This is a genomic window from Mesorhizobium sp. M1252 (assembly GCF_040318265.1).
Lineage (GTDB): Bacteria > Pseudomonadota > Alphaproteobacteria > Rhizobiales > Rhizobiaceae > Mesorhizobium.
Genome location: NZ_JAMYLX010000010.1, coordinates 110,804 through 223,728, shown reverse-complemented (window position 1 = coordinate 223,728; position 112,925 = coordinate 110,804). Strand labels below are relative to the sequence as shown.

General features: G+C 62.9%; 107 protein-coding genes and 2 tRNA genes (2 of these 109 running past the window's edge). 61 read left to right on the top strand and 48 right to left on the bottom strand.

Annotated features, from left to right (window positions below; genetic code table 11):
• The 7 genes from NKH22_RS21250 to tkt all read right to left on the bottom strand — a co-directional run.
• Positions 1-504: the 5' portion of an SGNH/GDSL hydrolase family protein gene (locus tag NKH22_RS21250; RefSeq protein ID WP_352910828.1), read on the bottom strand. Its footprint begins 210 nt before the window's first position; 504 of the gene's 714 nt are visible here — the first part of the coding sequence; the start codon lies at positions 502-504; its stop codon lies off the left edge, out of view.
• A gap of 63 nt (positions 505-567) precedes the next feature.
• Positions 568-1,308: a DUF899 domain-containing protein gene (locus NKH22_RS21245; protein ID WP_023822279.1), complete on the bottom strand. Its 741-nt coding sequence runs from the start codon at positions 1,306-1,308 to the stop codon at positions 568-570.
• A gap of 174 nt (positions 1,309-1,482) precedes the next feature.
• The gene (locus NKH22_RS21240; RefSeq protein ID WP_023822278.1) at positions 1,483-2,508 is read right to left on the bottom strand and encodes a class I fructose-bisphosphate aldolase; all 1,026 of its coding nucleotides are present in this window, start codon (positions 2,506-2,508) and stop codon (positions 1,483-1,485) included.
• A 120-nt stretch (positions 2,509-2,628) separates the two neighbouring features.
• On the bottom strand, positions 2,629-3,831 hold the full coding sequence (locus NKH22_RS21235; RefSeq protein ID WP_023822277.1) for a phosphoglycerate kinase: 1,203 nt from the start codon (positions 3,829-3,831) through the stop codon (positions 2,629-2,631).
• A gap of 145 nt (positions 3,832-3,976) precedes the next feature.
• Positions 3,977-5,863: a potassium/proton antiporter gene (locus NKH22_RS21230; protein ID WP_023690089.1), complete on the bottom strand. Its 1,887-nt coding sequence runs from the start codon at positions 5,861-5,863 to the stop codon at positions 3,977-3,979.
• Positions 5,864-6,068: 205 nt separating this feature from the next.
• Entirely contained in the window at positions 6,069-7,079 is a 1,011-nt protein-coding gene (gap, locus tag NKH22_RS21225; protein ID WP_023683984.1) for a type I glyceraldehyde-3-phosphate dehydrogenase, read from the bottom strand.
• 155 nt (positions 7,080-7,234) lie between these two features.
• The gene (gene tkt, locus NKH22_RS21220) at positions 7,235-9,226 is read right to left on the bottom strand and encodes a transketolase (RefSeq protein WP_023822276.1); all 1,992 of its coding nucleotides are present in this window, start codon (positions 9,224-9,226) and stop codon (positions 7,235-7,237) included.
• Between the two features lie 273 nt (positions 9,227-9,499).
• Between tkt and NKH22_RS21215 the strand changes: the two genes are divergently transcribed.
• From NKH22_RS21215 to NKH22_RS21200, 4 genes are all read left to right on the top strand, one after another.
• Positions 9,500-9,772 (top strand): DUF4164 domain-containing protein, encoded by a 273-nt coding sequence (locus NKH22_RS21215; protein ID WP_023670128.1) that lies wholly within the window; start codon positions 9,500-9,502, stop codon positions 9,770-9,772.
• 12 nt (positions 9,773-9,784) lie between these two features.
• Positions 9,785-10,150: a cell division protein ZapA gene (locus NKH22_RS21210; protein ID WP_023670127.1), complete on the top strand. Its 366-nt coding sequence runs from the start codon at positions 9,785-9,787 to the stop codon at positions 10,148-10,150.
• Positions 10,151-10,340: 190 nt separating this feature from the next.
• Positions 10,341-11,000: a peroxiredoxin gene (locus NKH22_RS21205; RefSeq protein WP_023693669.1), complete on the top strand. Its 660-nt coding sequence runs from the start codon at positions 10,341-10,343 to the stop codon at positions 10,998-11,000.
• A 145-nt stretch (positions 11,001-11,145) separates the two neighbouring features.
• Complete coding sequence (locus NKH22_RS21200; protein ID WP_023693670.1) at positions 11,146-12,018, top strand: MBL fold metallo-hydrolase; 873 nt, start codon at positions 11,146-11,148, stop codon at positions 12,016-12,018.
• Positions 12,019-12,179: 161 nt separating this feature from the next.
• Here NKH22_RS21200 and rpoH read toward each other — a convergent pair whose 3' ends face one another.
• Complete coding sequence (rpoH, locus tag NKH22_RS21195) at positions 12,180-13,091, bottom strand: RNA polymerase sigma factor RpoH (protein ID WP_023670124.1); 912 nt, start codon at positions 13,089-13,091, stop codon at positions 12,180-12,182.
• Between the two features lie 244 nt (positions 13,092-13,335).
• Entirely contained in the window at positions 13,336-14,394 is a 1,059-nt protein-coding gene (locus NKH22_RS21190) for an RluA family pseudouridine synthase (protein ID WP_023693671.1), read from the bottom strand.
• A 25-nt stretch (positions 14,395-14,419) separates the two neighbouring features.
• Here NKH22_RS21190 and NKH22_RS21185 point away from each other — a divergent pair, with 25 nt between their 5' ends.
• The 6 genes from NKH22_RS21185 to tolA all read left to right on the top strand — a co-directional run bounded on the left by NKH22_RS21185 (position 14,420) and on the right by tolA (position 18,055).
• Entirely contained in the window at positions 14,420-14,800 is a 381-nt protein-coding gene (locus NKH22_RS21185) for a hypothetical protein (protein WP_023690093.1), read from the top strand.
• 13 nt (positions 14,801-14,813) lie between these two features.
• Entirely contained in the window at positions 14,814-15,221 is a 408-nt protein-coding gene (locus NKH22_RS21180; protein ID WP_023693672.1) for a VOC family protein, read from the top strand.
• A gap of 92 nt (positions 15,222-15,313) precedes the next feature.
• A tRNA-Glu gene (locus tag NKH22_RS21175) sits at positions 15,314-15,388 on the top strand.
• Between the two features lie 594 nt (positions 15,389-15,982).
• Positions 15,983-16,564 (top strand): VOC family protein, encoded by a 582-nt coding sequence (locus NKH22_RS21170; RefSeq protein WP_023670120.1) that lies wholly within the window; start codon positions 15,983-15,985, stop codon positions 16,562-16,564.
• Between the two features lie 25 nt (positions 16,565-16,589).
• Complete coding sequence (locus tag NKH22_RS21165) at positions 16,590-17,471, top strand: glutathione S-transferase family protein (RefSeq protein ID WP_352910824.1); 882 nt, start codon at positions 16,590-16,592, stop codon at positions 17,469-17,471.
• 215 nt (positions 17,472-17,686) lie between these two features.
• Positions 17,687-18,055, top strand: coding sequence for a cell envelope integrity protein TolA (gene tolA / locus NKH22_RS21160; RefSeq protein WP_352538615.1), 369 nt, complete (start codon positions 17,687-17,689; stop codon positions 18,053-18,055).
• Between the two features lie 134 nt (positions 18,056-18,189).
• Here the strand turns inward: tolA and NKH22_RS21155 are convergent, their stop codons facing one another.
• Positions 18,190-18,405, bottom strand: a complete 216-nt coding sequence (locus NKH22_RS21155) for a hypothetical protein (RefSeq protein ID WP_023670117.1) — start codon at positions 18,403-18,405, stop codon at positions 18,190-18,192.
• 292 nt (positions 18,406-18,697) lie between these two features.
• Between NKH22_RS21155 and NKH22_RS21150 the strand changes: the two genes are divergently transcribed.
• Positions 18,698-19,609, top strand: coding sequence for a DUF2865 domain-containing protein (locus NKH22_RS21150; RefSeq protein WP_023822595.1), 912 nt, complete (start codon positions 18,698-18,700; stop codon positions 19,607-19,609).
• A gap of 110 nt (positions 19,610-19,719) precedes the next feature.
• Here NKH22_RS21150 and NKH22_RS21145 read toward each other — a convergent pair whose 3' ends face one another.
• A complete protein-coding gene (locus NKH22_RS21145; protein WP_023742935.1) occupies positions 19,720-20,076 on the bottom strand; it encodes a hypothetical protein in 357 nt (118 codons plus the stop codon).
• A gap of 242 nt (positions 20,077-20,318) precedes the next feature.
• Here NKH22_RS21145 and NKH22_RS21140 point away from each other — a divergent pair, with 242 nt between their 5' ends.
• The 7 genes from NKH22_RS21140 to phoB all read left to right on the top strand — a co-directional run bounded on the left by NKH22_RS21140 (position 20,319) and on the right by phoB (position 31,515).
• Positions 20,319-24,827, top strand: a complete 4,509-nt coding sequence (locus tag NKH22_RS21140) for a PAS domain-containing hybrid sensor histidine kinase/response regulator (RefSeq protein ID WP_352910820.1) — start codon at positions 20,319-20,321, stop codon at positions 24,825-24,827.
• A gap of 496 nt (positions 24,828-25,323) precedes the next feature.
• A complete protein-coding gene (locus NKH22_RS21135; protein WP_352538618.1) occupies positions 25,324-26,352 on the top strand; it encodes a substrate-binding domain-containing protein in 1,029 nt (342 codons plus the stop codon).
• A 95-nt stretch (positions 26,353-26,447) separates the two neighbouring features.
• A complete protein-coding gene (gene pstC / locus NKH22_RS21130; protein WP_352538619.1) occupies positions 26,448-27,908 on the top strand; it encodes a phosphate ABC transporter permease subunit PstC in 1,461 nt (486 codons plus the stop codon).
• A complete protein-coding gene (gene pstA / locus NKH22_RS21125) occupies positions 27,905-29,221 on the top strand; it encodes a phosphate ABC transporter permease PstA (RefSeq protein WP_023683971.1) in 1,317 nt (438 codons plus the stop codon). Before pstC ends, pstA begins: the two co-directional genes overlap by 4 nt.
• A gap of 17 nt (positions 29,222-29,238) precedes the next feature.
• The gene (pstB, locus tag NKH22_RS21120) at positions 29,239-30,063 is read left to right on the top strand and encodes a phosphate ABC transporter ATP-binding protein PstB (RefSeq protein ID WP_023670110.1); all 825 of its coding nucleotides are present in this window, start codon (positions 29,239-29,241) and stop codon (positions 30,061-30,063) included.
• A gap of 41 nt (positions 30,064-30,104) precedes the next feature.
• On the top strand, positions 30,105-30,809 hold the full coding sequence (gene phoU, locus NKH22_RS21115; protein WP_023670109.1) for a phosphate signaling complex protein PhoU: 705 nt from the start codon (positions 30,105-30,107) through the stop codon (positions 30,807-30,809).
• A 16-nt stretch (positions 30,810-30,825) separates the two neighbouring features.
• Positions 30,826-31,515: a phosphate regulon transcriptional regulator PhoB gene (gene phoB / locus NKH22_RS21110; protein ID WP_023822590.1), complete on the top strand. Its 690-nt coding sequence runs from the start codon at positions 30,826-30,828 to the stop codon at positions 31,513-31,515.
• Between the two features lie 30 nt (positions 31,516-31,545).
• Here phoB and NKH22_RS21105 read toward each other — a convergent pair whose 3' ends face one another.
• A complete protein-coding gene (locus NKH22_RS21105) occupies positions 31,546-32,781 on the bottom strand; it encodes an ROK family protein (protein ID WP_023807897.1) in 1,236 nt (411 codons plus the stop codon).
• 267 nt (positions 32,782-33,048) lie between these two features.
• Between NKH22_RS21105 and xylF the strand changes: the two genes are divergently transcribed.
• The 4 genes from xylF (at position 33,049) to NKH22_RS21085 (ending at position 38,163) form a co-directional block, all read left to right on the top strand.
• Entirely contained in the window at positions 33,049-34,089 is a 1,041-nt protein-coding gene (gene xylF, locus NKH22_RS21100; RefSeq protein WP_023822587.1) for a D-xylose ABC transporter substrate-binding protein, read from the top strand.
• A gap of 144 nt (positions 34,090-34,233) precedes the next feature.
• Positions 34,234-35,550, top strand: coding sequence for a sugar ABC transporter permease (locus tag NKH22_RS21095; RefSeq protein WP_023730793.1), 1,317 nt, complete (start codon positions 34,234-34,236; stop codon positions 35,548-35,550).
• A 12-nt stretch (positions 35,551-35,562) separates the two neighbouring features.
• Entirely contained in the window at positions 35,563-36,360 is a 798-nt protein-coding gene (locus NKH22_RS21090) for an ATP-binding cassette domain-containing protein (RefSeq protein ID WP_023822585.1), read from the top strand.
• Between the two features lie 156 nt (positions 36,361-36,516).
• Entirely contained in the window at positions 36,517-38,163 is a 1,647-nt protein-coding gene (locus NKH22_RS21085; protein ID WP_023670103.1) for a CHASE domain-containing protein, read from the top strand.
• A 39-nt stretch (positions 38,164-38,202) separates the two neighbouring features.
• Here the strand turns inward: NKH22_RS21085 and NKH22_RS21080 are convergent, their stop codons facing one another.
• From NKH22_RS21080 to NKH22_RS21055, 6 genes are all read right to left on the bottom strand, one after another.
• Positions 38,203-38,445 carry a YMGG-like glycine zipper-containing protein gene (locus NKH22_RS21080; protein ID WP_023670102.1) on the bottom strand — a complete coding sequence of 81 codons (243 nt, stop codon included), beginning with the start codon at positions 38,443-38,445 and terminating at the stop codon, positions 38,203-38,205.
• Between the two features lie 83 nt (positions 38,446-38,528).
• Positions 38,529-38,855: a hypothetical protein gene (locus NKH22_RS21075; protein ID WP_023670101.1), complete on the bottom strand. Its 327-nt coding sequence runs from the start codon at positions 38,853-38,855 to the stop codon at positions 38,529-38,531.
• Between the two features lie 142 nt (positions 38,856-38,997).
• Positions 38,998-39,174 (bottom strand): hypothetical protein, encoded by a 177-nt coding sequence (locus NKH22_RS21070; RefSeq protein ID WP_023693685.1) that lies wholly within the window; start codon positions 39,172-39,174, stop codon positions 38,998-39,000.
• 128 nt (positions 39,175-39,302) lie between these two features.
• The gene (locus NKH22_RS21065; RefSeq protein ID WP_023670099.1) at positions 39,303-40,337 is read right to left on the bottom strand and encodes a sensor histidine kinase; all 1,035 of its coding nucleotides are present in this window, start codon (positions 40,335-40,337) and stop codon (positions 39,303-39,305) included.
• A 160-nt stretch (positions 40,338-40,497) separates the two neighbouring features.
• Positions 40,498-40,665, bottom strand: coding sequence for a DUF1328 domain-containing protein (locus NKH22_RS21060; protein WP_023670098.1), 168 nt, complete (start codon positions 40,663-40,665; stop codon positions 40,498-40,500).
• A 220-nt stretch (positions 40,666-40,885) separates the two neighbouring features.
• On the bottom strand, positions 40,886-41,680 hold the full coding sequence (locus NKH22_RS21055) for a response regulator (RefSeq protein WP_023670097.1): 795 nt from the start codon (positions 41,678-41,680) through the stop codon (positions 40,886-40,888).
• Positions 41,681-41,892: 212 nt separating this feature from the next.
• Here NKH22_RS21055 and NKH22_RS21050 point away from each other — a divergent pair, with 212 nt between their 5' ends.
• Positions 41,893-42,096 (top strand): NepR family anti-sigma factor, encoded by a 204-nt coding sequence (locus NKH22_RS21050; RefSeq protein ID WP_023670096.1) that lies wholly within the window; start codon positions 41,893-41,895, stop codon positions 42,094-42,096.
• A gap of 3 nt (positions 42,097-42,099) precedes the next feature.
• Positions 42,100-42,651, top strand: coding sequence for a sigma-70 family RNA polymerase sigma factor (locus NKH22_RS21045; RefSeq protein WP_023670095.1), 552 nt, complete (start codon positions 42,100-42,102; stop codon positions 42,649-42,651).
• A 56-nt stretch (positions 42,652-42,707) separates the two neighbouring features.
• Here the strand turns inward: NKH22_RS21045 and NKH22_RS21040 are convergent, their stop codons facing one another.
• A complete protein-coding gene (locus tag NKH22_RS21040) occupies positions 42,708-43,085 on the bottom strand; it encodes a response regulator (RefSeq protein WP_023693686.1) in 378 nt (125 codons plus the stop codon).
• A gap of 280 nt (positions 43,086-43,365) precedes the next feature.
• Between NKH22_RS21040 and NKH22_RS21035 the strand changes: the two genes are divergently transcribed.
• From NKH22_RS21035 to NKH22_RS21025, 3 genes are all read left to right on the top strand, one after another.
• A complete protein-coding gene (locus tag NKH22_RS21035) occupies positions 43,366-44,127 on the top strand; it encodes a Crp/Fnr family transcriptional regulator (RefSeq protein WP_023670093.1) in 762 nt (253 codons plus the stop codon).
• 124 nt (positions 44,128-44,251) lie between these two features.
• The gene (locus NKH22_RS21030) at positions 44,252-44,578 is read left to right on the top strand and encodes an ElaB/YgaM/YqjD family protein (protein ID WP_023670092.1); all 327 of its coding nucleotides are present in this window, start codon (positions 44,252-44,254) and stop codon (positions 44,576-44,578) included.
• Between the two features lie 11 nt (positions 44,579-44,589).
• A complete protein-coding gene (locus tag NKH22_RS21025; RefSeq protein WP_023754150.1) occupies positions 44,590-45,051 on the top strand; it encodes a hypothetical protein in 462 nt (153 codons plus the stop codon).
• Positions 45,052-45,213: 162 nt separating this feature from the next.
• Here NKH22_RS21025 and NKH22_RS21020 read toward each other — a convergent pair whose 3' ends face one another.
• On the bottom strand, positions 45,214-46,788 hold the full coding sequence (locus NKH22_RS21020; protein ID WP_502908585.1) for a sensor histidine kinase: 1,575 nt from the start codon (positions 46,786-46,788) through the stop codon (positions 45,214-45,216).
• A 115-nt stretch (positions 46,789-46,903) separates the two neighbouring features.
• Between NKH22_RS21020 and NKH22_RS21015 the strand changes: the two genes are divergently transcribed.
• Entirely contained in the window at positions 46,904-47,131 is a 228-nt protein-coding gene (locus NKH22_RS21015) for a hypothetical protein (RefSeq protein ID WP_023683960.1), read from the top strand.
• A 26-nt stretch (positions 47,132-47,157) separates the two neighbouring features.
• Here NKH22_RS21015 and NKH22_RS21010 read toward each other — a convergent pair whose 3' ends face one another.
• On the bottom strand, positions 47,158-48,078 hold the full coding sequence (locus tag NKH22_RS21010) for a diacylglycerol/lipid kinase family protein (RefSeq protein ID WP_023701350.1): 921 nt from the start codon (positions 48,076-48,078) through the stop codon (positions 47,158-47,160).
• A 258-nt stretch (positions 48,079-48,336) separates the two neighbouring features.
• Between NKH22_RS21010 and NKH22_RS21005 the strand changes: the two genes are divergently transcribed.
• Positions 48,337-49,641: a PRC-barrel domain-containing protein gene (locus NKH22_RS21005; protein ID WP_352910812.1), complete on the top strand. Its 1,305-nt coding sequence runs from the start codon at positions 48,337-48,339 to the stop codon at positions 49,639-49,641.
• Positions 49,642-49,766: 125 nt separating this feature from the next.
• On the opposite strand, the gene NKH22_RS21000 is transcribed toward NKH22_RS21005, so the two are convergent.
• Positions 49,767-51,305 carry an alkaline phosphatase family protein gene (locus NKH22_RS21000; RefSeq protein ID WP_352910810.1) on the bottom strand — a complete coding sequence of 513 codons (1,539 nt, stop codon included), beginning with the start codon at positions 51,303-51,305 and terminating at the stop codon, positions 49,767-49,769.
• 217 nt (positions 51,306-51,522) lie between these two features.
• On the opposite strand from NKH22_RS21000, the gene NKH22_RS20995 reads away from it, so the two are divergent.
• The 4 genes from NKH22_RS20995 to NKH22_RS20980 all read left to right on the top strand — a co-directional run bounded on the left by NKH22_RS20995 (position 51,523) and on the right by NKH22_RS20980 (position 54,692).
• Positions 51,523-52,455 (top strand): VOC family protein, encoded by a 933-nt coding sequence (locus tag NKH22_RS20995; RefSeq protein ID WP_023696420.1) that lies wholly within the window; start codon positions 51,523-51,525, stop codon positions 52,453-52,455.
• Between the two features lie 4 nt (positions 52,456-52,459).
• Positions 52,460-53,092 (top strand): alpha/beta hydrolase, encoded by a 633-nt coding sequence (locus NKH22_RS20990; protein ID WP_352910807.1) that lies wholly within the window; start codon positions 52,460-52,462, stop codon positions 53,090-53,092.
• Positions 53,085-53,384 carry a GNAT family N-acetyltransferase gene (locus tag NKH22_RS20985; RefSeq protein WP_023683956.1) on the top strand — a complete coding sequence of 100 codons (300 nt, stop codon included), beginning with the start codon at positions 53,085-53,087 and terminating at the stop codon, positions 53,382-53,384. The genes NKH22_RS20990 and NKH22_RS20985 overlap by 8 nt, the downstream gene beginning before the upstream one ends.
• 249 nt (positions 53,385-53,633) lie before the next feature.
• Positions 53,634-54,692 (top strand): dipeptidase, encoded by a 1,059-nt coding sequence (locus tag NKH22_RS20980; RefSeq protein WP_352910804.1) that lies wholly within the window; start codon positions 53,634-53,636, stop codon positions 54,690-54,692.
• Between the two features lie 3 nt (positions 54,693-54,695).
• On the opposite strand, the gene NKH22_RS20975 is transcribed toward NKH22_RS20980, so the two are convergent.
• The 4 genes from NKH22_RS20975 to NKH22_RS20960 are packed head-to-tail and all read right to left on the bottom strand — an operon-like array spanning position 54,696 to position 59,393.
• On the bottom strand, positions 54,696-54,941 hold the full coding sequence (locus tag NKH22_RS20975) for a hypothetical protein (RefSeq protein WP_023670081.1): 246 nt from the start codon (positions 54,939-54,941) through the stop codon (positions 54,696-54,698).
• A 2-nt stretch (positions 54,942-54,943) separates the two neighbouring features.
• On the bottom strand, positions 54,944-56,170 hold the full coding sequence (locus tag NKH22_RS20970) for an aminomethyl transferase family protein (protein ID WP_352910802.1): 1,227 nt from the start codon (positions 56,168-56,170) through the stop codon (positions 54,944-54,946).
• 51 nt (positions 56,171-56,221) lie between these two features.
• Positions 56,222-57,787 (bottom strand): phytoene desaturase family protein, encoded by a 1,566-nt coding sequence (locus tag NKH22_RS20965; protein ID WP_352910800.1) that lies wholly within the window; start codon positions 57,785-57,787, stop codon positions 56,222-56,224.
• Entirely contained in the window at positions 57,774-59,393 is a 1,620-nt protein-coding gene (locus tag NKH22_RS20960) for a phytoene desaturase family protein (protein ID WP_352910799.1), read from the bottom strand. Before NKH22_RS20960 ends, NKH22_RS20965 begins: the two co-directional genes overlap by 14 nt.
• 201 nt (positions 59,394-59,594) lie before the next feature.
• Between NKH22_RS20960 and NKH22_RS20955 the strand changes: the two genes are divergently transcribed.
• The 5 genes from NKH22_RS20955 to NKH22_RS20935 all read left to right on the top strand — a co-directional run bounded on the left by NKH22_RS20955 (position 59,595) and on the right by NKH22_RS20935 (position 64,735).
• Positions 59,595-60,395 carry a class I SAM-dependent methyltransferase gene (locus NKH22_RS20955; RefSeq protein WP_023690119.1) on the top strand — a complete coding sequence of 267 codons (801 nt, stop codon included), beginning with the start codon at positions 59,595-59,597 and terminating at the stop codon, positions 60,393-60,395.
• Positions 60,396-60,422: 27 nt separating this feature from the next.
• Positions 60,423-61,103: a transcriptional regulator BetI gene (betI, locus tag NKH22_RS20950; RefSeq protein WP_023670076.1), complete on the top strand. Its 681-nt coding sequence runs from the start codon at positions 60,423-60,425 to the stop codon at positions 61,101-61,103.
• Positions 61,104-61,161: 58 nt separating this feature from the next.
• On the top strand, positions 61,162-62,250 hold the full coding sequence (locus tag NKH22_RS20945) for an ABC transporter substrate-binding protein (RefSeq protein WP_352910797.1): 1,089 nt from the start codon (positions 61,162-61,164) through the stop codon (positions 62,248-62,250).
• A 116-nt stretch (positions 62,251-62,366) separates the two neighbouring features.
• Complete coding sequence (locus tag NKH22_RS20940) at positions 62,367-63,443, top strand: extracellular solute-binding protein (protein WP_023734631.1); 1,077 nt, start codon at positions 62,367-62,369, stop codon at positions 63,441-63,443.
• Positions 63,440-64,735 (top strand): flavin monoamine oxidase family protein, encoded by a 1,296-nt coding sequence (locus NKH22_RS20935; protein ID WP_352910795.1) that lies wholly within the window; start codon positions 63,440-63,442, stop codon positions 64,733-64,735. Before NKH22_RS20940 ends, NKH22_RS20935 begins: the two co-directional genes overlap by 4 nt.
• Positions 64,736-64,775: 40 nt before the next feature.
• On the opposite strand, the gene NKH22_RS20930 is transcribed toward NKH22_RS20935, so the two are convergent.
• From NKH22_RS20930 to NKH22_RS20920, 3 genes are all read right to left on the bottom strand, one after another.
• The gene (locus NKH22_RS20930) at positions 64,776-65,849 is read right to left on the bottom strand and encodes an ABC transporter ATP-binding protein (RefSeq protein ID WP_023696411.1); all 1,074 of its coding nucleotides are present in this window, start codon (positions 65,847-65,849) and stop codon (positions 64,776-64,778) included.
• A gap of 91 nt (positions 65,850-65,940) precedes the next feature.
• Positions 65,941-66,765, bottom strand: a complete 825-nt coding sequence (locus NKH22_RS20925) for an ABC transporter permease (protein WP_023670071.1) — start codon at positions 66,763-66,765, stop codon at positions 65,941-65,943.
• Positions 66,762-67,679, bottom strand: a complete 918-nt coding sequence (locus NKH22_RS20920; RefSeq protein ID WP_023822569.1) for an ABC transporter permease — start codon at positions 67,677-67,679, stop codon at positions 66,762-66,764. Before NKH22_RS20920 ends, NKH22_RS20925 begins: the two co-directional genes overlap by 4 nt.
• A gap of 283 nt (positions 67,680-67,962) precedes the next feature.
• Here NKH22_RS20920 and NKH22_RS20915 point away from each other — a divergent pair, with 283 nt between their 5' ends.
• Entirely contained in the window at positions 67,963-69,375 is a 1,413-nt protein-coding gene (locus NKH22_RS20915) for an aminotransferase (RefSeq protein WP_023670068.1), read from the top strand.
• Positions 69,376-69,390: 15 nt separating this feature from the next.
• Here NKH22_RS20915 and NKH22_RS20910 read toward each other — a convergent pair whose 3' ends face one another.
• Positions 69,391-70,593 (bottom strand): aromatic ring-hydroxylating oxygenase subunit alpha, encoded by a 1,203-nt coding sequence (locus tag NKH22_RS20910; protein WP_023822566.1) that lies wholly within the window; start codon positions 70,591-70,593, stop codon positions 69,391-69,393.
• Positions 70,594-71,096: 503 nt separating this feature from the next.
• Here NKH22_RS20910 and NKH22_RS20905 point away from each other — a divergent pair.
• Positions 71,097-71,477 (top strand): hypothetical protein, encoded by a 381-nt coding sequence (locus tag NKH22_RS20905; RefSeq protein WP_023693708.1) that lies wholly within the window; start codon positions 71,097-71,099, stop codon positions 71,475-71,477.
• Positions 71,478-71,712: 235 nt separating this feature from the next.
• On the opposite strand, the gene NKH22_RS20900 is transcribed toward NKH22_RS20905, so the two are convergent.
• Together NKH22_RS20900 and NKH22_RS20895 are read right to left on the bottom strand one after the other, a co-directional pair.
• Positions 71,713-73,803, bottom strand: a complete 2,091-nt coding sequence (locus tag NKH22_RS20900) for a hybrid sensor histidine kinase/response regulator (RefSeq protein ID WP_023670065.1) — start codon at positions 73,801-73,803, stop codon at positions 71,713-71,715.
• A 220-nt stretch (positions 73,804-74,023) separates the two neighbouring features.
• Entirely contained in the window at positions 74,024-74,752 is a 729-nt protein-coding gene (locus NKH22_RS20895; RefSeq protein ID WP_023690130.1) for a response regulator, read from the bottom strand.
• Positions 74,753-74,846: 94 nt separating this feature from the next.
• Here NKH22_RS20895 and NKH22_RS20890 point away from each other — a divergent pair, with 94 nt between their 5' ends.
• On the top strand, positions 74,847-75,551 hold the full coding sequence (locus tag NKH22_RS20890; protein WP_023670063.1) for a response regulator transcription factor: 705 nt from the start codon (positions 74,847-74,849) through the stop codon (positions 75,549-75,551).
• A gap of 71 nt (positions 75,552-75,622) precedes the next feature.
• Here the strand turns inward: NKH22_RS20890 and NKH22_RS20885 are convergent, their stop codons facing one another.
• Together NKH22_RS20885 and NKH22_RS20880 are read right to left on the bottom strand one after the other, a co-directional pair.
• Positions 75,623-75,793 (bottom strand): hypothetical protein, encoded by a 171-nt coding sequence (locus NKH22_RS20885; protein ID WP_023670062.1) that lies wholly within the window; start codon positions 75,791-75,793, stop codon positions 75,623-75,625.
• Between the two features lie 32 nt (positions 75,794-75,825).
• A complete protein-coding gene (locus tag NKH22_RS20880; RefSeq protein ID WP_023670061.1) occupies positions 75,826-76,158 on the bottom strand; it encodes a hypothetical protein in 333 nt (110 codons plus the stop codon).
• A gap of 330 nt (positions 76,159-76,488) precedes the next feature.
• Here NKH22_RS20880 and NKH22_RS20875 point away from each other — a divergent pair, with 330 nt between their 5' ends.
• A complete protein-coding gene (locus NKH22_RS20875; protein WP_023727275.1) occupies positions 76,489-76,950 on the top strand; it encodes a L,D-transpeptidase in 462 nt (153 codons plus the stop codon).
• Between the two features lie 164 nt (positions 76,951-77,114).
• Here NKH22_RS20875 and NKH22_RS20870 read toward each other — a convergent pair whose 3' ends face one another.
• Positions 77,115-80,198: an efflux RND transporter permease subunit gene (locus tag NKH22_RS20870; protein WP_023696405.1), complete on the bottom strand. Its 3,084-nt coding sequence runs from the start codon at positions 80,196-80,198 to the stop codon at positions 77,115-77,117.
• Positions 80,195-81,499, bottom strand: coding sequence for an efflux RND transporter periplasmic adaptor subunit (locus NKH22_RS20865; RefSeq protein WP_352910794.1), 1,305 nt, complete (start codon positions 81,497-81,499; stop codon positions 80,195-80,197). Before NKH22_RS20865 ends, NKH22_RS20870 begins: the two co-directional genes overlap by 4 nt.
• Before the next feature lie 149 nt (positions 81,500-81,648).
• On the opposite strand from NKH22_RS20865, the gene NKH22_RS20860 reads away from it, so the two are divergent.
• From NKH22_RS20860 to NKH22_RS20825, 8 genes are all read left to right on the top strand, one after another.
• The gene (locus NKH22_RS20860; RefSeq protein WP_023683943.1) at positions 81,649-82,185 is read left to right on the top strand and encodes a TetR/AcrR family transcriptional regulator; all 537 of its coding nucleotides are present in this window, start codon (positions 81,649-81,651) and stop codon (positions 82,183-82,185) included.
• Positions 82,186-82,517: 332 nt separating this feature from the next.
• The gene (locus NKH22_RS20855; RefSeq protein ID WP_023683942.1) at positions 82,518-83,306 is read left to right on the top strand and encodes a 3-hydroxybutyrate dehydrogenase; all 789 of its coding nucleotides are present in this window, start codon (positions 82,518-82,520) and stop codon (positions 83,304-83,306) included.
• Between the two features lie 140 nt (positions 83,307-83,446).
• Entirely contained in the window at positions 83,447-84,265 is an 819-nt protein-coding gene (locus NKH22_RS20850) for a chromate resistance protein ChrB domain-containing protein (protein WP_023683941.1), read from the top strand.
• Positions 84,262-85,653 (top strand): chromate efflux transporter, encoded by a 1,392-nt coding sequence (gene chrA / locus NKH22_RS20845; RefSeq protein WP_023683940.1) that lies wholly within the window; start codon positions 84,262-84,264, stop codon positions 85,651-85,653. Before NKH22_RS20850 ends, chrA begins: the two co-directional genes overlap by 4 nt.
• A 237-nt stretch (positions 85,654-85,890) precedes the next feature.
• Positions 85,891-86,877: a methyltransferase gene (locus NKH22_RS20840; protein WP_023696403.1), complete on the top strand. Its 987-nt coding sequence runs from the start codon at positions 85,891-85,893 to the stop codon at positions 86,875-86,877.
• Between the two features lie 379 nt (positions 86,878-87,256).
• On the top strand, positions 87,257-88,462 hold the full coding sequence (locus NKH22_RS20835) for a pilus assembly protein TadG-related protein (RefSeq protein WP_348529196.1): 1,206 nt from the start codon (positions 87,257-87,259) through the stop codon (positions 88,460-88,462).
• Positions 88,463-88,481: 19 nt separating this feature from the next.
• On the top strand, positions 88,482-88,907 hold the full coding sequence (locus tag NKH22_RS20830; RefSeq protein ID WP_245260130.1) for a TadE/TadG family type IV pilus assembly protein: 426 nt from the start codon (positions 88,482-88,484) through the stop codon (positions 88,905-88,907).
• Complete coding sequence (locus NKH22_RS20825) at positions 88,897-89,307, top strand: TadE/TadG family type IV pilus assembly protein (protein WP_023708223.1); 411 nt, start codon at positions 88,897-88,899, stop codon at positions 89,305-89,307. Before NKH22_RS20830 ends, NKH22_RS20825 begins: the two co-directional genes overlap by 11 nt.
• A 278-nt stretch (positions 89,308-89,585) precedes the next feature.
• Here NKH22_RS20825 and NKH22_RS20820 read toward each other — a convergent pair.
• Both NKH22_RS20820 and NKH22_RS20815 read right to left on the bottom strand, forming a co-directional pair.
• Positions 89,586-89,662 (bottom strand) — tRNA-Arg (locus tag NKH22_RS20820).
• 106 nt (positions 89,663-89,768) lie between these two features.
• Positions 89,769-90,932, bottom strand: coding sequence for a M20 aminoacylase family protein (locus NKH22_RS20815; protein WP_352910792.1), 1,164 nt, complete (start codon positions 90,930-90,932; stop codon positions 89,769-89,771).
• A 233-nt stretch (positions 90,933-91,165) separates the two neighbouring features.
• On the opposite strand from NKH22_RS20815, the gene NKH22_RS20810 reads away from it, so the two are divergent.
• On the top strand, positions 91,166-92,344 hold the full coding sequence (locus NKH22_RS20810; protein WP_023694057.1) for a D-alanyl-D-alanine carboxypeptidase family protein: 1,179 nt from the start codon (positions 91,166-91,168) through the stop codon (positions 92,342-92,344).
• A gap of 3 nt (positions 92,345-92,347) precedes the next feature.
• Entirely contained in the window at positions 92,348-93,451 is a 1,104-nt protein-coding gene (locus tag NKH22_RS20805; protein ID WP_023694056.1) for a CobW family GTP-binding protein, read from the top strand.
• Between the two features lie 12 nt (positions 93,452-93,463).
• Here NKH22_RS20805 and NKH22_RS20800 read toward each other — a convergent pair whose 3' ends face one another.
• The 5 genes from NKH22_RS20800 to NKH22_RS20780 all read right to left on the bottom strand — a co-directional run bounded on the left by NKH22_RS20800 (position 93,464) and on the right by NKH22_RS20780 (position 97,430).
• The gene (locus tag NKH22_RS20800; protein ID WP_027050749.1) at positions 93,464-93,712 is read right to left on the bottom strand and encodes a sulfurtransferase TusA family protein; all 249 of its coding nucleotides are present in this window, start codon (positions 93,710-93,712) and stop codon (positions 93,464-93,466) included.
• 60 nt (positions 93,713-93,772) lie between these two features.
• Positions 93,773-95,068 carry a L,D-transpeptidase family protein gene (locus NKH22_RS20795; protein WP_023694055.1) on the bottom strand — a complete coding sequence of 432 codons (1,296 nt, stop codon included), beginning with the start codon at positions 95,066-95,068 and terminating at the stop codon, positions 93,773-93,775.
• 237 nt (positions 95,069-95,305) lie between these two features.
• Entirely contained in the window at positions 95,306-96,256 is a 951-nt protein-coding gene (locus tag NKH22_RS20790) for an acetyl-CoA carboxylase carboxyltransferase subunit alpha (RefSeq protein ID WP_023670665.1), read from the bottom strand.
• Between the two features lie 88 nt (positions 96,257-96,344).
• A complete protein-coding gene (locus NKH22_RS20785; RefSeq protein ID WP_286489141.1) occupies positions 96,345-97,256 on the bottom strand; it encodes a site-specific tyrosine recombinase XerD in 912 nt (303 codons plus the stop codon).
• A gap of 21 nt (positions 97,257-97,277) precedes the next feature.
• On the bottom strand, positions 97,278-97,430 hold the full coding sequence (locus NKH22_RS20780; protein ID WP_023670666.1) for a hypothetical protein: 153 nt from the start codon (positions 97,428-97,430) through the stop codon (positions 97,278-97,280).
• A 172-nt stretch (positions 97,431-97,602) separates the two neighbouring features.
• Here NKH22_RS20780 and NKH22_RS20775 point away from each other — a divergent pair, with 172 nt between their 5' ends.
• Genes NKH22_RS20775 through NKH22_RS20765 form a run of 3 tightly spaced genes read left to right on the top strand, consistent with a single transcriptional unit; the run spans position 97,603 to position 100,237 of the window.
• Positions 97,603-98,214: a shikimate kinase gene (locus NKH22_RS20775; protein ID WP_352807648.1), complete on the top strand. Its 612-nt coding sequence runs from the start codon at positions 97,603-97,605 to the stop codon at positions 98,212-98,214.
• Entirely contained in the window at positions 98,211-99,344 is a 1,134-nt protein-coding gene (gene aroB / locus NKH22_RS20770; RefSeq protein ID WP_352498134.1) for a 3-dehydroquinate synthase, read from the top strand. The genes NKH22_RS20775 and aroB overlap by 4 nt, the downstream gene beginning before the upstream one ends.
• Positions 99,341-100,237 carry an HlyC/CorC family transporter gene (locus NKH22_RS20765; RefSeq protein WP_023670669.1) on the top strand — a complete coding sequence of 299 codons (897 nt, stop codon included), beginning with the start codon at positions 99,341-99,343 and terminating at the stop codon, positions 100,235-100,237. The genes aroB and NKH22_RS20765 overlap by 4 nt, the downstream gene beginning before the upstream one ends.
• Before the next feature lie 41 nt (positions 100,238-100,278).
• Here NKH22_RS20765 and NKH22_RS20760 read toward each other — a convergent pair whose 3' ends face one another.
• Genes NKH22_RS20760 through NKH22_RS20750 form a run of 3 tightly spaced genes read right to left on the bottom strand, consistent with a single transcriptional unit; the run spans position 100,279 to position 105,113 of the window.
• A complete protein-coding gene (locus NKH22_RS20760; RefSeq protein WP_023670670.1) occupies positions 100,279-101,829 on the bottom strand; it encodes a SpoVR family protein in 1,551 nt (516 codons plus the stop codon).
• Positions 101,830-101,838: 9 nt separating this feature from the next.
• A complete protein-coding gene (locus NKH22_RS20755; protein WP_023686733.1) occupies positions 101,839-103,146 on the bottom strand; it encodes a YeaH/YhbH family protein in 1,308 nt (435 codons plus the stop codon).
• 17 nt (positions 103,147-103,163) lie between these two features.
• Complete coding sequence (locus NKH22_RS20750; RefSeq protein WP_023686732.1) at positions 103,164-105,113, bottom strand: PrkA family serine protein kinase; 1,950 nt, start codon at positions 105,111-105,113, stop codon at positions 103,164-103,166.
• Positions 105,114-105,286: 173 nt separating this feature from the next.
• Here NKH22_RS20750 and NKH22_RS20745 point away from each other — a divergent pair, with 173 nt between their 5' ends.
• Together NKH22_RS20745 and NKH22_RS20740 are read left to right on the top strand one after the other, a co-directional pair.
• Positions 105,287-105,538, top strand: a complete 252-nt coding sequence (locus NKH22_RS20745; RefSeq protein ID WP_245260666.1) for a hypothetical protein — start codon at positions 105,287-105,289, stop codon at positions 105,536-105,538.
• A gap of 112 nt (positions 105,539-105,650) precedes the next feature.
• The gene (locus NKH22_RS20740; protein WP_023711703.1) at positions 105,651-107,204 is read left to right on the top strand and encodes an acetolactate synthase large subunit; all 1,554 of its coding nucleotides are present in this window, start codon (positions 105,651-105,653) and stop codon (positions 107,202-107,204) included.
• Between the two features lie 11 nt (positions 107,205-107,215).
• Here NKH22_RS20740 and NKH22_RS20735 read toward each other — a convergent pair whose 3' ends face one another.
• A complete protein-coding gene (locus tag NKH22_RS20735; protein ID WP_023822505.1) occupies positions 107,216-107,518 on the bottom strand; it encodes a BolA family protein in 303 nt (100 codons plus the stop codon).
• A 168-nt stretch (positions 107,519-107,686) separates the two neighbouring features.
• Between NKH22_RS20735 and NKH22_RS20730 the strand changes: the two genes are divergently transcribed.
• The 4 genes from NKH22_RS20730 to NKH22_RS20715 all read left to right on the top strand — a co-directional run bounded on the left by NKH22_RS20730 (position 107,687) and on the right by NKH22_RS20715 (position 112,358).
• A complete protein-coding gene (locus NKH22_RS20730; protein ID WP_032887126.1) occupies positions 107,687-108,316 on the top strand; it encodes a J domain-containing protein in 630 nt (209 codons plus the stop codon).
• A 123-nt stretch (positions 108,317-108,439) separates the two neighbouring features.
• Entirely contained in the window at positions 108,440-109,426 is a 987-nt protein-coding gene (gene cobS / locus NKH22_RS20725) for a cobaltochelatase subunit CobS (protein ID WP_023670677.1), read from the top strand.
• Positions 109,427-109,437: 11 nt separating this feature from the next.
• Positions 109,438-111,336: a cobaltochelatase subunit CobT gene (gene cobT / locus NKH22_RS20720; RefSeq protein ID WP_023685363.1), complete on the top strand. Its 1,899-nt coding sequence runs from the start codon at positions 109,438-109,440 to the stop codon at positions 111,334-111,336.
• Positions 111,333-112,358, top strand: coding sequence for an esterase-like activity of phytase family protein (locus tag NKH22_RS20715; RefSeq protein ID WP_023685362.1), 1,026 nt, complete (start codon positions 111,333-111,335; stop codon positions 112,356-112,358). The genes cobT and NKH22_RS20715 overlap by 4 nt, the downstream gene beginning before the upstream one ends.
• 5 nt (positions 112,359-112,363) lie before the next feature.
• Here the strand turns inward: NKH22_RS20715 and NKH22_RS20710 are convergent, their stop codons facing one another.
• Positions 112,364-112,925: the 3' portion of a polyamine aminopropyltransferase gene (locus NKH22_RS20710; protein WP_023694049.1), read on the bottom strand. It continues 110 nt past the right edge of the window; the window shows 562 of its 672 coding nt (coding positions 111-672); its start codon lies off the right edge, out of view; its stop codon occupies positions 112,364-112,366.

Sequence of the window (112,925 nt, the reverse complement as noted above, 5' to 3'; positions counted from 1 at the left end):
CATGGCCGGCGCGCGGGTGAACTCCAGCACCGGCGACCACACCACGCGCGCCTCCGGCCATTTGGCACGCAGGGCGTAGAGCAGGCCACCGAACTCCTTCTTGAAGCGCGGTACCGAGTGGAAATTCTTGGTGTCGTTGGTGCCGATGGCGAGCACGATGTGCGTCCACGGATCGGACGACAGATTGGGCAGGACGTGGTCGCGGATCTGGCCCGACGTTGCCGAGTTGAAGCCGGCGGCGCGCCAGCGCACGGCAAGGCCGGTTCGTTTTGCGATCAGCATGGCAAGCTGCGCGGCAAGCCCGTCCTCGGAATTGCCGATGCCGACCGAGGCGGCGGAGGAATCCCCCAGCACCAGCAGCGAGATCGCCGGCGGCTTGCCGGATATCTCATGCATCACCGGCCCTTGTGCCGGCAGCATGCGGGTGGTGCGGCGGCGCACGCCGAGCCCTTGCCAGACATAAACGGGGTAGGCAAGCCAGGTGAGAAGGGCCGGGAAGCGCATGGCGATATCGTTTAGAGATCAGGGGCAGCCTTAGCGCAAGTTTCGCCTGGGGTGAACGAGCTTCTAGTCGCAGCAGTTCGGCTTGTCCGCCTGCTTGTCCTGATATTCGTCATGCAGCCGCACCCAGTCCATCAGGCTATGATAAGGGCCATTTTCGCCGCGGCCCTTCGGTGTCATGTCGAGATAGTCGTAAGTGCCGATCTGGGCCTCGCCGCCGCGGGCGCGCGACATAAAGGTAAGGAATATGTCGCCGTTCTCTTCCTTGTAGAAAACACTGGTGCCGGGAAGGTCCTTTGACGTGCGCGGACGCGTCTCGAAATTGTAGGTGGTGTCGCCGGCCGCGATCTGCTTGTCGGTGAAGGAGACCTGCATGTCGAAGTTGAAATCCGAGGCGTAGGACGACACCCAGTCGAATTTCCAGCCCATACGCTGCTTGTAAGGCAGCAGTTCCGCCAGCGGCGCGCGCGCAACGACCACCAGCGACACGTCGTGGTGCCTGAGATGCTGATCAGCGCCGTCTATATGGTCGGCAAGGAAGGAGCACCCTTCGCAGCGATGATCCGACCCTGGCGTCATCATGAAGTGGTACACGATGAGCTGGCTGTTGGCGCCGAACAGTCCGGCCAGGTTCTTCGGATCCTGCTCGGTCTCGAAGACATAGTCCTTGCGGATTTTCATCCAGGGCAGTTCACGCCGCTCGGCGGCGATGCGCTCGCGCAACCGGGTCAATTCCTTCTCGCGCGCCAGATGCGCCTTGTGCGCCTCAAACCAGTCTTCACGCGAAACCACCTTGTTGCGAGTCATGAAGTTCTCCCTGTCTGTTCACCCAAGGACGTTCGGGGTGGGCAGGAACCGACATCGCCGTCAGCTTTTGCCGAAAAGGAGATAAGGATGGGCGAACTCCGTCCCAAGCCCGCCTTGTCATAAACAAAACCCGGGCGCATCGGCCCGGGTTGTATGACAACGGGAGGACTGCGCTCAGGCGGCCTGTTCGAGGCTCGCCGTCCATCGTCCCAGCGCCGCCAGATGGTTCATGTGGGCACGATGGGTGAAGGCGGCCTGGCCGGCGGCGACGTTCGATGCCTTGCCGCTCCAGGCCTTTTGCGGGGCGGCCTGCAAGGCGCGGCCATAGGAGAAGGTCAGCTTCCACGGATGCGGCCCGATGGCGTTGATGGCGTTGAGGTTGGCGGTCGCCTCCTCGTCCGACTGCCCGCCCGAAAGGAAGGCGATGCCCGGCACCGCTGCCGGTACGGTTTCGCGGAACAGTTTTATGGTCTTTTCCGCGACCTCTTCGGGGCTGCTCACCTTGCCCGACTTCCTGCCGGCCAGCACCATGTTCGGCTTCAGGATGGTGCCTTCCAGCACAACGCGCGCCGCATGCAGCTCGTCATAGAGCTTGATCAGCGTTGCCTTCGAGATGTCGTAGCAGGTGTCGATGTCGTGCGCGCCGTCCATCAGCACTTCCGGTTCGACGATCGGCACGATGCCGGCCTCCTGGCACAGTGCGGCATAGCGGGCCAGCGCATGGGCGTTGGAGGCAATCGAATTGACCGAGGGCACGCCCTTGCCGGTGTCGATGTCGATCACCGCGCGCCATTTGGCGAAGCGGGCGCCGAGCTTGTAATAATCCGCGAGCCGCTCGCGCAAGCCGTCGAGGCCTTCGGTAACGGTATCGCCGGGAAAGCCGGCCAGCGGCTTGGCGCCGGCATCGACCTTGATGCCGGGAATGGCGCCCGCCGCCTTGATGATGTCGACCAGAGGCGTGCCGTCGGCAGCCTTCTGACGGATGGTCTCGTCGTAGAGAATGACGCCGGAGATGTACTTCGTCATCGCGTCCTTGGCGCGGAACATCATCTCGCGGTAGTCGCGGCGGCTATCGGCGGTCGATTCGACGCCGATGACGTCGAAGCGCTTCTTGATGGTGCCGGAGCTCTCATCGGCGGCCAGCAGGCCCTTGCCGCCGGCCACCATCGCGGCGGCAATGTCTTCGAGACGTTCGCTCATTTTTGCTTCTCCTTGACGGTGTTGTTCCGCGCTTAAGGGAAGTCTACCGCCAAAGGAATGGCATCGGAAAGCTCGAATCGATTGAAAGTTTCCAGCGCCTCGTTTGACGCCCTCGTCCGATCAGGCCTGCTTCTTCAGCACGTCGACGCCGGGCAGCGGCTTGCCTTCCATCCATTCCAGGAAAGCGCCACCGGCGGTCGAGACATAGGTGAAGTCGTCGGCGACGCCGGCATGGTTGAGGGCGGCCACCGTGTCGCCGCCACCGGCGACCGAGACCAGCTTGCCGGCCCTGGTGCGGGCCGCCGCGTGCCTGGCCGCAGCCACCGTGGCGTGGTCGAAAGGCTCGATCTCGAAGGCGCCAAGTGGGCCGTTCCAGACGAGGGTCGCGGCGCGGTCGATCCATTCAACGATCGTCTTCACGGTCTTTTCGCCGACATCGAGGATCATGCCGTCAGCCGGGACATCCGCAATGGCAACGGTCTCGCTGGCCGCGCCCGCCTTGAATTCCTTGGCGACGACACCGTCGACAGGCAGGATGATGGCGCAGCCGGCTTCGGCGGCCTCGATCATGATCTGCTTGGCGGTCGCGGCAAGGTCATGCTCGCACAGCGACTTGCCGACAGCGGTGCCACGCGCGGCGAGAAAAGTGTTGGCCATGCCGCCGCCGATCACCAGCGCGTCGACCTTCTTCACCAGGTTCATCAACAGGTCGATCTTGGTCGACACCTTGGCGCCGCCGACAATGGCGACGACAGGGCGGACCGGATTGCCGAGCCCCTTCTCCAGCGCCTCGAGCTCGGCCTGCATGGTGCGGCCGGCATAGGACGGCAACAGCCGCGCCAGGCCTTCGGTCGAGGAGTGCGCCCGGTGGGCGGCGGAAAAGGCGTCGTTGACGAAGATATCGCCATTGGCGGCGAGCCGCTCTGTGAAGGCCGGGTCGTTCTTCTCCTCGGTCTTGTGGAAGCGGGTGTTTTCCAGCAGCAGCACATCGCCCTTGTTCATGGCGGCGACCGCACTGCCCGCCGTGTCGCCGACGCAGTCGCCGGCAAAGCCGACGGGGCGGCCAAGCACCTCCGCGGCAGCCTTGGCGATCGGCTCCAGCGAGAATTCGGGCGAGGGACCATCCTTCGGGCGGCCGAAATGCGCGAGCAGGATGACCTTGGCGCCCTTGCCGGACAGTTCGGCGATGGTCGGCGCGATGCGTTCGATGCGGGTGGCGTCGGTGACCTTGCCGTCGGCGACGGGCACGTTGAGGTCGACGCGCACCAGCACGCGCTTGCCGCTGATATTGCCGATATCGTCGAGTGTCTTGAAGGCGGCCATGCTGATACCTTTCCGTGAAAAATCGCCGGGACCATACCTCGCATCGATGACGATGCAAGGCTTGAGCCGGGGTGCGAGCTAAATTTTGAGATCAAGGCGAAGGCTGTCGTGATGATGCGGGACGTCAGCGTGAACCGATCGCTTGTCAGCCTTCGGTCGTTATCTTTTCCGCCGTCGGCTCAAGGGCCTTCTCATTGGCTATCGCCTCTGCAGTCTGCGTCTCGGTCGGCTGGTGCCAGTTGCGGATGAAGGCGGAGACCCGATCGCCGATCTCGCCGGCGCTCAGGAACACCGGAACCCGCGCCACCGGCGCGGTCGGCTCGAAGGAGAGGCCGAGACCGGTGATCTTGCCCTTGTCGTCGACGTCGCGGACGATCAATTCGATCGGGCCGATCAGCACCCGGTCGGCATATTCGGCATGGCCGCCGAGCCGCGCCGTCACCAGCGCGCCGACGGTGAGCTTCTGCTCGGCTTCGCTCAATCCCGGAGTGTATGCGGCCTCGAGCTCTGCGGCCGAGCGGGCGGGATCGACGGCAAAGGCGCCGAAGAAGTCGGCATCCTCGGGGTCGACTACGGCGCGGCTGGCAAACAGCTTGTCAAGCAGGCGCGGATAGCGGTCGGGCACGAAGATGTAGACCTGGTCGCCGGCCGCGAGCCGGCCCATGTCCTGGAAACGCATCGAGCGGCCGTCGCGCAGCACCAGCGAGGGCCGTGCCCAGCGCGGGATGCGCTCGCCGCGCGCCACCGGGCTGCCGGGCGCGACGCGGTAGGCGAGCAGTTCGTGGTGGGCGGAGCCCGGCAGTTCGAGTTCGACCTTGTCGAGCGGCCCGAGCCTCGCCGGCACGATCAGGCCGAGCCGGCGCGCCAGCGGACCGACCGACCAGCCCTGCACCACCAGCGATACCAGCACGATGATGAAGGCGACGTTGAAGATGGTGCGGCCGTTCTCCAGTCCGCCGAGCAGTGGGGTGATGGCAAGCAGGATGGACACGGCGCCGCGCAGGCCGACCCAGGAGACGAAGGCGATCTCGGGACGCGGCAGGCGGAACGGGATCAGGCAGAGCCAGACGGCGACAGGGCGCGCGACAAACATCAGGAACAGGCCGAGCAGCACCGCCGGCACCATGATCGCCGGAAACTGCGAGGGTGTCGCGAACAGGCCGAGGATCAGGAACATGATGATCTGTGCCAGCCACGACATGCCGTCCTGGAAGCGCTTCAGGATGGTGACGGCGCGGATGTCGGAGTTGCCGGCAATCAGCCCGGCGAGATAGACCGCCAGGAAGCCCGAGCCGCCAATGGCGCCGGCGGCGGCGAACACCATCAGTGACAGGGTCAGCACGAAGATCGGCAGCAAGCCATGGTCGAGGTTGAGCCGGTCGACGAGGCGCACGATGCCGAGCCCGCCAAGCACGCCGACGACGGCGCCGAGCCCCATATTGAGGAGGAAGCCGAGGATCAGGTCGGTGACCAGCACATGGGTCTCGGGATTGGCGTGGGCGGCGATGATCTCGACCAGCGTGATGGTCAGGAAGATGGCGATCGGGTCGTTGGTGCCGGATTCGACTTCCAGTGTCGCGCGCACGCGCTCGCGCAGATTGATTTCGCCGGCGCGCAGCAGGAAGAACACCGCAGCCGCATCGGTCGAGGCGACGGCAGCTCCAAGCAGGAAGGATTCCAGCCAGCTGAGGTCGAGCAGGTAATAGGCGGCGGCGCCGAACAGGCCAGTGGTCAGGATTACGCCGAAGGTCGCCAGCGACACCGCCGGTCCGGCCGCCTGGCGCAGCGCGTTGAGCGGCGTGCCGAAACCGGAATCGAACAGGATGACCGCCAGCGCCAGCGAGCCGGCAAAATATGCCACGCGCGCATTGTCGAATTCGATGCCGAGACCATCGACGCCGCTGGCGAGGCCGATGCAGAGGAAGAGCAGCAGCAAAGGGGCGCCGAAGCGGAAGGCGATCAGGCTCGAGAACGCTGCGGCGACGACTAGCGCTGTGCCGACCAGCGTGACGAGATAGATCGCATGCTCCATCCGTGATTTGCCCCTCGAATTCCTCTTTCTACCGATTCACGGGAGAGTGGGGCGAAGGCATGGCCGGTGCAAGGCGCAAGGATGGCTTTTTGCCTGATGCCGCTGATTTTCCGGCGTTTGGCGGCTTGGCGCGCGTTGCCCGCCGCCCTGACGAAAAACGCCCGGACAAGCCGGGCGTTCGAAGCTGCGAGACGATGCCTTCAGGTCAGGCGATGGTCTTGCCGAAGGCGACCGAGGTGTCGGCCATGCGGTTGGAGAAGCCCCACTCATTGTCGTACCAGGACAGCACCGAAACGAAGTTGCCGTCCATGACCTTGGTCTGGTCGAGCGCCAGGATCGACGAGCGCGGATCGTGGTTGAAGTCGATCGACACATTCGGATGATGGGTGACGCCGAGAATGCCCTTGAGCTTGCCGTTGGAGGCAGCGATCACCGCTTCGTTGATCTCCTGCACGGTGGTGGCGCGCTTGGCGATGAACTTGAAGTCGACAACCGAGACGTTGGGGGTCGGCACGCGGATCGAGATGCCGTCGAGCTTGCCCTTGAGGTCGGGCAGCACCAGGCCGATCGCCTTGGCCGCACCGGTCGAGGTCGGGATCTGCGACAGGGCAGCCGCGCGGCCGCGGTAGAGATCCTTGTGCATGGTGTCCAGCGTCGGCTGGTCGCCGGTGTAGGAGTGGATCGTCGTCATCATGCCCTTTTCGATGCCGACGGTCTCGTGCAGCACTGCGGCCAGCGGCGCCAGGCAGTTGGTGGTGCAGGACGCATTCGAGATGACGATGTGGTCCTTGGTCAGCTTGTCGTGGTTGATGCCGTAGACGACGGTGAGGTCAGCACCTTCGGCAGGCGCGGAGACCACGACGCGCTTGGCGCCGGCGGTCAAATGCGCGGCAGCCTTGTCGCGGGCGGTGAAGATGCCGGTGCATTCGAGCGCGATGTCGATGCCGAGTTCCTTCCACGGCAGTTGCGCCGGGTCCTTGATCGCGGTGACCTTGAAGGTCTCCTTGCCGACGGTGATCTGGTCGCCCGAGACCGACACTTCGTGCGGGAAGCGGCCGTGCACGCTGTCATAGCGCAGCAGATGCGCGTTGGTCTCAACCGGGCCGAGGTCGTTGACGGCGACCACGTCGATATCCTTGCGGCCGGATTCATGGATGGCGCGCAGGATGTTGCGGCCGATGCGGCCAAATCCGTTGATGGCAACTCTGACGGTCATTTTACTCTCCCTGGGAGCTGGAGGCGGCAGATGGGTCCGCAGCTTCATAGCGGCGGATGGCACAAGAATCCAGCCGCAGAAGGCCGAATTTAAATCGATTAGGTTGGTCCAGCCCCGCGAATCCGCCTTGGAGGTGCGCGGGACTGACCCTGATCTTACTTGCCGTGCAGGCGGGCTTCCGCCGCCTTGGCCGCGGCTTCGGCGGTGATGCCGAAATGCGGGTAGAGCTGCTCGATGGTGCCGGAAGCGCCGAAGCCGGTCATGCCGATGAAGATGCCGTTGGAGCCGATCAGGTGATCCCAGCCCTGGCGGATGCCGGCCTCGATCGCCATCTTGATCGGCGCGTTGCCGATCGTCTCCTTGCGGTAGGCGTCGCTCTGCTGGTCGAACAGTTCGAAGCAAGGCACCGAGACGACGCGGGTCGGGTGCCCATGCTTTTCAAGCAAATCACGGGCGCCGAGCGCGATCTCGACCTCGGAGCCGGTGGCGAAGATCGTCACCGCCGCTTCGCCGCTCGCCGCGGCCAGTTCATAGGCGCCTTGGCTGCTGAGGTTCCTGGCCGAGTGCTCGGTGCGCACCGTCGGCAGGTTCTGACGGGTCAGCGCCAGGGTGGACGGGGTCTTTTCCGATCCAATGGCGATCTGCCAGCATTCGGCGGTTTCCACCGCGTCGGCCGGGCGGAAGACATTGTGGTTGGGGATGGCGCGGAGCGCCGCCAGGTGCTCGACCGGCTGGTGGGTCGGGCCGTCTTCGCCCAAACCGATCGAATCATGGGTCATGACGAAGATCGAGCGGATGCCCATCAGCGACGCCAGCCGCATCGACGGACGGGCATAGTCGGAGAAGCACATGAAGGTGCCACCATAGGCGATGAGGCCGCCATGCAGCGTCAGGCCGTTGAGGGCGGCCGCCATGCCATGCTCGCGGATGCCGTAGTGGACATAGCGCTGGCCGTAATCGTCCGGCGTGATGTTCTTGGTCTGGCTGGTCTTGGTGTTGTTGGAGCCGGTGAGGTCGGCAGAGCCGCCGATGGTTTCCGGCACCGCGCCATTGATGACTTCCAGCGCCATTTCCGACGATTTGCGGGTGGCGACCTTCGGCTTGTCGGCCGACAGCTTCTTCTTGTAGTCGGCAATGACGGCATCGAAATTCGACGGCAGCTTGCCGGCGAGGCGGCGCTCGAACTCGGCCTTCAACTCAGGCTTGGCCTTGGCCAGGCGGCCTTCCCAGTCGGTGCGCGGCTTGACGCCGGCCTTGCCGGCGGTGCGCCAGGCGTCGAGAATGTCGGCCGGAATTTCGAAGGGCGGCGAGTCCCAGTTGAAGAATTTCCGCGCGCCTGCGATCTCGTCGGCGCCGAGCGGCGAACCGTGCGCCTTGTTGGTGCCGGCCTTGGTCGGGGCGCCGAAGCCGATGGTCGTCTTGCAGGCGATCATCGTCGGCTTGTCGGAATGGCGGGCGGCTTCGATGGCGTAGGCGATCGCCTCGGGGTCGGTGCCGTCAATGTGGCTGGCGTTCCAGCCCGAGGCCTGGAAGCGGGCGACCTGGTCGGTGTTGTCGGCAAGCGAAACCGGACCGTCGATCGAGATGTTGTTGTTGTCCCAGAAGACGATCAGCTTGTTGAGCTTGAGGTGGCCGGCCAGCGCGATGGCTTCCTGGGAAACACCTTCCATCAGGCAGCCGTCGCCGGCCAGCACATAGGTGTAGTGGTCGACGAGGTCGTTGCCGAAGGCGGCGTTCATGATGCGCTCGCCGAGCGCGAAGCCGACCGAATTGGCGAGACCCTGGCCGAGCGGGCCGGTCGTCGTCTCGATGCCGGTGGCATGGCCGTATTCGGGATGGCCGGCGGTCTTGGAACCCAGCTGGCGGAAATGCTTGATCTGGTCGAGGGTCATGTCCTCGTAACCGGTCAGATGCAGCAGCGAGTAGAGCAGCATCGAACCATGGCCGGCCGACAGGATGAAGCGGTCGCGGTCCGGCCAATGGGGGTTCTTCGGATCATATTTCAGGAAGCGGGTGAACAGCACTGTGGCGATGTCGGCGCAGCCCATGGGCAGGCCGGGATGGCCGGACTGGGACTTCTCGACGGCGTCCATGGAGAGAAAACGGATCGCATTGGCCATCCGGTCATGTTGTTCACGCGACGTCATGGTACCTCCGGGGTGGGGATTTGTGGGCTTGGCAGAGCCCAGGAAAGAGTGCGCGACACATAGCAGCCACGGGCTTTTAGTCAACAAATCGGCTGCACATTTGCCGGTCTTGTGAAGGCTTTGAGACCTTATGGGGCGACCTACATTAGCGTTAGCGGGGGACAGTCGCGAGAGCTTTGTTGACCTTGCCTTCACCCGGTGCCTAATGTTTCCTTGTTAACGCGTTCTGAACGCGAAGCGATTCGGTGATGGGCAGGGCACAGGACGAAGGCCATGACCGGCGAAACCACACTCAAGGAAGTCATCCACAGGCTGGGCAAGGCCATCGAGGGGCTGGAAAACGCCGTCGCGGCCAAGCTCGAGCACGAGCGCGACTATTCCGAAGCCGAGGCTGAGGTGCAGCGCATGAACGCCGACCGTTCACGGCTGGCGCAGGAACTCGACAATTCCGAAGCCCGCGCCGAACGGCTGGAAGATGCCAACAAGGAAGTGTCGCGCCGCTTGGTGACCGCCATGGAAACCATCCGCGCGGTGCTGGACAGGTAGGAGCTGCAGGCCATGGCACAGGTCACGGTTTCCATCGACGGCAAGCAGTATCGCATGGCTTGCGACGAGGGTCAGGAAGAGCACCTGATCGACCTCGCCGAGCGGTTCGACCGTTATGTCTCGCATCTGAAGGATTCGTTCGGCGAGATCGGCGACCAGCGGCTGACGGTGATGGCCGGCATCATGGTGATGGACGAGCTTTCGGAGCTGCAGAAGCGGGTCAAGGGCATGGAGACCGAAGTGCAGACGCTGCGCAAGACGCGCGACGAAGCGCTGACCAAGGCCGACAAGAACGACACCGTGCTGACCAGCGCGCTCGGCGCGCTCGCCCAGCGCATGGAAGACCTGGCCACGTCGCTGGCGGTCAACAAGGCCTGAGCCTTCCCCGCACAAACGAAAGATTGTCGGCCCAACGTCGGTCCGTAGAACGAAAGTGCTCGTTCCGTCGCCAATAATAGTTTCCTATTGTCCTGCAGCCGCGATTTTTGCGCTAAGATGCGGGAATGCCGGAGCGTTGACGCCGTCCACGGCCGCTCCTGACGAAATCTGTTGCTGGGGAAATAACGCCATGAGCCTTCGTATCAACGACATCGCGCCGGACTTCACCGCCGAGACCACGCAAGGGCCGATCAAGTTTCATGACTGGATCGGCGACGGCTGGGCGATCCTGTTCAGCCATCCGAAGAATTTCACCCCGGTCTGCACCACCGAGCTGGGCACGATGGCGGGGCTCGAAGGCGAGTTCAAGAAGCGCAACGTCAAGGTCATCGGCATTTCCGTCGATCCCGTTGCGAGCCACGACAAGTGGCAGGCCGACATCAAGACGGCGACCGGCCAGACGGTGAACTACCCGCTGATCGGCGACAAGGACCTCAAGGTGGCCAAGCTTTATGACATGCTGCCGGCGGGCGCCGGCGAGACGTCGGACGGCCGCACGCCGGCCGACAACGCCACGGTGCGCTCGGTCTATGTCATCGGGCCGGACAAGAAGATCAAGCTGGTGCTGACTTACCCGATGACGACGGGCCGCAACTTCGACGAGATCCTGCGCGCGGTCGATTCCATGCAGCTGACGGCCAAGCACCAGGTGGCGACGCCGGCCAACTGGAAGCAGGGCGAGGATGTGATCATCACCGCCGCGGTTTCGAACGAAGATGCGGTCAAGCGTTTTGGCGCTTTCGAGACGATCCTGCCCTATCTCAGGAAGACCAAGCAGCCGTCAGCCTAGGTTTTCTCCGTCGGAGCTATTTGGGGCTTCAGTCCTATTTGTGGCAAGGCGTGCTTGACCGGCGCGCTTTGCCAGATGACCATGCTCTTGTTCAACCCGACGGAGAAAACGGTTCCTGTCGGGCAAGGGGCAGGGGGGCCGGACATTGGACATCGCTTCGGCCAAACCTGAGGTCGCCGGCTTCTACGACAAGCAGACCGGCGCCATCCAGTATGTCGTCACCGACCCGGTGACGAGACGCTGCGCCGTCATCGACCCGATCCTCGATTTCGACGAAAAATCCGGCGCGACGGCGACCAAGAATGCCGACGCCTTGCTGGATTTTATCCGCGAAAACGGGCTGGAGCTCGAGTGGATCCTGGACACCCATCCGCATGCCGATCATTTCTCGGCGGCGCACTATCTCCGGGAAAAGACCGGCGCGCCGACGGCGATCGGCGACAGGATCATCGAAGTCCAGGCGCTGTGGAAGGCGATCTACAACTGGCCGGATTTCCCCGCAGACGGCTCGCAGTGGGACCGGCTGTTTGGGGAAGGCGAAACGTTCATGATCGGCAACCTGCCGGTCAAGGTGCTGTTCTCGCCCGGCCACACGCTCGCCTCGATCACCTTTGTCATCGGCGACGCCGCCTTCGTCCACGACACGCTGTTCATGCCCGACAGCGGCTCGGCAAGGACGGACTTTCCCGGCGGCAGTGCCGCGCGGCTGTGGCATTCGATTGAGGGCATTCTGGCGCTGCCGGACGATACGCGCGTGTTCGTCGGCCACGACTATCAGGCCGGCGGCCGCGAGCCGTGCTGGGAGAGCACGGTCGCCGAGCAGAGGGCAAAGAATATCCACCTCGTTGCGGCGCGCAGCGAAGCCGAGTTCGTCGACTTGCGCGAAGCGCGCGACAAGACACTGCCGATGCCGCGGTTGATCCTGCATGCGCTGCAGGTCAACATGAATGGTGGACGGCTGCCGGAACCGGAGGCCAATGGCCGAAGGTATCTCAAGTTTCCGCTGGATGGGCTGTAGATCGGTTCATGCTGTAGGCGCCGTCGCCGAAGCTGCCAATCTCCCCCTCAAGGGGGGAGATCAGCTGTTGCCCGACTTTCGCTAACCGCCGACGGACGACAAAACAAAAAAGGCGGCGCCGGTTTCCCGACGCCGCCTTTGTTCCTTAGCCGAACCCACCCTTACGCCGCGGGCTGCGCCTCGATCGTGCGCAGCGCCTGCATCTGGCGCTTGGCGGCGGCCTTGACCGCGTCCTGCACCTTCTCGAAGGCGCGCACCTCGATCTGGCGCACGCGCTCGCGGCTGATGTCGAACTCGGACGACAGTTCTTCCAGCGTCAGCGGCTCCTCGGCGAGGCGGCGGGCCTCGAAGATGCGCCGCTCACGATCGTTGAGCACGGCCAGAGCGCCCGACAGCATGCCGCGGCGGTTTTCCAGCTCGTCCTGCTCGATCAGCATGTCTTCCTGGCTTTCGTGGTCATCGACCAGCCAGTCCTGCCATTCGCCGGATTCACCTTCGCTGGCGCGGATCGGCGCGTTCAGCGACGCGTCGCCGGACAGGCGGCGGTTCATCGACACGACTTCAGCTTCCGACACGTTCAGCCGGGTGGCGATCTCGGTGATCTGGTCGGGCTTGAGGTCGCCATCGTCCAGCGCCTGGATCTTGCCCTTCACCTTGCGCAGGTTGAAGAACAGGCGCTTCTGATTGGCGGTCGTGCCCATCTTGACCAGGCTCCACGAGCGCAGGATGTACTCCTGGATCGAGGCCTTGATCCACCACATGGCGTAGGTAGCGAGGCGGAAGCCACGCTCGGGTTCGAATTTCTTGACGGCCTGCATCAGGCCGACATTGCCTTCCGAGATCACTTCGCCGATCGGCAGGCCGTAGCCGCGATAGCCCATGGCGATCTTGGCAACGAGCCGAAGGTGGCTGGTGACGAGCTTGTGCGCAGCGCTGGTGTCTTCATGCTCGGCGTAACGCTTGGCGAGCATGTACTCTTCCTGCGGCTGAAGCATGGGAAAGCGGCGGATTTCTTCCAGGTAGCGGCTGAGGCCGCCTTCGCCGGAAACAATACTGGGTAGTGACTGGGCCATGATTGCGCCCCCTCTCTATTGGAGTGATGCCCCCGAAACGCGGCGGGCATGTGACGCGAGCACCAAAAGGCTCGCCCGCGGCAACTGAGTTATATAGGAACAAAACCAGAAAAGACAGGCATTTGTTCAACACGAAACAGTGTGTCACGCTGAAGTGAACAATGCCGCTCAGGTTTTAGCTGGCTTGTTTAGACGCAATTCCGGACGGAAAACCGTTTCACACTTTTCCTGGAATAGCTGGGGTTCAGAGTTTGCGAAAGCCGCCGACGAGTTCCTCCATGTCCCCCGGTATCGGCGCCTCGAACCTCATCGATAAATGGGTAGCCGGGTGCCGAAATGCAAGGAGCCAGGCATGCAAAGCTTGCCTGGAAAACGCCTTGACCTGACCCTTCAGCAGTTCAGGCAGCCGGTTGGCCTTGGTGCGGAAGGCCTGGCCGTAATCCGGGTCACCGATGACGGGATGGCCGATATGGGCCATGTGGACGCGGATCTGGTGGGTGCGGCCGGTTTCCAGCCGGCATTCGACCAGGCTGGCGGTGGCAAACGCCTGCTGGCCCTCGCCGAAACGCTCCTTGACGGTGAAATGGGTCACGGCGTGGCGGGCGTCGTCACGGCCTTCCGGCACGACGGCGCGGCGCACGCGGTCGGCGGCACGGCCAAGCGGCGCGTCGACCGTTCCGGTCGGCCGCGACGGGATTCCCCAGACCAGCGCCAAATAAGCACGTTCGAGGTCGCCGGTGCGGCCGTGGTCGGCAAAGGCCTCCGACAGCGCCTTGTGGGCGCGGTCGGTCTTGGCCACCACCATGACGCCGCTCGTTTCCTTGTCCAGCCTATGGACGATGCCCGGCCGCCTGACGCCGCCAATGCCGGAAAGACTGTTGCCGCAGTGGTGGATCAGGGCGTTGACCAGCGTGCCGGTCCAGTTGCCGGCGCCGGGATGGACGACGAGGCCGGCCGGCTTGTTGATGACGATCAGCTCGTCGTCCTCATAAAGCACGTCGAGCACGATGGCCTCGCCTTGCGGTTCGGCCGGTTCCGGCTCGGGCATGACGACCGATACGCGCTCGCCGGCACTCATCTTGCGCTTGGTCTCGTCGACCGGCTTGCCGTCGATCGAAACGGCACCTTGCCGGATCAGCATCTGCACCCGGCTGCGCGACATGTCGGGACCAAGGGCGCTCGCCAGCCACTGGTCGAGGCGCTGGCCGGCCGCTTCCGCGCCGGCTTCGAGCACGGTTGGCGCCGCCTCTATGAATTGTCCAGCCTCTATCAATTCAGGGGTCTCTTCGCTATGAGCGCTCATCGAAAAAAGTTCCGGAAGTTCTGCCATGGCCCGGCCCGTTGCCGATGAAGAAGAAAAGCCGCTCGATCCCGAGATCGAAAAGGTGCGCGGCAGGCTCATCCGTTTCATGGCCATCAATCTCGGCCTGCTTTTGCTGGCCCTTATGGTGGTGATCGCAGCCATTGTCTACAAATCGCGCAAAGCGCCGCCCGCGAACCCGCCGCTCGCCAACGACATTCCAGTTCCGCCCGGCGAGCCGCTCGCGGCCGACATAGTGCTCCCGGTCGGAGCCAAGGTGATCAGCCAGGCTCTGTCGGGCAATCGCATTTCGATCGACGCCGAGCTCAGCGACGGCAGCCGCACCATCTTCGTCTACGACATCGCCGAGCGCCGTATCATCGGCCGCTTCGCCATCCGCAACAAATGAGCGGGCCGAAACAATGACCGGGTTTGCCGACCATCGCCGCATAGCAACCGTCACGCTCGTCGTCGCCGATTATGACGAGGCGATTGCCTGGTATGTCGGCAAGCTTGGCTTTGCGCTCTGCGACAACATCGATCTCGGTGACGGCAAGCGCTGGGTGACGGTAACGCCGTCGGCCGGGCAAGGCCCCCGGCTGCTTCTGGCGGAAGCGTTGGACGATGTGCAGAAAAGCCGCGTCGGCGACCAGACCGGCGGCCGCGTGGTTTTGTTTCTCGAAACCGACGATTTTGCCAGGGACCATGCGACGATGCTGGAAAACGGCGTCGATTTCCATGAAACGCCACGCCATGAGCCGTACGGCACCGTGGCGGTTTTCGCCGATCTCTACGGCAATCTGTGGGACCTGATCGAGCCGAAACGCTAAGTCCGCAAACCGAGATTGCACAGAAGCGGTCCGGCGGTTCGAAGCCCAGTTGCTTTTTCCAAACCGTCAGCCTATATCGCCGGTTCTTGAACGCGCCCATCGTCTAGCGGTCAGGACACCGCCCTCTCACGGCGGGAACAGGGGTTCGATTCCCCTTGGGCGTACCAAACAACGACTTTCCTTCCGCATCATCGAAAATTTCGGGCAGCAGCCGCGCGGATCGCGTGTGACCGCGAGGGTCGGCGGCATCAGCGAAATTCGGCAAGTCCGCGCACCCGAATACACCCAATTTAAGTCAGGCCGCGACGCTTGAAAGCGTAGCGATCTCTGTTACTTGCGGTGCGGGGATAGCATCTGCGGCAACGCGGATTTGGTTTGGCATAGCAGGCATGAATTCGGCAAAAATGATATGCCCGTGCTGTCACGGCAGCGGGCAGGTTTTCGATTGCTTGAAATGGCGTGAGTCGAAAGGGCATTGCTGCCCGCAAGGTACGCATCGGGCCGGCTGTCCCGGGCAGACCATGGCATGCGCCGAATGCGCGGGCCTGGGCACGCTGGCGGAGGCCGAACTCAGAGCCGTTGCGTAGCCTCAGGTCATGCAACCTTAAGCCTCTTTCACCATCCAGCGCCGGCAGTCTCCGCGAGCTTGTGGCGCGGCGCTGCCAATTGCACTAGCATCATGTACGAAGCCTAGCCAAAGGGCTCTTTGCGGCGCCCAAGACGCCGGGGAACATAGGCGAGGGTCGGGGAGGAGGACACCGATGCAGAAATTGCAGTCGCAGGGCGTCCATCACATCACGCTCGTCGGCGCCGGCCGCCGGACCTCGATCGATTTCTGGGAAGGCGTGCTCGGCATGCCGTTCATTTTCGAGCAGCCCAACCTCGACAAGCCAAGCGAAAGCCATCTTTATTTCGATCCCGGCGACGGCAGGCTGATCACCGTCTTCACCGACGAGAGCCGCACGCCGGTCAAGCGGCGCACGCCCACCGAACCGGGCTGCGTCCATCATATTGCGTTCTCGGTGTCGCGCGTGACCTTCCTGCAGGCGGTCGCCCGGCTCGACGAGCGCGCCATCAAGCACAGCGGCGTCAAGGATCGCGGCTTCATGGATTCGATCTATTTCGAGGATCCGCTCGGCCTCTTGATCGAACTGGCGTCCTATCGCTTTGAGCCGCCGGCCGGCTTCACCCACGCCGATGTGCTGATGCAGGCGCACAAGCTGCGCGTTGCGCGCGGCGACTACAACATCGCCGAAGTGCACCTTGCCGACGCGATCCAGACGCTGGTCGAACGGTCGCGCGCGACCTTGTCGGACGACCGGACGCCGAAGAATCCATACTGACGGCCAGCAAAAGGGGAGGACCATAATGGCAAAGACAGTTAAGAGCGCTGGCAAACCAGCGGCCAAGCCAGCAGCAAAAGCGGCAGCGAAGCCGGCCGCAAAGGCGGCCGTAAAGGCCGCGCCGAAGGCAGCCGCGAAGCCGGCCGCGAAAGCCGCGACAAAGCCGGCTACTAAGATGTCGGGGCCGAAGGTCAAGGCGGCGAAAAAACCGGCGCTGAAGCTCTCGATGCTGAAGCCGAGCGTCAACAACATGACCGTCCGGGTGTTTGCCCGTGCGGCCGGGTTCGACGCCGCCGAGACCGACGCTTGGGGCCACACGCGCTCGCCCGAATATATGGCGCGCAATCCGGCGCATCTGACGCCGATGATCGAGGACAAGGGGCTGCCGCGCGGCGTGCTGTGGGAGAGCTGTGCCATCATGCAGTATCTCGCCAACAAGCACGGGCTGGAGAAATTCTATCCCAAGGCGCCGGCCAAGCGGGCGATGGTCGACAGCGCCATGTTCTACCTGATCGGCACGCTCTACCCGTATGTGGCGCGCGCCACCTATCCGGCGCTGGGTTTTCCGCATTACGCCGGCGAGGTCGGCCATAGCGACGCTCATCCGGAGAAGAAGTCCGAGGCGCAGAAGGCCGCCATGGCCGCCATTGCCGAGCCGCTGGAGGTGTTTCACTCCTTCTTCAGGGACGGCAAGCCGTTCATCGGCGGCAAGCACCCGTCGATCGCCGACATACGCCTGGCATCGACGCTGGAGTTCCTGGCCGTCATCGATTATGCGCTGCCAAAATGGGCCAAGGAGTATGTCGCGGCGATGGAGAAGAAACTCGGCCAGGCCTATGCCGAGCCGGCCGGCGACGTGCGCGGCTACATCGCCTATGTGAAGTCGCAGGCCAGCGCGCAAAGCTAAGGATTCATTAACCAGAACGCTGTCTATTGAAGGCACCGCGCGACCACGGATGTACTGGCGCAAGGGTGAAGGGAAAGGTCGGCGCAATGCCGGCCTTTTGCTTTTCGCCGATGCGCCATCAGGCGCGTCTCATGCTGTAAGACATCAGGCATATTGCCATCGTCTGCTTCGACCCTACCATCATGGTCGGCGGACGACACACGAGGAGCTTTGCGATGAAGGGCGTAGCGAGAGTGTTTGCGATTGCCGGTGTTGTGTCGGTCGGAGGCTACCCGTCCGATGCCGCGCCGCTCGACACGATGGCGGAGGTCGGCGATGCCATCCAGGCGTGCTGGACGCCGCCGGCGGGTGTTGGAAATGCCAGCGTCACCTTGAGCTTCAGCTTCAAGCGCGACGGCACGCTGATTGGCCCGCCGCGGCCGACGGCGATCAAGGTCGATGGCGATGCGGATACCAGGAAATCATTCGTCGACGCCGCAACCACTGCCCTGCAAAAGTGCCTGCCGTTGAGCTTCTCGCCGACGCTGGCGCAAGGCGTCGCGGGCAATGTCTTCACCGTGCAATTCGCTTCGCCCAAGCAGTAGGCGAGCGGGCGAGCGTTTCACCGTTTCACAGAAACGGCGACCCCCTCTCTCGTTGTCTTGACGCAATTCCCAGGGGAAAGCGCTACGCGCTTTTCCCGGAAAAACGACTCACACATTTCCTGAAGTTGCTCTGATCAGTTGTGCGGGCGTCTGATATCGACATGCCGCTGCAGTTCCGGCGCCTCGAAGACGTAGTCGGCCCAGGCGGATTCCGGAATCTGTCCGGCCAGATAGCATTCCAGCAACAGGCTCTGTTCGGGATCGAGCGCTCTCGGCGCCCGCTCATGGTCCAGCCCCAGCGAGTGGAACAGGTTCCTGGTCAGGCCAGAGACAGTGAAGTGAATAGACATCTTCGTCTCCTTTGCCCGACACAACGCGAGACACCGGAGAAAGGTTTCATCCGCAAGGGCCGATAACGCGGGATCGATGATTGCGGCGGCCCGGGCTCGCCCGAGCCTGGCCTCGTCTCAATCTTGAAACAAAAGTGTAATAGCGAATTTACAGGAACCGGCATAATACACTCGGCATAAAATACCTGGCGGTTGCTGGCGTCTCTTGAATTAGACTTACCTCCCGCATTGAGGCTCAATCGGCTGGAGCGGCGATCGGCTCCACAGGGGTACAAGGAACCAGGTGTCGCCGATGATGCGTTTGTGGCTTGTCGTGACCTTTGCACTGGTGTCGGTAGCGGCAAGCGTCCTCGGCATTTCGGCTTCCCTTGCCGATCCATGCGCCGCGCTCAGGAGCCAACTGGCACCGTCCGGCCGCAGCGGCGGGATCAGCTCCGAGCTTGCGCAGCTACGCCGCCAGCTTGCGGCGATCCAGGGGCTGGAGAGGCAACGCCGGTGCACGGCGCAAAGTGCGGTGGGGGGCTTCTTCAATGCTTGCGCCGACCTCGCCAAAAGCCGCACACAGGTGCAACGCCAGATCGTCGGCGCCGCGATTTCGCGCCGGGATGCGTCCGGACTGCAGGCCAGGCTCGTCGCGCTCGGCTGCAGGCCCGCCGCCGGGCAACAAAGACAGCGTCCGGCTGGCGCCATGATCGGCAGCAATTCGATGCTGTTTTGCGTTCGTCTCTCCGACGGCTATTTCTTCCCGGCGCCGAAATCGCAGTTCGTGCAAGGCGGCGATGTCAAGGAGATGGTCGATCAGTGCCGCTACATCTGCGACGATGCCGGCGTCGACCTGTACATGCTCAGGGACCCAAGCCTTGAAACCGAAGAGATGGTCGCGCTCGATACGCGCACATCCTACAAGGACCTGCCGACGGCCTTCAAATATCGCGATGATGCGAACTTCAGGGCCTGCGACCTCAAGCGCTATCACCGGCGCGTTGCCGAGCTGAGAGCGCGCACGGTGACGCCAGCCAATATGGCCAACGCGATCATTCCTTTGCCGTCAGCGAAGCCGGATCTTGGCACCGTGGCGCAACTTCCCCAGCCTGGCGCAGACGCTGCAGAGGCCAGGGGCGCCGCCCAGCGACAATCGGTCGAGCCATTGGCCGGCTCGCGGCCGGTCAGGGTGGTCGGGCCGGCTTTCTTCCCGGCGGAGTAACCTGCGCCTAGAGCGTTTCACCGAAACGGCGAACCGCTCTATGTCTTTGTTTTACGCAATTCCGGACGGAAAACCGTTTCACACTTTTCCTGGAATTGCTCTAGTACCAGCTATTCGCAAACCATCCTGTAGCGTTTGCCGGGTTCGCTGACATTCTTGCAGGTGAGCGGATTGGCCGGTTCGGAAGCCATGCTGGGCGGGCTGGACCTGACGTGCCGGCTTGGCGCAGCTATTTGTGTTGTGTGCCTGCGTGCCGCGAGCCGGTAGGGCTCCTGCGGCGGCGGCGTCGGAAACACACCGGCTGCCGCCTGCATCCGGCTGGCCTCAGTCTGCGACGGATCGCGATCCCAGACCCGCCTGATATCGAGCGGCTTCGGGATCACCACCGTGCCGTCATAGCTGCGTGCGCAGCCGCTGCCCGCAAGCAGCGCCAGGCACAGGAAACAAGGCACGATCCAACCGGTCATCAGCAACACCCCCGCCGACTTATAGCCCGGCCGGGGTTCCGCCGACAACCGGCGGAATACCGCAGGGCAATGTGGCTCTGGCCGCAGTCTGGATTGGTTATGGTTAGCGGATCATTAATGCTTCTCGGGCACATTCCGCCGGCGAACCGCTGAGGGGGTTCGGCCTTGGCTTTCGGGGTGGGAACGGGATGGCTGACGGGACTGTTGGAACACGCGGCGGACGCGGTTCCCGAAAAGGGGTGGTGAACGGCGAGGATACGTCCGTCGGGGGTTCGCCCGAAGCGCTGCGCGAACTGGTCGAGGCCGGCGCCGACTGGGTCTGGGAGACCGACGCCGAGCTGCGCTTTTCCTGGCTTTCGGAGAACTACCAGGCCGCCACCGGCATCGATCCCGCCAGCATACTTGGCCGTTTCCGCTTCGATTTCCTCAAGCAGATGGTGCACGGCAATCGACACGCCGCCGCGCATCTGGAGGATCTGCAGGCGCATCGGCCGTTTCGCGACTTTGTTTATGAGTTGAAGGGCGGCCGTCCCGGCTGCCGCTGGGTTTCGATCACCGGTTCCCCGCGGTTCGACGGCGAAGGCGAATTCATCGGCTATCGCGGCATCGGCCGCAACGTCACGGCACTGGCCGGTGCGCTGGACGAACTGCGGGAGGAGGAGAGCGATCCGCCGGCCGGCGAGGCCACGCAGCACCTCGCCGATCTCGAGCGGACGATGGATGCCATGCATATGGGCGTCGTGGTGCTTGACGCGAAGTTCGATACGCTCATCGTCAACAAGGCCTATCGCGAGCTCTCCAGGATTCCCGACGGCGCCGTCACGGTCGGCGCGCCGTTCAGCCTGTTGATGGAACTCAACCGCCGCAACGGCATCTACGGCGATCTCGATGAACAGCAGTGGCAGCACTACCTCGCCACCCGCATCGAGGAGATCAGCGCCGGCTCGGTTGCGCCACGCGAATTTCTCCATGCCAACGGCAGGACGATGATGTTCTCGGTGACGGCATTGTCCGGCGGCAAGCGGCTGTTGACCTACTACGACGTCTCCGAGCTCAAGCGTCGCGACGCAGAGATCGAGAGTGCCAACGCCAAAATCACGGAGACCTTCGCCAATCTTCGCACGATGGTCGACCAGATGCCGATCGGCGTGCTTGTCCTCGATGCGGACATGCGCGCGGAGGTGATCAACCGCGCCTTCTATGATTTCTGGGAAATCGATCCCCGACGCGCCGGCATCGGCTGCGGCTTCCGCGAACTGATGCAGGCCAGCCGCGATATGGACCCGTACGGTGCTGACGATGCGGAATGGCAGGACCACATCGCCGAGCGCGAAGCAGAAATCTCGGCCGGCCTGGTGGGCTCCAGGCAATTGCCACGCAATGACGGCCGTACGCTGATTGCCTCGCTGGCGCCGCTCGCCGGCGGCAAAAGGCTGATCTCCTATGTCGACGTCACCAACATGAAGGATCGCGAGGCTGAACTCGCCCAAGCACTGGAGAAATCGCGGCTGGCCGAGGCGGTGATCAACGGCGTCAAGGACCCGATCTTCGTCAAGGACGACAATCTGCGTTTCGTCTTCGTCAATGAGGCATTTTCGGCACTGTTCGGACAGAGCCCGCAAGCGATGCTTGGCAGACCCGGCGGCGACTTCCTCAAGCAAAAGGACGCCGCGCAATTCGAAGACAGCGAACGCGCCGTGCTGGCGACCGGCACGCCCTACGAGGTCGAGGAGACTTTCGACGCCGAGGGCGCCAAGCGCTCGCGCATCGTGCGCAAGAACCGCGTCGGCATGCCCAGCGGCCGCAACTATGTCGCCGGTTTCCTGTTCGACATTTCCGACATGAAGCGCCGCGAGACCGAGGCCGAGGACGCCCGCAAGAATCTCGCCACGGTGCTGGAGTCGCTGCCGGCGGCCGTCATCATCTATGACCGCGACGACAAGTTCGTCTTTGCAAACCGCAAGCTGCAAGACACGCTGCCGGCGCTGAAACCGGCATGGCAGCCTCGCCGCAGCTTCCGCGAGGCGTTGGAACTTGGACATTCCGTGGGATATTTCCGCTTCAGTGGCGATCCGGAGACCGACAAGCTCTATGACGGCGATCGAGACATCTGGCTGGATGCCATTCTCGCCCGCTACCGCCTGCCGAACTCCTCCTACGAACGGTGCAATCCCGACGGCCGCTGGTATCAGGTCTACGATATGCGCACCGAGGACGGCACCTTCATCGGCGTGCGCGTCGACATCTCGGAGATCAAGAGCCGCGAAAAGGCGCTGCAGGAAAGCATGCGCCAGATCGACCTGTTCCGCCACGTCATGGACGAACTGCCGGTCGCCGCCTTCATCAAGGCGCAGGATCTGAGCATGGAATTCGTCAACAAGGCCTGGTGCGCGCTGACCGGCATCCCCAAGGAGGAGGTCATCGGCCGAACCGATCTCCAGCTTTTCGGCATAGACGACGCCGAAACCTACACCCATGACGACACCCAGGTCGTCGTCACCGGCCGCGGCCGCGAGATCGAGGAGCCCGTTACCCATCGCGACGGCACGGTGCGGCAATTGATGACGCGCAAGAGCCGGCTGGTGGCGCTCGATGGGTCGGTGCACCTGGTCGGGTCCAGCACCGACATCACCGACGTCAAGGCGCGCGAGCAGGCGTTGGAAGAGAGCATGCGCGAGAACGAGGTGTTCCGCAATCTCATCGACAACGTGCCGGTGTCGATCTACGCCAAGCGCTCCGACCTCAGGCAGTTCTACGTCAACAAGGGCTGGTGCGACCTCACCGGCCTCCGCAGGGAAGACGCGATCGGCAAGACGGACATCGAGATTTTCGGCGAGGACGGCGAAGCCTTCGTCAACAGCGATCTCGCCGTGCTGCGCACAGGCGATACACAGGAGATCGAGGAAACGGTGACGCTTGCCGACGGCAGCGTGCGCCACCAGTTCGCCCGCAAGGGCGCGATGATCGCGTCCGACGGTTCGCTCTATCTGATTGGGTCGACCACCGACATCACCGAACTGAAGCTGCGCGAGGCCGAACTGCGCGAGGCGCGCCAGCGCGCCGTACTGGCCGACCGCGCCAAGTCGGAATTCCTGGCCAATATGAGCCACGAGATCCGCACGCCGATGAACGGCGTACTCGGCATGGCCGAGTTGCTGGCCAAATCCGACCTCGATCCCAAGCAGAAGACGTTCACCGATATCATCGTCAAGTCGGGTAACGCGCTCTTGACCATCATCAACGACATACTGGACTTCTCCAAGATCGATGCCGGACAGCTGGTGCTCGACCCTGCGCCCTTCAACCTGCCCGAAGCGATCGAGGATGTGGCGACGCTGATATCGACGCGCGCCAAGGAGAAGGACCTCGAGCTCATCGTGCGCGTCGAGCCGGGCCTGGAAAGCCTGTTCGTCGGCGATGTCGGTCGCATCAGGCAGATCGTCACCAATCTGGTCGGCAACGCGGTGAAGTTTACCGACGAAGGCCACGTGCTGGTCGACGTGACCGGACAAAGGGGGCCGACGGGGACAAAGCTTACCGTTTCGGTCACCGACACCGGCATAGGCATTCCACACGAGAAACTGAAGCTCGTCTTCGAAAAATTCAGTCAGGCCGACACCTCGTCGACGAGACGCCACGAAGGCACAGGGCTCGGGCTCGCCATCACCTCGCGGCTGGTCGAGTTGATGGGCGGCGAGATCGGTGTCGAGAGCGCCGAAGGCAAGGGCTCGACCTTCTGGTTCACCGTGACATTGCCCAGGGCCGAGGAACAGACCGGACGGCGGATCTTGCCGGTCGACGTGACCGGCTCACGGGTGCTGATCGTCGACGACAATGCCGTCAACCGATCGATCCTGAGCGAGCAGATGGCGTCATGGACCTTCGATTCCTGCGCCGCCGAAAGCGGACCCGAAGGGCTCAAGGTGCTGGTCGCCGCGGCTGCCTATGGCGTGCCGGTCGATTGCGTCGTGCTCGATTATCAGATGCCGGGGATGAGCGGCGCCGAAATGGCGCGCGTCGTGCGCAACACCGCAGGGCTGGCCGACACGCCGATCATCATGCTGACTTCGGTCGACCAGTCGCTCGCCAACACCAGCTATCGCGATCTCGGCATCGACGCCCAGCTGATCAAGCCGGCGCGTTCCTCGGTGCTTCTGGAAACGCTGGTCGCCACCATCCAGCGGCACCATCACAACATCACGGGCGGCCGTGTGCTGCCGGCGGCAAGCAGCGGTTCCGGTGGCGGCAGGAACGAACCGTCGCCGGCAAAGCCGCCGCTCGCTGCCTCGGAACGCGCCCTGCTGCAACCGCCGCCGGTTCGTGCCCGCGCCCGGGCCGCCGGGGATGAACGCCGGCTCGACATCCTCGTTGCGGAGGACAATGAAGTGAACCAGATGGTGTTCACCCAGATAATCGGCGAAACCGGCTACAGTTTCGAAATCGTCGGCAACGGCCGCAAGGCGCTTGATGCCTTCGGCCGGCTTAATCCGCGCATGATCCTGATGGACGTCTCGATGCCGGAGATGAACGGGCTCGAGGCCACCGCCGCAATTCGCCGGCTTGAAGAACATACGGGTATGCATATCCCGATCGTCGGCGTCACCGCGCATGCCTTGAAGGGCGACCGCGAGCGCTGCCTGGAAGCCGGGATGGATGACTATTTGCCCAAGCCGATCAGCCCCAGGGCGCTGCTCGAAAAGGTCGAGCGCTGGGTCGGCATATCAGGCGAAGCCCAACGAGACGCTGGATAGCAACCTGCGGCGCCGGCCGGGATTCGGCCGCGCCGCAACAGCCAAGGCTATGGTGCGATCGCACCATATCAAAGCTGGCGCCCAGTCAGGACAATGGTCGCGACGAAACCGCTCATTCAGTTACGGGCGGGAGCAAGCGACCGCCGACAAGAAACAGCGTCGAATCTACCCCAACGGACCTGTTTTTGGCGATGGCTCGGCCAAGATTCGCTCTGGCCACGGGCAACGCGCTCCCGTCCGGTTTTTCTTTCTCGGCATCGCGGCCTGCGGTGTGCCGGGACTTGATGCCAGCACGAATCGCGCAAGCGTCTGATTCCAGCGGCACTTCCATCCCCACAAACCGGCTTAAAGGCTGCGGCTCACGAGGCGTCTGTGCGACGTTACCGGGCTGACACGAAACTGTCATGCGACTGTAATAATCGAAGGCTATTGGCCTCAGCGGGCGCCGGTTTGAAGAGGGCGCCAAGAGACCATCTTCCGAACAGGAGCAGGCCACATGAAGAAATTCCTCGTTACGGCATCGGCCGTGGCGGTAGCGTTCGCCGCATCGTCCGGTGTCGCCGCTGCGCGTGACCAGATCCAGGTCGCCGGTTCGTCGACCGTGCTGCCTTACGCCAAGATCGTCGCCGAGCAGTTCGGCGAAACCTTCACCAACTTCAAGACCCCGGTGGTCGAGTCCGGCGGCAGCGGCGCCGGCATCAAGGAGTTCTGCAAGGGCGTCGGCGAAGACACGATCGACATCGCCAACTCCTCGCGCCCGATCAAGAAGGACGAGCTGAAGTCCTGCGCCGACGCCGGCGTCAAGGACGTCCAGGAAGTCCGCATCGGCTATGACGGCATCGTCTTTGCCTCCGACATCAAGGGTCCGGACTGGGCGCTGGTTCCCGCCGACATCTACAAGGCGCTCGCCGCCAAGCTGGTGGTCGACGGCAAGCTGGTCGACAACCCGAACACCAAGTGGAACCAGGTCAATCCGAAGCTGCCCGACTGGGATATCGCCGCCTATATCCCGGGTGAGAAGCACGGCACCCGTGAAGTGTTCGAGACCAAGCTGCTCGACGCCGGCTGCGACAAGGCCGCTTTGAAGGCTGCCGGCATCGCCGACGACAAGGAAATCGGCAAGACCTGCATCGCCATCCGCAAAGACGGCAAGGCTGTCGACATTGACGGCGACTACACCGAGACGCTGGCCCGCATCGACTCCAACAAGAGCGGCGTTGGCGTGTTCGGCCTCGCCTTCTACGAGAACAATGCCGACAAGCTGAAGGTCGCTACCGTGGAAGGCATCGTGCCTTCGACGCAGACCATCGCCGATGGCACGTACCCCGTGTCGCGGCCGTTGTTCTTCTACGTCAAGAAGGCGCATCTGGGCGTCGTTCCCGGCCTCAAGGAATATGTCGAGTTCTTCCTTGATGACCAGATGATCGGCCCGGAAAGCCCGCTCGCCCAGTACGGCCTGGTTTCCGCTCCCGACGCCGAACGTCAGGGCCAGCGCGACGCCTTCGCCGCTGGAAAGACAATGTAATCAACGGACGGATCAGGGCGCGGATGAACTCCGCGCCCTGACTTCGCCGCTTGCCGAAACGGCTGCGGCGATCTGAATTTTCCCTGGGGTGGGTTATGTCGTCCTTGCTCGTACTCGCCATAGTCATCGCCATAGGCGTGGTCGCTTTTGTGGTCGGCCGCCAGCGCGCCGCGGCGCAGGATACCGGCAAGGTCAAGCCGCATTCGCGCGCGCATTATCATGGCTGGTGGGCCTTTCTGCTCGCGGTCCTGCCTGCCGTCCTTTTGCTCGCCGTCTGGGATATCGGCTCTTCCTTCTATCTCGACCGGCATATCCATGCCGCTTTGCCCGAGCGCACCGCCGACACAAAGGTGGCCAGCGAAGCGCTCGACGCCAGCCTGGTGAAGAGCCTGGCCAAGGGCCTGCGCCGGCTCGATGGCGATACCGCACTTCCCGCTACTTTCGCCGAATTGCAGCCGCTGCTCGCCGCCAAGGGCGTGGCACTGGCCAGTGACACCCAGGACTATATGATCCCGATCGCGGTCGAGGCGAACCAGGTCCAGGACCGGCTCGGCCTGTTCAGCGCCGTGCTGACCTTCGCGCTGTCGGTCGCCGGCGCCTTCTATGCGCTGAGGCAGATCGCGCCGCGCGCCAGGGCGCGCAACAACGTCGAGAAGCTGATGCTGTGGGGGCTGCTTGCGGCCTCGACCATCGCCATCCTGACCACGGTCGGCATCGTGCTGTCGATGCTGTTCCAGACCATCACCTTCTTCGAGAGCGTGTCGCCGATGAGCTTCTTCTTCGGCACGGTGTGGGATCCGCGTTTCGCCGCCGCCGGTTCCGGCGGCAGCCGGGGTCAGTTCGGCCTGATCCCGCTTCTTGCCGGCACGCTCTACATCGCCGCCGTCGCCCTTCTGGTGGCAGTGCCGGTCGGGCTGATGTCGGCGGTCTACATGTCCGAATATGCCTCGCGCGGTGTGCGCTCGGTGGTCAAGCCGGCGTTGGAACTGCTGGCCGGCATTCCGACCATCGTCTACGGCATCTTCGCCGTTGTCACGCTCGGACCGTTCTTGCGCGACCTGTCGGCGGCACTCACCGGCGGCTCGCCCTTCATCCAGGGCCAGAGCATCTTCACCGCCGGTCTGGTGATGGGCGTCATGCTGATCCCGGTCGTGTCCTCTTTGTCCGACGACATCATCACCGCGGTGCCGCGCGCAATGCGTGACGGCTCGCTCGGCCTCGGTGCCACGCGCTCCGAGACGATCAAGCGGGTGATCCTGCCGGCGGCACTGCCCGGCATCGTCGGCGCCATCCTGTTGACGGCGTCGCGCGCCATCGGCGAGACGATGATCGTCGTGCTGGCGGCGGGCGTCGCCGCCAATCTGACGGCCAATCCGTTCGAGGCGATGACGACCATCACCGTCAAGATTGTCAACCAGCTGACCGGCGATCTCGAGTTCAACTCGCCGCAGACGCTGGTCGCCTTCGCGCTCGGCCTGACGCTGTTCGCGCTGACGCTGGTGATGAACATCGTCGCCCTCTACATCGTGCGCAAGTACCGGGAGCAGTACGAATGACCGACATCCCCCTGGACACGATGGCGGGTGCCGTCGCGCGTCCGCGCCGCGACATCGGGCTGAAGGCGCGCTATGCCGCCGAACGCCGGTTCCGCATCTATGGCGTGATTGCGATCTCGGTGGGCCTGGCGTTCCTGGCCATCATGCTGATCACCATCGTCTCGAAAGGCTACACCGCCTTCTGGCAGACGACGGTGACGCTGCCGGTCACCTTCGACGAGAAGGTGATCGATCCCTCCGGCAAGCGCGCCACCGACCCTACCGTGCTGATCAAGGCGAACTATCCCAAGCTCGCCGAAAACGCGCTGGTGGCCAAGCTCGGCATCGATCCGGCCAACAAGCCGATGATGCTGAAGCTCAAGGGCTTCCTGTCGGAAGGCGCCCGCGTCCAGCTGCGCGACATCGTCTCCGCCGATCCGTCGGTGATCGGCAGGACGCGTGACGTCGACATCCTGGCTGCCGCGAACCTCGACTCGGCCTTCAAGGGTCAGATCGACCTCGGCGTCGATGAAGCGCGCCGCAAGGTGTCCAACCAGCAGATCGACTGGATGAACAAGCTTAAAGCCGACGGCGTGATGGCCGAGCATTTCAACACCGGCCTGTTCACCTATGGCGCCTCCAGCCGGCCCGAAACGTCGGGCATGGGCGTGGCGATCATCGGCTCGTTCTACATGATGGTGATCGTGCTGTTGCTGGCGCTGCCGATCGGCGTCGCCGCCTCGATCTATCTCGAGGAATTCGCCAAGAAGAACCGCTTTACGGACCTGATCGAAGTCAACATCAACAATCTCGCGGCGGTGCCGTCGATCGTCTTCGGTCTGCTTGGCCTTGCCGTGTTCATCAACTTCCTCGGCATGCCGCGCTCGGCTTCCTTCGTCGGCGGCCTGGTGCTGACGCTGATGACGCTGCCGACCATCATCATCGCCACGCGCGCCGCCCTCGCCGCGGTGCCGCCGTCGATCCGCTCGGCGGCCCTAGGTCTCGGCGCCTCCAAGATGCAGATGGTGTTCCATCACATCCTGCCGCTTGCCGCCCCAGGCATCCTTACCGGCACCATCATCGGCCTGGCGCGTGCGCTCGGCGAGACAGCACCGCTGCTCTTGATCGGCATGGTCGCTTTCGTCGCCGATTATCCGACGACGCCTTTCGATCCGGCGACCGCGCTGCCGGTTCAGATCTATATGTGGGCAAACGAGGCTGAGCGCGCTTTTGTCGAGCGCATGTCCGGCGCCATCATCATCCTGCTCGTCTTCCTCATGGCCATGAACATCACCGCGATCGTGCTCCGGCGCCGGTTCGAGCGGCGCTGGTAGAAAAAAGGCAATTTGGTATGAACATCATGACCGAACAGTCCCTTGAGAATGCAGTGGGCGACAAAATGAACGCCAAGTCGAACGAAGTCATCAAGATGCGCGGCGACAAGGTCGGCGTGTTCTATGGCGAGAAGCAGGCGTTGTTCGACGTCAATCTCGACGTCCGCCAGAACCAGGTGACGGCGCTGATCGGCCCGTCCGGCTGCGGCAAGTCGACCTTCCTGCGCTGCCTCAACCGCATGAACGACACCATCGATTCGGCGCGGGTGACCGGCAAGATCACGCTCGATGAAGACGACATCTACGACAAGAACATCGATGTCGTCGAACTGCGCGCACGCGTCGGCATGGTGTTCCAGAAACCCAACCCGTTCCCGAAGTCCATCTACGAGAACGTCGCCTACGGCCCGCGCATCCATGGGCTGGCCAAGCGCAAGTCCGACATGGACCAGATCGTCGAGCAGAGCCTGAAGAAGGCTGCGATCTGGAACGAGGTCAAGGACCGCCTGCAGGAGCCCGGCACCGGCCTGTCCGGCGGCCAGCAGCAGCGCCTGTGCATCGCGCGCGCCATCGCCGTGTCGCCGGAGGTGATCCTGATGGACGAGCCCTGCTCGGCGCTCGATCCGATCGCCACCGCCCGTGTCGAGGAGCTGATCGACGAACTGCGCCAGAACTACACGATCGTCATCGTCACCCACTCGATGCAGCAGGCGGCGCGCGTGTCGCAGCGCACGGCGATGTTCCATCTCGGCTATCTCGTCGAGGAGGGCGCCACCGACAAGATGTTCACCAACCCCGACGACAAGCGCACCCAGGACTACATTACCGGCCGCTTCGGCTGAGCCGTCCGGCGGGTGAATTTTCAGGCACGAGGACCAAGATCATGGGTGAACATACCGTCGCCTCCTTCGATGAAGAGCTCGGGCAGATCAGCAAGCTGATCCGCGACATGGGCGATCTGGCAGGCTCGATGGTCAGCGGCTCGACCAGGGCGCTGCTCAATTCGGACAATGCGCTGGCACAGCGTGTCGTTTCCGACGACGCCATCATGGATGCGCGCCAGCGCGAACTGGACGACCGCGCCATCACGCTGATCGCCAAGCGCCAGCCGATGGCCAACGATCTGCGCGCCGTGGTCGGCTCGATCCGCATGGCCGGCGACCTCGAGCGCATCGGCGATCTCGCCAAGAACATCGCCAAACGCGTCGGCACCGTGGGCTTGAGCGTCACGCCGCGCGACCTCTCGCACTCCATCGATGCCATGGCGCAGCTGGTGCTGATCCAGGTGCAAGGCGTCGTCGAGGAATATGCCGCCACCGATGCGGCAGCTCTTGCAAAACTCAGGAATGACGACGAGCGCATCGACGTCAAATACACGTCCGTGTTTCGTGAGCTCTTGACCTACATGATGGAAGACCCTCGCAACATCACCGCCTGCACGCATCTCTTGTTCTGCGCCAAGAATCTTGAGCGCATCGGCGATCATGTCACCAACATCGCCGAAAATGCGTATTATGTGCTGACCGGCCAGCAATTGCCCGCCAATCGTCCGAAGCAGGACGAGACGGCGATGGCCACGCCGGCCTGATGAGGGTGAACTGCCTATGATCGCGCCACGCATCATGGTCGTGGAGGACGAGGAGCCGCTAGGCGTGCTCCTCCGCTACAACCTCGAATCCGAAGGCTATCAAGTCGAGGTGGTGACACGCGGCGACGAGGCCGAGATCCGCCTGCAGGAAAACGTGCCCGATCTCCTGGTGCTCGACTGGATGGTGCCCGCTGTTTCCGGCATCGAGCTCTGCCGGCGGCTTAGAGTGCGGCCCGAAACCGAGCGGCTGCCGATCATCATGCTGACCGCGCGCGGTGAGGAAAGCGATCGCGTGCGCGGCCTGTCCACCGGCGCCGACGACTATCTGGTCAAGCCATTCTCGACGCCGGAGTTCATGGCGCGCGTGAAGGCGCTGCTGCGCCGGGCCAAGCCGGAAGTGCTGTCCAGCGTGCTCAAGGTCGGCGACATCGTGCTCGACCGCGAGTCGCACCGTGTCTACCGCAAGAAGAGCGAGATCAGGCTCGGACCGACCGAGTTCCGGCTGCTCGAATTCATGATGCGCCATCCCGGCCGCGTGTTCTCGCGCAGCCAACTGCTCGACAATGTCTGGGGCGAGACGATCTATATAGACGAGCGAACCGTCGACGTGCATGTCGGGCGGCTGCGCAAGGCCGTCAACAACGGCCGCATGCCGGATGTCATCCGTACCATTCGCGGCGCCGGCTACGCGATCAGGGAAGACTAGGATCCTGCGCGTCGCGCCGTTGCCGGCCATTCACGCGACATGCTTGCCGGATTTGGGCTGAATACCCGGCGCAAAAATCTCCTGGTCGACGAAGCCGAGCGCGCGCGTGGCACAGCCTTCGCGGATCAGCGGCAGCTCGTTGGGCTCGGTGTCGAAGGAGATCGACTTCGAGTGCTGGCCGCCGGCGGTCTGGGCGATCGCTTCGCGCAATGCCGGTTCGATCAGGTCGAACGCGGCGGCGCTGACGCCGACCATGGCGACGGGGGCCGGGTCGATCAGCGCAAACAGGCTGCCGAGGCCGAAGCCGAGCGCCTCACCGGCCCTGCGATAGGCTTCGCGCTCCGGTCCGTCCGTCTCTCGCGCACGAGCGGCCAGCGCCCGCATATCAGCGTCGCCGATATCGACCGGCTCGGCATCCTCGCCCATCATTTTGGCGCTGCGCCAGATGGCGTAGTTTCCGGCATAGGCTTCCACGCAGCCGCGCCGCCCGCAGCGGCAGAGCGCGCCGCCCGGACGGTGGATCATGTGGCCGAACTCGCCGCCCGAGGAATGGGTGCCGGTGAACAGTTCGCCTTTCAGCACCAGCCCCATGCCGATGCCGTGCGACAAGAGGATCGCGATGAAATTGTCGCGGTAGCGCTCGGGCTGGCGCCATTGCAGGGCCACCGCCATCATATTGCAGTCGTTCTCCATGGTGGCAGGAATGCCGAATTCCGCTTCCAACATGTCGGCGAAGGCAATGTCGGTCAGTGGCGTGATTGGCGACCACAGCATGGCCCGCGCCTGCGAATCGGTGATGCCCTGGATGCCCATGGCAATGCGGGCGATGCTCTGGACATCGAGGTCCGGGTCCGCGAGACGCCGCCCGACGATTGCTACGCATTCGCCGATCAGCTCGTCGCGCGGCATGGTCAGCGTGTCGAGCCGGCGCTGTTCTTCCGCGACCACCTGGCCGGCATAGTCGATGACGGTGACGGAGAGGAAGTTCAGCGACAGCACCACGGTCATGACCGCCGCCGCTTCCGGGTTGAGGCCAAGGCCGACCTGCGGCCGGCCGCGTTTCAGCGAGCCGGTCTCGCCAGGCTTGCCTTCAATCAGGATGCCTTCTTGAATTAGATCAGACGAGATTGCCGATATCGTCGAATGGCTGAGGCCGGTGGTCGCCGCAATCTCGGTCCGCGACGGCTGGCCGGCCCGGCGCACGGCCGAAATCACCATCGCCCGGTTGCGACGGCGCAGATCGTCGTGGCGGATCCCAACCGACATTTGTTTTCCTCCCGGCCTCCTCGCGCCTCATGATAGTGAAGGCGTTCGACGGCACCAGCCAAATATTGGCAGACGCCGGCAGCCCTGTCATTGTTTATTGCGGAGCTCGAAAAAATTCGGCAACGCCATCAGAATCCATCAGAATCGATGTTGACAGTGCCTTATCATTGAACCAGTATTTTTTCGAGGCTCGAAAAAATGGAGCCTCTGTGTGCCGGCCCTCGGGCCAGTTTTGTCGCGCCGCGCGCGGCGCAGGGAGGGTTTATCATGAACAGATTTGCAGCCGCCATGCTGGCGGGCGCCGCCATGTCGCTGACGCTGGTCTCGGTCGCGCAGGCGAAGGACAAGGTCATCGGCGTCTCCTGGTCGAACTTCCAGGAAGAGCGCTGGAAGACGGACGAGGCGGCGATGAAGACGGCGATCGAAGCCGCCGGCGACAAGTACATTTCCGCCGACGCGCAGTCCAATCCCGGCAAGCAGCTGACCGACGTCGAAAGCCTGATCTCACAAGGCGCCAACGCGCTGATCGTCCTGGCGCAGGACGCGTCGGCCATCGGCCCGGCGGTGCAGAAGGCGCTGGACGAAGGCATTCCGGTCGTCGGCTATGACCGCCTGATCGAGAACAAGGACGTCTTCTACCTGACCTTCGACAACAAAGAAGTCGGCCGCATGCAGGCCCGCGAAGTGTTCAAGGCGAAGCCCGAGGGCAACTATGTCTTTATCAAGGGCTCTGGCTCGGATCCGAATGCCGATTTCCTGTTCTCGGGCTCGATGGAAGTGCTCAAGGAAGCCATCGACTCGGGCAAGATCAAGAATGTCGGCGAGGCCTATACCGATGGCTGGCTGCCGGCCAATGCCCAGAAGAACATGGAACAGTTCCTGACCGCCAATGACAACAAGGTCGATGCCGTGGTTGCGGCCAATGACGGCACAGCCGGCGGCGTTGTCGCCGCGCTGACGGCGCAGGGCCTTGCCGGAACGGTTCCGGTCTCGGGCCAGGACGGCGACCATGCCGCTCTGAACCGCATCGCGCTCGGCACGCAGACGGTGTCGGTGTGGAAGGACGCACGCGAACTCGGCAAGAACGCCGCCGAGATCGCCTCGCAGCTTGCCGATGGCAAGAAGACCGGCGACATTGCCGGCGCCAAGGACTTCACCACGCCTGGCGGCAACACCGTCAAGTCGCTGTTCCTGACCCCCGTCGCGATCACCAAGGACAACCTCAACGTCGTCATCGACGCCGGCTGGATCAAGAAGGACGAAGTCTGCACGGGCGTCGCCGCCGGCAGCGTCGCGGCTTGCAACTGATCTCGACGACTTGAAGAAATGAGGCGCCGCGGCGGTCAAGCCGCGGCGTTTTCTCTACGAGAATTGTGTGTTTCCGCCATCGGCGGCAAACTTCTAGGCTGTGGTCCGGCATCCGCGCCAGACGGCAAGCCGCTGGAGGACATCATGACCGACACGACCTCAAATCCGCAGGCCGATACGGCACGAGCGTCTGAACTCGGCGCGGCCGCCCGGTTCCTGAAAGCGACCGAGCTCGACACGCGCATGCTCGGCATGGTCGGCGCGCTGCTGGTCATCTGGGTCGGCATACATATCCTGTCGGGTGGGCTTTTCCTGACGCCGCGCAATCTTTGGAACCTGTCGGTGCAGACGTCCTCGGTCGCGATCATGGCGACCGGCATGGTACTGGTCATCGTCATGCGCAACATTGACCTTTCGGTGGGCTCCGTCGAAGGCGTGATCGGCATGATCATGGGCGTGGCACAGGCCGAATTCCTGATTCGCATCATCGGCCTCCAGCTTGGAAACCCCTGGCTCTGGGTCGTCGCGCTTGCCGCCGGCGTGGTGCTTGGTCTGCTGATCGGCGCGTTCCAGGGCTTCATCATCGCCTATATGCAGGTTCCGGCCTTCATCGTGACGCTTGGTGGCCTGCTGGTCTGGCGTGGCATGGCATGGCTCATCACCAGCGGGCGCACGGTCGCGCCACTCGACGCCACCTTCCAGCTGATGGGCGGCGGACCACGCGGCTCGATTGGCGCCGCTGCCAGCTGGATCGTCGGCATCGTCGCCTGCGCGGCGGTCGCCTTCGCGCTGCTCAACGGTCGCTCGCAGCGCAAGCGCTTCAGCTTTCCACTGCGCCCCGTCTGGGCCGAGACCCTGCTTGGCGTGGTCGCTTGCGCGGCCATCCTCGGCGCCGTGTGGATCGCCAATTCCTATCCATGGCCGATCGGCATCGTGCGCCAGTACGCACAGCAGAACGGCATCACCGTTCCCGAAGGCGGGCTGTTCATCGCGCATGGCATCGCCATACCGGTGCTGATGGCGGTGACTGTCGGCATCATCATGACGTTTATCACCAAGCGCACGCGTTTCGGCCGCTATGTCTTCGCCATCGGCGGCAATCCGGAGGCAGCGGAACTCGCCGGCATCAACACGCGCTGGGTGACCATGAAGGTGTTCATGATCATGGGTGTGCTGGCTACAATCAGCGCGGCGATCTCGTCGGCCCGTCTCAATGCGTCGACCAATGCGCTGGGCACGCTGGACGAGCTTTTGGTGATCGCGGCCGCTGTCATCGGCGGCACGTCGCTCGCGGGCGGCGCCGGAACGGTGATGGGCGCCATGCTCGGCGCGCTTCTGATGCAGTCGCTGCAATCCGGCATGGTGCTGCTCGGCATCGACTCGCCGCTGCAGAGCATTGTCGTTGGCGCTGTCCTGGTCATCGCCGTCTGGCTCGACACCGTCTACCGCAAGCGCGTCTAGGGAGGAACGATTATGGAAAAAACTGCTCCCACCGGTACGCCACTGATCGACATGCGCAACATCTCGATCGCGTTCGGTGGCATTCGCGCCGTCGACGATGCGTCCATCGATCTTTTCCCGGGCGAAGTGGTGGCGCTGCTTGGCCACAACGGCGCCGGTAAGTCGACGCTGATCAAGATCCTGTCGGGCGCCTACAAGCGCGATGCCGGCCAGATCTTGGTCAACGGCCAGGAGGCCTCGATCTCCAATCCGCGCGACGCCAAGAAATACGGCATCGAAACGATCTACCAGACGCTTGCGCTGGCCGACAATGTCGACGCTGCCGCCAACCTCTTCCTCGGCCGCGAACTGATGACCGCGTGGGGGACACTCGACGATGTCGCCATGGAGGCCGAGGCGCGCAAGGTGATGGGCCGGCTCAATCCGCGCTTCCAGCGCTTCAAGGAGCCGGTAATCAAGCTGTCGGGCGGCCAGCGCCAGTCGGTGGCGATCGCACGCGCCATCCTGTTCAACGCCCGCATCCTGATCATGGACGAACCGACGGCGGCGCTCGGGCCGCAGGAGACGGCGCAGGTCGGCGAACTGGTCAAGCAGCTCAAGGCCGACGGCATCGGCATTTTCCTGATCAGCCACGACATTCACGACGTGTTCGAGCTGGCCGACCGGGTCTGCGTGATGAAGAACGGCCAGGTCGTCGGCACCGCACTCACCGCCGATGTGACCCAGGACGAAGTGCTCGGCATGATCATCCTGGGAAAGTGCCCGCCCGGCGCCATTCCCGGTCCGGGTGCGCTGAAGATCGCGGCCTGAGACCACGCTATCGTCAGCTGTCATGTTCACTGATGCTCGAGATCGATAAGCCGGCTAAATATGCATGATATGCCAGCTGTCATTATGGCTTGGCCGCGCCATTGTCTTGCCGCGGCGACTTGCCCATAAAGGTCCCGAACCGTCCATGGGCCTGCGTTGAAGAAGTTTTTCCCGATCCTTGCCTTCATTGCCGTTGCACTGATCAGCCTGACGATGGCGGGCTTCGCCTATTTCGCGACCCAGGAAGCGGCGCGCATCAAGTTCGAGGCGACGGCCGACGACGCGCTCAACCGCATCGAAAGCCGTATCGATCTGCATCTGTCACTGCTGCGCTCGACGCAGGCGCTGTTCGACGCCCGCAATGGCGAGATTTCAGGTAGCGAATTCAAGGCCTTCTTCAGCGCCCTCGATGTCGACAACAATTTCGCCGGCCTGCGCGGCATCGGCTATCTCAGGCTGGCCAAGACCGGTGACGAAGCGGCGGTCGAGCGCGACATGTTGCGCGACCGCGGCGCCGCCCACACGGTCTATCCGGACACGACACAGCCATGGCGCACGCCCGTCGTGCTGTTCGAGCCGCTCGACCCTGCCAACGAATCCACCATCGGCTACGACATGTTCACCGAGCCGGTGCGGCGCGAGGCGATCGAAAAAGCGATGGCCGATGACGCACAGCACGCAAGCGGTCTGGTCCAGCTCGGCCAGGACACGGGCGCGGCGCAGACCTTTACCGGTTTCCTGGTCTTCGTCAGGCTCAATGTCGAAACCGCGCCGGATGGTATCAACGCGTCCAGATCATCGACATCAGGCCTTCTCTACGCGGCCTTCCGCGCCCGCGACCTGTTCCAGACCGCGCTCAGCCGCACGCCTTTGCTGCCGGTCAACACCGCGGTCTATGACGGCACGGCCGACGCCGACAATCTTCTGTTCCAGTCGGAGACGCCGCCGGTTGCGAGCTTTGGCGACAGGCTGTTGGTGACGCGCAAGATCATCGTCGCCGGTCGGCCGTGGACGGTGCTGTTTCGGCCGACAAGTGCATTTTCGCAACCGTCCTCGCGCGCCATTCCGGTCATGCTCGGGCTGTTCGGCCTGCTTCTGGCCGGGGCCATCGCGTTGGTGGCGCGCTACCAGGAGCGCGCCTACGACGCCAAGTCGCTGCTGCATGAAACGACGGAAAAAAGCCTGCTCGAAAAGGATTTGATGCTGCAGGAGATGAAGCATCGGATCAAGAATTCGATCACGCGGGTGCTGGCGATTGCGCGCCAGACGGCAGCGCAAGCAACCGACGTGAAGGAGTTCTCAACTTCCTTCTCAGCCCGCCTGCAGGCAATGGCGGCTTCCCAGGATATGCTGACGCGTTCGCGCTGGCAGAAGGCCGATCTTGGCGACCTGCTGCGCATCGAGCTCGGCCAGGTGTTCGGCAAGGAGCTTCCGGAAGGGATATTGTCAGGGCCTCAGGTGCTGCTCGACGAGAGGACGACGCAGGCGCTTGGCCTGACCTTTCACGAACTGGCGACGAATGCGCTGAAATATGGCGAGGCCGGCAATTCCGTGGGTGCGCTCAAGGTCGACTGGTCGTTCGAGGGGCGCGGGTCCGAGCGGATGCTGGTTCTGAACTGGCGCGAGGCCGGGCAGAAGGAACTCGAAGCGCCGGCGAAGACCGGCTTCGGCACCAAGCTGATCGACCTCAATGTCACGCGCGAATTGCGCGGCACGATTGCCCGAGATTTTCGCATCGATGGGCTTACGGTGGAAATCAGGATCCCGCAGCCTGATGCAGTCAAACAAACGGAGACCGGCTGACCGGTCTCCGTCGCGATTGTCTGACGCTTTTGAAGCGGATCAGCAGCGAGCGGTGTAGAGCCGGCCGCGATTGTCGCGATACTGGCAATAGCCGTTGCGCAGGTTGCGCACCAGCAGGCCGGAACCGGCGCCAACGGCTGCGCCGATCAGCGCACCCTTGCCGCCGCCGATCAGTCCGCCGGCCAAAGCACCGACACCGGCGCCGACACCGACATCCTGCTCGGTCGTGCTGCAGCCGCTGACGGCGACCACCGCAACCATGGCAATAATCAATTTCCGCATGGAATCTCTCCTCACTTTTGTCCTCACTTTAGTAAGCTCCAGCCGCTATTTAGCACGAAACAGCAGCCTTTGCCCGCTCGATCTTATTGTTGGCTAAGAGAGTCTTTTTCGCGGCGCGTGGCGTTCGACGCGACCACGACACTGGAAATCTGCAAAGACGCGTCGAGGGTGCCGTCCGGGCGCACGTTCCAGACGATCTGGTCGTAATCATCCTCCAGCGCGGGGTCGACCGTAAGACATTTGGCAACGACGTGCTCGGCCTGACCCTGCACGTCGCCGGCAGCGAATGGACGTTCTGCCGTGCATGCTTCGGCGGTTTCGAAAACACTGACCGGCACCGGCAGTTCACGGCATTCGGTCATGTTGTTCGAACAGCCAATTACCAGAAGCAAAGCGGCGATGTGTTCCACGGCGACACGTCCTCTCGCCATAAGAACGGTCCACAGCCGTCAAAGTTCCTGTGCCGAAAGGGGCGTTAATAATTGGTCGGCTACGAGCTGGACAGTTTCTGAGCCAGGCTGCTTGGGAGCAGCGTGAACCTGAGCATCTGGCTCAGACCAATTGCGACGCCACGATCAGCACAACAGCGGCGACGAGCGCGACAGCGGCGAAGCGAAGCAAGGGGTGCCAGGCGTGCTGCAAAGGCGAGGCTGAAGCATCAGGATCCTGAAAGCCGCTCATCGAGACCCGCGCGGCCTGCTCCAGCCTGTTCATATCGGCCACCGTCATGATCATTCCTCCCATACTTGCGTTGCAGGCCGCGGCCGAACATCGGTTGAATCGGTCAAGATCCAGCAATCTCTGGGAACCACAGCATCGGATTTTATGGTGAACAGCCGGTTAAGGAATCCCGCCGCTCATTCGGTTTCGAAATTGCCGTGCGGAACCACCAGGCGATATTCGAGGCGGTCACTGGTGATCTCCAGCGTCGCCGTGCCGTTCAGCGATGCCGGCACGACACGTTCGAGGGCAACGCTGCCGAAGCGTTTCTCGGTGCGTCTGTTATCATTGGCGACAATGGCCTCGACCCAAGTCAGCGACAAAGCCGGCTTGTCGGCGGCCTCTGCGACGTTCGACAGATCGGCGGTTACCTCGACAAAGCCGTCCGGCCGCGCCAGGGCGCCGTAGCTGAATGAATTGACGGCGAGTTCGTGCATTGCCAGTCCGATATGAATGGCGGCGTTGGGATTGAGGTAGGGGTTGACGCCATTGAAGCGCAGGCTCTGCGCGGGATCGGCGCCGTAGCGAACGACCTGGCCGCGGATAAGCTCGCGAAGTGCTGCACCCCGCCAGTTCGACGACGTTACCAGATCCTGGGAGGAAGCCAGTGACTGCAGGCGGCCGCGAAAGCGCTTCAGGAAATCGTCGGGTGTCTCGGAATAGCGGCCGGTCTGGGTGGCAATACTCTGGATGATGGCCAACAGGTTCTTGGAGCGGTGGCTGACTTCGCGCAACAGCGTCTTCAGCGTCTGTTCGCGGCGTTTCTGCTCGGTGGTTTCCACCATCGTGGTGACGACGCCCTGCACGTCGCCGCGATGGCCCCGATCGGCATCGACCCATACCTGGAACCAGCGCATGCCATCACCGGTGGGAACACTCAGTTCAAGGCGTTCCGGATTGCCGGAAGCGATCACATTGCTTTTGGCGGCGGCGATTTGCTCAGCTTGCGCCGGTGGCAACGCGCCGTTGCTGTCGGCTGTGTCGGAAACCCACGGCGCACGCATGTTGCGGGCCCATACAGTCTTCAATTCACGATCCTGATAGAGGACGGAAATGCCGGCATTGTGCAGAGCGTGAAGCAAGGCCCGGCCAAGCTGCATTCCGCTTTCAGCCGGGTGCAGTGCGATCACCTCGTCGCCCTGTCCGCTCTCGCCTCCGCCAATGGAACGCATCAATCACCTGTCCACCTGATCAGGACCGAACGATTCACTTGGACTCAGTTCCTGAGTAGGTCCCCAGAAAAGGTCCGCCGGACGATGTCCCGTTGGAGGACATCGCCCGGCGGTGGCTGGAAACCGTTTGAGGGGTGCGGCTTCCAGTGTTCGCCCGCTCCTACGATGCCCGTCTGAACAGGCCGGCCAGAAGCGAGATGACGAGGAAGGCGAGAAAGATGAAGAACAATATTTGCGCGATACCGGCCGAGGTACCGGCGATGCCGCCGAAACCAAGCGCGCCGGCGATGATCGCCACGACGAGAAATACGAGCGCCCAGTAGAGCATGATCTGTCTCCTTCCGATACTGAATCAAGAACGTGAGTGATTGCTGTTTGTTCCACCATTTGCCGAAAAAGAAGGTCTTTGGAAGTGGCCCGGATGCGAATTGATTCACGCGCGTGCGCCCCATACGGAGCGACGGGCAGCCGCCGATCGCCGGGCTAGGCGATCGCCAGTGCCGGCAACGCTGCGAGGCGGCGAAAAGTTGGAGATTGAAGGCCCTACTTCACGCGGCGGCCTTGGCCTGCCGGTCGAAGAACAGCGCTTGGCTGATCAGCGCCTTGACCATGTCGGGATTGAACGGCTTGGTGACGAGGAAGGCCGGTTCAGGCCGCTCGCCGGTCAGCAGACGTTCGGGGAAGGCGGTGATGAAGATTACCGGCACCGAAGTCGACGACAGGATTTCGTTGACCGCATCGATACCCGAGCTGCCATCGGCAAGCTGAATGTCGGCCAGCACCATCTTCGGCCTTGTCTTGCCGAACATCGCCACCGCCTCGGTATGGGTGCGCGCGGTTCCGACCACGTGGTGGCCGAGGCTCTCGACCATTTCCTCGATGTCCATGGCGATCAGCGGCTCGTCCTCGATGATCAGCACATCGGTCGCCACCTGGCGAGAGATCTCGTTGCTCGCCTGGGCAAGCAGTTCGGAGAATTCCTTGGCGTCGACATCGAGAATTTCAGCTGCCTCGTCTTCACCGAAGCCTTCGACCGCGACCAGCAGGAAAGCCTGGCGTGGCCGTGGCGCAATGGCGTTCAGATTGGCGGCGGCGCGCTGCTCCCATGCCGATTGTGCCTGCTCCTGCGGAACGCGGATGGCAATGGAGGTGAACAGTTTGGCGAATACCTTGTAGAGCGCGATGCGGTCGCTTGACGCTTGCGGGAAGATGTCGACGTCGGCGATGATGGCTTCGAGCATCGCGGCGACCAGCGCATCGCCACTCTCCTGCGATCCGGATACGGCGCGTGAAAAGCGGCGCAGGAACGGCAGGTGCGGAGCGATGGTTGCGGAAAGGCTCATGGTAGACGTCTCCCTCAGATGACGTGATTGCATAGATTGCAGGTCAAGCTGATTGCAAGCCCCAACACCCAAACGCGGGTTTTGCGAAAAAGTTCCGAGACTTGTGGAACGAAACCGTACGGGCGACGTTTGTGGTGCGATGGGCAACCAGACGAGGGGGCCGCTTTGCGTTGTGTAATGGGGCGGCTCGGGGCGCTGGATTTAAGGGCGAAATGAAGGACATGAATAAAGAAACGCTGGCTGGCGCCGCTGACAGGCGCCGGGCCAATTCCGGCGACCCGCTCGGGGCGAATTCGGAAATCGGCCGCAAACTCAAACAATATTATGACGAGCTGGTCTCGGACAATGTGCCGGATCGCTTTGCCCAGTTGCTCAGCCAATTGGAAAAGGCCGAACCTGCACAGAAGAAGGACTGAGGCATGGCAGCTGTCTCACAAGGGTTCAAGACCGACCTGCTCGGCTCGATCCCGAGCCTGCGGGCTTTTGCCGTGTCGCTGACGCAGAATGCCGACAAGGCCGACGATCTGGTGCAGGAGACGCTGGTCAAGGCTTGGGACAAGCATGAGAGCTTTCAGCCCGGCACCAATCTCAAGGCATGGCTGTTCACCATCCTGCGCAACGAGTTCTATTCCCAGATGCGCAAGCGCGGCCGCGAGGTGCAGGACAGCGACGGCATCATGACGGCCAGGCTTGCCGTTCATCCGGCTCAGCACGGCCAGCTTGACCTCAAGGATTTCCGCGGCGCGCTCGAGCAACTCCCCGAGGACCAGCGCGAAGCCATCATCCTCATCGGCGCTTCAGGCTTTTCCTATGAAGAGGCCGCCGAAATCTGCGGCTGTGCGGTCGGAACGATCAAGAGCCGGGTCAGCCGGGCCCGCACGCGGTTGCAGGAGATCCTCAAAATCTCCGGCGAAGACGAATACGGGCCGGACGCGATCTCGTCCCAGGTGACGGGTTCAAACGCTGCCTGACGGCGGAGGCCCCGTTTGCGGGCCTGGGCTCTCTACACATACGCATCGAAGATATCTCAGACTGGCGCGCGGCCGCAGGCCGCCGCCAGAGCCTCGACGAGATCGGTCCCCGAATAAGGCTTGGTGACCAGGCGGATGCCGGGAAAGGACCCTTTGATCTCATCGGGGTCCGAATAGCCGGAGGCAAAGACAAACGGCAGGCCCGATTGGCGCAGCCGCGCGGCGAAATCGAGTGTGGACGTTCCGCCCAGCATGAGGTCCACGATAGCGGCGTCGAACTCGCCAACGACCTTCTGCTCATCGATCTCGGCCAGAGCGCGGGCAATCACTACGTCGCTCGCGCCATGGTCGCGGCAAAGCTGCTCGACATCCATGGCGATCAGGAATTCATCCTCCAAGACAAGAATTCGCAATCCCTCAAGCAATGGCGGCACTTGGCAATCTCTCCTCAATTCTTGCAGCATCGGGTACAGTGACTCCAGTCAACCGCATCGCGGACCTTGGGGGGATCGGTCAGGCCTTAATCCGAAAAGTTCGCCCACCGGCTCTACTCCACAAGCGAGCTTCGAATTCGCCTCAATGGAGTGTAGCGAGTCATGATCGCTATTTGCCATCCTGTCATTTAAAAAAGACATGCCATCGGCAGCGGAACCGCGGCCTTGCAAAGGCGTAGCACTCAGTCTCTGGCAAGAGACTTTCGAAAGAGGGATCGAAATGTCGGGCCAGAACGGTCGCTCGTTTTCCAGCCGTCAGTACCCATGCGAGATATGCCCGCTTCGGCCATTGCCGGTGTTCCGGGAATTCGAGAAGCAGGAGCTTGCCTATGTCAGCATGTTCAAGAAGGGCGAACTGGCCGTCGACAAGGGCGCCACAGTGCTGGTCGAAGGCAGCCAAAGTGCTCATCTCTACACCGTGCTTTCGGGCTGGGCCTTCCGCTACAAACTATTGTCGGACGGCAGGCGCCAGATCCTGAACTACTCCATGCCCGGCGATCTTATCGGGCTGCAGGGCAGCCTGATGGGCGAAATGCAGCACTCGGTCGAGGCGCTGTCGCCCATGCTGTTGTGCGTCTTCGAGCGTGAAAACCTGCACGAGCTCTACCGCAACCATCCGGGCCTTGCTTACGACATTACCTGGCTGGCGTCGCGCGAGGAGCGCATGCTGGACGAGAACCTGCTCAGCGTCGGTCGGCGCACGGCGGTCGAGCGCACCGCCTATCTCATAGCCTTCATCGCCAGCCGCGCGGCGGCAGTCGGGCTCAACGGCAAGGCGCCGGTGCAAATCCCGATTACCCAGCAGCATGTCGCCGATACGCTCGGCCTGTCGCTGGTCCACACCAACAAGACGATCCGCAAGCTCATCGATCGCAAGCTGATCGCCTGGCGCGACGGCGGTTGCGAAGTGATCGACGGGGAGGGGCTGAAGGATCTCGCGCGCTGGGAGGGCCTAAGCGAAGGCCGTCGGCCGCTGATCTGACAGGCAGGCCTCCATCTGGGGCTGGACTCGCACTTGCAAACACCCTTTCATGGATACGGTTTCCGATTTCGGAACCATGACGTGTGTCGGGCGTTTGAAGCCAAGCAAACGCAAGGAGTTTAGAATGGCAACTGCCGCAGGAAAAACCGCCAACGAAAGTCAGACGAACGCCGACCTGGAAGCCGACATTCGGCAGTTGAAGGCGGATATCGAAAAGTTGACCAAGCAATTGGCCAAGACCGGCGAACATGGTTACGGCACGGCGCGGCGCGCTGCTGCCGAAGGCGTCGACCAGTTGCGCGCGCAGGGCGAAGCCGTCTTCGACAGCCTGCGTGGCAACGCCAAGGATCTTGAGGCCCAGATCACGGCCAATGTGCGCGAGAAGCCGGTCACTTCACTGGCGATCGCGGCCGGCGTCGGCTTCCTGTTTGCGCTTCTTGCCCGGCGCTAGTTTCGACAGAGATGGGCATGCTGGCACCGCTTATCTCGGCCTTGGCCTCGGGTGAAGCCATTGCCGCCATGCGCCGCGCGCGCACGGCGGCAATCGTCTACGGGCTCGCCGCCGTGGCTGCCCTGTGCGGCCTCGGGTTTCTCCTGGGGGCGGCCTACATCTGGGCGGCTGACCGTTATGGCTCGATGGCCGCCTGTCTTGGCTTCGCCGCTGGTTTCCTGGTACTGGCCGGGCTTATCGTGCTAATTCATCAACTTGCGGCTGGAACGCGTGCACGCCGACGTGTGCGAAGGCGCAATGCCGACCTGAAGGCGCTCGGTATCACCGCGGCGCTTGCCGTGCTGCCGGCCTTGCTCAAGGGGAAAGGCGGGAAGGGCGTCATTCTCGGCCCGATGATCGCGCTCGCGGCCTATGCCATCTACCGCGAGAACGTCAAACCGGATCCGGGCGATCCAGACAGCGAAGCCGACTAAAGCGCGTCGCGCTGATGCGCTTTTCCCGGGAAAATCGCTCTGCACTTCTGGAATCGCTTTAATGCATGTCGCCCAGAAGTGTGCCGCGGTTCTGGGACAACGACATGCATCAAAACAAAGACTTAAAGCGCGTCGTATGAATCCGTTTCAGCGTGACGCGCTTTAGGCCGGCAGATCTTCAAGCGGCATCGATATTTCGGCGAACACGCCTTCGCTGCGGAATTCGTGGGTCACCTCGCTCGATAAAACCTTGGCGAGGCTGCGGCGGATCAGGATAGAGCCGAAGCCCTGGCGTTCCGGCGGGTCGACTTTCGGCCCGCCGCTTTCGATCCAGGTCAGCACAAGGCGGCGCGCGCCTTTCTTGCCCGCCGCCTTCCAGTCGACATCGACCTTCCCCGAGCCAACCGACAGCGATCCGTATTGCAGCGCGTTGCTGGCCAGTTCGTGCATGATCAGGCCGAGCCCCACCGCCTGGTCGGGCGAAAGCAGCAGCTCCGGACCGGAGATCACGATGCGCGGCCGTTCTGCCGAATCGAACGGCTTGACCTCGATCTGCATCAGTTCGCGAATACCGATTCCGCGCCATTCGCGATCCGACAGCAGGTTATGGGCAGCGCCCAGCGCCTGCAGCCTGGCGCCGAAGGCTTCCAGGAATTCGCTTGGGCGGCGAGCGTGGCGAACGGTCTGCGTCGCCAGCGCCTGCACCGTTGCCAGCGTGTTCTTGACCCGATGGTTGAGCTCGCGCAGCAGCAGCCTTTGCCGGTCCTCGCCGAGCTTGCGTTCCGAGATGTCGTAGTTGACGCCAAAGATAAGCGTCGGCTTGCCTTCGCCGTCGCGCTCGATGACGCGGCCGCGGGTGACTATCCAGCGCGGCGGATCGAAGCCTTTGACCCGGTATTCGCCGAAATAGTCGTCGCTGCCGGTCAGGGCATCGCGAAAGCGCGTCTCGGTCTGGTAGACGTCGCGCGGGTCGATGGCGGCCAAAATGTCGCGCGCCCGCAGCCGGTTCGAACGCGGCAGGTTGAACAGCTCCGACAAACGCACGTCGCATTCGATCATGTCGGTGCGGATATCCCAGGCCCAACTGGCGAGCGAGGCGGCGTCGAGCGCTATGGCTCGGCGCTTTTCCTCCTGCGCCAAAGCAGCCGTGGCAATGGCGCCGCTGCGGGTGGCGTCCTTGAGGGTAAACAGGCTGGCGGCGAGGCTGGCCAGCGATTTCAAATGATCGAGCGCGGCAGCGGACGGAAGTTCATGCGGCTCCCGGTCGAGTACGCACACCGTACCGACGCGCGCGCCGGCGACCACCATCGGCGCTCCGACATAAAAGCGGACATGGTGTTCGCCGGTGACCAATGGGTTGCGGGAGAAGCGAGGGTCGATGCTGGCATCCGGCACCACCATGGGCTCGTCGCCGGCGGCAATGGTATGGGCGCAGAACGATATGTCGGTCGCGGTTTCGGTCTCGTTGAAGCCGACACAGGATTTGAACCACTGTCGTTCGGTGTCGAGCAGCGTGACGAGCGCGATCGGCGCCTGCATCACGGCTGCGGCAAGGCCGGTGATGCGATCGAAGTCGGGATCGGAGTCGGTGTCGATCGCGTCAAGCCTATGCAGTACGGCAAGCCGCTCCGGCGCCGCCACGGCGCGGCGGACCTCAACCGGCAAACCAGCCTGCTTCGCCACCTTGCTATCCACCAAGCCCCCTCGCTTGCAGGCCCCACCTGCGGCGGCGCGCATCTCGCGCGGCCGTCGTCGCGCGCCGGAACTTTTGTAGCAAGCAATCGTTACCCCACCATGTTTCGCTGGCGATGGTTTTATCCACCATCCCGGTTGCGCGATAGGAAAGCCGCCAATGACCAAGATCGCCCCTGAAAACAAAGCCCGTCAGGGGCGCTGGGGTTGGCACGGCCTGCGCATATTGGTCGCCGCGTTGCTCCTGGCTTTCATTGCTTGGGGAGCGGCCGAGATTTATGGCCAAAAGATCGATCCAGATACCCCTGAAAGCCAGGGGCAGCCCACCGGCCAGAGCGCGCCGGCCAACCAGAGCGCGCCAGCCGGCGAGGGGCAGTCGGGCGGCTAGGGTTTTCCGCGTCACTCGTAATCGCATCAGGCGGCCTTCGCCTGGGCGGCTTGCGCCGGAACCAGGACGTTCAGTGCGCCAGGGTGGATCTGGATTGTCGTTTCGCGCTCCAGCTTGACCAGTTCGCCGTCGATGACGGCGCCGAATTTCTTGCTCCCTGTATGGATCTTCACGATTGCCTTGTCGGCCTGATGAGTTTCGACATGATCGCTGTCGCGCCACCTGCCTCGAGCCATGTCGAAGAGCGCCCTGACCAGCTCGCCACGCTGCCGCGCCACGGTGACATAGATGCCGAGCACGCCGCCGGCAGGATTGTCGGCATAAGGCAGATGGCCTTCGCCAAACAGATTGTTGGAAATGCCGATGCCGCTGATGCGGGTCACGATCTCGGCTTCGCCGACCGTCAATGTCACCTTCATGGCGGGAGGATTGTTGATCGTAGTCCAGGCGGCCTTGGCCGAAGCGCGAATCTTTCCCAGGCGCGAGGCGAATTCCATATTGTCGCGCAGCTTCACCATCCTGGCGTGCAGGCCGATCGAGAACTGATGCACGAACGGCCGGCCATTCGCGCTCGCGATATCAACCGCCATGATCTCGCCGTCGGCAAAGGACTTCAGCGCGCCATCGATGGTCTGCGGAATTCCAAGGCCGCGGGCGAACAGGTTCATTGTTCCTGCAGGCAGGACGGCCAGCGCCTTCTTGCCATTCATCAGCCGCCCCGCGGCGGCCGAAATGGTGCCGTCGCCGCCACCGGCCAGCACGACGTCGAAGTCGCGCCGCGCGGCGACCTTGTCGAGCGCCGCGACAATCTCCTTGCCGGCGACGATGTCGATCTCGATGGAGTGACCAGCCGCCTCGAGCGTCTGGCGCATCCGGTCGGTTAGCGCTGAAAGATCGGTGGTCCGCAAGGTGCCGCCGTCCCGGTTCAGCACCGCTGCAAATCGCATGCCCCACTCCGTATTCTTTTTAGCGGCCGGAATGCCAGCCGCAGGCTGAAACGGGCAAGCTTGGGAAAGGTTCCATCGGCCGGGTGGGAATGTCGGGCGATTCCGCGGACTTGCCCAGGGTATTTCGATGCTCCCGTTTTTTCGGAACAAGCGCCTTGTCACAACGTTGTGATCCCATTGGAGGCGCCGCCTTCGGTCTCCCGGCAAGTGGTTTGCCGATTGCGGCGCACATGAGATCACGCAAGAGGAGACTTAATCATGATCCGCACACTGTTCGCGACGACCGCACTGGCAACGCTGATCGCTACCGGTGCGTTTGCGCAGTCAACGACGACCCCGGCGACGACCCCAGCGCCGGCTGAAGCCCCTGCTACCATCGCGCCGGCGCCGCAACAGGCCGACGGCGCGCTGATGACCAATATCATTGGCGAGTCTGTCTACAATGGCACTGGCGACGATGCGCAGAAGATCGGTGACGTCAGCGACGTCGTCCTCGATGAAAACGGCCAGGCGAAATCCGCCATTATCGGCGTTGGCGGCTTCCTCGGCATAGGCAGCAAGAACGTCGCCTTCGACTACGGCAAGTTGCAATGGGTCGAGAGGAATGGTGATCGCTGGCTCGTCGCCGAGACGACGAAAGAAGCGTTGACGGCGCTGCCCGACTTCGACCGTAAGCCTTACGATCCGGCCCCGGCGCCTGCTTCCACGGCGCAGAACGACCCGCAGAAGCCGGTTGATCTCAACGCCGCGCCGTCAGAACCGGCGGTGAAACGCGCTGACGGCAATCTCGCAACCAACATCATCGGCGAGAATGTCTACAATGGCACTGGCGACGATGCCCAGAATATCGGCGACGTCAACGACATCGTGCTGACCAAGGATGGCAAGGCGCAGTCGCTGGTGATCGGCGTCGGCGGCTTCCTCGGCATGGGTGAAAAGAACGTCACCTATGATTTCGCCAAGGCACGGTGGGCCGAAAAGAACGGCGATCGCTGGCTGGTGGCGCAGACGACCAAGGAGGAACTGCAGGCGCAGCCTGATTTCGACCGCAAGCCCTATGATCCGGCGCCGGTGACGACAACCTCCGACGCAACGCAGCCGACTGCTCCCGCTGCCCCGACGGCCGTTGCACCGGCTGACAATGCTCAGCCAGCGGACAAGACCGCGGAAGCTACGGCCGGTACAAAAGCCACCGATCCGACGCAAACGGCAGCGATCGACAAGTCGACACTGACCGAAATGCCGGTCGGCAACATCAGAGGCGACGACCTGAAGGGCACCACCGTCTATGGCGCCAACGACGCCAAGGTCGGCGAGATCGGCGACGTCGTGCTCACGCCCGACAGCAAGCCGGATGCCGTCATCATCGATGTCGGCGGCTTTCTAGGCATCGGCGCCAAGGAGGTCGCGGTCGGCATGGACAAGCTCAAATTCATGACCGACAAGGACGGCAACAAATATCTCTACACCAACTTCACCAAGGAGCAGCTGCAGGCGCAGGCTGCGTATGACAAGGGCAGCTATGCCGAGAAGCGCGACCAGCAGCGGATGATGGTACAGTAAGGGAATAGGCAGTAGGGATTGGGCAGTAGGCGAAACCGAGTGACGAGGCAATCAGGCCGCCAGAACATTCTACTGCCTACTGCCTACTGCCTACTGCCTACTGCCTACTGCCTACTGCCTACTGCCTACCACATATCCACCACCCCTTCGTCCGTCAGCTCTGCAAGCGCCAACGACTGGTCAAGATGCTCGGCGCGCCAGGCAAGCAGTCGCTCGGCAAATTCAAGCCGCACGCTGAGATAGGCCGGGTCGGCGGCAACGTTGGCCAGTTCGCCCGGATCCTTCTGCACGTCGAAGAGCAGCGGCGGCAGGCCGCCGCCGAAATGCACGTATTTGAATTTTTCCGTACGGATGACGGCGAGGTTGCACTGGCGCGAGCCGATGCCGAAATGCCGTTCGGCCTCACCGCTGGCAATCGAGCGGAAGTCGAACTCCCAATGCGCCGCGTCGCGCCAATCCTTAGGCGGTTCATCTTGCAGGAACGGTTTGAGCGAGCGGCCGTCGAGATGCAGCTGGGCGTCGGCGTCAAGCAGATCGAGCAAAGTCGGAAAGATGTCGACTGCCTCGGTGAAGTGGTTGACGATCGAGCCGGCTGCATTGCCGCGTCGTGGGTCGCGCACGATCAATGGGATGTGATAGCTGCCGTCGAAGAAGCCGCCTTTGCCCAGCATGAAATGGTCTCCCATCATCTCGGCGTGGTCCGAAGTCAGCACGATGATGGTGTCATCCCATCCATTCGCCGCCTTGATCGCTTGCCAGATGCGGCCAAGCTGCGCGTCGACCTCCGAGATCATGCCGTAATAGATCGCGCGGATGGCCCGGATGTTGTCCTCGCCCCAGTCGCGCACGTGGCCGTCGGTGCCCGGGCGGAAGCTTTTCCGCTTCTGGCGGCCAAGATCATATGCCAGATAGGGATGGCTCTCAGCTTCCACCTGCCAACTTTCCTGGCGGCGGAAGGCGGGACCATCGGCTGGATCATACATAGTGTTGTAGGGCTGCGGCACGACAAAGGGCGGATGCGGGTTGATGAAGGAGACATGCGCGAACCATGGCGCATCCTGTTCGTCCAGCCAGCGAATGAATTTGCCGGCAAGAAAAGCGGTCGGCGTCTCGTCCCTGGAATAAACAGGCGGCGCATTGGTCACGGCGCCGCTCGCTTCCCCGCCCACGGGACGGTGAATGCCGGGAGAGCCTGCGCTGGTGTCGACGCCACGTGCCTTCAGCCATGACAGCCATGGTTTCTGATGCTCAGGCAGGAGCTGGCGCACGCTGAAGCCGGGCAGCACGCCCTCATAGCTTTTCAGCCGGGGATCGCCCGGCGCCATCGTGCGCGGATCGGGCGAGACGTCGGTGTAGCCGAACAATGTCGGATCATAGCCGAGGGCGCGGGCCGAAAGCGCCATGTTGCCGTGGCGGGCGTCGAGCGGCGTGCCGTTGCGGCAGACGCGATTGTTCATGTGGTAAAGGCCGGTGTAGAGGCACGCGCGGGCCGGCGAGCAGGGCGCCGCGCCGCCGTAATGCCGCTTGAAAAGGACGCCTTCGGCGGCGAGCGCATCGGCATTCGGCGTCTTCACCACGGCATAGCCGGCAGCCGACAGGCAATCGCCCCGCCATTGGTCGCAGGAGATGAATAGGACGTTCGGTCGTCTGCTTTTCGCGGCCAATGCTCTATCCTGTCACGTCGGGAAGACGTTCAATGAACCGGAATTTGGCTGCGGCGCAAGCCTGTCGGTCTTGCTTAAATGGTGAACGAAAATTTCCTGCTGTTCACTATTGGGATACAGTCCATTCTGAGATTGCCGCCTTTGCCATTGCCGGGCGGCCCCTCATATAGGCGTGGACAGCGGCAAGGGCCGCAAACCGAAGGGAAGGAGCAAGACAATGCTCGACCAGATCAAGGGCCTGCATCACGTGACGTCGATGGCCGGCGATGCGCGCCAGAACAATGATTTCTTCACGCACAAGCTCGGCCTGCGCCGGGTCAAGAAAACCGTCAACTTCGACGCGCCAGATGTCTATCACCTCTATTATGGCGACGAGCACGGTACGCCCGGCTCGGTGATGACCTATTTTCCGTTCCCCGACATTGCCAGGGGCCGCCACGGCGTCGGCGAGGTCGGTACCACGGCCTATTCGGTGCCGGCCGGCACGCTCGGCTATTGGGAAAAGCGCTTCGCCGATGAAGGCGTTGCGGGTGTCTCCCGCGAAGAGACGTTCGGCGAGAAGCGGCTGGCCTTCGCCGGTCCCGACGGCGACGGTTTCGCGCTGGTCGAAGACAAAGCGGACAGCCGCGCGCCATGGTTGAAAGGCGGCATTCCCGCTGATGAGGCGATACGCGGCTTCCACTCGGTCTCGCTCAGATTGAAGGATGGCGGCGCCACGGAAGAGCTGTTGAAGTTCATGGGCTATGAGCAAGTGGACAAGTCCGGCAGTGTCAGCCGGCTCGCCATCAAGAACGGCAACGGCGCTGATGTCGTCGATATCGAATCGCTGCCTACCGCGGGCTTTGCCAATCTCGGCGCCGGCTCGGTCCACCATGTCGCCTTCGCGGTGGAGAACCGCGCCCAGCAACTCCAAGTGCGCAAGGCGCTGATCGATACGGGTTATGGCGTAACGCCGGTGATCGACCGCGACTATTTCTGGGCGATCTATTTCCGCACGCCGGGCGGCGTGCTGTTCGAAGTCGCCACCAATGAGCCGGGCTTCGACCGCGACGAGGACACCGCCCATCTCGGCGAAGCCCTGAAACTGCCGACGCAGCACCAGCATCTGCGGCCCTATCTTGAAGAGCATCTGCAGAAGCTGGAAGGCTGAGACGATGAGCAAGGAAGCTTACATCCATAAGGCGCTGCCGGGTTCGCCCGGCGGCCCGCTGCTCTTCGTCTTTCACGGCACCGGCGCGGACGAGAGCCAGCTGCTGTCGCTCGGGCGCGACCTCGCGCCACAGGCGACGATCGTATCGCCGCGCGGCGATGTTTCCGAGCATGGTGCGGCGCGTTTCTTCCGCCGCACCGGCGAGGGCGTCTACGACATGGACGACCTCGCGCGGGCGACCGGCAAGATGGCCGGTTTCATCAAGGCGCAGGTGGCAGCGGCAAGGCCATCTTCGGTCTTGGGTCTCGGCTATTCCAACGGCGCCAACATCCTGGCGTCCGTAGTGTTCGCCGCGCCCGAGCTGTTCGATGCGGCGGTGCTGTTGCACCCGCTGATCCCGTTCGAACCGCAGGTGCAGGGCAGCCTTGCCGGACGCCGCATCCTGGTCACCGCCGGCAAACGCGATCCGATTTGCCCGCCCAATCTGACGTCGCGGCTGGAAGCCTATTTGCGTGCCGATAGCGCCGATGTCACAGTGGAGTGGCACGATGGCGGCCACGAAATTCGGCCAAACGAGATTGAAGCGGCAAGGCGGCTTTTCGCTGCCGCGCCGGCTGAAGGAGCAAGCGATGCCTGACGAATTGCCTGAGATCGAACTCGAGGACCGCGGCTCGAAGGGACGTTATGTGCTGCGCGGACCCGGCGGCGCCGAGGCGGAGATGACCTTTACCAAGGTCGGCGAGCACCAGATCATCATCGATCACACCGAAGTGCCGGACGTGTTTCGCGGCCAGGGCGCCGGCCTTCGGCTCGTCACCCGCGCCGTCGAGGATGCGCGGGCAGTGGGCAAGAAGATCATCCCGCTCTGCCCCTTCGCCAACGCCCAGTTCCGCCGCCATCCGGAATGGGCGGATGTGCTGAAGCAATAGACCTTTTTCCCTTCTTCCCTTGTGGGGTGAGTTGCCGGTCGCCGAAGGCGAATTCATCGTGCCGGTGGCACGATGAAAGGCCGGCGAACGCCGGGACGCTGCGAAGCAGCGGGGACCCGGCAGGTGGTCGGAGTCGCTCAGCCACAAGAGCGAACACCTCTCTGGCATTTGCGCAGTTCGGCCTTCTTGCCTAAGTACACAGTTCGCCGCGGTTCGTCCGCTCCTGCCAATTGACCGAATGGCTTCCTAATGACCGAACCCGATCTCGTCCCCGTCTTCGACGGCCACAACGACACGCTGCTGCGTCTGTACCAGTCGAAAGACACAGACGTCGAAAAGCTGTTCATCGAGGGGACGCAGGGCGGTCATATAGATCTGCAGCGCGCCAAGAAGGGCGGCTTTGCCGGCGGCATGTTCGCGATCTTTCCACCGCCGGTCGAGAAGAGCAAACGCTCTGCGGTGCCGCCGGCGCCGAGCGACAATGAGCCATTGCCGCCGGAACTGCCACGCGCTGATGCGCTCAATTCCACCATCGGCATGGCCTCGATCCTGTTTCGGCTGGAGCGAGCGGGGGCGCTGACCGTCTGCCGCAGTGCCGGTGACATTCGCGAGGCGATGGCGAAAGGTTCGATCGCGGCGGTGTTTCATATTGAAGGCGTCGAGGCGATCGATCCCGAACTTACCTTCCTCGACGTGCTCTACGAAGCCGGCCTGCGCTCGCTCGGCATTGTCTGGAGCCGCCCCAACGCCTTCGGCCACGGCGTCCCGTTCCGCTTTCCGTCGTCGCCCGATACCGGACCGGGGCTGACCGATGCCGGCAAGGCGCTGATCAAGGCCTGCAATCAGCTCAAGATCATGGTCGACCTGTCGCATCTCAACGAAAAGGGCTTTCGCGATGTCGCCGCACTCAGCGATGCGCCGCTGGTCGCCACCCATTCGAACGTGCATGCGCTGTGCACCCATTCGCGCAACCTGACGGACTGGCAGCTCGGCGCTATCCGCGAGACCGGCGGCATGGTCGGGCTCAACTTCGCCACCGGCTTCCTGCGCGAAGACGGACGGATGAACTCGGACACCAGCCTCGACATCATGGTGCGCCATGTCGACTCGCTGCTGCAGGCGCTGGGCGAGGACGGCGTCGGTCTCGGCTCCGATTTCGACGGCGCCATGATCCCGGCGGTCATCGGCGACGTTGCCGGTCTGCCGAAGCTGATAGATGCGCTGGCCGCGCGCGGTTTCGGACGCGCGTTGATCGAGAAGATCGCCTATCGCAACTGGCTGAGCGTTCTCGAAAGAACCATAGGCTGAGGCTTAAGCGCCCATGCGCTTCAGCCAATCCTGGCCGCCGCGATCCCTGATCATCGGCAGCGGGTTCTCCCAGTCCAGCCGCGCGCAGATGCGGTAGACTTCGAGCGTCTCGGCGCTCATTTCGCCGCGCTTGTAGAAGTACATGGCGGCGGCATAGCGGGCGCGACCCGACCATTTTTCGCCGAGCGGCGTGTTGACCAGCTGCCACTGTTCGGCGGCTTCCGCCTCATCATCCGGTTCGTTGGCCATGATCAGAAATCCGCCGGCGGATTGGCGGTGCGGCGGTCGAGCTTGATGAAGGGACGGGCCACCACCTTGGCCCGCTTCATCAGCTTCTGGTACTGCAACTCGCGCATTGCGTAGATCTCGACCCAGAGGTCTTCGACCATCCTATCACCATAGGGACGCGTCAGCGAGGCGATGGCGATATTGCGCTTGGCCATCGGCGACCACATGGCGGCGCTGACCAGCCCGACCTCCTGATGCTTCTTGTGATAGACGATGGCGTGTTCGGCCGGGATGTTGCCTTCGATCTCCAGCCCGACCAGCACATGGCGCAGCTTGCGTTTGGCACGGGCTTCGAGGATGGCGCGGCGGCCATTGAAATGGCCTTTTCCCAGGGCGACCATAAAGCCGAGACCGATCTCGGCCGGCATGCTCCGTCGGGCGGCGCGAATGGCATGGTCTGCGGTGGTGAAGTCGGCATTGGCGACGACCAGGCCGGCTTCCAGCCGGGCGCGGTTGAGGGCGGCGTAGCCGATGGCGCGGATGCCGCGCAGTTCGCCTGCCGTCATCAGGCGGTCCCAGAGGCTGAGCGCTTTTTCGGCCGGCACGAACAGTTCGTAGCCGAGATCGCCGGTGAAGCCGGTGCGCGAGATGGTGATAGTGCCGCCATCGTGCGGGAATTCGGCGAGATCGAACACTTTGAGTTTTTCAACGCCGGCGAAACCCGCCTCGTGCAGCACGGCGAAGGAGGTTGGGCCTTGCAGAGCGAGACCAGCGACGCTTTCAGTCTCTTCTTCGACGGTCACTTCGAAACCGATGGCGCTGTCGAGCAGCCAGGGCAGGTGCCGCTCCTGCGAACACAGGCGGAAGCGGGTCGGCGACAGCCGGAACAGCGTGCCGTCATCGAGGACAAAACCTTCGTCGTCGCACCATGCGGTGTAGTGGACGCGGCCCGGTTTCAGCTTGGTGACATCGCGCAGCGTGACGCGATCGAGGAAGGCTTCGGCATCCGGCCCCTCGATGCGGTATTTGGTCATCGGCGAGATGTCGAACAAAGCCGCCTGGCTGCGGATGGCGAAATATTCGAGTTCCTCGTCCCACAGCGAACGCGGCGCGCGATAGCCGGCCCAATTGTACCAGTCCTGAGTTTTGGCCAGCGCATCGATGCGCGGCTGGAACGGCGTGCCGAGACGCAGTGTGCGGAAATGCGACTGCGCTGTGGTGCGGGCGGCGTTGTTGATCGGACTCGTCATGACGGCATTCCTTCGCCGTAAAGTGCGGCGTTGACTGGCTGAAACATCAGATCATCCCTTCATCGCGATGATGCGCCGCGCCGCATTCAAACCGGGAGCACCCGAAACGCCGCCGCCCGGATGCGAACCGGCGCCGGCCAGGAACAGCCCCTCGATCGGCGTGTCGTAGCCCGACCAGCCGGAGACGGGCCGCGACATCAACATCTGGTCGGCCTGCAATTCGCCGTGGTGCCAATGGCCGCCCGGCATCCGGTAGTTGGCTTCGATACCGGCTGGCGTCAAAAGCTCGGCATGCAGCACGGACTTGCCGATACCGGGGGCGTACGCTTCGAGCTGCGCCATAACAGCCTTGAGGAATTTCGGCTTGCCGGCATCCCAACCCTCTTTCAGCGCGTAAGGCGCGTATTGCACGGTCGCCGACAGCACGCAGGCGCCGCTTGGCGCGAGCGAGGGGTCGGAGAGCGAGGGCAGTGTGATCTCCATCACCGGTTCGGCTGAGAACTCGCCATATTTTGACGGGTTGAAGGCGCGCTCGACATGGTCGGCCGAGGGCGCGATGACCAGACGGCCCTTGTGATTATCGGCGTCGACGCCGGAAAATTGCGGTGGCCGATCGAGCGCCAGATGGAGCTTGGCAGCGTCGCCCTTCATGCGGATATTTTTTACCTTGCGCACGAAACCCGTGTCGATCTCGCGCGGACCGACGAGATCGAGCATGGTCGTCGCCGGGTTGACGGCGGAGACGATCGTTCTGGCGTGCAGCACCTCGCCGCCGTCGAGGGTCACGCCGAGGGCGCGGCCTTTCTCGACGACTATTCTGGCCACGGGCGCTGCCGTGCGGATGGTGACGCCGGCTTTCTCCGCCGCCGCGCGGATCGCGGCGACGACCGCACCCATGCCACCTTTCGGCAGCATCTGTGCCCCGGCCGCACCGTCAGTCTCGCCGGCCAGCCGGTAATAGAGGCCAAGCAGCGAGGTCGGCGAACGCGGGCCGAGGTGGCTGCCAAGCGTGGCGTCGAAGGCAAGCAGGCCCTTCAGCCTGAGATCGGCAAGCTGTTCGTCGAGCAGGTCGGCGACGTTCAACAGGAGCACCCGCAGGAAATCGCGCATGTCTTCCTTGCCGAGCTTTTTCAGCGCCACGGCCGTCTGGCCGAGCGCTCCGGTTTCAAGCAGGGACATGCCACCGAGATCGGGCGGGCGCCGCGACAGGAACGGTTTCAGGATGCCGGCATAGCGCATGAGTTGCGCGCGCAATTCCTTCCAGGCGGACTGCTCGGACGGAGTGGAGCTGGTCAGCACTTCGCCATAGGCGCCATGCAGGACAAGCGGCGGGCCGTCCCTCGCCAAGGCGACCGACGGAATGAAGTCTGCGCGGGTGACCTGCAGCCCGTGTTTGTCCAGCTCCAATATCTTCACCACGTCGGGGTGCAGGCGGTTCAGCACATGCGCGATCGAGGAGACCCGAAAACCTGGCGCAAACTCTTCGGTGCGCGCCGCGCCGCCGACATCGCCGGCCGCTTCCAGCACCAGCACCTTGCGGCCGGCTTTCGCCAGAGTGGCGGCAGCGACAAGGCCGTTATGGCCGCCGCCTATGATGATGGCATCAAATGACGTCATGGGCCGGGCTCATATGGGAGGTCGATTTGGCGAGGTCGCGCAGGATCTCGGCTGCCGCATTGCGGCCGGGTGCGCCCATGACGCCGCCGCCGGGATGTGTCGAGGAGCCGCACATATAGAGCCCGCCGACCGGCGAGCGGTATTGTGCGTAGCCCGGCACCGGGCGGTTGAACAGCAGCTGGTCGAAGGTCAGCTCGCCCTGGAAAATGTTGCCTTCGGTGAGGCCGACCTCGGCTTCGATCTCGCGCGGCGTGCGCACCTCCATATGGACGATGCGGTCGCGGAAGCCTGGCGAGTATTCGGCGATCTGCGCAACTACGCTTTCGGCGAAACCGTCGCGGTCGGCATCGGTCCAGTCGCGGCCGTTCACCTTGGGCGGTGCGTACTGCACGAAGCAGCTCATGAAATGCTTGCCCGGCGGCGCCATGGTCGGGTCGAGCGTCGTTGGGATGACCATGTCGAGGAATGGGTCGGCCGACCAGCGACCGGCCTTCCAGTCGTCATAGGCGCGCTCCATGCGCTCCATGGAATCGGTGAAATGCATGTCGCCGCGATAAACGGGTGAATCCTTCGGCAGTGCCGGGAAATCGGGCAGAGAATCCAGCGCGATGTTGACCTTGCCGGAGGAGCCGCGGATCTTGAAGTTCCTGACCCGCCGCAGGAAAATGTCGGGCAGTTCCTTCTCCTCGACCAGTTTCAGGAATGTGCGTTTGACGTCGGCGTTGGAGACGACGAGCTTGCCGTAGACCTCCTCGCCGCCGGCCAGCACCACGCCCTTGGCCTTGCCTCGGCTCACCAGCACATGGTCGACCTCGGCGCCGGTGCGGATAGCGCCGCCGGACGCCTTGAATGAAGCGGCGAGCGCCTTGGTGACGGCGCCCATGCCGCCGCGCGCATAGCCCCAGGCGCCGACCGAGCCGTCGACCTCACCCATATAATGGTGCAGCAGCACGTAGGCTGTGCCGGGCGACATCGGCCCGAGCGCGGTACCGATAATGCCGGACAAAGCGAAGTTCGCCTTGATGACATCGGTCTCGAAATATTCGTCGAGGAATTCCGAGATCGACATGGTCCAGAAGCGCAGCGTCAGCGCCATTTCTTCTGATGTCAGGCCGACGAATTTCCTGCCGAGATAGAGAAGCTCTCCGAGGTCGCGCGGCTTGAGACTGGCCGGGTCCGGTGCGGTGCGCATCAGCAGCGGCTGGATGAAACGGCACTGCCGCGTCACGTCGCGCGAATAGCGGTCATAGGCCTCCGCGTCGCGCCTGGAGAAGCGGGCGAACTCGCGCCGGTGCGCATCGTGGTCACGGTAGTTGGCGAGGTAGTCGCCGTCGCGGGTGAACACGGCGCCGCCTTCATAGGAAATAACCTGCAAGCCGAAACGCGGCAGTTCGAGGTCGCGCATGATCTCGGGGCGAAACAGCGAGCAGACATAGGAGCAGTTGGAGTAGAGGAAGCCCGGCGTCAGCTCGCGGCTGGTGGCGGCGCCGCCGACCCAGTCGTTCTTTTCCACCACCAGCACGTCGAGCCCGGCGCGTTGCAAATAGCAGGCGTTGACCAGGCCGTTGTGTCCGCCGCCGATGACGATCGCATCCCAAGCTTTCATTCGCGCCCAGCCTTCATGGTGCTCGACCCTTCATTTTCGCGTGATTTGTCGCCGAATGCGCGGAATTTGGCACGGCAGCGGCTATTCTGTCCAGCCGTTCTGAATGAATGTTCAACAAATGATATTGCGTTTTTCTGTTAATACGCTACGCTTTGCCGGCATTCGAACCTGCGCAATTCGGCTGACGGGACTTAAGGTCTGATGATCGAAACGGCAGATGGCGAGCCGGAATATGACGACGCCGCGATCCGCTTCCTCGAGGCGCTGTGGGGCGAGGGCTATCTGTCGCCGGGCGGACCAGACGAGGTCGACCGGGTGGTCGAAGGGCTGTCGCTCAGGGGCAAGACGATCCTCGACATCGGCTGCGGCTCCGGCGGCATCGCGCTGCATCTGGTGGAGCGCCACGGTGCTGCTCATGCCACCGGCTTCGACATCGAGCGGCCGGTGATCGAGGCGGCCAGAAAGCATGCCGCTGCACGAGGGCTTTCAGACCGCGCCAGCTTCGTCCAGGCGCCGCCGGGGCCGCTGCCTTTTGCCGACGCTTCGTTCGATGTCGTCTTCTCCAAGGATGCGCTGGTGCACGTGTCCGACAAGGACGCGCTGTTTGCGGAAATCTTTCGCGTGCTGAAGCCGGGCGGCGTCCTTGCCGCCTCCGACTGGCTGATCGGCCATGACGGCGAGCCGTCATCTGAGATGAAGGCCTATGTCGCGGCCGAAGGCCTGTCCTTCGCCATGGCCTCGCCGGCACGCTATGCGCAAGCGATGCGCAGCGCCGGCTTTGCCGATGTCACTGTGAAGGACCGCAATTCTTGGTACCGCGAGGTCGCACGCGGCGAGCTGGAAAGGCTGAAAGGCCCGCTCTACGAGACGGCGGCAGTCGCGGTCGGAGCGGCCTATGTCGACAAGAACATCAAGACCTGGGAAGCCATGCAGAAGGTGCTTGACAGTGGCGAGCACCGTCCCACTCATCTTCGCGGGTGGAAGCCGGCTGTGGTGGGATAGCCGGCAATGTGGAGCATGACGGCACCGATGAAAGCTGCAGCGCGCGAAGAGCGATCCTCCGACACGTCTGGAAAAACCGAGCCGGAAAAACGCGGCCGCAAGGCGTCGAAGGAGGTCAGGCAACAGCAGCTGATCGAAGCGACCATCGATTCGCTGGCCAAGCGCGGTTATTCGGAAACGACGATGGCCGATGTCGCTGACGGCGCCGGCCTGTCGCGCGGCATCGTCAACTTCCATTTCGAGAGCAAGGAGAAGCTGCTCGTCGCCACGCTGGCCTATATGGCCGACGAATATGCGGCGCATTGGCGCGTCGCGCTGACCAAGGCCGGCGAGGATCCAGCCCGGCAGCTGCGGGCGCTGGTCGCCGCCGATTTCGACCGTTCGATCTGCAACAAGCGCAAGCTCGCGGCGTGGTGCGCGTTCTGGGGCGAGGCCAAGTCGCGGCCGACCTACCAGGCGCTGTGCGGCGCGCGCGACGCGGCCTACCAGAAGATCTTCATCGACCTCTGCGCCACGCTCAAGCAGGGCGGTGGTTATGCCTATGAGCCGCAAGTCATGGCACTCGCGCTCAGCGCCATGCTGGAGGGCTTGTGGCTGCGGCTGATGATGGGCACCGAGGACGTCACCCGTGAGAGCGCGCTGCAGGCGGCAAACGAATTCCTGTCGGCCGCCTTTCCGAAACACTATCCGCCGGACAGCGGACGTTGACAACAACCGGCGGATCCAAGCCGGAGCGAACAATCAGAAACAAAGAGGATGGAACAGCATGAAAAGAACAACCCGACGCCTGACACTGACACTGACATTGGCGCTGACGGCGACGCTGGCGGCTTCGGCCGCCGCGCTTGCGGTCGCCGCCGACAAGGACCTGATCGTGTTCGACTGGTCCGGCTATGAGGACCCGAGCTTCCACCCCAGATATGTCGAGAAGAACGGCGACTCGCCGACCTTCGCCTTCTTCGGCGACGAGGACGAAGCCTTCGAGAAAGTGCGCTCCGGCTTCAAGGCCGATCTCGGCCATCCCTGCTCGCAGAGCGTAACCAAATGGCGTGAAGCCGGCCTGTTGCAGCCGCTCGACACGTCGAAGATCACCGGCTGGAAAGACCTCAATCCCGGCATCATGGCGATGAAGGATCTGGCCACCACATCGGACGGCAAGGCCTGGTTCATGCCGTGGGACTGGGGCAACACCCAGCTCACCTACAACTCCGACAAGATCGACGCGAAGGATGTGCAGTCGCTGAAGGCCTTCGCCGATCCCAAGTTCAACGGGCGGGTCTCAATCGGCGACAATGTCGACGACGCCTATGCGCTGGCCAGCCTTGCCATGGGGCTCAAGGACTGGACCAAGATGACGGACGACCAGTTCAAGCAGGCGTCCGACTTCCTGCGCCAGGTGCACAAGAATGTCCGCTCCTACTGGACCGATACCACGGACGTCGTCCAGTTGCTGAGCGGCGGCGAGGTCGATCTCGCCTGGGCATGGAACGATGCCACGGTACAATCCGTCGCTGCCGGTGTGCCGATCAAGTCCAAGAAGGATACGGACGAAGGCATCTCGACCTGGGTCTGCGGCTACGTGCTGTTCAAGGACGCACCTGGCAATGTCGACAAGGCCTATGACTACCTCAACGCGATCAACGATCCCGAGACCGCCAAGGTGCTGGTCAAGGACTGGGGTTATGGCCAGGCCAACGCCAAGGGCATGGCCGGCGTCGACCCGGCGATCCTGAAAGAAAAGGGCTATGACGACGTGCAGAAATTCGTCGACAAGACCCTGTTCCAATCGCCCGTGCCGTCGTCGCTCAAGCTCAAGATGATCGCCGAATTTGAGAAGATCAAGGCAGGCTACTAAAGCTCTGTCCGGCCTCCTCCGTCTGCCTGTCAGTGCGCCGGGCAGACGGTCTCGCCAAGGCCGCTGAAATTCCGTAACGTCGCCCGGCCGCTTTTCGCGATGAGGAGTTTCGCGCCATGAATTCCATGCTTCGCCGCCTCGCCCTTGCCGCTGCTCTTACAGTCGGCGCCGGCGCCGTGCTTGCTTATGCCGAAGGCGGCGGCGACCTCGTCGTGTTCGACTGGTCAGGCTATGAAGATCCGTTGCTGCACCCCGACTACACCGCCAAATACGGCGCCGAGCCGACCTTTGCTTTCTTCGGCGACGAGGAGGAAGCGTTCCAGAAGATGCGCGCCGGCTTCAAGGCCGACATCGCCCACCCCTGCTCGCAAAGCGTGACCAAGTGGCGCGCGGCCGGCATTCTGCAACCGCTCGACACCTCCCGGATCGCCGGCTGGAAGGATCTCAATCCCGGCATCATGGCGATGAAGGATCTCGCCGTCACCGCCGACGGCAAGGCCTGGTTCATGCCGTTCGACTGGGGCAACACTTCGCTGCTCTACCGCACCGACAAGGTCACGGCGGAGGAAGCGCAGTCGCTGAAGATTTTCGCCGATCCCAAATTCAAGGGCCGCGTCACCATCGGCGACAATGTCGATGACGCCTATGCGCTGGCCAGCCTGGTCATCGGCCTCAAGGACTGGACCAAGATGACCGACGCGCAGTTCCAGGAGGCGTCCGCCTTCCTGCGTGACGTCCACAAGAACGTCCGCTTTTACTGGACCGACGACACCGACCTCAACCAGGCCTTTACCGGCAATGAGGTCGACCTCGTCTGGGGCTGGAATGAGACCTTCGTGACGCTCAAGGGCCAAGGCATGCCGATCGCCATGAACCGCGACACGAGGGAAGGCATATCCACCTGGGTGTGCGGCTATGTGCTGATGAAGGATGCGCCGGGCAAGCTCGATCAGGCCTATGATTTCCTCAGTGCGGTCAACGCGCATGCCGTGTCCGATTACTTGGTCAAGACCTTCGGCTACGGCCACGGCAACAGCGCCGGGATGGCCGCGATCGACCATCAGGTGCTGAGCGACCGTGGCTTCGACAATCTCGACAAGTTCTTGGACAAGACGCTGTTCCAGCAGCCGGTGCCGCCTGAGCTCAAGCAGCGCATGGTCACGGAATTCGAGAAGATCAAGGCCGGCTATTGAGCGACAGGACTGAAAGAACCGATGTCGTCATCGTCGGCGCCGGTTTCACGGGCCTGTCGGCTGCGCTTGAGCTGAGAAAGGCCGGCATCGATGTCGTGCTGCTCGAAGCACGCGACCGCGTCGGCGGCAGGGTCGAGGCTATTCGCAACGGGCTTGGCGAGCGCATCGACAGCGGCGGCCAGTTTTTCTGCGAAGACATGCCGGAGGTGACGGCGCTGGCCGCGTCCCGTGGCAAGGCCTTCGTCGAAACCCATGTGAATGGCGATTTCATCACCCATCCATCGCTGTCGGTCGAAGAGGCCGAACGGACCTATCATGGCGCGATGGCAATCCGCGAGCGGATGAATGCGATCGAGCCGGACGATCCCTCGATCGCCGGCATGAGCGCTGCCGCCTGGCTCGAATGCCAGCATGATCCCACTGACGCCAAGACGGCTTTCCGCTCGATGATCGAAGGCCTGTGGTGCCTGGCGATGGACAAGGTGCCGCTGTGGTACCTCATCGACAATGACCGCCGCATCACCAACGAGGTGCCCGAGCTGCAATATTCGCTGCTCGAAACCATGCAGTCGCTGGCCGAGGACATGGCGGGAGATCTCGGCGATAGCGTTCGGCTGAACGAGCCGGTTACGCGCATCGAGCACGGGCCGCAAGGGGTTCGTGCCGTCTCGGCAGGCAGCGCCATCGAAGCGCGAAGAGTGCTGGTCGCGCTGCCGCCGGCGAGGGCCGCGAAGCTGGATTTCGCGCCCGCTCTGCCGCCAGCTCTCGCAAAGGCGCTCGGCGTCTGGGAAAGCGGTGCGGTGATCAAGATCCTGGTGCGCTATCCCACGCCGTTCTGGCGCAAGCGCGACCTCTGCGGCATGGTGATGTGGCGCGACCTGCCGGGCCTGTTCGCCTGTGACGCCAGCAAGGATGCGCAACATGCTGCGCTGGTCGTCTTCGTCGGCGGACCGCTGGCCTTGCATTGGCGTCCGCTCGCGGACGCGGCGTTGCGTGCGGAGGTCACGGCAAGGCTCGTTGATGCCCTTGGGCCGGAGGCAGCCGACATTGTCGATTTCAGCCAGCGCGACTGGATCGATGACCGCTGGAGCGGCGGCGCCTACAGCGACCTTATTGTCGATGTGACGGCACGGGATGCCGAGCGCACGATCCGTGCCGGCGCAGATCCTGTTCATTTCGCATCGTCGGAACTGTCGCCGTCATTCCCGGGCTATGTCGAAGGCGCCATCGTGATGGGGCGGATCGCAGCCAAACAGATCGCGACGGAACTTAAAATTCTTAGTGGAGCATGATCTTATTCCGAAAACCGGTTCCCACTTTTCGGGATCATGCTCAGTCCGCCATCGCCACCAGGGCCTCGGGATCGTAGCCGAGGCGGATCGAAGTGCCGACGGGGATATCGTCGGCGCCGAAGTCGTTGGTCTCGGTGACCGACAGTGGCTTTTCCAATCCGGGTATCTCGACGATCAGGTGGGTGATCTCGCCAAAATAGTGGCGTTCGACCACCTTGCCGGCCACTTCGAATTTCGCCGTCGCATTGTCCCACAGCACGCGCAATCGCTCCGGCCTGATGCCCAGAGTGGCGCCGCCGCCATTGCGCACGAAGGCCTTCGGCTTGTCGGTCCTGACCCGGCCGAAGCCCAGCGTGTCGACGACCAGCGAGGCGCTGCTCTCCTCGACGATCTGCGCTTTTACGAAATTCATGCCGCCGAGGAAATCGGCGACCTGGCGGTTGACCGGCCGCTGGTAGATTTCCTTGGGCGAGGCGACCTGGGCGATCTTGCCGCCGAACATTACGGCGATGCGGTCGGACATAGCGAGCGCCTCATACTGGTCATGGGTGACCAGCACGAAGGTGATGCCGACCGCCTGCTGCAGGCGGCGCAGTTCGACCTGCATCTGCTCGCGCAATTTCTTGTCGAGTGCCGACAGCGGCTCGTCGAGCAGCAGCACCTTGGGCCGCATCACCAAGGCGCGGGCGAGCGCCACGCGCTGGCGCTGGCCGCCGGAAAGCTCGGTGGCGAGGCGTTTGCCGAGGCCGGTGAGCGACACCTGCGCCAGCGCTTCCTCGACGCGGCGCTTTTCTTCCGTTCCTCCCAGCCTGAGCCGTTTCAGCCCATAGGCGACATTCTGCTCGACATTGAGATGCGGGAAGATGGCATAACTCTGGAATACCATGTTGGTCGGCCGGCGGTTGGCCGGGATGCCTTCCATCGACTGGCCGCCGACCGAGATCGAGCCGCTGGTCGGGTTGTCGAAACCGGCAATCATGCGCAGCAGCGTGGTCTTGCCGCAGCCGGAAGGGCCGAGCAGCGAAAAGAACTCGCCCTCCTTGATGGTCAGCGAGGCGTCGTCGAGCGCCTTGAACGCCCCATAGCTGCGGGTAACGCTGCGGATTTCGATCATTGCCCGGTCGGTTTGGGGTCGATCAGATTGGGCCCGCTCGGAATTATCTTGCTTGGATGGCTCATCCTGAGGCCGTTCGGCCCGGGACTGCTCAGGCATAGAGGCCTCCCTCGCTCTGGGTGCGTCTGGCCGCATGGCGGCGCAGGATCTCGGCAACGGTCATCAAAACGAAAGAGGCAACCAGCAGCAGCGTGCCCAGCGCCAACACACCCGGCAGCTTGGCGGCAAAGCGCAACTGGCCCCAGATATAGATCGGCAGCGTCGTCTCGGTGCCGGTCAGGAAGAAAGCGATGACGAACTCGTCGAGCGAGATGGTGAAGCAGACCAGGAGGCTGGAAATGATCGCCGGCGCCACCATCGGTAGCGTCACCCGCCGGAAGGTGCCGAAGGCACTCTCGCCGAGATCGGCGGAGGCTTCTTCGAGGCTGCGGTCGAAGCCCTCGAAACCGGCGGTCAGCACCGTCATCGAATAGGGAATGCAGATCAGGACATGGCCGAGCACGACGGTGAACAGCGACAGGCTCAGGCCTAACTGCAGCATGACCAGCAGCATGGAGATGGCGAGGATGATTTCCGGCAGCACCAGCGGCGCCATGATCAGGCCATTGATTGTGCGGCGGCCGGGATAGCGGTAGCGGGTGATCGAGCGGGCGGCGAGGATGCCGAGCAGCGTCGCCAGCACCGATGCCGAGATACCGACGATCAGGCTGTTCCAGGCGGCGTCAAGCAGCGCCGGCGTCTTCGGCAGGTCTTGGTACCATTTCAGCGTATAGCCGGTGAGAGGAAATTTTGGCGTCGGCGCGGTGTTGATCGAGAAGATCGGCAGGAAGATCACCGGCAGATAGAGAAAGACGACGTAGAGGAAGGCGTAGGCGGACAGCCAGCCGCCGGGAAAAAGGCGCCGCCTCGCTGTCATCGCGCCAGCCTCTGCAGCGCGCGGATGATGAGCACGGTGGCGCCCGCCATCAGCGTCACGACCAGCATGGTGGTCACGGACAGTGCCGCGCCGAGTGGCCAGTTGGAGGCCTTATGGAACTGCGACTCGATGGCATTGGCGATCATCACGCCATCCTTGCCGCCGACCAGCCTTGGGGTGACGTAGTCGCCGACGGTGGGGATCATGACGATGAGAGCGGCCGAGATGACGCCCGGCGCCGACAGCGGCAGCGTCACGCGCAGGAAGGAGCGCAGCGGGCCGTCGCCAAGATCGGTGGCAGCCTCGACCAAAGTGCGGTCGACCTTCTCGAGCGAAACGAAGATCGGCAGGATGGCGAAGGCCGCCCAGGCGTGTGTGAGCGTGATGATGACGGCGCTGGAATTGTAGAGTAGCGCGGTCGATGGTTCGTCGATGATGCCGAGGCCCATCAGGCCGGAATTCAGCACGCCATTATAGCCGAGGATGACCTTCCATGACATCACGCGCAGGAGATAGCTGGTCCAGAACGGGATGGTGATCAGGAACAGCCAAAGGCTCTTGTGGCGGCCGCCATGGAACGAGATGAAATAGGCGATCGGATAGGCGAGGATGACGGTGAAAAAGCTCACCGTCAGGGAAATGCAGAGCGAGCGCCAGAGCAGATCGCGGTAGATCGGCTCGGTCAGCGCGATGCGATAATTCTCCAGCGTGAATGTATGGTCGATGGTGAGGTAGTTCTGCGTCCAGAAGGAGTGGGCGAAGACCACCAGGATCGGCACGAGCAGCAGGATCAAAGCGTAGACCAAGGTCGGGCTGATCAGGGCAAGGCCCTGGACGGACTCGGACTGCAGAAGGGCGTTTCGCCTTGCTCGCGTCATGCGCCGCGTGGGCACCCCTTCGGCAGCTACCGTCATTGCAGCGACCCGGGCGTGATCTCGGTTGCTGGCTCGAACTGTTCCGCCATGATGCTCCCATCGACCGGGCCGGCTGCCTGTTCCCAATTTTTGCGGAGCGCGCTTTGCTGGCCGCGCTCCAAGCTTGCCGGCTTTCTTTCATCATGAGCGCATCCGTGCATTGAAATCAAGCGCTATTTCTGTAATATTGATTGAACGGACATTCAAAATGAAGTGAAGAAAGCCGCCCTTGGCGCTTCATGTTCTGTCCGGTGAAATTACGCTCAGACGATGCGAGGCAATGATGGCGGCTGCAAGAGACCTAAGAGCGATGGAAATGGCTGACGGTGGCGATGCGGTCGAGCTGGCCAAGCGCCATCTCATCCAGCCCTGGCCTTATGCCGGCTCGGTCGGCAATGAAGCGCGTGCGCTGATTGGCGAGGGCGATGGCATCTACATCACCGATGTAACAGGCAAGCGACTGATCGACGGGCCGGCCGGCATGTGGTGCATCAATGTCGGCCACCGCCGCGAGGAGCTGGCCAGGGTGATGTACGACCAGGCGATGATGCTGTCCTACAACACGCCCTGGTATACGATGAATGCGCCGTCGGCCGAGCTCGCCAAGCGCCTCGCCGATCATGCGCCGGGCGATCTCAGCCATACCTTCTTCACCACCGGCGGATCGTCGGCTGTCGAGACGGCACTGCGCTTCATGCAGTTTTACAACAATGTGCGCGGGCGGCCGGAAAAGAAGCTGATCCTCAGCCGCGGCGGCGCCTATCACGGCTCGACCTATCTGTCGGCCTCGCTCAACGGCCGGCCGCGCGACCGCGACTGGATGGACGGCGCCGACGATCTGGTCGTCAAACTGTCCTCGCCAGACCCGTTCCGGCGGCCGAAAGGCATTGACATCGCCGCCTTCTGCGATTTCCTGGTCGATCAGTTTCGCGATACGGTCGCCCGCGTCGGCGCAGAGAAGATCGGTGCTTTCGTCGGCGAACCGGTGCAGGCATCCGGCGGCGTCGTCGTGCCGCCGGATGGCTATCTCAAGCGCATTCGCGAAATCTGCAGGGACAACGATATCCTCTATATCTCCGATGAGGTGGTGACCGGCTTCGGGCGGCTCGGCCATGTCTTTGCCTCCGGCGATGGCTTCGGCATCGACCCCGACATGATCACCTTCGCCAAGGGCGTTACATCAGGCTATTTCCCGCTTGGCGGCGTCATCATCTCGGAGCGGCTGCTTCAGGAAATGCGCCGTTCCAACCATCCCGATGCGATGTTCGGCCATGGCCTGACCTATACCAGTCATCCCATCGGCTGCGCGGTGGCGCTGAAGAACCTCGATATCCTGGAAGACAGCGTGCTGGCCCACACGCGCGATGTCGCGCCCTATTTCCAGGCGCAGTTGAAGACGCTGGAGGAACTGCCGCTGGTTGGCGAAGTCCGCGGCATGGGCCTGATGGGCTGCGTCGAGTGCGTAGCCGACCGCGAAAGCAAGGATCCGCTGCAGCTCGACAAGGATGTCGGCAAGCGCATCGACGCGCATTGCCACGAACTCGGCCTCCTGGTCCGGCCGCTGATCAACATGTGCGTGATGTCGCCGCCGCTGATCATCACGCGAGAGCAGATCGACGACATGGTGGCGATCCTGCGCGAAGGCATTTCGCGGACCATGGACGATCTGCGCAAAGAGGGCGTGTGGCAGGGGTGACTGGCAGTTCCGCCCCTACACCTGCGAGCGCATAGCCTCATTGAGGTTCCACATGTCCTTCTCCTCCGGCGCCGTCTCCAGGCCCAGCACCGGGATCTGCTTGCGCAGATGGTCGTGGTGGGTGCGCACACCGTATTCGAGGTCGGAGAGATAAAAACCCTCGAAGGCCTCCGAGATCATGGACTCGTTTGACCAGACGGAAAGCTGCACGTCCTCGTTCATGGTATCGCGGTCGATGCGGTAGGCGAGATAGCGGGCGGCCGCCTGTTCCCGGGTCTCGTCGGGGTAGCGGTAGATGGCGCCGCGCAGCAGCGTCTCGCCGGTCGACAGCGGGAACTCCTGATAGAACTGCACCGATTCCGGCATGATCGACAGCGCGTTGTTGGGGAAGATGCCGTAATAGATCCAGGCCCTGCGCAGATGCTCCGGCAGGTGTGAGGCATCGGGCGTGAGCTTGATGTATTCGCGCACGCTCCAGCGCCGGCCGGCATGCGGATTGTAGGTGGCAAACGAGCGCGACACGCCGTTGATGAACGGCTCATCGAAATAGGTCGAGCCGTAGAGATCCTGCAGCGCCGGATGCGCCATGGCGACGTGGTAGCCTTCATTGTCGACGTCGCGCACCGACTTCCAGTTGACCGGCGTTTTCTGTGTCCAGATGCCCCAGGACGGCACCATCTCGGCCGCATTGTAGTGGGCCATCTCGGCCTCGATCGGCTTCAACAGTTCGGCCACCGAAGGCTGCGGGCCCCCCTTGCGAAAGCGGACAAAGATGAAGCCCATCCATATCTCAAGGTCGAGCGGCATCAGGCCGAATTCGGTCTTGTCGAGCTCGGGGAAGGAGCGCGGCCGGGCGGCGCCGCGCAGCGTGCCGTCGAGATTGTAGACCCAGCCATGGAACGGGCAGACCAGCGCGTTCTTGCAGGTGCCCTGGCTGTCGGCGACGACGCGGCTGCCGCGATGCCGGCACATGTTGTTGAAGGCGCGCACGACGCCGTCCTTGCCGCGCACGATGAGCGCCCGCTCGCCGACCACGTCCATAGTCAGATAGTCGCCGGCATTCGGCACGTCGCAGACATGGCCGGCGATCTGCCAATGGTTGCGGAAGACGTATTCCTTCTCAAGTTCGAGAAGCGCGTCGGAGTGATAACTCCAGCCCGGCAGACCCCGCCGGTCCCAATCATTGGGGATCGCCACGTCACGGAGATGCGGGTTCATAAAAAAGCTCTTCTTTTATTGAATACTCATTCAATAAAACCATATTTTACATTGAAATGCAATGGGTTGTAGAAATCACAACTTTTCAAGTCGGCACAACAGGACCAGCTGAAAGCCAGAAAATCCCGGAATATCCGGGCGTTAACCGGGGGCGTGAAATAGCTGTCCGGCATGCGGATTTGGCCGTGCCGAGCTTGCAAACACGGCCCGCTCCGAGACGAAAATACCTGGCGTCCGCAAATTCGATCCGCAGTGTGAGCTTGTTCATAGTGCGGCCGACAGGAAGCGGGCTTGGTGCGTTCGCGGCCCGCCTGTCGTCAACATTTGATTGCCCGGATGAAACAGCTTCGCAAACGCATCTTGCCGTCGGCACATGACCGGATCTGTCCGGATATGCCCGAATTTCTTGTTTCAAACCTGTTACGCGGGCAAGCCAAGCGCATCATTCGCCCGTTACCAGGCGCGCTTAGGTTCGTTTCATAAGAAAACGAAGGGGAGCAGCAATGCATACGAAAGTCGAGATCACTAGCAACGAACGACGCGCCAAACTGGCACTGCGTCAGCGCGCCAGCGACCATCCGGTTGCGATGTTCTCCATGCTGGGCGCCTGCGCTCTGGCCGTCATGTTCCTGACACCGGCTTCCGGTCCGGCCTTCGCTTCGCTCAACCCGCCGGCCAATGTCGTCCAGGGCGCGCTGACCACCATCAAGACCGCCCGGCTGCCGGAGCCGGAAATCGATTTTGCCTGCCAGGGTCAGGCCTGGGGCGCCGAGAGCGCGGAGTGCCTGCGCGTCATCGCCGCCCAGTCCGGCGTGCACAAGGCGCGTTCCGTCCGCATGATCGCCAACGCAGCGCCGCTGACCACGACACCCAACGTTTTCTGAACCTCCCGAGCGCTTCCTCCCGCGCTCGTTCTTGGCTCCCGCCGCTTCCCTCGGTCGGGAGCCTCTTTTTTAGGGTCTATCGAGATTCGGGTGAGGCCGGCCTGCGCATGGAGGTTCCCTGCGCTTCCGGTGCTCGCGTACTTCAAGTACGCTCCGCTCCGGTTCTCGGGAACCACCATTCTCGACTCGGCCTGACCCGAATCTCGATAGACCCTACATGGGTGCTTCCGAAAACTTAGCCGGCGGCGGCGACCTGGTCGGCTATTGCCGAGAGTACGCCGCGGACGTCCAGCGTCGAGAACGGCTTTTCCAGGATTTGCGGGCGCTGCGGCGCCGGCAAGGCTTCGATCTCGGCCTTGGCGCCGATCAGGTCGCCGGTGACCAGCACGAAGCGTTTGGCCAGCGCCAGGTTGTCGGCGAGCAATTCGCGGTAGATGGCAATGCCGCTGGTGCCGGGCATGCGCAAGTCGGAAAAGACGATGTCTGGCGGCATGTGGCCGGTCAAGGTCGCCGCCGCCGACGTCCAGGCCGGCACGACCCGCGACTTGATACCCATCAGTTCCAGGATGTCGGAGAGGGAGCCGGCGACGTCGGGTTCGTCGTCGATGATCAGCGCATGGCGCAAGCCGCTGGAACGAGCCGGGCTGTCGCCGGCTGCTGCCGCGCCGCCGGTGATTACCGGCAGCTGGACGACGAAGCGCGCGCCACGCGGCAGCACCTCCTCGAACCAGATATTGCCGTTGTGGCGCTCGACGATCGATTTCGAGATCGACAGGCCGATGCCGGTGCCGACGCCGACCGGCTTGGTGGTGAAATAGGATTCGAAGATGCGGCTGCGGATCGCCTCGGGAATGCCCGGTCCGTTGTCCTCGACCGAAAACCCGGGGTTGCCGCGATCGCTGCGGAATGTCCGCACCTTGATCAGGCGGTCGCCGCCGATACCGGCCAGAGCGTGTTGGCTGTTGATCAGGAAATTGGCGGCCACCTGCGTGACGTGGTCGGCATCGGCCATCGCCAGCAGCGGGCCGGGCGCGAAATCGGTGTCGATGATGATGCCGCTCGAGCGTGCGCCATAGGCGGTTACTTCGAGTGCGGCGCGGATCACCTGGTTGAGATCGGTCTCGGCCTGCGCCGCCGGATGCAGGCGCACCATCGACAGGAAGCTTTTGACGATGCGACCGCAGCGCTCGGCAGCGGCGCGCACTTTCTCGGCGCGAACCTTGGTCTGCGGGTCGGTGGCGAATTCATGCAGCAGCGTCGACTGCGCAACGACCACGGCGAGCGGGTTGTTGAGCTCGTGCGAAACACCGGCCAGCAGTGAACCCATCGCCGCCATCTTCTCGTTCTGGTGCAGTTTTTCGCGCTGGCGGTTGATCTCTTCTTCGGCGCGCAGCTTATCGCGCAGATCGCGGATCGAACCGAAGATGAGCTGACGGTCAGCCACCCGCATCTCGGTCGCCGTCAATTCGATGGGAAACACCTCGCCGGCCGCATTCTGTGTCACGGTCTCAAGCCGTTGGCCAACCATCGGCGCGCCGCGGCCAGACATGTATTCGGCGCCCGAGACATAGCCCTTGCGGTAATATTCCGGCACCACGGTATCGAGCAGGTCCTTGCCGAGGATGTCGCTGCGCTGATAGCCGAACATCTTTTCGGCGGCCGGATTGAATTCGATGATCGAGCCGGTCTCGTCGATGACGATGATGGCGTCGAGCGACGCCTGCAGCATGGTGCGGCGGATGACTTCGCTGGCATGGGCGTCGGACGGCGAGTGCTCGATGGCGTCGCCGATGGCGAGCGCGATGATGTGCATCGTCGCCTCTTCCTCTTCGGTCCATTCGCGCTCGTTTAGGCAGTCATTGACCGCGAACGTGCCCCACAGATGACCGTGCGCGAACACCGATACCGACAGGAACGACTTGATGTGCTGCTTCTCGAAATCGGCCCTGAGGAACCCGTCGAGATCGCGCGTATGGCCGGCGAAGATCTTGCCTTGCCGCTCGTCCTCTCCAATCCGCTCCAGCAGCGGATCGGTATCGACGATCGACTGCATGATCACCGTCGGCGAAGCCAGTTCGCCGCCGAAGCGAGGATCGATCCAGTAGGCGGCGACCGATTGGGCGAAGCCCTGGCCGGGCAATTCGCGCAGCCTGAACAGGATGCCGCGCTGGCAATTCATGGCGCTGCAGAGCGTTTCGAGGATGGTTTCCATCTCGCGCTGCCAGTCGCCGGCATCGCGCAACCGGCGGACGACGCGCACAGCCGCCATCGCGGCGCTCTGGCGAGCGCCTTGCGGGTCCATACGTGGTGCTGGTTCAGCGGTCATGTCAGCCATCAGTAAAGGGCCGTCGAATTAGGCAGCTATGGAGCATTTCACGAAAAAGGTGAAACGCTCCATGTTTCAATGCAATCCCGAACGGAAATCGCTACGCACTGTTCCTGGATGCTAGAGCGTTTCACCGTTTCACGGAAACGGAGAAGCCTCTATCTCTTTGTTTTTACGCAATTCCGGGCGGAAAACCGCGTACACTTTTCCTGTAATTGCTCTAGTGCCCGTCACCGGTCGGCAGCGAGAAGATATAGCCTTCGCCGCGCACTGTGCGCAAAAATTTCGGATTGGCCGGATCGGTTTCGATCTTCTTGCGCAGCCGCATGATGCGAATGTCGACGGCGCGCGACGATTCAGGATCCTCAACAAAACCAATCGCCTCGGAGATCGCCGATCGCGTCAACAGCCGGTTGGCGCGGGTCAGGAAAACCTCCAGCACATCGAACTCGCTCTTGGCCATGTCGATGACGGCGCCGTTGGCGCCGGTGACAAGCCTGCCGTCGAGGTCGGCCTGGAACGGGCCGAAGGTCAGGCGGCGGCCGCCATCGGCTTGTGTCTTCGCCGCCTGGGGCGGGCTCGGCTGCGGAACGCGGCGCAGCACGCTGCGCACACGAGCCAGCACCTCACGCAACTCGTAGGGCTTGACGATGTAGTCGTCGGCGCCAAGCTCCAGCCCGACAATGCGGTCGAGTGCGGTGCCGGCAGCCGTGGCATAGATGATGCCGACCGGTATTTGCGAGCGCAGCCAGCGGCCGAGCGACAGTCCGTCCTCGCCCGGCATGGCGATGTCGAGAATGGCCAAATGAAACGATTCCGTCTCCAGCAAGGCGCGCGCCTCGGCCGCGCTTCCGGCCTGGGTCACATCGTAGCCGTTGGCGCCGAGATACTCGGCGACCGCGTCCCGGAGATCGGGCTCGTCCTCGACGATGACAATCCGTGCCCGCACTATGGCCTCGCTCCCGCTTTCAGCGGAAAGTAGATTGGGTATAAACATGATGTCCAGCACTCATATCCGGTTGCGGGGGAACGGGAAGAAAAACATGGCTGCACGATCCGTCATCGCGCTGGTTTCCGTCGCCGATGTGGTGGCCGGCGATCTTGCCGATCATCTCGACCGGCGCGGCCATGACGTGCGCGAGGCGCGGCAGCCCTGGGAAGCTGAATCCCTGCTTTCGGCCGGAGGCATCGATATCGTCATCGTCGGCGACAGCCTCAGCCAGGCGGAGGGGCGGGACCTGCTCAGGCGTTATGGCGGCGGCCAGAGCGCGGACGGGAAGGCGGGGCCGGATTTCATCCTGATCTGCCGGCCGGCCGATCTGGTCGACAAGGTGCTGGCGCTCGAGCTTGGCGCCGCAGATGTCGTCGAAAGTCCGCTCAATGTCAGGGAGCTTGCCGCGCGCATCGGCGGCCTGCTGACGCGGCGCGGCAGGTCCGCCCAGGAACTGATCGTGCTGGAAAATGCCACCGTCGATTTGCGGTCGGCCATCGTCATGCACCGTTCGGGTACGGAAGAACAGCTGTCGCCGGGCCAGGTGGCGCTGCTCAGGCTGTTTCTGGCCAGCCCGCGCAAGGTGCTGACGCGCGACGACATCATTGCGGCGGCGCCCGCCGAAAATGCCGATGCCTTCGACCGCTCGATCGATTCGCGCATCGTGCGGCTGCGCCGCAAGCTCGACACCGAAACCATCACAACTATACGCGGCGCAGGCTACCGGTTCGACCCGCCGACGCAGCGCGCCGACTGAGGGTTGGGAGGCTGGATTGTTCCTCGGCTCGCCCAAAAAAGCTGCGCAATCTTGGGCGCCATGCATAGGCGTCAGCGCACCACCAGAAGCGATGGTCCCGACGGCAATTCGCTGGCGACTACGATTTCGCTGGCGGCATGCGCGCGGTCCTTCAGGAGAACCGTGGCGAGACCGGCAAAGCCGAGCAGGCCTTGTGCATAGAGCAGTACCGAAAGCACGGAGGCTGCAGATTTCGTCTTCATCGGTTGTCCCCAAAATCAGAACCGCGGGTGCTTCAGGATAAACCCGAAGTGCCCGCGTCGCCCACGGAGCCCCCCGTTGCGACGCGGGCCTTCGGTCCTCTCGGCAGCAAGTTGCCGGAGGGGCCGCGCATCCACTTCAACCCGAGGCCGACCCGCCAGAGGGCCCTGAGACGGTTGATGCGCAGACTGGAGACAATCCAGACCAAGGCTATGAACAGCGCGGCATGCAGCGTCGAAATCTCACCCGAATTCATCACCGCCAGTTTCGTCATCGGGGTGCCGGCTACTGTGCCGATGCCGCCGACGACAAATGCGGCGATGCTTATCCTGAAGAGCCAGGACAGGGTTGTCGATTTGATGCTCATTTTTCGTTGGCGCCGGCTGTTCTCGTTGGGATGACTTTGCCGTGAGCCTGTAACCAGATCATGCCGCCCAGGCCGCGCTTTGTTGCAAGTCGGTTTCGAGCGATGCCAATCTTCTTTCATATAAGGACATCAGCACTTTCGTTTGGGGGGCGGTGCGTGATCGGGAGTGCGCAGCGAAGACGGGAGCACGCTCCTTGTCCACCTTGCTTGTTAACCAGAGGAAACAGATTCGAAACACAAACGAGCCTCAGCGAAGTCAGTCTGAAACATGGCGCAGGGATAAGGCGGCCACCGAATTGACGCCGGCAGGACCGGCAAAGAGGAGCCATCATGTACAAAGCCATTTCCGCCAAACTCATCAACGTCACCGCCGCAGCCGCCGGCGCCGCGCTTCTGCTTGGCGCCGCCAACAGCACCGCCCATGCCGCGGCAAACCAGATCGTCGCGCGTGTTTCGCTGTCGCAGCAGACCATGGAAGTGCTGGTCGATGGCCGGCCGAGTTTCGCCTGGAAGGTCTCGACCGGCGACAGTGCGCATGTCACGCCGACCGGCTCGTTCAAGCCGACCCGCATGTACGAGATGTGGCATTCGAAGAAATACGACAACGCGCCGATGCCGCACTCGGTCTTCTTCAGCGGCGGCTACGCCGTGCATGCGACCAACGCCATCAAGCGGCTGGGACGGCCGGCGTCGCATGGCTGCGTGCGGCTGCATCCCGACAATGCCGCCGACTTCTACCAGTTGGTCGAAACCTTCGGCCCGACCAACACCAGCATCGTCATCGTCAAGTAGCAGACTGCGTTTGGAGCGATGGTGCAGCGCAGCCGGACAGGTCATGCCGCACCGCAAGTTCCCGCCTTGGAGCTCCATCGGGGCTTCGCGGTAAATCAATCCAGTCAAAAAAGAGGCCGGAAATTTCCGGCCTCTTTTCGTTTGTTCGCTGACGCCGTTCGCGCTCAGTCCGCGTGCACCGGCATCAGCTTCGGGTCTGGCTTTTCGGCGTGGTGCGGCAGGTCCTTGCTGGCGATGAAGGTGTAGAACATCGGCACCACGAACAGGGTGAACATGGTTCCGACCAGGATGCCGGTGAAGATTACGAGGCCCATCGAATAGCGCGCCGCCGCACCAGCACCACTGGACACGATCAGCGGCACGACGCCGAGCGCCATCGCCGCTGTCGTCATCAGGATCGGCCGCAAGCGCACCTTGGCCGAGGCGACGATCGCATCGCGCCGCCTCATGCCATGCAACTCGCGCTGCTGGTTGGCGAACTCGACCAGAAGAATGCCGTGCTTGGTGATCAGACCTATCAGTGTGATCAGGCCGACCTGCGTGTAGATATTGAGCGTTCCAAGCCCCAGATTGAGCGGCACGATGGCGCCAAAGATCGACAGTGGCACCGCCATCATGATGATCAGCGGGTCGCGGAAGCTTTCGAACTGCGCCGCCAGCACCAGATAGATGACGATTACGGCGGCTGCGAACGCGATAAGGATCGTGTTGCCTTGCTCCTTCTCCTGCCGGGACTGGCCGGAATAATCGATGAAGAAGGTATCGGGCAGGCTCTCCTTGGCAAGGTTCTCCAGGGTCTGCAGCCCGTCGCCCGTGGTGACGCCGGGAAGCGGCAGCGCTGATATCGTCGCCGAGTTCAGCTGGTTGAACTGCTCGATCGCGGCCGGCGCGGCGTTGGTCGAAATCTTCACTACCGCTGAAAGCGGCACCATTTCGCCGGTCACGCTACGCACGAAATATTCGCCGAGCTTCTCGGGATTGTCGCGGAATTCCTTCGGCACCTGCGGGATGATGTCGTAGCTGTTGGAATCGCGGTCGAACTGAGCCACTTCGGCGCCGCCGACCAGCAGCGTCAGCGTCTGGCCGATGTCGGCGATCGGCAGGTTGAGAGCCGCCGCGCGGTCGCGGTCGATGGTCACCGTCACCTGCGGAGCGTCAAAGGACATCGAGTTTTGCACGACGATGAAGCGGCCGGAGGCCTGCGCCTTGTTCTTAATCTGCTCGGCCGCCTCGTAGACCTCGGCGGAACCACCGGTCGAGCGCACCACCATGGAGATCGGCAGGCCGCCGCCGGAGCCCGGCAGCGTCGGCGGCGCGAAGACGAAGGCCTCGACGCCGGCCACCTTGCCGAGGCGTCCCTGGATATCGGCTTGAAGCTCCTTTGAGTTGCGCTGGCGCTCGGCCCAATCCTTGAAGGCGAAGCCGACAAAGGCGCCGTTGGTGGCGCCGCCAAAGGCAACGGCGGAGAATTGCGCCCTGGTTTCGGGAATGTCCTTCACCAAGCCGAGGATCTGGTTGACGTAGGTCTCGGTGTAGTCCGAGGTCGCGTAGCGCGGTGCCGTCACGATCGACAACAGGAAGCCCTGGTCCTCTTCCGGCGCCAGTTCGCTCGAGGTCTTGGTGAACATGAAGCCGGTGAGCGCAACCAGCGCCACGACCATCAGCAGCGTCACCGGTCGATTTCTCAAGGAGGCGGTTACCGCCCGCTCATAGACATGCTCGACACGGCTGAAGGTTCCGTCGACGACGCGCTGGAAGCGACTGTGCGATCCCGCCTTGAGCAGACGCGCCGCCATCATCGGCGTGATGGTGACGGCTATGAGGCCGGACAGCACCACCGAACCGGCGAGCGTCACCGCGAACTCGCGGAACAGCGCACCGGTCAGGCCGCCGGTGAAGGCCAGCGGCGCGAACACGGCGGCGAGCGTGATGGTCATGGCCACGATGGCGGAGAAAATCTCGCGCATGCCGTTGAAGGCCGCCTGCATCGGCGACATGTGGTCCTCCTCCATGTGGCGATGGATGTTCTCCACCACCACGATAGCGTCGTCGACGACAAGGCCGATGGCCAGCACCATGGCCAGCAGCGACAGAAGGTTGATCGAATAGCCGACCGCAAACAAAAGGAAGCAGACGCCGACCAGCGACAGCGGGATGGTCACGATCGGCATCATCACCGAGCGGAATGAGCCGAGGAACAACAGGATGACCACGACGACGATGGCGACGGCTTCGGCGATGGTCTTGAACACTTCATCGATCGAGGCGCTGATCTGTTCGGTGGAATCGTAGACGATTTCGATGGTCATGCCTTTCGGCAGCGTCTCTTGAATCAAAGGCACGATCTTGTGGATCGCCTCCGCCGTTGTCAGCGGGTTGGCGGCCGGCGTCGGGAAGATGGCGAGGAAGGTGCCGGGCTTGCCATTGAAGCTCACCCTCGTGTCGGTGCTCTCGGCGGCAAGCTCGACTCGCGCCACGTCGCGCAAGCGCACCACCTGGCCGTCCGTCGAGCGCAGCGGAAGCTCGGCAAAGGCCTCAGGCGTCTGCAGCGTCGAGCGAACCGTGATCGAGGAGACGACATATTCGTTCTCGGTGTTGCCGGGCGCCGACAGGAAGTTGGAGTTGTTGATCGCCGCCAGCACTTCGGCGGCGGTGACGCCACGCGCAGCAAGCTTGACCGGGTCGATCCAGACCCGCATCGAATATTCCTCGGCGCCGAAGATCTGCACGTCGGCGACACCTTCGACCGTCGACATGCGGGGCCGCACGACGCGCTCGATATATTCGGTGAGTTGCTCCTTGCTCATGTTCGGATTCTGCATCGAGATGTACATCATCGCGAACTCTTGGCCGGTGCCCTTGACGATGACCGGGTCCTTAGATGCATCCGGCAAGGTGCCGCGTACGCCCTGCACTTTCGACAGGACCTCGGTCAGCGCGACATCCGGATTGGAGCCGAGCTTCATCTGGACGACCACAGTGCTCGAAGACGGCCGGCTGGACGAGGTGACGTAGTCGATGTTCTCGGTCGAGGCGACGGCCCGCGCGATCGGGGCGGAGATGAAGCCCTGGATCAGGTCGGCGCTGGCGCCGGGATAGGCGGTGGTGATGGTGATCGCCGTCTCGTCAACCTTGGGATACTGCCGGATCGACAGGTTGAAGATGCCCTGGAAACCCAGGAGCAGGATCATACAGGCGAGGACGGTGGAGAGGACCGGCCGGCGAATGAAGATGTCGGAAAAGTTCATTGCTGAGCCTGCTGGTTCGCCGACTTGCTGGGGTCAATGGTGTTGTCGACAGCGACGGACATGCCGTTGAAGAGACGGTTTTGGCCGGCGGTGACGACCTCGTCTCCAGCCTTGATGCCCTCGACGATCTCGACCATGCCGTCGTTGCGGCGGCCGGGCTTCACGAACACCTGCGACAGCACGAGCGCCGGCTTTTCCGGTTCTGCCGCGGGCTTCGCCGGGTCGACAGCCGGCTTGTCCGCGGGCTTCGCCGCGGCGTCTTCGGCAGCCGGTTTCGCGTCTGCCGGCTTTGCATCTGCCGCCGGCTTTGCCGCGTCGGCCCCTGCAGCAGGCTTTTCCTCGGGTTTCGCGGCTGGGGCGCCTTCCGCCGGCTTCGCCGGAACGACGACGAAGACGAAGTCGCCATAGAGGCTCGACGTCAATGCCGTCTGCGGCAAGGACAGAATGTTTTTCTCCTGCGGCAGCTCGACGCGAACCTGGACGAACTGGCCGGGCGTCAGCTTGCCGTCAGGGTTGGCGACCTCGCCGCGGACGGACACCAGGCGGCTTGAAGCGTCGATCTTGGGATCGATGCCGCGAATGGAGCCGGCAAACGGCATGTCGGCGCCGCCGCCGGTGCCGCCGAGGCCGAGCCGCACCGCCTGGCCTATCTTGAGCAGCGGCAGCTGCTGTTCGGGTACCGAGAAATCGACCCGCATGGTGTCCAGATCCTGCAAGGTCACCACTGCGTTGCCGGGCGAGAGATATTGGCCGAGGTCGATCTTGGGGATGCCCACGGTGCCGGCGAACGGCGCCGTCAGCTGCTTCTGATCAAGCACGGCCTGCAGCTTGTTGACCTGCGCGGCGGAGGCCGATGCAGCGGCTTGAGCGGTGTCGAGCGTGGCATCCGTTCCGACGCCGCGCCGCTGCAGCTCCAGCGCGCGTTCGAGCGCCGTCTTGTCGGACACGGACTGCGCCTTGGCCGCGACCAGATCCGCGCGTTCGACGCCATCGTCGAGCTGCAGCAGGACCGAATCGACCGGCACCTTCTGGTTGGCATGGAAAAGGATGTCCTTGACGATGCCGCTGGTCTCGACGGTAAGGTCGACACCGCGCACGGCGCGTACCGTGCCGATCGCCTCGACCCCCGGCGTCCAGTCGGAAGGCTTGACGACAACCGTCGATACGGTCGTCGCCGGCGGCTTCATGGTGGCGAAATACTGTTTGATAGCGTTGTCGCGGAACAGGTTGAAGCCGACAACGCCGACGCACACCAGAGCGAGCAGAAGCAGAATTGCGGTGATAGAGATGAAGCGCTTCACGAACTGTCCCCTCGGCCGATGTCCGGCAAAATAGCCGAATAGCGGGACACTTATCGACGCCAGGTCCCGATTACAAATGACGGCGGACTTACTGTACCGTCTGGACGGTCTTGTCAATTCCGCCTAGGCTGGTGCGGGGGAAGGGATCGATGAAGACCCAAAGGGCAAATTCGCGCGACAAGATACTCGCCGCCGCCGCCGATGTCGCACGCGAGGCCGGTCCCGGCAGCCTGTCGCTTGACGCCGTCGCCAGCCGCGCCGGCGTGTCGAAAGGCGGCCTGTTATATAACTTTCCGACCAAGGCCAAACTGATGCAGGGCCTGGTGGAGAATTACCTGCGCGCGTTCGAGCTGGCGCTGGAATCGGGCCGTGTCGCCGGCGCCAGCGGCGAGAGCCTGCTCGCCACCTATATCCGGCTCTCGGCGGATGATTGCGAGGAGCCGAAGCCGACGGCTTCGTGGATATTCTCGGCGATCGCCGAGGATCCGGATTTCCTGACGCCGATAAAAGCCTTCAAGTCGCAGCTGCTGCAGCGGCTGAAGAGCGAGACGCCGGACCTCAAGACGCTGCTGGTCTGCTTTCTGGCCATCGAAGGGCTGCGCAGCATGAACCTCTTCGATTCCGACGTGCTGTCCGCCGACGAACGCCACTTGCTGGTATCGGCCCTGCTGGAGATTGCAGGATAGCTCAGGGCGTCGGATCGAAGAAGCGATACGGGCCGGGCGGAAAGGACGGTTGGTGAGCGGCATGGCATAGGCACGCATCACGACATCGGCGATTTCAAGCTACAGCCCCCTGATTCGTTGGATCGATGGTTCAGGAATGACTGCGCGAATGCGCGGCCGACTATGTTGCGCCGCACCATAACACTGCCGTGTCAGCCTTGAGACGGCGCTCGGCGAGGCCGGCAAAGCGCGTTTTAGGGCTGTGATGGCGCCGACATATGGTTATGGCATTGTCATGTTGCGGCGCACAAACTATGTGCCTTTGTAGTCCTCCTAACAGTCGCGAGATCTCCATGGGTTCCCTTTCTTCGAAGAATGCGCTCGTCACCGGATCGACCAGCGGCATTGGCCTGGCCATTGCCCGCGCCCTTGCCGCCGAGGGCGCCAACGTCACGATCAACGGCCTTGGCGAAGCCGCGGCGATCGAACAGGAGCGCGCCGGCATCGAGAAGGATTTTGGCGTCCAGTGCCGCTACTCCGGCGCCAACATGATGGACGGCGCAGCGGTGACCGCCATGGTGCGCGAAGCCGAGCAGGCCTTGGGCAGCCTCGACATTCTGGTCAACAATGCCGGGATACAGCATGTCGCGCCAATCGAGGAGTTTCCCGACGACAAGTGGGAAGCCATCATCCGCATCAATCTGCTTGCCGCCTTTTACGCGATCAAGGCCGTGGTGCCCGGCATGAAGGCGCGCAAATGGGGCCGCATCATCAACACCGCGTCGGCGCATGCACTGGTCGCCTCGCCGTTCAAGTCGGCTTACGTCTCGGCCAAGCACGGCATAGCGGGTCTGACCAAGACGGTAGCGCTGGAAGTCGCGCAGGACGGCATCACCGTAAACGCCATCGCGCCCGGCTATGTCTGGACGTCACTGGTCGAAAAGCAGATCCCCGACACGATGAAGGCGCGCGGCATGACCGAGGAACAGGTCAAGCGCGACGTGCTCCTGGCGGCACAGCCGACGAAGCAATTCGTCACCGTGGAGGAGCTCGCCGCGCTGACGCTGTTTCTGTGCTCGGACTCGGCCAGGCAGATTACCGGCACGACTTTGCCGATGGATGGCGGCTGGACGGCGCAGTAGGCGCGCTCCCCCGGCGCCGCTCTTTCCTTGACAAAGACGAAAGATCAATCCAGCATTGTGGCAAGGGGTTCCTTCGCGACGACCCCGTGAGGCGTCAGCCCAATGATCGCGTCCAAACTCTCACTCTGGAGGTGGACGCCATGCCGTCAACAACCGCAATCACCGTAGCGCAGCTTTCCCGCCTTGTCGGTCTGTCCGACGCGCCTGTTCTTGTCGATGTCCGCATCGACGAAGACTACGACGTCGATCCGCGGCTGCTTCCGGCCTCGTGCCGGCGCGACTTCAAGTCTGTTTCGAGCTGGGCGGCCGAGTTCACGGGGGCTCATGCTGTCGTCATCTGCCAGAAGGGGCTGAAGCTCTCGCAAGGCGTTGCCGCGTGGCTGCGCCATGAGGGCATTGCTGCCGAATCCCTTGAAGGCGGCTTCGAGGCGTGGCAGGCGGCCAAGGGACTTCTGGTCAAGGCCGACAAGATACCGCCCCGCGACGACAAGGGCCGCACGGTCTGGGTGACGCGTGCCCGCCCCAAGGTCGACCGCATCGCCTGTCCTTGGCTGATCCGCCGCTTCGTCGATCCCTCGGCGGTGTTCCTGTTTGTCGAGCCGTCTGAAGTGCTGGCGGCCGCCGATCGGTTTGGGGCGGTTGCCTTCGACATCGACGACGTGTTCTGGAGCCATCGCGGCGAGCGCTGCACCTTCGACACGATGATCGAAGAGTTCGGGTTGCGGTCCGAAGCGCTCGATCGCCTTGCGCTGATCGTGCGTGCAGCCGATACGGCGCGCCTCGATCTCGTACCGCAGGCGGCCGGGTTCCTCGCTGCATCGCTCGGGCTGTCGCGCATGTTCCGCGACGATCTCGAACAGCTTGATGCCGGCATGCTGCTCTACGATGCGTTCTTCAGATGGTGCCGCGATGCCACTGACGAAACCCACAATTGGCCCAGCGCGGGCAAAGCGCCATGAGCGCCCTCGCCGCGGACGACGATGCACAGGCTACCGAGGCTCCGATCGTCCCGACCTTCCGCCAAGCCGCGAAACTGTGGGCAAGGATCGGCCTGCTCTCCTTCGGCGGGCCGGCCGGACAGATCGCGCTGATGCACAAGGAATTGGTCGAGGATCGCCGCTGGATCGGCGAGCAGCGGTTCCTGCATGCGCTCAACTACTGCATGCTTCTGCCAGGCCCCGAGGCACAGCAGCTCGCCATCTATATCGGCTGGCTGCTGCACCGGACCGCCGGCGGCCTCGTTGCCGGCATCCTGTTCGTGCTGCCCGGTGCGTTTGTCATGCTGGGCCTCAGCATCTTCTACGTGCTTTACAATGATGCGCCCGTCATCGAGGCGCTGTTTTTCGGCATCAAGGCGGCGGTGCTGGCCGTCGTCGTCGAGGCGGTCCTCCGCATCGGCAAACGGGCGCTCAAGAACCGGGTGATGATGGCGATCGCGGTGGCCGCGTTCCTTGCCATCTATGTCATCAGGCTGCCGTTTCCGCTGATCATCCTGGTTGCAGGGCTGACCGGCTGGATCGGCAACCGCCTGGCACCGGCGCGTTTTTCCGGAGCCGCACGCGGCAAGGACAATTTGCCCGATGTCAGGGGCGCCGTCGACGTCATGTTCGAACGCGGCGACCTCGCTCACACCAAGCCGACGAAATGGCACGCGCCGCGCACCATCGCGATCTGGCTGCCGATCTGGCTCGGGCCGGTCGTACTGATCCTGGCGCTGACCGGCCCTGCCAGTGTTTGGGCACAGCTTGGCGGCTTCTTCAGCCTGATGGCGGTGGTCACATTCGGCGGCGCCTACGCTGCGCTCTCCTATGTCGCGCAGGCAGCGGTGACCTCGTTCGGCTGGCTGGCGCCGGGTGAAATGGTCGATGGGCTTGGTCTGGCCGAGACGACGCCGGGACCATTGATCCTGGTGCTGCAGTTCGTCGGCTTCGTCGCCGCCTATCGTCACGCCGGTGCGATGGGACCGCTTGTGGCCGGATCGCTCGGCGCATTGCTGACGCTCTGGGTGACGTTCGTGCCGTGCTTCTTCTGGATCTTTCTGGGTGCCCCCTACATCGAGGCGCTGCGCGGCAACAAGGCGCTGTCGGCGGCGCTGAGTGCGATCACGGCGGCTGTGGTCGGCGTGGTGATGAACCTTGCGCTGTGGTTCGCACTGCATGTCGTCTTCGGCGCGGTGCACCGTTTTGGTCTTGGGATGGAGCTACCGGTGCTGTCGTCGCTGGATTGGCGCGCCGCGCTGCTGGCGGCGGCCGCCATGGTCGCCATGCTGAAACTGAGGATCGGCATGCTGCCGACATTGGCCGGCTCGGCGCTGGCCGGACTGGCGCTGCTGGCCTTGCCTGCGTAGCGTCCGAAGGCGCGACCAGCCATTATCACAGCCGGATTTTTGAGGTATGCCGGGCCGGCGCACAACGGTCGCGGGCGCTGGTAGGATCAGCGCTGGCCCCGGAGATACGCTTTACGTCGAACCCGATACCGCCAAGCTGAACCTGCTCGACGCGGAGAGCGGCGCGCTGGCGAACTGATTTGACGAGGTTGGCCGAGCTGTTCAAAGTCGATCCTGGATCGCACAACGGGATATGACATGGTGGATTCCGATCGGATCGACAAGCTGATCGCAGGGGTGCCCCCCGCCTTGGCGCTTCGTGCCGGGCTGGACCTTGGCATCTTCACCTGGCTCGGCGGCGATGCTGCGACTGCCGACAGCCTTGGGGCAGCGCTCAAAGTCGAGCCCGCTCGTCTGTCGCGGTTCCTCTACGCGCTCGCCAGCATCGGTCTCCTCGACGTCGAGGATGGTCAGTTTCGCAACGGAGCCGAAGCGTCGGAGTTCCTCGACGCGTCCAAGCCGACTTATCGCGGCGGCGATCATGTGCTGCTGCGCGAACTCTGGGGAGCCGACCTTTTGACCGCAGAGTCGCTGCGGCAGAATCGGCCGGCCGCGCTGCACGACTTTTCCGAAGCGGGGCCAGAATCCGCAGCGGCCTTCAGCCGCATGCTCGCACCGGGAGGGGTGATTTTCGGCCGAAATCTCGCCCGTGAACTGGACTTCTCGGCGGTCAGTTCGGTGATCGACATCGGCGGCGGCGCCGGGACCATTCTGGTCGGTCTTCGCGAGCGATGGCCGCATATTGCGGCGACTTTGATGGAACTCCCGACGGTCGCGGCGGTCGCACCAGCGATCCTGTCGGAATACGGTGCCGGCGATGTGGTTGTCGAAGAAGGCGACATAACGGTCGCGCCATCGACCGGCCGGCATGACTTGGCAATCCTGAAGGCTGTCGTCCAGGTCCTGCCGCCGGACCAGGCGCGCAGTTCGATCCTGAACGCGGCGCGTTGCCTCACCCAAGGAGGCGAGATCGCAATTGCGGGGTGGGGTGTCGTCGATGACGACCGTCTCGGCCCGCCTGAGGGTGTCTTTCTCAATCTCACCTTCCTGAACCTTTACCGCGCAGGCGAATCGTACACGGAAGGTCAGTATCGCGGGTGGATGGCCGAAGCTGGGTTCCGGGATATCTCCAGGTCGCAGCTGACCGACGGCACCACGTTGTTTCGTGGGCGCCTCACGGACTGATTGTGGCTGGAGTAGTTGGTTTCGGGCGTGTGTGGCCCTCAGAGCCAGCCCCGGACGGATTGCACAAAGTTCCTGAGGCGGCGTGAGCCGATCTTTCCCCGTACCGGCAGCGCGGTGTCCCCTGTCTTCTCGATAGCTTCTTCGCAGAGGGGGCATTTAAATGTCACTTGGTCGACAACAAAGTTCGGGATAGCGGCATATTTCGCATTCGTCGATTGGGGCGGAACCTCCGACAGGATGTTGCGCGGTCGCTGCAACTTGCGCCTAGCTAGCCCGTTCGACTACGTCGAATCGGAATGGAGTTTTTAGACATTCGTTTATCTATTCGTGGTTTCTAATACATATGGCATCCAACGCGTTCACCCGGATTTGGTTTGCTTTGAGCCGCCTAAGGCGCGCCACGAACGGTAACGTTGCCGTCATCGTTGCCTTCACCTTGCCGGTCGTGGTTGGCGGCGCCGGCCTCGGTGTGGAGACATCCTTCTGGTATTACAGCAGCCTCAAGCTGCAGGCCGTTGCCGATGCCGCGGCCTATGCCGGCGCGCTCGAGAAAGTCGCGGGTTCCGATAACCCGACCATCATCGCCGCCGCCACGCAGTCCGCGACCTCGAACAATTTTGCCACGCCGGGCACGATCCAGGTCAACACGCCGCCATTGTCCGGCCCGAACACCGCTAAGAAGGCAGTGGAGGTCATCGTCAAGCAGAATCTCGACCGCTACTTCACGGCGATTTTCAACCAGGCGCCCGTTGCCGAACAGGCAAGGGCGGTGGCGCTGATCAATGACGCCTCCAAAGCTTGCGTGCTGGCGCTCAGTCCGTCGGCCTCCCAGGCTGCGCTCTTTTCCGGCAACACCACCGTCAACCTCACCGGCTGTTCGGTCATGTCGGACTCGATTGCCTCGGACGCCATAAAGACGCAGGGCTCGGCGGTGCTCAAGGCCGACTGCCTGATCACGGTCGGCGGCATGGTGCTGAACAATCCAGCGACCACAGTCTGCAAGTCCAACATCACCCGAGCCTTGCCGGCAGCCGATCCTTTCTCCGGCTTGGCGACGCCGACAGCCGGCAACCCTTGCAAGAATGTCAATGGCAACAAGACGTCGCAAACACTCCAGCCTGGCACCTACTGCAGCGGCATGAGCCTCAGCGGCAACGTCACCCTGCAGCCCGGCGTCTACGTCGTGCAGGGCGGTATGAAGGTCAACGCCAACGCGGTCGTCGCCGGCAGCGGGGTAACCATCTTCATGGCAGGCAGCAACACCGTCAGCATGAACGGCAACGCCAAGGTGACGCTGAGCGCGCCTACCTCCGGAGCCTATTCCGGCGTGCTGTTCTACGGCGACAGGACCGGGACTGCGGCACAGAGCACCTTCAACGGCACAGCGGACTCGCTTTTGACCGGCGCCATCTATTTCCCCAGGCAGCAGGTCAACTACCTTGGCAACTTCTCGGGGAACGGCGGCTGCACTCAGGTCGTCGCCGACACCATCCAGTGGTCCGGCAGTACGACCATCAAGCAGGACTGCACCAGCCTCGGGATGAAGAACATTCCGGCGACGCAATCCGTTCAGCTCGTCGAGTAGCGGGATGGGTGGGCGGACCTTGCGCATTGTCCTGGACAAATCCGGGATAGCTGCCGTCGAGTTTTCCATGTTGCTGCCCATCCTGTGCCTCGTCTGCCTCGGCATCGCCGACGGCTGGTCCTACGTAACGAGTTACCTGCAGATGCGCGCGGGCGTCAAAACCGCGGCCAATCTCGTAATGGCCGGCGCGTCCAATGACACCGGAACGCAGGCGGTCGCGCTTTCGAGCTGGAACGACAAGCCCGAGGACGCCGCGGTCGTACTGGTCCGCTCCTATTTGTGCGGCGCCACGGTCGTGGATGCGACCACCATTTGCGGCGGAACGAAGCTGCCGACCGTCTTCGTCCAGATAACGGCGACGGGCACCTGGGTGCCCCCGTTTAACTTCGGTGTCTTCCCGGACCCGCGCGCGATCAGTCATCAGCAGGTGATCCGTGTCCGCTGAAAGGATCGGATCCAGGTGGCGCCGTGACTGCTCCGGCGCAGCCGGGCTGGAATTCGCCTTGATCGCGCCTTTCCTGGTGATGCTTTTGTTCGGAATCTTCGCCTTCGGCTGGGCCATGAATGCCGTGTCGACCGTCCGCTATACACTGGAAACCTCTTCCCGGGCGCTGCAGCTGAACAACACGCTTTCGCAGAGCGACATCCAGGCCATCGCCACGCAGAAATTGGTGAACCTGGGTCTGAAGAACGTCATTGTGACGATCGCGACCGACCCTGCCAGCGGCGGTTTCAAGATGGCGCATCTGACCGCCAGCTATGCCTTCGTCATCGCTTTCCCGTATTTCGACCAGTATCCGATAAATTACGCCACGACCGTCACGGTGCCCCTGGTTGCTAGCTAGGATACGGCCGGCTTCGTTGAGTTGGCGGCGCCGAACTCAGACCGTAACGGATCGACTGGGAACCATCGCTCGATCTGAAATTGTACTTGCAAGAGGTCGATTCTCTTCGCGGCTGTAGATGCTTAAAGCTCGCTCCTGAGACCTCAGGGATGGACTTTTTCTATGGAACTAAAGTCAGGCTGCTTGCTTGGTCGCGTCCGTGAAAATCACCGAAAACCAGTCCATCAGTGCTGCAACATGCCGACAGGCTATCTCAGTCACCAAGCCTTTGATCTTGCTGGTGATCCCGACAGGAATCGAACCTGTGACCTACAGATTAGGAATCTGCCGCTCTATCCTACTGAGCTACGGGACCACGCGGCCCGACACATAGCCGCTTCCGATCGTTTCGCCAAGAGGCTCGCCGAAGGCAATGAAGAGGCCGGCCGAAGGCTAATCGGCCGGCCTTTCGTCGGGGCAGGTCAGGCTGCCAGCGCCGTTTCGGCCAGTTTCACCCAGTAGCTCATGCCGTGCGGTATGACTTCGTCGTTGAAGTCGTAGGCCGGATGATGGAGGCCGGCGGTCTCGCCATTGCCGATGAAGATGAAGGCGCCAGGTCGGGCTTCCAGCATGTAGGAGAAGTCTTCGCCGCCCATCACCGGCTGGATGGCGCGGTGGACCTGGGTGTCGCCGGCGACATGTGCCGCGACATCGCCGGCAAAGACCGTTTCTTCCGGATGATTGAAGGTCACGGGATAGTTGGCGTCATAGTCGACAGTGATCGTCGCGCCGAAGGCGGTGGCTATTCCTTCGCAGATGGTGCGGATGCGCTCTTCCGACTTCTTGGCGATCTCTTTCTTCAGTGTGCGCACCGTGCCGGCAATCTCGGCGGTCTCGGGAATGACGTTGTAGGCGTCGCCGGCGTGGAACTTCGTCACCGAAACCACCACCGCCTCGACCGGATCGGTGCTGCGCGAAGCGACCGTCTGAAGGGCGCCGACCAACTGGCTGGTGATGACGATCGGGTCGATCGTGCCGTGCGGCATCGCCGCATGGCCGCCGCGGCCCTTCACGGTGATGGTGAACTCGGCGGTCGCCGCCATGATCGGGCCCGGCCGGATGGCGAACTGGCCCACCGGCAGGCCCGGCATGTTGTGCATGCCAAAGACGCGCGAAATGTCGAAACGCTCCATCATGCCGTCCTTGACCATCTCGTTGCCGCCGCCGCCGCCCTCTTCCGCCGGCTGGAAGATGACCGCGACCAAGCCGGCGAAATTGCGCGTTTCGGTCAGATATTTGGCGGCGCCCAAAAGCATCGCCGTATGGCCGTCATGGCCGCAGGCATGCATTTTGCCGGGAATGGTCGAGGCATAGGGCTTGCCGGTGATCTCGTTGATCGGCAGCGCGTCCATGTCAGCGCGCAAGCCGATGGTCGCGCCTTGCCCCTTGCGGCCATGGATGATGCCGACGACGCCGGTCTTGCCGAGGCCCGTCACCACGTCGTCGCAGCCGAATTCCTTCAGCTTCTCGGTGACGAAGGCGGCGGTCTTGAAGACATCGAAATTCAGTTCTGGCGTCTGGTGCAGATGGCGTCGCCAGCCGGCAACTTCATCCTGCATCTCGGCGGCGCGGTTGAGAATCGGCATAATGGTTCCATCTCGCTGTTGGAGCAGACGATCTGGCCTGCTTGATTGCAATTGTGATTGCCATGCTTGTTGCCATCTTGGCACTTTGCCATCTTGGCGTCACATAGGGTAAATAGCACCCCAGACAATGTGATCCGGAAATTGAGGGCCGGATCAGGTCATGCTGGCCATCGCGTAACGAAATCTTACGGAGCCAGGGGCGACTACGGCAAGAGGCGATTTCGGATTCCATGATGCGGCACAGCCATATCCTCAAATTACTGCTAACGGGCGGCTTGGCGCTACCCATGCTGGCTGGGCCAGCTTTGGCCAATCCGGTGATCCTGTTCGACCTCAACAGCGGCAAGGTTCTGCAGCACCAGGACGCATTCAAGCGCTGGTATCCCGCTTCGCTGAGCAAGCTGATGACCGCCTATGTCACCTTCCGGGCGATTGCCGCCGGCGAGGTCCAGCTCGATTCACCGATCAAGGTGACCAAGCATTCGGCGGGCGAACCGCCGAGCAAGATGGGCTTCAAGCCGGGCTCGGTGATGCGGCTCGACAATGCGTTGAAGATGATGCTGGTCAAATCGGCCAACGATATCGCCATGGCCATCGGCGAAAACATAGGCGGCTCGCAGGCCGGATTCGCCGTTCGCATGAATGCGGAGGCGGCGCGGCTAGGCATGACCGGAACGCATTTCGTCAATCCGAACGGACTGTTTTCGCCGGAGCAGTATACGACGGCGCGCGATCTTGCCCTGCTGGTGATGGCGATCCGCAAGGAATTCCCGCAATACGCCCCCTGGTTCTCGATCGAAGGCCTTGCCGTCGGCAAGAAGGCGATCTCCAACTACAATCTCTTGATCGGGCGCTATCCCGGCGCCGACGGCATGAAAACCGGGTTCGTCTGTCCCTCGGGCTTCAACATGATCGGCTCGGCGACACGCAATGGCCGCACGCTGGTCGCGGTCGTGCTCGGCGAAAAATCGGCGATCAGCCGTGCCGAGACCGCCGCCAGGCTGCTCGACCAGGGCTTTGCCACGCCCGACCCGAACTGGCTCACGGTCGCGGCCATGCCTTCCTATGGCGATACAATGTCACCCAACGACATGCATGATGAGATCTGCAGGAAGAAGGCGCCGCACGAGCAGTCCGAGGCGGCTCCGCCGGTGGCCGCGAAGGGTGCCGACGTGCCGAAATCGCCCTATCAGGAAAAGCTCGACCACGTGCCGACGCTGGTTGCCGTCGGCCTCGGCGGCGCCACCGGGCCGGCGCCGAAGGCGATGCTCGACCAGGGCGGCCAGGAATACGCCGATGTGCCGCTGCCGAGCTGGCGGCCAGACATTCCGGCGCCAAAGGGCGCCGAACCGGCCGTGGTGGGCCAGGCAACCGCAGTGCAGGGCGACCAGCTGGTCAAAGCCGCGAACTAGGCGATGGCTGGCTTTCCGATACCCGTCACGGTGGTCACCGGCTTCCTCGGCGCCGGCAAGACGACATTGCTCAACCGGCTGCTCAAAGATCCGGCACTGGTCGACACGGCCGTCATCATCAACGAATTCGGTGAGGTGGCGATCGACCACCTTCTGGTCGAGCAGGCCTCGGACGGCATCATCCAGCTGTCCGACGGGTGTCTATGCTGCACGGTGCGCGGCGAACTGGTCGACACGCTGGCTGACCTCGTCGACCGGCTGCAGACGGGCCGTATCGCCCGCCTCGCCCGCGTCGTCGTCGAAACCACCGGGCTCGCCGATCCGGCGCCGGTGCTGCAGTCGATCATGGCGCATCCCGCCCTTGTGCAGGCCTTCCGACTTGATGGCGTCATCACGCTGGTCGACGCGGTCAACGGCAATGCGACGCTCGACGGCCATGTCGAGGCGGTCAAGCAGGTGGCGGTCGCCGATCGCATCGTGCTGACCAAGGTCGATCTGGCCAGCGATCCCGGCGACGTCGATGCTTTGCGAACGCGACTCCATCAGCTCAATCCAGGCGCCGTGGTGCTGGGCGCCGGCGACGGCCGAACCGGCGTCACGGCGCTGTTCGATTGCGGCCTCTACAATCCGGCGACCAAATCCGCCGATGTCCGGCGCTGGCTCGGCGAAGAAGCCGCCCATGAACACCACCATCATCATGATCATGACCACGGCGAGCATGAGCACCACCACCGCCACGATTCCCGCGTGCGCTCCTACTCGCTGGTCCATGACGGCCCGGTGCCGTTTTCGGCGATCGAGATGTTCCTCGACCTGCTGCGTTCTGCGCATGGCGACAAGCTTTTGCGGATGAAGGGCGTCATCGAGCTTGCGGAGGACCCGTCGCGGCCGCTTGTCGTCCACGGGGTGCAGAAGATCCTGCATCCGCCGGCGCGGCTGCTGGCCTGGCCGGACGGCCAACGCGGCACCAGGCTGGTGCTGATCACGCTCGATATGCCGGAAGATTATGTGCGCCGGCTGTTTTCCGCCTTCACCAACCGGCCGTCGATCGACACGCCGGATCGCGCGGCGCTGGAGAGCAATCCGCTGGCGATAGCCGGGGGCTGATTGTCAGGCTCGCTATGCGCCGCGTTCGACCAGGAAGCGGTGGCCGCCGCTGACGGCTGATGTTTCAACAAGCTGGTGGCCAGCGTCGGCGCAAAAGGCGGGGATGTCGATGACCGCCAGCGGGTCGGTGGTCTCCAGCCAAAGCCGGCTGCCCGGCTGCATTGCCGCCAGGCGTTTTTTCGCCTTGAGAACGGGCAGGGGGCAGTTCAGGCCCTTGAGGTCATAGATCGCGGTGTGATTTGTTTGTTTGTCTTCATGCATGTCTTTGTCCCAAAACCGCTGCGCACTTTTGGGCGACATGCATCGGCAAGGCGAAAAACCTCAGCCGCCGAACATGCCTAGCAGCTTGTTCTTGATCTTCGACATCCGGCTTTCGTCCGCCGGCGGTTCTGCAGGCACCGCCTCGACGCTCGCAGTGGCGACCGGCTGCTGGGGGGCCTGCTTGGCTGCTTCCTTTTCGGCCAGCGCTTGGGCCTTTGCGGCTTGCTTTTCAGCCAGTGCCTGGGCCTTGGCGGCTTTCGCAGCCTCGATGGCAGCAACCCGCTGTTCCTCGGCCTTGCGCTTGGCTTCCTTCTCTGCGTCCAGCGCCGCCATCTTGCGGCCGGCGGGCGAATCGATGCGGCCCATGCGCGCCGTCTCGGTCAGCGTGCCGTCGGAATTCAGCGACGGCGGTTCGATCGGCACGCGCTCGCCCCGGGCGCGGCGCTTCGACCATTCGGAAACGATGGCGGCTTCCTTGATGCCGGCAATGGTCGGCTTGGGCGCCGGCACGCTGGCTTTGACCGCGCCGGTGAAGGCCGCGTCATAGCTGCTTTGATAGGCGTTGAGTGCGCTCTTCAGCGAATCCGGCTGCGTGGTCGCCGGGCAGGCGCCGGTCGGATCGAATGTCGTGCCCTCGGGCGCCACCTGGTTGAAGACATAGCGCTTGTCGCAGACATCGACTTTCGGCGGCACCTTGGTGATCTCGAAATTGTCGTAACCGACCTTCAGCATCTTCCAGAACTCATAGTTCGGGTCGTTGCGGTAACGCGCCATGTTGGCGGCGGTCATGCGGAATGGGAAGGCCTGGATCTGGAACTCGGTCTGGCCGCCCTGGAAGGCATCGCGACCAAAAGCGTAGATCTGCTCGATCTGCGGATCGGTCATCGAATAACAGCCCGACGACGAGCAGGCGCCGTGCACCATCAGATTGGCGCCGGTGCGGCCATTGGCACGGTCATAGGCGTTGGGATAGCCGATGTTGAAGGACAGGTGATAGTTCGAGCGCGGATTCATCTGCGACGGGCGGACCGTATAGAAACCTTCCGGCGCCTGGCGGTCGCCCTCGGTGTATTTCGGGCCGAGCTTGCCCGACCATTTGCAGATGTCGTAGCTGGCGACCATCTCGTAGCGGCCGGTGGTCTTGGCCTTCCAGATTTCGAGCTTGCCTTCTTCCTTGAAGATGCGAGCCATCACCGACGAGGTGCGGATCATGCCCTTGGCCTTCATGTCGGCCAGGATCTTGTCCGGCAGCGGCTTGCTGGCTTCCGGCGCAAAATTCTTCATCGAGGAATCGTTGCAGCCGGCAACGCCAAGCGCGGCGATCAGAAGTGCGGTCCGGGCAAGCTTGGTAAACATGGATACGGCTATGTCTTTTTCTCGCGTCACGGGCCGGATAGCGACCGGTCCGGTATGCTGAACACTGACGGACACCCTAAGCCCGTTAACCTTGAAAATTCCTTACCGCAAGCGTCGGACGGCGTCCCCCACGGCAATTCGCCCGGTGTCACGGATTTTTTATTGAGCCGAATGCGGCGGCATTTTTATGGCGAAATTGCTCCTTGACGCCACATTGCGGTGCGTTGCCCGCCGAAATCAGAGGCTGCGGCCCATCGCCAGGTATTTTTCGCGGCGCTGCTCGCGAAAATCGGTGTTGGCGCCGGCAAATTCCTTCATCGTCTTGGCAATGAGGTCGCCGGTGGCGGCGATCACCGTTTCGGGCGCGCGCTGGGCGCCGCCGAGCGGCTCGGCAATGATGGCGTCGATGATCTTCATTTCCAGAAGGTCCTGGGCGGTGATCTTCATGTTGGTCGCCGCATCCTTCGAGCGCGTGGTGTCGCGCCACAGGATCGAGGCAGCGCCTTCCGGCGAGATCACCGAATAGATGGCGTGTTCCAGCATGTAGACGCGGTTGGCGGTGGCGATCGCAATGGCGCCGCCCGAACCGCCTTCGCCGATGACGACCGAAATCGATGGCACTTTGAGGCCGAGGCAGGCCGAGGTTGAGCGGGCGATGGCTTCAGCCTGGCCGCGTTCCTCGGCGCCAACGCCGGGGTAGGCGCCGGCGGTGTCGACCAGCGTCAGAAGTGGAATCTGGAAGCGGTCGGCAAGTTCCATCAGCCGCACGGCCTTGCGGTAGCCTTCAGGGCGCACCGAGCCGAAATTGTGCTTGAGCCGGCTCGCCGTGTCGGAGCCCTTTTCCTGGCCGATGACGGCCACCGGTTCGCCGCGGAAGCGGGCGAAGCCGCCGATGATCGCCTGGTCCTCGCCGAAATTGCGGTCGCCGGCGAGCGGCGTGAAATCGCTGAACAGACCCTTGATGTAGTCGAGGCAATGCGGCCTGTCGGTGTGGCGCGCGACCTGCACCTTCTGCCACGGCGTCAGCGCCTTGTAGATGTCGCGCAGCGCGTCGCGCACGCGCTTCTCGAGCCGGCTGATTTCGTCGCCGACATCGACCGCCTCGCCATTCTCGGCAAGCTTCTTCAGCTCGAGGATCTTGAGTTCAAGGTCCTGCACCGGCTTTTCGAAATCGAGGTAATTGTACATTCTTGAGCGGACCGATGCGTCGGAAGGCAAACATCGCGCAGATGTAGGCTCCGCGCGGGCACGTTGCCCTCACATAGCGATATGAGGCCTAGTCGGCAAGCGGATGATGATCGTTGACCAGCCGCACCAACCGCTCTTCCAGCACATGCGTGTAAATCTGCGTGGTCGAGATATCGGCGTGGCCGAGCAACTGCTGCACCGCCCTGAGATCGGCGCCGTTCTGCAGGAGATGGCTGGCGAAAGCATGGCGCAGCACATGCGGCGAAATTTTCGCCGCCGATATGCCGGCCCGCGCGGCAAGGCCTTTGAGGTCGCGGGCAAAGACCTGCCGGGAGAGAAAGCCGCTGTCGCCGGCGGCCGGGAACAGAAACGGGCTGTCGGCGAAAGCCGGCACCGTGGCCCGGGCTGTGAGCCAAGCCCGCATCGCCGTGCGGGCCTTGGCCGACAGCGGCACCATGCGCTCCTTGTCGCCCTTGCCGCGCACCATGAAGAAGCGGTCGTCGCGCTGGGCGACGGTCACCGGCAGGCCGACAAGTTCGGAGACGCGCAGGCCGGTGGCATAGAGCACCTCGACCAAAGCGTGCAGGCGCAGTGCCGCCACCCGGTCGCCATTGACGCCATCGCCTGTCTCAAGCGCCGCACGGTCGAGCAGCCGACCGGTATCGGCCTCGCTCATCGTCTTGGGCAGCGGCCGGCCCTTTTTCGGACTGTCCAGCGTGCCGGTCGGGTCGTCGCCGCGCAAGCCCTCGGCGTAGAGAAACTTGAAGAATTGGCGGATCGCCGACAGTTTGCGCGCCTGCGACGTCGACGCAAAGCCGCGCGCCGCGATATCGTCGAGATAGGCGCGGATGTCGGCTGCGGCGGCAGCGGCAAGCCCGCCGGCAATCTGCTGCGAAGCGTCTTCGAGATCACGGCGGTAGGAAGACAGCGTGTTTGCAGCGGCACCGCGTTCGGCGCTCATCATCTCGAGAAAGGCTTCGATGCGAGCCGCGCTGTTCATGTTCCAGGGGTCAGTTTGGGGTCAGTTTTTCTTAGGGTTCAGCTTTTCCGGTGGAATGCGCACGGTGATTTCGGCTTTTTTCGGCTCGACGAACATCGCCAACGCCACCATCGTACCATAGGCAATGCCGGCAAGAATCATCATCGTCACGACAAAGCGGAACAGTGTCGGCATCAATCTTCGCCCGTCTTCTTGCTCTGCGATTCCAAGCCCTGTGTCCTTATGGGACGCTAATTCCGTCAATTCAAGGACGAAGGGCTCTGCGTGCGAAAGGCGCTATGCTTGACGCAAACGGGCTTTTGATGTCGATACGCCGGCAAAGACGGCTTAGAAACAGCATGGTCTCATGAACGCGTTACCAGCAAATCCTCCCGGCGATAGCCATGCCGCGCTGCTCGACAGGCTGGGCAGCCGCTCGATCGTCTTTGTCGGCCTGATGGGCGCCGGCAAGACGGCGATCGGCCGCAAGGTGGCGACGATGCTGTCGCTGCCCTTCGTCGACAGCGACCAGGAGATAGAAACCGTGTCGCGCATGACGGTGCCGGAACTGTTCGAACGCTATGGCGAGACCGAATTCCGGGCATTGGAGCAGCGCGTCATCCTGCGCGTGCTGGAGAGTGGGCCCCAGGTGCTGTCGACCGGCGGCGGCGCGTTCATGAATGCGCAGACGCGGGAAGCGATCGCCGGGCATGGCGTGTCGGTGTGGCTGAAGGCCGAGATCGACCTGTTGATGGAACGCGTGTCCAAGAAGCAGAACCGGCCGTTGCTCAAAAGCGCCGATCCGCGCGCCGTGCTCGAGCGGCTGATGGGCGAGCGCTACCCGTTCTATGCCACGTCCAACATCACCGTGCCGACACGCGACGACCGCAAGGAGGTCATTGCGACCGAGGTTGTCGACGCGCTGTGCGGGCATTTCGGCATTCCGGCTCCGACTGCGCCGGGCGAGGTGCGGCTGTGAGCGAACCGGTCACTGTCGAGGTCGGCCTTGGCGAGCGTGCCTATGACATCCTGATCGGCCCCGGCCTTTTGGCGCGCGCCGGCGCCGAGATTTCGCGCCGCCTGCCCGGCACGAGAGCGGCGGTGGTCACGGACGATAATGTCGCGGCGGCACATCTCGACGCGCTGAAGGCCGGTCTGGAAACACGCGGCATCCAGCCTGCCGTCATCACTTTGCCGGCCGGCGAAAAGACCAAGAGCTTTGCCCATCTCGAAGAGGTGGTCGACGGCGTGCTCGCCGCCAAGCTGGAGCGCGGCGATGTCGTCATTGCGCTCGGCGGTGGCGTCATCGGCGACCTCACCGGCTTTGCCGCCGGCATCGTGCGCCGCGGCATGAATTTCGTCCAGATTCCAACCTCGCTGCTGGCGCAGGTCGATTCCTCGGTCGGTGGGAAGACCGGCATCAACAGCCCGCGCGGCAAGAATCTGGTCGGCGTCTTCCATCAGCCGAAGCTGGTGCTGGCCGACACCGAAGTGCTCGACACGCTGCCGATCCGCGAATTTCGCGCCGGCTATGCCGAGCTTGCCAAATACGGGTTGATCGACCGACCGGCGTTTTTCGCCTGGCTGGAAGCGAACTGGGAAAAGGTGTTCGCCGGTGGTGCGGAACGGGCGGAGGCGATTGCCGAGGCCTGCCGCGCCAAGGCCGATGTCGTCGCCCGCGACGAGTTCGAAACCGGCGACCGCGCACTGCTCAATCTTGGCCACACGTTCGGCCATGCGCTGGAAGGCGCCACACAGTATGATGGCGCCCGCCTCGTCCATGGCGAAGGCGTCGCCATCGGCATGGCGCTGGCGCACCGCTTTTCCGCAAGGCTCAATCTGGCCAGCCCCGACGACGCGGCGCGGGTCGAGGCGCATCTTCGCGCCGTCGGTCTACCCTGGCGGATGGCCGACATCCCTGGTGAGTTGCCCGATGCCGAGGCGCTGCTTGGCTTCATCACCCAGGACAAGAAAGTGTCGCGCGGCGCGCTGACATTCATCCTGACGCGCGGCGTTGGCCAGGCTTTTATTGCCAAGGATGTACCGGCGTCGGAAGTGCTTTCGTTCCTCAGGGAGAACCACCCGGGCCAGGAAAGCCGGCAGCGATGATCAACGAGCCCGGCTGGACCGTCGTCGCCGTCCTTGCCATCCTCATCCTGCTTGTCCTGGCCGTGCGCACGCGCCTGCTTGCCATGTTCGGCTATGAGTTGTCGCGCATCGAGCCGCAGCGCTCGACCCAGGACGAGTTGCGCGGCGCGGTCGACGATTTCCGCCGCGACGGCCAGATGGTGCGTGAGGACCGCGACCGTGTCGGCGGGCTGTTCGATCTCGCCGAGCTCGAAGTCTCCGACATCATGGTCCACCGCACCAATATGCGCTCGGTCAATGCCGACAATGGGCCGGAAGCCGTGGTGCGCGAGATCCTGCAGAGCCCGCACACCCGCATGCCGTTGTGGAAAGGCTCTCTCGACAACATTGTCGGCGTGCTGCACGCCAAGGACCTGCTGCGAGCGCTGAACGAGGTCGGCAACGACTTTTCCCGGATCGACGTGATGAAGATCGCGTCGAAGCCTTGGTTCGTGCCCGACACCACCACGCTGCAGGAACAGCTCAACGCCTTCCTGCGTGCCAAGGCGCATTTCGCTATCGTCGTCGACGAATATGGCGAGGTCGAAGGGCTGGTGACGCTGGAGGACATTATCGAGGAGATCGTTGGCGAGATCGCCGACGAGCACGATGTCGACATTCAGGGCGTCAAGCAGGAGGCGGACGGTTCCGTGGTCGTCGACGGCACCGTGCCGATCCGCGATCTCAACCGGGCGCTCGACTGGAACCTGCCTGACGAGGAAGCGACCACCATTGCCGGCCTGGTCATCCACGAGACGCAGTCGATCCCCGAGGAAAAGCAGGCTTTCACCTTCCACGGCAAGCGCTTCGTGGTGATGAAGCGCGACAAAAACCGGATCGCCAGGATCAGGATCAGGCCGGCGGGCGAATCTTAAAGGTACCGAGCAGGCCCGCCACATGACGCTCTTTGCCGAGCTTATGCCGCGATCTGGCTCGTAGACCGTTCGTGGATGGTCGCACCGGTTTGAGCGTCAACTGCGACCAGGCTGACCTCGTAGCCCCAGAGGCTGCGGACATGGCGCAGCGTCGCGTCACGGCTGGCCCCTTCGAGCACAACACCATCCTTTACCCTGTGTTGCAGCCGCAACTGCCGGTCGCCGAGCAGGTCGACATCAATCACCTGGATGTCCGGCCGATTCGCTCCAAGGTCGTAACTGTGGGCTAGCTGGGCGCGTATCTTGTGATAGCCACGTTCGTTGTGGATCGACGCGACTTCGAAATGCGGTTTGTCGGCTCCATCGCCAAGCACGAAGAACCGCCATTTTCGGATCAAGCTCGGGCTGAGGTACTGGCGGATAAAGGATTCGTCGCGGTGGTTGGCCCAGGCCTCAAGCAGGACCTCGCGCCAGTTGCCATGTCCTGCAATGTCCGGGAACCAGTCGCGGTCCTCCGCCGTCGGCTCGGTCGAAATGCGCTGTATGTCCTGCATCATGTCGAGGCCGAGGGCATAGGGATTGATGCCTGAAAACCGGGGATCGTCAAAGGCCGGCTGGAAGATCACGTTCGAATGGTTGCGCAGGATTTCGAGCATGGCACCTTCGCCGATCCGGCCACGATCGAATAGCATGTTCATGAGGGTATAATGCACGAAGGTGGCGCAGCCTTCATTCATGACTTGAGTCTGTCGCTGCGGGTAGAAATATTGCGCGATGACGCGGACGATCCTGATGATCTCGCGCTGCCAGGGTTCCAGGATCAGGCTGTTCTTCTCGAGGAAATAAAGGAGGTTTTCCTCGGGAAGGTTGAGCGATCTCTTGCGCTCCGCCATCCCTTGATCCTCATTGCCGGACTTGTTTTTGTTCTGCGACGGCGGCAGCGTGCGCCACAGATCGTTGTAGGAGCGCTCTTCGTATTCGAGGCGCTCGCGAAGCCCTTCGCGCTGTCGCTCCGACGAGAGCTTTGGCGGCCGGTGGTAGCGGAACACCCCTTGTTCCATCAGCGCATGGGCGGAATCGAGAATGGCCTCCACTGCTGCAAGGCCGTGCCGCTCCTCGCACCGGGCGATGTAGCCCTTGGCGAAGTCCAGATAACCCAGGATTGCCCCGGCGTCGGTCCATTGCTGAAACAGATGATTGTTCTTGAAGAAATGATTGTGGCCAAGCGCCGCGTGGGCCGTCACAAGGGCCTGCAACGCCATGGTGTTTTCCTCCATGAGGTAGACGATGCAGGGATTGGAGTTGATGACCAGTTCATAGGCCAGCCCCCGACCACCCTTACGGTAAAGAAGCTCCTGGTGAAGGAAATGTTTGCCGAACGACCAATGCCGATACATCAGTGGCATGCCGATAGATGAGTAGGCGTCGAGCATCTGCTGGGAGGAGATTATCTCCATCTGGACCGGGTAAGTATCGAGATGCAACTCGTCGACCGCGATCGCCTCGATCTCTTCAAAAGCCCGCGATAATTTCTCGAAATTCCAGTCAGAACCGGAAAACAACAAATTCGTTTCGTTGGCTCGCCTGACCATCTCTCTCTCTCAAGCGCTCTTGATGGCCGCCGGCTGCCTGGCGAAGAGCCGGTGGAAGACCGGGTAAATATCCGCGGGAGCAGCGATGCGGCTCATCTGGAAGTTGGGCCATTTCAGCTCGATCGTACTGTAGGCGCGCCAAAGCGACGTCCCGTTTTCGGTAGCACCGAATATGTGGCTCTCGCGTTCGTCGATGATCTCGACATAGGCGAAATACTGGCACAGGCGCATGAGCTTGCCGTTCATGAGCTCTATGCATCGCTCGGAATCGGTGGTGAAATTGTCCCCGTCAGAGGCCTGCGCGGCGTAAATGTTCCACTCGCTGGCAGGATAGCGCTGGCCGATAATGCGGTGCATTTCGTCGAGCGCGGTGGAGACGATCGTACCGCCGCTCTGCGTGTTGTAGAAGAACGTGTCCTCATCCACTTCGTGCGCCTCATGGGTATGGCGGATGAAGACGATCTCCGTGCGTTCGTAGCGCCGTTTCAAGAACAGGTGCAGCAGCACGAAGAAGCGTTTGGCCAAGTCCTTTTCGCGTTGGCCCATCGATCCGGACACGTCCATAAGGCAGAACATGACGGCATTGGCATTCGGCACCGGCCGGGCGTCGAAGCGGTTGAATCGGATATCGACCGGATCGACAAAGGCAATTCGCCTGCGCCGTCGCTCCAGCCGGTCAAGCTCGTCGCGTAATTCCGCGATGCGCTGGCGCACCGCCGCGCCGGCCGGGGCCGACTCAAGCGTGACGATTTCCCGGAGGATCGCCTCCAGTTCCTGCTGCGTGGGGCGCCTCAGCGCAATGCGCCGGCCTAGGCTGTTGCGCATGGTGCGGCCGGCATTGATGTTGGTCGGGGAACCGGTTGCCGCGAAGCCGGCCCGGCGCGGCTTGAAGGCAAGGATTTCCTTGAGATTGAGCTTAACCAGGTCGGGCAGTTCGAGATCCTCAAAAAAGAGTTCGAGCACCTCCTCGCGTGACAGCACGAAACGAAAATCGTCTTCCGACGCCGTGTTTCCTGGCGACGACGCCGCGCCGCCCCCATGCGGCTTCGGGAGCAGGTCTCCAGGGGAAAAATGCCTGTTGCCCGGAAGGATGTGTCGGCGCCGTCCGCTGGCCCTGTCATCGTTGAAGCTCGGCTCGGCCGTTTTCCTTTCAGGCATGGGCACGGCGTGCTCGGTATCCACGTCGGCGATCCTGCCAGTGCGGATTTGATCGCGAATGCTCCGCTTCAACTCCTCGCGAGCACGCCTGAGGAAGCGCTGTCGATTGCCAAGGCTCTTGTCCTTGGGGTTCAGGCGACGGTCGATGAAGATCGGCATGGAACCATCCGGCTCTGTCAACCCGCCTTGTTCACCCGCATGTACCAGTCCACCAGCCGGCGTACCTGCCGTTCTGTGTAGCCACGCTCGATCATGCGCTGCACGAATTCGTTGTGGCGCTTTTCCGTAACGCTGTCTTGCTTGGAGCCGAAGCTGATCACCGGCAAGAGGTCCTCGACCTGTCCGAACATCCGCTTCTCGATGACCTCGCGCAGTTTTTCATAGCTGGTCCATGACGGGTTGCGGCCGTGGTTTCTTGCGCGAGCGCGCAGAGTGAACTTCACCACCTCGTTACGGAAGTCCTTGGGATTGGCGATGCCTGCCGGTTTCTCGACCTGCGAAAGTTCGTTGTCCAGGATCTCCCGGTTGAGGATCTGGCCGGTGTCGGGGTCCTTGTAGTCCTGGTCCTCAATCCAGGCATCCGCATAGGCGATGTAGCGGTCGAAGAGGTTCTGGCCGTATTCGCTATAGGACTCCAGATAGGCCTTCTGGATTTCGTGGCCGATAAACTCGGCGTAGCGCGCTGCAAGCTCCGACTTGATGAATTCAAGATATGCCGCTTCCGTTTCCTTCGGGAACTGCTCCCGCTTGATCGCCTCCTCCAGAATGTACATCAGATGCACAGGATCGGCGGCGACCTCCTCATTGTCGAAGTTGAATGTCTGCGAAAGGATCTTAAAGGCAAAGCGCGTGCTGACGCCCGTCATGCCTTCATCGACGCCGGCGGCGTCGCGATATTCTTGGACCGACTTTGCCCTGGGATCGACTTCCTTCAGATTTTCGCCGTCATAGGCGCGCATCTTGGTGTAGAGCGGCGAGTTGTCGTGCTCGGCCAAGCGCGTCGAAACTGCAAAGCGGCTGAGGATGTCCAAAACTTCAGGGGCACAGGGGCTGGCGGCCAACTCGCTCTCACGCAGCAATTTCTCATAGATCTGCCTCTCTTCGGTGATCCGCAGGCAATAGGGTACCTTGACCACCAGGATGCGATCGAGAAACGCCTCGTTGTTCTTGTTGCTCTTGAACTGTTGCCATTCCGACTCGTTGGAATGGGCGACGATGATCCCCTGGTAGGGAAAGGCGCCGAAATTTTCAGTGCCGTTGTAGCTGCCTTCCTGTGTCGCGGTCAGCAGCGGATGCAGAACCTTGATGGGTGCCTTGAACATCTCGACGAATTCAAGCAGACCTTGCGTGGTCCGGTTCAGGCCACCGCTATAGGAATAGGCATCGGGGTCGGACTGGCTAAAATTTTCCAATTGCCTGATGTCGACCTTGCCGACCAGGGCCGAGACATCCTGATTGTTCTCATCGCCAGGTTCGGTCTTGGCAATGCCGATCTGGCGCAGCCGCGAAGGCATCAGCTTGACGACGCTGAATTTGGAAATGTCGCCAGACAATTCGTCGAGGCGCTTGGCCGCCCATGGCGAAATCAATCCGTTCAGCCGGCGCCGGGCTATGCCGTATTTATCCTCTAGCAGATCACCCATGTGATCGGGATGGAACAGCCCAAGCGGCGACTCGAAAACCGGGCTGATCTGGTTGCCGACCTTCAGCGTGTAGATCGGGCGCTGCTCCATCAGTTTCTTCAGGCGCTCGGCCAGAGAGGATTTGCCGCCGCCGACCGGGCCGAGGAGATAGAGGATCTGCTTGCGTTCCTCGAGCCCCTGCGAGGCATAGCGGAAATATCCAGCTATGCGCTCGATCGTATCCTCCATTCCATAGAAGTCAGAAAAATGAGGGTAGATCTTGAGGGTCCGATTCGCGAAAATGCGGCCGAGGCGCTCGTCTTTGCTGGTGTCAACCAGTTTTGGTTCGCCGATTGCGTCGACCATCCTTTCGGGCGCCGAAGCGTACATCGATTTGTCTTCCCGACAGGCAAGAAGATACTGTTGGATGCTGACCTCTTCGTCCGCCGCATTGGCATAAATTTCCGAAAAAAGATCGAAGACGTCGGATTGGGTTGCACGCATGATGTTCTGCCCTCGGAGCCGATCTGGATTCCAATCGCCTCATCACCTTCAACTGTCGGAAAGCATTGTTGGTTCCCTTCACATGAAGGAGAGTGGCTGCAATCCGGGTAGAAGGCTTGGGAGGAAACATTCGGAGTGGCTGGAATGGCGGGTTGCCCGGTGCTGCGGCGCTGATGGGCGGCGTTGTCGCCGGCCAGCTATCTCGATGGACACAAGCATCCGCCGACCTTCATCGCCTATTCGCGCGCCGAAGGCTGCGAAGACCAATCGAAGGCTTTGCCAAGCGCCTGCGCGCCACCGGCACTGAAGTGACGCTGTTCGACGGCAACGCCTACACGCATATGTCGATCAATCACGACTTCGGCGAGGACGTCGACGCGTTGACCGCCGCGATGCTGGCCTTCCTGAATGCGACCGTCGGTTGATCCCGGATCCCCGCGAGGCGTCCTGGATCAGACCAAAAGCCCCGGCGGGACATTGCCGACCCGGCGCCTACTGGTGCAATTGTTCCTGAATTGTCGATTGGGAAAGAAAATCATGAATGGCGCCGATCTGCTGTGCGACGTGCTCCTGGCCAATGACGTCACGGTCTGCTTCGCCAATCCTGGCACATCCGAAATGCATTTCGTTGCCGCACTGGACCGCAAACCTCAGATGCGCTGCGTGCTCGGCCTGTTCGAGGGCGTGGTGACCGGCGCCGCCGACGGCTATGCGCGCATGACCGACCGCCCGGCAGCAACGTTGCTGCATACCGGACCGGGTCTCGCCAACGGTTTGGCCAACATGCACAACGCAAGGCGTGCGCGCAGCCCGATGATCAACATTGTCGGCGACCATGCTTCTTACCATCTGCCGCTCGATGCCCCGCTGACCAGCGACATAGAAGGCCTGGCGTCGCCGATGTCGAACTGGGTTGGCCGCGTCAAGGGGCCGGCCGATATTGTGCCGGCCGCAGAGGCGGCTTTCCGCGCCTCACTCACGCCGCCTGGCGTCACGACGCTGATCCTGCCTGCGGATGCCGCCTGGGGCGAAGTTGCTGCGATTTCACCTGGCAAGGTGGAACTGGAGCCGCCGCCCGCCGTCGACATGGCTGTTGTGCGCACGATCGCCGAAGCAATCCGCGCCGCGCCGGGCCGTGTCGGCATGGTGGTGCGTGGGCAGGCGGCGCGCGCCGATGGACTTGAAATCGCAGGGAGAATCTCATCGGGAAGCGATGTCAGGCTGTTCAGTGAGGTTCTGATCGCCCGCATGCAGCGCGGCCGCGGGCGGTTCGCCCCGACCCGCATTCCCTATCCGGTCGATGCGGCGACGGCCACGCTCCGGGATATCGATTTGCTGGTGCTGGTCGGCGCCAAGGAGCCGGTTGCCTTCTTCGCTTATCCCGGCAAGCCCGGGCGGCTGGTTCGGGACGATTGCAAGGTGCTTTCGCTGGCGGCGCATGGCCAGGATCTGAAAGCGGCGCTGGAGGCGCTGGCCGACGAGCTCGGCATCAAGCCGACGCAGCAATTCGCCGCCGCAACCGCCTTTCCAGACGAACCGACGCTGAGCGGCAGACTGACGGACGATGCCATCGCGCTGTCGGTGGCGCGCAAACTTCCGGCCAATGCCATCGTCTGCGACGAAGCGGTCACCTCGGCGAGACGGTTCTTCACGCTATCCGCCTTTGCGGCGCCGCACGACTACATGATGGGTACGGGCGGATCGATCGGCGGCGGCATTCCCATGGCTACCGGCGCGGCGATCGCCTGCCCGGACCGCAAGGTGATCAATCTCGAAGCCGACGGCAGTGGCATGTACACGGTGCAGGGACTGTGGACCCAGGCCAGGGAAAAGCTTGACGTCGTGACCATCATCTTTTCCAACCGGACCTACGCCATCCTGCATGGCGAAATGAAGAATGTCGGGGTCAATGAGATCGGCGAGAACGCCAGGCGCATGCTCGATCTCGACCATCCGGCGCTGGACTGGGTTGCGCTGGCCAAAGGCATGGGCGTCGAGGCGGCCCGCGCCGACACGTGCGAGCGGTTCGACGCGCTGCTCGACAGTGCCCTGTCGCGTCCGGGACCGTTTCTCATTGAAGCGGTGATCTGAGGCGGAGAGACTTACCAACGGGTCTTTTCGCCGGGTGCAGCCGGTTCGATTGCCAGCGCATGGACGCCGGCTTGCAGCTCCGCTGCCAGCAATTCGTTGACGGCGCGGTGGCGGTCGATGCGGCTCATGCCGGAAAAGACGGATGAGACGATGCGGACGCGAAAATGCGTCTCGCCGGTGCCGTCATAGGCACCGTGATCGTCGGAGCCGTGGTGGTGATGACCGGCATGAAGGTGGCTTTCATTGACGATCGCCAGCCGCTCCGGCGAAAACGCCTTGTTCAGCTTGTCTTCCATCGTCGCCTGTATGGACATCGCCATCTCCCTTCACCATATCTGCAAGGCGTGATCGGGAAATCGGGATCGATCCCGCCGGGCCGCCTCAAAAATCGCCATTCGCCCTGCTTTATGCCGCGATTCAGCGGTTAGGGCGATGATCGCGAAAATGTCAATTCTTGTTTCGCACGTGCGAACAGCCCATAAATGGGTGAGATGAAACCGTACCCCAAATATTTCGAGAAAATTCGGGTCCGTCCCGACAAGGATGCGGAGCTGAAGTCGCACTCGCCGATCTGCCAGTGGGACGGCTGCAAGGAGGCCGGTACCCACCGGGCGCCGGTCGGACGCATGAAGGAAGGCGAGTATTTTCAGTTCTGCTTCGATCATGTGCGCGAATACAACAAGGGTTTCAACTACTTCTCCGGCGTGCCGGACACCGAGATAGCCCGCTTCCAGAAGGAAGCGATGACCGGCCACCGGCCGACATGGAAGATGGGCGTCGCCGGCGCCTCGACGCGCTCCTCGCCCGATTTCGCCCAGCAGCGTTCCGGTCGCGCCGGCTATTACAACCGCATGCGCGATCCTTTCGACCTGTTCAAAGGGCCGAAGGACCCGCGCGAGGCGCGCGAACGCAAGGCCAAGCCGCTTGAGGCCAAGGCGCTGGAAACGCTTGGCCTTGATACAAAGGCGACTGGCAAGGACATCAAGGCGCGCTATAAGGAACTTGTGAAGCGCCACCATCCGGATGCGAATGGCGGCGATAGAGGTTCGGAAGACCGGTTCCGCGATGTGCTGCAGGCCTATCGCGTGCTCAAGCAGGCGGGTTTGTGCTGAGCAACCTAACGGTTCGTGTCGTTTTCCAACTTTCATAAGGGTGGAAAAGGCTCTAAGACCGCCCCCGGACAAAATCGATTGCCGGCGAAATCAGGCATTTCGCCCGTGGAGACTTGGATAGAGATGAACAAGGTCGATCGCGACATCGCCAATTTGCCCGACACGACGGTGTCGGTGAAAGACAAATTCGGCTTCGAGTCCAAGATGGTGGTGCCGGCCTATTCGGTGACCTCGGAACATGTGCCGGACATCGATCCGGATTATCTGTTCGACAAGGCGACGACGCTGGCGATCCTTGCCGGCTTTGCCTACAACCGCCGCGTCATGGTGTCTGGCTATCACGGCACCGGCAAATCGACCCATATCGAACAGGTCGCCGCCCGCCTTAACTGGCCCTGCGTGCGCGTCAACCTCGACAGCCATGTCAGCCGTATCGACCTCGTCGGCAAGGACGCCATCGTCGTCAAGGATGGCCTGCAGATCACCGAATTCCGCGACGGCATCCTGCCCTGGGCCTACCAGCACAATGTCGCGCTCTGCTTTGACGAGTACGATGCCGGCCGTCCGGACGTGATGTTCGTCATCCAGCGCGTGCTGGAATCGTCGGGCCGCCTGACGCTACTCGACCAGAGCCGGGTCATCCGCCCGCATCCGGCGTTCCGCTTGTTTTCGACCGCCAACACCGTTGGCCTCGGCGACACCACCGGCCTCTATCACGGCACGCAGCAGATCAACCAGGCGCAGATGGATCGCTGGTCGATCGTCACCACGCTGAACTACCTGCCGCACGACAATGAGGTGAACATCGTGCTGGCCAAGGCCAAGCACTATCGCGACGGCAAGGGCAAGGACATCGTCAACAAGATGGTGCGCGTCGCCGACATGACGCGCTCGGCCTTCATCAATGGCGATCTGTCGACCGTGATGAGCCCGCGTACCGTCATCACCTGGGCCGAAAATGCCGAGATCTTCGGCAATATCGGCATGGCGTTCCGGCTGACCTTCCTCAACAAATGCGACGAGCTGGAGCGTTCGGTGGTGGCCGAGTTCTACCAGCGCGCCTTCGGCGAGGATTTGCCCGAGAGCGCCGCCAACGTGGTGCTGGGCTGAGCAGAGCCTCGATGGCGGGTCCGGGCGACAACACGCGCAACAAGTCGAAGACGGGGTCTGAAGCCGACAGCTTCAAGCGTGCCGTCACCGTCTGCATGCGCGCCATCGCCGGCGACAAGGAGCTCGAAGTCGGTTTCGCCAAGGACCGCCCGGCGCTCGCCGGCAGCCGCGCCCGACTGCCCGAACTGCCGAAGAAAGCGTCCAAGACAGACATCGCGATTACTCGTGGCCTGGGCGATTCCATGGCGCTGAAGCGCGCCTGCCACGATCAGCGCATCCACACCAAACTGGCGCCGGAAGGCAAGCTGGCGCGCTCGATCTATGACGCCGTGGAACAGGCCCGCGTCGAGGCGATCGGCAGCCGCGCCATGCAGGGCGTCGCCGACAATATCGGCTCTATGCTGGAGGACAAATACGCCAAGGCCAACCTTGTCGACGTCAAGGACAAGGCCGACGCGCCGATCGAGGAAGCGCTGGCGCTGATGGTGCGCGAGAAGCTGACCGGGCGGCCGATCCCGAAGAGCGGCGAGCGGCTGGTCGAACTCTGGCGGCCCTGGGTCGAGGAGAAGGCCAAGGCCGATCTCGACGGACTGTCGGCCAAGCTCGGCGACCAGCAGGCCTTCGCCCGCGTCGTGCGTGAGATGCTGGCGTCCATGGAGATGGCCGAGGAACTCGGCGACGATCAGGAGACCGAAGACTCCGAGGACAATGACGAGAACCAGCCGCAAGGCGAGGAGCAGAGCGAGGAGGGCGGCGAAGAGGATTCCGGCTCCGAGCAGTCGCAATCCGAGGATGCCGAGGCCTCGGCCGACGACGAACAGTCGTCCGAGACTGAGGCCTCCGACGCCACTGCCGACGATCTTTCCGACGATGACGATGCGGACGCCGAAACGCCGGGCGAGGCGCGCCGTAACGACAACCCGTTCGCCAACCTGCCGAAAGAGATCGACTACAAGGTTTTCACCACCGCCTTCGACGAGACCGTCGGTGCGGAAGAGCTGTGCGAGGAGGAAGAACTCGACCGGCTGCGCGCCTTCCTCGACAAGCAACTGGCCAATCTCTCCGGCGTCGTCGGACGGCTCGCCAACCGGCTGCAGCGCCGCCTGATGGCGCAGCAGAACCGTTCCTGGGATTTCGACCTCGAAGAGGGTTATCTCGATCCGGCACGCCTGGTTCGTGTCGTCATCGACCCGATGCAGCCGTTGTCGTTCAAGCAGGAGCGCGACACCAAATTCCGCGACACGGTGGTGACGCTGGTGCTCGACAATTCGGGCTCGATGCGCGGTCGGCCGATCACGGTTGCCGCCACCTGTGCCGACATTCTGGCGCGCACGCTGGAGCGCTGCGGCGTCTCGGTCGAGATCCTCGGCTTCACCACGCGCGCGTGGAAGGGCGGACAGGCTCGCGAGAAGTGGCTGAAGGACGGCAAGCCGCCGAACCCCGGCCGGCTCAACGATCTGCGCCACATCATCTACAAATCCGCCGATCATCCATGGCGCCGTGCCCGGCGCAATCTCGGCCTGATGATGCGCGAGGGCCTGCTCAAGGAAAACATCGACGGCGAGGCGTTGTTATGGGCGCACAACCGGCTGATCGCCCGGCCCGAACAGCGCAAGATCCTGATGATGATCTCGGACGGCGCGCCGGTCGACGATTCGACGCTGTCGGTCAATCCTGGCAACTATCTCGAGCGGCACCTGCGCGCCGTCATCGAGCTGATCGAGACGCGCTCGCCGGTCGAGCTTCTGGCCATCGGCATCGGCCACGACGTCACCCGCTATTACAGGCGCGCCGTCACCATCGTCGATGCCGAGGAACTGGCCGGCGCCATGACCGAGCAGCTGGCCTCGCTGTTCGCCGAGGAAAACGTGCGCGATACACGTCGCGGCGGCTACCGGCGCGCCGGATGATTTTTTTGCGCGGCGGGTTTCGGCAGATGCTCTTCGCGGTCACTGCCTTGTCCGGCATGGCGTTTGCGCCGGCCATCGCCGCCGGCCCAAGCGCGGTCGAGCCGGTCGAAGTCTCGGCGCGACCGATCACCACCTTCCATATCGGCAGCGCCGACAAGCAGTTTGGGCCGCTGGAATTCGTCGGCGGTCTTGAGATGAACTCGACGACGCGCGATTTCGGCGCGCTGTCGGCATTTCGGTTCGTCAAACCCGGCAGCGATTTCATCGGCGTCGCCGATACGGGCTTCTGGTTCTTCGGCTCGATCACCCATGATGCCGACAAGCGGCCGTCCGGCATCCAGAATTTCCGCATGCAGCAGATGGTCGATGAGAAGGGCCGGCCGATCGACAGGAAATGGGAAGTCGATGCCGAGGGCCTTGCAGTCAAGGACGGCATCGCCACCGTCGGCTTCGAGCGCGATCACCGCGTCGCCCAGTTCAAGATCGACCCCAGCAACATGACGGCGCCGTTCAAGCAACTGAACTTTCTGGTTCCAGCCCGCGAACTGCGACAGAACCGCGGTTTCGAGACCGTCACCCACGCCAATCCCAACGGCCAGCACGAGGGCGGCCTCGTCGTGGTCTCGGAAAAGAGCTTGGACAAGGCTGGCAACATCTATGCCGCCATCATCGAAGGGCCGCACAAGGGCGTCTTCACGGTCAAGCGCAACGGTGATTTCGACATCACTGACGGCGCTTTCCTGCCGGATGGCGACCTGCTGCTTTTGGAGCGCAGTTTCTCGATGGCCGGCGGTGTCAGGATGCGGCTAAGGCGCATCTATGGCGAAAGCGTCGAGAAGGGCGCGGTTGCCGACGGGCCGGTGCTGATGGAAGCCGACATGGGCTACCAGATCGACAATATGGAAGGACTCGACGTCTGGACCCGCGATGACGGAGCGCTGATGGTGTCGCTGATCTCGGACGACAACCACTCGATCCTGCAGCGCAACCTCTATCTGGAATTCATCCTGCACCAGGATTGAGAGCCCTAAGGCTTGGTGGCGATCCAGATGACGTGGCGCGCGCCGCGCTTGCCATTGGCGCGCGTCTTCACCTCGTCCACGACAAAGCCCGCCTGCTTGAGCCTAAGTGTGAAGCCGGCATCGGGGCCTTGCGACCAAACAGCCAGCACGCCCCCGGGCCTGAGCGCTGCACGCGCCGCGCCGAGGCCGGCAGCGCCATAGAGGGCGTCGTTGCCCTTGTAGACGATGCCTTCGGGGCCATTGTCGACATCGAGCAGGATGGCGTCCCAGGCTGCCTTGTCGGATCTTATGATGTGCCCGACGTCGGCTTCGCGAACCGTCACACGGGGATCGTCGAGACAGCCGGCGAAGACCGCCTCCATGGGGCCGCGCGCCCAGGCGATGACGGCGGGGACAAGCTCGGCAACGGTGATGCCTGCGTCGGCGCCCATTTGGGCAAGCGCAGCGCGCAGTGTAAAACCCATGCCGAGGCCGCCGATCAGGATTTTCGGTTGGGCGCGGCCGCCGATCTTTTCACAGGAGAGCTTGGCCAGCGCTTCCTCGGAGCCGCTGAGGCGGCTGTTCATC

Bases quoted from the DNA above. Each gene is read 5' to 3' on its own strand.
- NKH22_RS21180 (WP_023693672.1), top strand. From the start codon at position 14,814: ATGACCGGGTTTGCCGACCATCGCCGCATAGCAACCGTCACGCTCGTC.
- NKH22_RS21155 (WP_023670117.1), bottom strand. From the start codon at position 18,405: ATGTCTATTCACTTCACTGTCTCTGGCCTGACCAGGAACCTGTTCCAC.
- NKH22_RS20945 (WP_352910797.1), top strand. From the start codon at position 61,162: ATGAAAAGAACAACCCGACGCCTGACACTGACACTGACATTGGCGCTG.
- NKH22_RS21010 (WP_023701350.1), bottom strand. From the start codon at position 48,078: ATGCGATTTGCAGCGGTGCTGAACCGGGACGGCGGCACCTTGCGGACC.
- cobT (WP_023685363.1), top strand. From the start codon at position 109,438: ATGGCGGGTCCGGGCGACAACACGCGCAACAAGTCGAAGACGGGGTCT.
- NKH22_RS20940 (WP_023734631.1), top strand. From the start codon at position 62,367: ATGAATTCCATGCTTCGCCGCCTCGCCCTTGCCGCTGCTCTTACAGTC.
- rpoH (WP_023670124.1), bottom strand. From the start codon at position 13,091: ATGGCCCAGTCACTACCCAGTATTGTTTCCGGCGAAGGCGGCCTCAGC.
- cobS (WP_023670677.1), top strand. From the start codon at position 108,440: ATGAACAAGGTCGATCGCGACATCGCCAATTTGCCCGACACGACGGTG.
- NKH22_RS21150 (WP_023822595.1), top strand. From the start codon at position 18,698: ATGATGCGTTTGTGGCTTGTCGTGACCTTTGCACTGGTGTCGGTAGCG.
- NKH22_RS21165 (WP_352910824.1), top strand. From the start codon at position 16,590: ATGGCAAAGACAGTTAAGAGCGCTGGCAAACCAGCGGCCAAGCCAGCA.
- NKH22_RS20800 (WP_027050749.1), bottom strand. From the start codon at position 93,712: ATGCATGAAGACAAACAAACAAATCACACCGCGATCTATGACCTCAAG.
- NKH22_RS21240 (WP_023822278.1), bottom strand. From the start codon at position 2,508: ATGAGCGAACGTCTCGAAGACATTGCCGCCGCGATGGTGGCCGGCGGC.
- NKH22_RS21065 (WP_023670099.1), bottom strand. From the start codon at position 40,337: ATGCGTTCCATTGGCGGAGGCGAGAGCGGACAGGGCGACGAGGTGATC.
- NKH22_RS21025 (WP_023754150.1), top strand. From the start codon at position 44,590: ATGGGCATGCTGGCACCGCTTATCTCGGCCTTGGCCTCGGGTGAAGCC.
- NKH22_RS20860 (WP_023683943.1), top strand. From the start codon at position 81,649: ATGAAGACCCAAAGGGCAAATTCGCGCGACAAGATACTCGCCGCCGCC.
- NKH22_RS20995 (WP_023696420.1), top strand. From the start codon at position 51,523: ATGCTCGACCAGATCAAGGGCCTGCATCACGTGACGTCGATGGCCGGC.
- NKH22_RS20920 (WP_023822569.1), bottom strand. From the start codon at position 67,679: ATGACGGTAGCTGCCGAAGGGGTGCCCACGCGGCGCATGACGCGAGCA.
- NKH22_RS20900 (WP_023670065.1), bottom strand. From the start codon at position 73,803: ATGACCGCTGAACCAGCACCACGTATGGACCCGCAAGGCGCTCGCCAG.
- NKH22_RS21050 (WP_023670096.1), top strand. From the start codon at position 41,893: ATGAAGGACATGAATAAAGAAACGCTGGCTGGCGCCGCTGACAGGCGC.
- NKH22_RS20910 (WP_023822566.1), bottom strand. From the start codon at position 70,593: ATGAACCCGCATCTCCGTGACGTGGCGATCCCCAATGATTGGGACCGG.
- NKH22_RS20745 (WP_245260666.1), top strand. From the start codon at position 105,287: ATGGGCGGCGTTGTCGCCGGCCAGCTATCTCGATGGACACAAGCATCC.
- NKH22_RS21185 (WP_023690093.1), top strand. From the start codon at position 14,420: ATGGCCCGGCCCGTTGCCGATGAAGAAGAAAAGCCGCTCGATCCCGAG.
- gap (WP_023683984.1), bottom strand. From the start codon at position 7,079: ATGACCGTCAGAGTTGCCATCAACGGATTTGGCCGCATCGGCCGCAAC.
- NKH22_RS21135 (WP_352538618.1), top strand. From the start codon at position 25,324: ATGAAGAAATTCCTCGTTACGGCATCGGCCGTGGCGGTAGCGTTCGCC.
- NKH22_RS20760 (WP_023670670.1), bottom strand. From the start codon at position 101,829: ATGGTCAGGCGAGCCAACGAAACGAATTTGTTGTTTTCCGGTTCTGAC.
- NKH22_RS20965 (WP_352910800.1), bottom strand. From the start codon at position 57,787: ATGACGTCATTTGATGCCATCATCATAGGCGGCGGCCATAACGGCCTT.
- NKH22_RS20730 (WP_032887126.1), top strand. From the start codon at position 107,687: ATGGGTGAGATGAAACCGTACCCCAAATATTTCGAGAAAATTCGGGTC.
- NKH22_RS20785 (WP_286489141.1), bottom strand. From the start codon at position 97,256: ATGAACAGCGCGGCTCGCATCGAAGCCTTTCTCGAGATGATGAGCGCC.
- NKH22_RS20905 (WP_023693708.1), top strand. From the start codon at position 71,097: ATGCATACGAAAGTCGAGATCACTAGCAACGAACGACGCGCCAAACTG.
- pstA (WP_023683971.1), top strand. From the start codon at position 27,905: ATGACCGACATCCCCCTGGACACGATGGCGGGTGCCGTCGCGCGTCCG.
- NKH22_RS21055 (WP_023670097.1), bottom strand. From the start codon at position 41,680: ATGAGCCTTTCCGCAACCATCGCTCCGCACCTGCCGTTCCTGCGCCGC.
- NKH22_RS21070 (WP_023693685.1), bottom strand. From the start codon at position 39,174: ATGACGGTGGCCGATATGAACAGGCTGGAGCAGGCCGCGCGGGTCTCG.
- NKH22_RS21205 (WP_023693669.1), top strand. From the start codon at position 10,341: ATGAGCCTTCGTATCAACGACATCGCGCCGGACTTCACCGCCGAGACC.
- NKH22_RS20890 (WP_023670063.1), top strand. From the start codon at position 74,847: ATGGCTGCACGATCCGTCATCGCGCTGGTTTCCGTCGCCGATGTGGTG.
- NKH22_RS20880 (WP_023670061.1), bottom strand. From the start codon at position 76,158: ATGAGCATCAAATCGACAACCCTGTCCTGGCTCTTCAGGATAAGCATC.
- NKH22_RS20775 (WP_352807648.1), top strand. From the start codon at position 97,603: ATGAACGCGTTACCAGCAAATCCTCCCGGCGATAGCCATGCCGCGCTG.
- NKH22_RS21015 (WP_023683960.1), top strand. From the start codon at position 46,904: ATGACCAAGATCGCCCCTGAAAACAAAGCCCGTCAGGGGCGCTGGGGT.
- NKH22_RS21060 (WP_023670098.1), bottom strand. From the start codon at position 40,665: ATGCTCTACTGGGCGCTCGTATTTCTCGTCGTGGCGATCATCGCCGGC.
- NKH22_RS21235 (WP_023822277.1), bottom strand. From the start codon at position 3,831: ATGGCCGCCTTCAAGACACTCGACGATATCGGCAATATCAGCGGCAAG.
- NKH22_RS21230 (WP_023690089.1), bottom strand. From the start codon at position 5,863: ATGGAGCATGCGATCTATCTCGTCACGCTGGTCGGCACAGCGCTAGTC.
- NKH22_RS21030 (WP_023670092.1), top strand. From the start codon at position 44,252: ATGGCAACTGCCGCAGGAAAAACCGCCAACGAAAGTCAGACGAACGCC.
- NKH22_RS20810 (WP_023694057.1), top strand. From the start codon at position 91,166: ATGCGGCACAGCCATATCCTCAAATTACTGCTAACGGGCGGCTTGGCG.
- NKH22_RS20795 (WP_023694055.1), bottom strand. From the start codon at position 95,068: ATGTTTACCAAGCTTGCCCGGACCGCACTTCTGATCGCCGCGCTTGGC.
- NKH22_RS20740 (WP_023711703.1), top strand. From the start codon at position 105,651: ATGAATGGCGCCGATCTGCTGTGCGACGTGCTCCTGGCCAATGACGTC.
- NKH22_RS20735 (WP_023822505.1), bottom strand. From the start codon at position 107,518: ATGTCCATACAGGCGACGATGGAAGACAAGCTGAACAAGGCGTTTTCG.
- NKH22_RS20960 (WP_352910799.1), bottom strand. From the start codon at position 59,393: ATGAAAGCTTGGGATGCGATCGTCATCGGCGGCGGACACAACGGCCTG.
- NKH22_RS21095 (WP_023730793.1), top strand. From the start codon at position 34,234: ATGACCGACACGACCTCAAATCCGCAGGCCGATACGGCACGAGCGTCT.
- pstC (WP_352538619.1), top strand. From the start codon at position 26,448: ATGTCGTCCTTGCTCGTACTCGCCATAGTCATCGCCATAGGCGTGGTC.
- NKH22_RS20930 (WP_023696411.1), bottom strand. From the start codon at position 65,849: ATGATCGAAATCCGCAGCGTTACCCGCAGCTATGGGGCGTTCAAGGCG.
- NKH22_RS20875 (WP_023727275.1), top strand. From the start codon at position 76,489: ATGTACAAAGCCATTTCCGCCAAACTCATCAACGTCACCGCCGCAGCC.
- NKH22_RS21190 (WP_023693671.1), bottom strand. From the start codon at position 14,394: ATGAGCGCTCATAGCGAAGAGACCCCTGAATTGATAGAGGCTGGACAA.
- NKH22_RS20815 (WP_352910792.1), bottom strand. From the start codon at position 90,932: ATGCCGATTCTCAACCGCGCCGCCGAGATGCAGGATGAAGTTGCCGGC.
- NKH22_RS20985 (WP_023683956.1), top strand. From the start codon at position 53,085: ATGCCTGACGAATTGCCTGAGATCGAACTCGAGGACCGCGGCTCGAAG.
- NKH22_RS20805 (WP_023694056.1), top strand. From the start codon at position 92,348: ATGGCTGGCTTTCCGATACCCGTCACGGTGGTCACCGGCTTCCTCGGC.
- NKH22_RS20885 (WP_023670062.1), bottom strand. From the start codon at position 75,793: ATGAAGACGAAATCTGCAGCCTCCGTGCTTTCGGTACTGCTCTATGCA.
- betI (WP_023670076.1), top strand. From the start codon at position 60,423: ATGAAAGCTGCAGCGCGCGAAGAGCGATCCTCCGACACGTCTGGAAAA.
- tolA (WP_352538615.1), top strand. From the start codon at position 17,687: ATGAAGGGCGTAGCGAGAGTGTTTGCGATTGCCGGTGTTGTGTCGGTC.
- NKH22_RS21005 (WP_352910812.1), top strand. From the start codon at position 48,337: ATGATCCGCACACTGTTCGCGACGACCGCACTGGCAACGCTGATCGCT.
- NKH22_RS21215 (WP_023670128.1), top strand. From the start codon at position 9,500: ATGACCGGCGAAACCACACTCAAGGAAGTCATCCACAGGCTGGGCAAG.
- phoU (WP_023670109.1), top strand. From the start codon at position 30,105: ATGGGTGAACATACCGTCGCCTCCTTCGATGAAGAGCTCGGGCAGATC.
- chrA (WP_023683940.1), top strand. From the start codon at position 84,262: ATGAGCGCCCTCGCCGCGGACGACGATGCACAGGCTACCGAGGCTCCG.
- phoB (WP_023822590.1), top strand. From the start codon at position 30,826: ATGATCGCGCCACGCATCATGGTCGTGGAGGACGAGGAGCCGCTAGGC.
- NKH22_RS20765 (WP_023670669.1), top strand. From the start codon at position 99,341: ATGATCAACGAGCCCGGCTGGACCGTCGTCGCCGTCCTTGCCATCCTC.
- pstB (WP_023670110.1), top strand. From the start codon at position 29,239: ATGAACATCATGACCGAACAGTCCCTTGAGAATGCAGTGGGCGACAAA.
- NKH22_RS20715 (WP_023685362.1), top strand. From the start codon at position 111,333: ATGATTTTTTTGCGCGGCGGGTTTCGGCAGATGCTCTTCGCGGTCACT.
- NKH22_RS21210 (WP_023670127.1), top strand. From the start codon at position 9,785: ATGGCACAGGTCACGGTTTCCATCGACGGCAAGCAGTATCGCATGGCT.
- NKH22_RS21170 (WP_023670120.1), top strand. From the start codon at position 15,983: ATGCAGAAATTGCAGTCGCAGGGCGTCCATCACATCACGCTCGTCGGC.
- xylF (WP_023822587.1), top strand. From the start codon at position 33,049: ATGAACAGATTTGCAGCCGCCATGCTGGCGGGCGCCGCCATGTCGCTG.
- NKH22_RS20990 (WP_352910807.1), top strand. From the start codon at position 52,460: ATGAGCAAGGAAGCTTACATCCATAAGGCGCTGCCGGGTTCGCCCGGC.
- NKH22_RS21105 (WP_023807897.1), bottom strand. From the start codon at position 32,781: ATGTCGGTTGGGATCCGCCACGACGATCTGCGCCGTCGCAACCGGGCG.
- NKH22_RS20975 (WP_023670081.1), bottom strand. From the start codon at position 54,941: ATGGCCAACGAACCGGATGATGAGGCGGAAGCCGCCGAACAGTGGCAG.
- NKH22_RS20755 (WP_023686733.1), bottom strand. From the start codon at position 103,146: ATGCCGATCTTCATCGACCGTCGCCTGAACCCCAAGGACAAGAGCCTT.
- NKH22_RS20925 (WP_023670071.1), bottom strand. From the start codon at position 66,765: ATGACAGCGAGGCGGCGCCTTTTTCCCGGCGGCTGGCTGTCCGCCTAC.
- NKH22_RS20850 (WP_023683941.1), top strand. From the start codon at position 83,447: ATGCCGTCAACAACCGCAATCACCGTAGCGCAGCTTTCCCGCCTTGTC.
- NKH22_RS20970 (WP_352910802.1), bottom strand. From the start codon at position 56,170: ATGACGAGTCCGATCAACAACGCCGCCCGCACCACAGCGCAGTCGCAT.
- NKH22_RS20980 (WP_352910804.1), top strand. From the start codon at position 53,634: ATGACCGAACCCGATCTCGTCCCCGTCTTCGACGGCCACAACGACACG.
- NKH22_RS21145 (WP_023742935.1), bottom strand. From the start codon at position 20,076: ATGACCGGTTGGATCGTGCCTTGTTTCCTGTGCCTGGCGCTGCTTGCG.
- NKH22_RS20840 (WP_023696403.1), top strand. From the start codon at position 85,891: ATGGTGGATTCCGATCGGATCGACAAGCTGATCGCAGGGGTGCCCCCC.
- NKH22_RS20955 (WP_023690119.1), top strand. From the start codon at position 59,595: ATGATCGAAACGGCAGATGGCGAGCCGGAATATGACGACGCCGCGATC.
- NKH22_RS21080 (WP_023670102.1), bottom strand. From the start codon at position 38,445: ATGCGGAAATTGATTATTGCCATGGTTGCGGTGGTCGCCGTCAGCGGC.
- NKH22_RS21020 (WP_502908585.1), bottom strand. From the start codon at position 46,788: ATGCGCGCCGCCGCAGGTGGGGCCTGCAAGCGAGGGGGCTTGGTGGAT.
- NKH22_RS20750 (WP_023686732.1), bottom strand. From the start codon at position 105,113: ATGCGTGCAACCCAATCCGACGTCTTCGATCTTTTTTCGGAAATTTAT.
- NKH22_RS20780 (WP_023670666.1), bottom strand. From the start codon at position 97,430: ATGCCGACACTGTTCCGCTTTGTCGTGACGATGATGATTCTTGCCGGC.
- NKH22_RS20790 (WP_023670665.1), bottom strand. From the start codon at position 96,256: ATGTACAATTACCTCGATTTCGAAAAGCCGGTGCAGGACCTTGAACTC.
- NKH22_RS21035 (WP_023670093.1), top strand. From the start codon at position 43,366: ATGTCGGGCCAGAACGGTCGCTCGTTTTCCAGCCGTCAGTACCCATGC.
- NKH22_RS21045 (WP_023670095.1), top strand. From the start codon at position 42,100: ATGGCAGCTGTCTCACAAGGGTTCAAGACCGACCTGCTCGGCTCGATC.
- tkt (WP_023822276.1), bottom strand. From the start codon at position 9,226: ATGACGTCGCGTGAACAACATGACCGGATGGCCAATGCGATCCGTTTT.
- NKH22_RS20855 (WP_023683942.1), top strand. From the start codon at position 82,518: ATGGGTTCCCTTTCTTCGAAGAATGCGCTCGTCACCGGATCGACCAGC.
- NKH22_RS20915 (WP_023670068.1), top strand. From the start codon at position 67,963: ATGGCGGCTGCAAGAGACCTAAGAGCGATGGAAATGGCTGACGGTGGC.
- NKH22_RS21090 (WP_023822585.1), top strand. From the start codon at position 35,563: ATGGAAAAAACTGCTCCCACCGGTACGCCACTGATCGACATGCGCAAC.
- NKH22_RS20870 (WP_023696405.1), bottom strand. From the start codon at position 80,198: ATGAACTTTTCCGACATCTTCATTCGCCGGCCGGTCCTCTCCACCGTC.
- NKH22_RS21245 (WP_023822279.1), bottom strand. From the start codon at position 1,308: ATGACTCGCAACAAGGTGGTTTCGCGTGAAGACTGGTTTGAGGCGCAC.